This window comes from Achromobacter sp. 1011791174 (genome assembly GCF_059760925.1).
This window is the reverse complement of the sequence record NZ_JCBANH010000018.1, coordinates 1-86611: the sequence shown is the minus strand read 5'-3', so window position 1 is coordinate 86611 and position 86611 is coordinate 1. Positions and strand designations below refer to the sequence as shown.

The 86611-nt window shown below is 69.7% G+C and carries 80 protein-coding genes and 1 pseudogene; 46 read left to right on the top strand and 35 right to left on the bottom strand.

Annotation, left to right across the window (positions count from 1 at the left end; translation table 11 throughout):
• Positions 1-58: 58 nt before the first annotated feature.
• The gene (locus AC6LJ5_RS09405; protein WP_103273823.1) at positions 59-913 is read left to right on the top strand and encodes a MurR/RpiR family transcriptional regulator; all 855 of its coding nucleotides are present in this window, start codon (positions 59-61) and stop codon (positions 911-913) included.
• A 210-nt stretch (positions 914-1123) separates the two neighbouring features.
• Positions 1124-1720, top strand: a complete 597-nt coding sequence (locus AC6LJ5_RS09400) for a BPSL1445 family SYLF domain-containing lipoprotein (protein ID WP_103273824.1) — start codon at positions 1124-1126, stop codon at positions 1718-1720.
• Positions 1721-1793: 73 nt separating this feature from the next.
• Here AC6LJ5_RS09400 and AC6LJ5_RS09395 read toward each other — a convergent pair whose 3' ends face one another.
• A complete protein-coding gene (locus AC6LJ5_RS09395; RefSeq protein WP_103273825.1) occupies positions 1794-2027 on the bottom strand; it encodes a hypothetical protein in 234 nt (77 codons plus the stop codon).
• A gap of 119 nt (positions 2028-2146) precedes the next feature.
• On the bottom strand, positions 2147-2617 hold the full coding sequence (locus AC6LJ5_RS09390) for an Lrp/AsnC family transcriptional regulator (protein ID WP_103273826.1): 471 nt from the start codon (positions 2615-2617) through the stop codon (positions 2147-2149).
• A 159-nt stretch (positions 2618-2776) separates the two neighbouring features.
• Between AC6LJ5_RS09390 and AC6LJ5_RS09385 the strand changes: the two genes are divergently transcribed.
• From AC6LJ5_RS09385 to AC6LJ5_RS09365, 5 genes are all read left to right on the top strand, one after another.
• A complete protein-coding gene (locus AC6LJ5_RS09385) occupies positions 2777-3688 on the top strand; it encodes a DMT family transporter (RefSeq protein ID WP_392411313.1) in 912 nt (303 codons plus the stop codon).
• A 72-nt stretch (positions 3689-3760) separates the two neighbouring features.
• Entirely contained in the window at positions 3761-3985 is a 225-nt protein-coding gene (locus tag AC6LJ5_RS09380; RefSeq protein ID WP_103273828.1) for a hypothetical protein, read from the top strand.
• A gap of 278 nt (positions 3986-4263) precedes the next feature.
• Entirely contained in the window at positions 4264-4476 is a 213-nt protein-coding gene (locus AC6LJ5_RS09375; protein WP_103273829.1) for a hypothetical protein, read from the top strand.
• Between the two features lie 153 nt (positions 4477-4629).
• Positions 4630-5733 (top strand): AGE family epimerase/isomerase, encoded by a 1104-nt coding sequence (locus tag AC6LJ5_RS09370; protein ID WP_498140326.1) that lies wholly within the window; start codon positions 4630-4632, stop codon positions 5731-5733.
• Positions 5734-5967: 234 nt separating this feature from the next.
• Positions 5968-6183 carry a hypothetical protein gene (locus tag AC6LJ5_RS09365; RefSeq protein ID WP_103273831.1) on the top strand — a complete coding sequence of 72 codons (216 nt, stop codon included), beginning with the start codon at positions 5968-5970 and terminating at the stop codon, positions 6181-6183.
• Between the two features lie 106 nt (positions 6184-6289).
• Here AC6LJ5_RS09365 and AC6LJ5_RS09360 read toward each other — a convergent pair whose 3' ends face one another.
• The gene (locus AC6LJ5_RS09360; RefSeq protein ID WP_498140325.1) at positions 6290-7219 is read right to left on the bottom strand and encodes a LysR substrate-binding domain-containing protein; all 930 of its coding nucleotides are present in this window, start codon (positions 7217-7219) and stop codon (positions 6290-6292) included.
• 122 nt (positions 7220-7341) lie between these two features.
• Between AC6LJ5_RS09360 and AC6LJ5_RS09355 the strand changes: the two genes are divergently transcribed.
• The 8 genes from AC6LJ5_RS09355 (at position 7342) to AC6LJ5_RS09320 (ending at position 14807) form a co-directional block, all read left to right on the top strand.
• Positions 7342-8331, top strand: a complete 990-nt coding sequence (locus AC6LJ5_RS09355; protein ID WP_392411316.1) for a Bug family tripartite tricarboxylate transporter substrate binding protein — start codon at positions 7342-7344, stop codon at positions 8329-8331.
• A 2-nt stretch (positions 8332-8333) separates the two neighbouring features.
• Positions 8334-9212: an N-formylglutamate amidohydrolase gene (locus AC6LJ5_RS09350; RefSeq protein WP_498140324.1), complete on the top strand. Its 879-nt coding sequence runs from the start codon at positions 8334-8336 to the stop codon at positions 9210-9212.
• 194 nt (positions 9213-9406) lie between these two features.
• Positions 9407-9736, top strand: coding sequence for a hypothetical protein (locus AC6LJ5_RS09345; protein WP_498140323.1), 330 nt, complete (start codon positions 9407-9409; stop codon positions 9734-9736).
• Positions 9737-9900: 164 nt separating this feature from the next.
• Positions 9901-10944: an ABC transporter substrate-binding protein gene (locus tag AC6LJ5_RS09340; protein WP_103273836.1), complete on the top strand. Its 1044-nt coding sequence runs from the start codon at positions 9901-9903 to the stop codon at positions 10942-10944.
• Positions 10931-11950, top strand: a complete 1020-nt coding sequence (locus tag AC6LJ5_RS09335; protein ID WP_498140322.1) for an ABC transporter permease — start codon at positions 10931-10933, stop codon at positions 11948-11950. The genes AC6LJ5_RS09340 and AC6LJ5_RS09335 overlap by 14 nt, the downstream gene beginning before the upstream one ends.
• Entirely contained in the window at positions 11944-12783 is an 840-nt protein-coding gene (locus AC6LJ5_RS09330) for an ABC transporter ATP-binding protein (protein ID WP_498140321.1), read from the top strand. Before AC6LJ5_RS09335 ends, AC6LJ5_RS09330 begins: the two co-directional genes overlap by 7 nt.
• Positions 12780-14252, top strand: a complete 1473-nt coding sequence (locus AC6LJ5_RS09325) for a c-type cytochrome (protein WP_498140320.1) — start codon at positions 12780-12782, stop codon at positions 14250-14252. The genes AC6LJ5_RS09330 and AC6LJ5_RS09325 overlap by 4 nt, the downstream gene beginning before the upstream one ends.
• 21 nt (positions 14253-14273) lie before the next feature.
• Positions 14274-14807, top strand: a complete 534-nt coding sequence (locus AC6LJ5_RS09320; RefSeq protein WP_103273839.1) for an OsmC family protein — start codon at positions 14274-14276, stop codon at positions 14805-14807.
• A 107-nt stretch (positions 14808-14914) separates the two neighbouring features.
• On the opposite strand, the gene AC6LJ5_RS09315 is transcribed toward AC6LJ5_RS09320, so the two are convergent.
• The gene (locus tag AC6LJ5_RS09315; RefSeq protein WP_103273840.1) at positions 14915-15757 is read right to left on the bottom strand and encodes a LysR substrate-binding domain-containing protein; all 843 of its coding nucleotides are present in this window, start codon (positions 15755-15757) and stop codon (positions 14915-14917) included.
• 106 nt (positions 15758-15863) lie between these two features.
• Between AC6LJ5_RS09315 and AC6LJ5_RS09310 the strand changes: the two genes are divergently transcribed.
• Positions 15864-16853: a bile acid:sodium symporter family protein gene (locus AC6LJ5_RS09310; RefSeq protein WP_103273841.1), complete on the top strand. Its 990-nt coding sequence runs from the start codon at positions 15864-15866 to the stop codon at positions 16851-16853.
• 89 nt (positions 16854-16942) lie between these two features.
• Here AC6LJ5_RS09310 and AC6LJ5_RS09305 read toward each other — a convergent pair whose 3' ends face one another.
• Positions 16943-17326, bottom strand: coding sequence for a Rieske (2Fe-2S) protein (locus AC6LJ5_RS09305; RefSeq protein WP_103273842.1), 384 nt, complete (start codon positions 17324-17326; stop codon positions 16943-16945).
• Positions 17327-17379: 53 nt separating this feature from the next.
• Positions 17380-19173, bottom strand: coding sequence for an ABCB family ABC transporter ATP-binding protein/permease (locus AC6LJ5_RS09300; RefSeq protein ID WP_199770837.1), 1794 nt, complete (start codon positions 19171-19173; stop codon positions 17380-17382).
• A 293-nt stretch (positions 19174-19466) separates the two neighbouring features.
• Between AC6LJ5_RS09300 and AC6LJ5_RS09295 the strand changes: the two genes are divergently transcribed.
• On the top strand, positions 19467-20294 hold the full coding sequence (locus tag AC6LJ5_RS09295; RefSeq protein ID WP_103273843.1) for an aldo/keto reductase: 828 nt from the start codon (positions 19467-19469) through the stop codon (positions 20292-20294).
• Positions 20295-20346: 52 nt separating this feature from the next.
• Here the strand turns inward: AC6LJ5_RS09295 and AC6LJ5_RS09290 are convergent, their stop codons facing one another.
• The gene (locus tag AC6LJ5_RS09290; RefSeq protein WP_392411322.1) at positions 20347-20532 is read right to left on the bottom strand and encodes a hypothetical protein; all 186 of its coding nucleotides are present in this window, start codon (positions 20530-20532) and stop codon (positions 20347-20349) included.
• A complete protein-coding gene (locus tag AC6LJ5_RS09285; protein ID WP_103273845.1) occupies positions 20529-21704 on the bottom strand; it encodes a PepSY-associated TM helix domain-containing protein in 1176 nt (391 codons plus the stop codon). The genes AC6LJ5_RS09290 and AC6LJ5_RS09285 overlap by 4 nt, the downstream gene beginning before the upstream one ends.
• A 266-nt stretch (positions 21705-21970) precedes the next feature.
• Between AC6LJ5_RS09285 and AC6LJ5_RS09280 the strand changes: the two genes are divergently transcribed.
• Entirely contained in the window at positions 21971-22708 is a 738-nt protein-coding gene (locus AC6LJ5_RS09280; RefSeq protein WP_498140319.1) for a metallophosphoesterase, read from the top strand.
• Positions 22709-22778: 70 nt separating this feature from the next.
• On the opposite strand, the gene AC6LJ5_RS09275 is transcribed toward AC6LJ5_RS09280, so the two are convergent.
• Together AC6LJ5_RS09275 and AC6LJ5_RS09270 are read right to left on the bottom strand one after the other, a co-directional pair.
• Positions 22779-25418: a penicillin-binding protein 1A gene (locus tag AC6LJ5_RS09275; RefSeq protein ID WP_498140318.1), complete on the bottom strand. Its 2640-nt coding sequence runs from the start codon at positions 25416-25418 to the stop codon at positions 22779-22781.
• 217 nt (positions 25419-25635) lie between these two features.
• Positions 25636-26442: an AraC family transcriptional regulator gene (locus AC6LJ5_RS09270; RefSeq protein ID WP_103273848.1), complete on the bottom strand. Its 807-nt coding sequence runs from the start codon at positions 26440-26442 to the stop codon at positions 25636-25638.
• A gap of 208 nt (positions 26443-26650) precedes the next feature.
• On the opposite strand from AC6LJ5_RS09270, the gene AC6LJ5_RS09265 reads away from it, so the two are divergent.
• A complete protein-coding gene (locus AC6LJ5_RS09265; RefSeq protein WP_498140317.1) occupies positions 26651-27907 on the top strand; it encodes an MFS transporter in 1257 nt (418 codons plus the stop codon).
• Between the two features lie 54 nt (positions 27908-27961).
• On the opposite strand, the gene pgaD is transcribed toward AC6LJ5_RS09265, so the two are convergent.
• The 4 genes from pgaD to pgaA form a co-directional block, all read right to left on the bottom strand.
• Positions 27962-28402 (bottom strand): poly-beta-1,6-N-acetyl-D-glucosamine biosynthesis protein PgaD, encoded by a 441-nt coding sequence (gene pgaD, locus AC6LJ5_RS09260; protein ID WP_498140316.1) that lies wholly within the window; start codon positions 28400-28402, stop codon positions 27962-27964.
• The gene (gene pgaC / locus AC6LJ5_RS09255; protein ID WP_103273851.1) at positions 28399-29736 is read right to left on the bottom strand and encodes a poly-beta-1,6-N-acetyl-D-glucosamine synthase; all 1338 of its coding nucleotides are present in this window, start codon (positions 29734-29736) and stop codon (positions 28399-28401) included. The genes pgaD and pgaC overlap by 4 nt, the downstream gene beginning before the upstream one ends.
• Entirely contained in the window at positions 29733-31778 is a 2046-nt protein-coding gene (gene pgaB / locus AC6LJ5_RS09250; protein ID WP_498140315.1) for a poly-beta-1,6-N-acetyl-D-glucosamine N-deacetylase PgaB, read from the bottom strand. The genes pgaC and pgaB overlap by 4 nt, the downstream gene beginning before the upstream one ends.
• A 113-nt stretch (positions 31779-31891) precedes the next feature.
• Positions 31892-34435 carry a poly-beta-1,6 N-acetyl-D-glucosamine export porin PgaA gene (pgaA, locus tag AC6LJ5_RS09245; RefSeq protein ID WP_498140314.1) on the bottom strand — a complete coding sequence of 848 codons (2544 nt, stop codon included), beginning with the start codon at positions 34433-34435 and terminating at the stop codon, positions 31892-31894.
• A 659-nt stretch (positions 34436-35094) separates the two neighbouring features.
• On the opposite strand from pgaA, the gene AC6LJ5_RS09240 reads away from it, so the two are divergent.
• Entirely contained in the window at positions 35095-36351 is a 1257-nt protein-coding gene (locus tag AC6LJ5_RS09240; protein WP_498140313.1) for a GGDEF domain-containing protein, read from the top strand.
• On the opposite strand, the gene AC6LJ5_RS09235 is transcribed toward AC6LJ5_RS09240, so the two are convergent.
• Entirely contained in the window at positions 36341-38242 is a 1902-nt protein-coding gene (locus AC6LJ5_RS09235; protein ID WP_369869673.1) for a S9 family peptidase, read from the bottom strand. The two genes, AC6LJ5_RS09240 and AC6LJ5_RS09235, sit on opposite strands and share 11 nt — an antisense overlap.
• A 242-nt stretch (positions 38243-38484) precedes the next feature.
• Between AC6LJ5_RS09235 and AC6LJ5_RS09230 the strand changes: the two genes are divergently transcribed.
• Entirely contained in the window at positions 38485-38928 is a 444-nt protein-coding gene (locus AC6LJ5_RS09230) for a BPTD_2524 family lipoprotein (RefSeq protein ID WP_103273856.1), read from the top strand.
• Positions 38929-38943: 15 nt separating this feature from the next.
• On the opposite strand, the gene AC6LJ5_RS09225 is transcribed toward AC6LJ5_RS09230, so the two are convergent.
• Positions 38944-39360 (bottom strand): PaaI family thioesterase, encoded by a 417-nt coding sequence (locus tag AC6LJ5_RS09225; protein WP_392411328.1) that lies wholly within the window; start codon positions 39358-39360, stop codon positions 38944-38946.
• Between the two features lie 113 nt (positions 39361-39473).
• Here AC6LJ5_RS09225 and dinB point away from each other — a divergent pair, with 113 nt between their 5' ends.
• The gene (gene dinB / locus AC6LJ5_RS09220) at positions 39474-40556 is read left to right on the top strand and encodes a DNA polymerase IV (protein WP_103273858.1); all 1083 of its coding nucleotides are present in this window, start codon (positions 39474-39476) and stop codon (positions 40554-40556) included.
• A gap of 171 nt (positions 40557-40727) precedes the next feature.
• On the opposite strand, the gene AC6LJ5_RS09215 is transcribed toward dinB, so the two are convergent.
• Entirely contained in the window at positions 40728-41186 is a 459-nt protein-coding gene (locus AC6LJ5_RS09215) for a GatB/YqeY domain-containing protein (RefSeq protein WP_103273859.1), read from the bottom strand.
• Between the two features lie 105 nt (positions 41187-41291).
• Complete coding sequence (locus AC6LJ5_RS09210; protein WP_103273860.1) at positions 41292-42149, bottom strand: LysR family transcriptional regulator; 858 nt, start codon at positions 42147-42149, stop codon at positions 41292-41294.
• Between the two features lie 87 nt (positions 42150-42236).
• Between AC6LJ5_RS09210 and AC6LJ5_RS09205 the strand changes: the two genes are divergently transcribed.
• The 8 genes from AC6LJ5_RS09205 (at position 42237) to AC6LJ5_RS09170 (ending at position 50120) form a co-directional block, all read left to right on the top strand.
• On the top strand, positions 42237-42626 hold the full coding sequence (locus AC6LJ5_RS09205; RefSeq protein ID WP_103273861.1) for a tautomerase family protein: 390 nt from the start codon (positions 42237-42239) through the stop codon (positions 42624-42626).
• A gap of 151 nt (positions 42627-42777) precedes the next feature.
• Complete coding sequence (hmpA, locus tag AC6LJ5_RS09200) at positions 42778-44010, top strand: NO-inducible flavohemoprotein (RefSeq protein WP_103273862.1); 1233 nt, start codon at positions 42778-42780, stop codon at positions 44008-44010.
• 61 nt (positions 44011-44071) lie between these two features.
• On the top strand, positions 44072-44509 hold the full coding sequence (locus tag AC6LJ5_RS09195; RefSeq protein WP_103273863.1) for an Rrf2 family transcriptional regulator: 438 nt from the start codon (positions 44072-44074) through the stop codon (positions 44507-44509).
• Between the two features lie 185 nt (positions 44510-44694).
• Positions 44695-45942 (top strand): D-amino acid dehydrogenase, encoded by a 1248-nt coding sequence (locus AC6LJ5_RS09190; RefSeq protein WP_498140312.1) that lies wholly within the window; start codon positions 44695-44697, stop codon positions 45940-45942.
• 170 nt (positions 45943-46112) lie between these two features.
• Complete coding sequence (locus tag AC6LJ5_RS09185; RefSeq protein WP_103273865.1) at positions 46113-47027, top strand: DMT family transporter; 915 nt, start codon at positions 46113-46115, stop codon at positions 47025-47027.
• A gap of 135 nt (positions 47028-47162) precedes the next feature.
• Positions 47163-48128 carry a proline dehydrogenase family protein gene (locus AC6LJ5_RS09180; protein WP_498140311.1) on the top strand — a complete coding sequence of 322 codons (966 nt, stop codon included), beginning with the start codon at positions 47163-47165 and terminating at the stop codon, positions 48126-48128.
• 44 nt (positions 48129-48172) lie between these two features.
• The gene (locus AC6LJ5_RS09175; RefSeq protein WP_103273867.1) at positions 48173-48982 is read left to right on the top strand and encodes a helix-turn-helix transcriptional regulator; all 810 of its coding nucleotides are present in this window, start codon (positions 48173-48175) and stop codon (positions 48980-48982) included.
• Between the two features lie 130 nt (positions 48983-49112).
• Positions 49113-50120, top strand: a complete 1008-nt coding sequence (locus AC6LJ5_RS09170) for an alpha/beta hydrolase family protein (RefSeq protein ID WP_498140310.1) — start codon at positions 49113-49115, stop codon at positions 50118-50120.
• Here AC6LJ5_RS09170 and AC6LJ5_RS09165 read toward each other — a convergent pair.
• On the bottom strand, positions 50029-50691 hold the full coding sequence (locus AC6LJ5_RS09165) for a flavodoxin family protein (RefSeq protein WP_498140309.1): 663 nt from the start codon (positions 50689-50691) through the stop codon (positions 50029-50031). The two genes, AC6LJ5_RS09170 and AC6LJ5_RS09165, sit on opposite strands and share 92 nt — an antisense overlap.
• 132 nt (positions 50692-50823) lie before the next feature.
• Between AC6LJ5_RS09165 and AC6LJ5_RS09160 the strand changes: the two genes are divergently transcribed.
• The 4 genes from AC6LJ5_RS09160 (at position 50824) to AC6LJ5_RS09145 (ending at position 54507) form a co-directional block, all read left to right on the top strand.
• On the top strand, positions 50824-51723 hold the full coding sequence (locus AC6LJ5_RS09160) for a LysR substrate-binding domain-containing protein (RefSeq protein WP_103273869.1): 900 nt from the start codon (positions 50824-50826) through the stop codon (positions 51721-51723).
• A gap of 87 nt (positions 51724-51810) precedes the next feature.
• Positions 51811-52716 (top strand): LysR substrate-binding domain-containing protein, encoded by a 906-nt coding sequence (locus tag AC6LJ5_RS09155; protein WP_392413599.1) that lies wholly within the window; start codon positions 51811-51813, stop codon positions 52714-52716.
• A gap of 153 nt (positions 52717-52869) precedes the next feature.
• Positions 52870-53502 (top strand): glutathione S-transferase family protein, encoded by a 633-nt coding sequence (locus tag AC6LJ5_RS09150; protein ID WP_498140308.1) that lies wholly within the window; start codon positions 52870-52872, stop codon positions 53500-53502.
• A gap of 18 nt (positions 53503-53520) precedes the next feature.
• The gene (locus AC6LJ5_RS09145) at positions 53521-54507 is read left to right on the top strand and encodes a pyridoxamine 5'-phosphate oxidase family protein (protein WP_498140307.1); all 987 of its coding nucleotides are present in this window, start codon (positions 53521-53523) and stop codon (positions 54505-54507) included.
• 37 nt (positions 54508-54544) lie between these two features.
• On the opposite strand, the gene AC6LJ5_RS09140 is transcribed toward AC6LJ5_RS09145, so the two are convergent.
• Positions 54545-54997, bottom strand: coding sequence for a winged helix-turn-helix transcriptional regulator (locus tag AC6LJ5_RS09140; protein WP_103273873.1), 453 nt, complete (start codon positions 54995-54997; stop codon positions 54545-54547).
• Between the two features lie 185 nt (positions 54998-55182).
• On the opposite strand from AC6LJ5_RS09140, the gene AC6LJ5_RS09135 reads away from it, so the two are divergent.
• Complete coding sequence (locus tag AC6LJ5_RS09135; protein WP_498140306.1) at positions 55183-56385, top strand: MFS transporter; 1203 nt, start codon at positions 55183-55185, stop codon at positions 56383-56385.
• Between the two features lie 57 nt (positions 56386-56442).
• Here the strand turns inward: AC6LJ5_RS09135 and AC6LJ5_RS09130 are convergent, their stop codons facing one another.
• Both AC6LJ5_RS09130 and AC6LJ5_RS09125 read right to left on the bottom strand, forming a co-directional pair.
• Positions 56443-58212, bottom strand: a complete 1770-nt coding sequence (locus AC6LJ5_RS09130; RefSeq protein WP_498140305.1) for an acyl-CoA dehydrogenase — start codon at positions 58210-58212, stop codon at positions 56443-56445.
• A 37-nt stretch (positions 58213-58249) separates the two neighbouring features.
• Entirely contained in the window at positions 58250-59917 is a 1668-nt protein-coding gene (locus AC6LJ5_RS09125; RefSeq protein WP_498140304.1) for an acyl-CoA synthetase, read from the bottom strand.
• A 223-nt stretch (positions 59918-60140) separates the two neighbouring features.
• On the opposite strand from AC6LJ5_RS09125, the gene AC6LJ5_RS09120 reads away from it, so the two are divergent.
• Positions 60141-60851: a Crp/Fnr family transcriptional regulator gene (locus AC6LJ5_RS09120; RefSeq protein WP_498140303.1), complete on the top strand. Its 711-nt coding sequence runs from the start codon at positions 60141-60143 to the stop codon at positions 60849-60851.
• Positions 60852-60878: 27 nt separating this feature from the next.
• Here AC6LJ5_RS09120 and AC6LJ5_RS09115 read toward each other — a convergent pair whose 3' ends face one another.
• The gene (locus AC6LJ5_RS09115; protein WP_498140302.1) at positions 60879-61337 is read right to left on the bottom strand and encodes a MarR family winged helix-turn-helix transcriptional regulator; all 459 of its coding nucleotides are present in this window, start codon (positions 61335-61337) and stop codon (positions 60879-60881) included.
• Positions 61338-61607: 270 nt separating this feature from the next.
• Here AC6LJ5_RS09115 and aceE point away from each other — a divergent pair, with 270 nt between their 5' ends.
• Positions 61608-64271, top strand: a complete 2664-nt coding sequence (gene aceE / locus AC6LJ5_RS09110; RefSeq protein WP_103273879.1) for a pyruvate dehydrogenase (acetyl-transferring), homodimeric type — start codon at positions 61608-61610, stop codon at positions 64269-64271.
• Positions 64272-64286: 15 nt separating this feature from the next.
• On the opposite strand, the gene AC6LJ5_RS09105 is transcribed toward aceE, so the two are convergent.
• The 3 genes from AC6LJ5_RS09105 to nirK form a co-directional block, all read right to left on the bottom strand.
• Positions 64287-64910, bottom strand: a complete 624-nt coding sequence (locus AC6LJ5_RS09105; RefSeq protein WP_103273880.1) for a LysE family translocator — start codon at positions 64908-64910, stop codon at positions 64287-64289.
• A gap of 121 nt (positions 64911-65031) precedes the next feature.
• Positions 65032-65361 (bottom strand): c-type cytochrome, encoded by a 330-nt coding sequence (locus AC6LJ5_RS09100; protein WP_103273881.1) that lies wholly within the window; start codon positions 65359-65361, stop codon positions 65032-65034.
• Positions 65362-65401: 40 nt separating this feature from the next.
• On the bottom strand, positions 65402-66484 hold the full coding sequence (gene nirK / locus AC6LJ5_RS09095) for a copper-containing nitrite reductase (RefSeq protein WP_103273882.1): 1083 nt from the start codon (positions 66482-66484) through the stop codon (positions 65402-65404).
• Between the two features lie 186 nt (positions 66485-66670).
• Here nirK and AC6LJ5_RS09090 point away from each other — a divergent pair, with 186 nt between their 5' ends.
• The gene (locus AC6LJ5_RS09090) at positions 66671-67462 is read left to right on the top strand and encodes a Crp/Fnr family transcriptional regulator (protein ID WP_103273883.1); all 792 of its coding nucleotides are present in this window, start codon (positions 66671-66673) and stop codon (positions 67460-67462) included.
• Between the two features lie 804 nt (positions 67463-68266).
• Entirely contained in the window at positions 68267-68782 is a 516-nt protein-coding gene (locus AC6LJ5_RS09085; RefSeq protein WP_103276424.1) for an O-acetyl-ADP-ribose deacetylase, read from the top strand.
• Here AC6LJ5_RS09085 and AC6LJ5_RS09080 read toward each other — a convergent pair.
• Both AC6LJ5_RS09080 and AC6LJ5_RS09075 read right to left on the bottom strand, forming a co-directional pair.
• The gene (locus AC6LJ5_RS09080; protein ID WP_498140301.1) at positions 68779-69585 is read right to left on the bottom strand and encodes an SUMF1/EgtB/PvdO family nonheme iron enzyme; all 807 of its coding nucleotides are present in this window, start codon (positions 69583-69585) and stop codon (positions 68779-68781) included. The genes AC6LJ5_RS09085 and AC6LJ5_RS09080 overlap by 4 nt on opposite strands.
• Before the next feature lie 195 nt (positions 69586-69780).
• The gene (locus AC6LJ5_RS09075; protein WP_103273885.1) at positions 69781-72063 is read right to left on the bottom strand and encodes a nitric-oxide reductase large subunit; all 2283 of its coding nucleotides are present in this window, start codon (positions 72061-72063) and stop codon (positions 69781-69783) included.
• Positions 72064-72334: 271 nt separating this feature from the next.
• On the opposite strand from AC6LJ5_RS09075, the gene gorA reads away from it, so the two are divergent.
• The 4 genes from gorA to AC6LJ5_RS09055 all read left to right on the top strand — a co-directional run bounded on the left by gorA (position 72335) and on the right by AC6LJ5_RS09055 (position 75935).
• Positions 72335-73690: a glutathione-disulfide reductase gene (gene gorA, locus AC6LJ5_RS09070; protein WP_498140300.1), complete on the top strand. Its 1356-nt coding sequence runs from the start codon at positions 72335-72337 to the stop codon at positions 73688-73690.
• Positions 73691-73837: 147 nt separating this feature from the next.
• A complete protein-coding gene (locus AC6LJ5_RS09065) occupies positions 73838-74470 on the top strand; it encodes a LysE family translocator (RefSeq protein WP_103273887.1) in 633 nt (210 codons plus the stop codon).
• A 230-nt stretch (positions 74471-74700) separates the two neighbouring features.
• Complete coding sequence (locus tag AC6LJ5_RS09060) at positions 74701-75249, top strand: histidine phosphatase family protein (RefSeq protein ID WP_498140299.1); 549 nt, start codon at positions 74701-74703, stop codon at positions 75247-75249.
• Positions 75246-75935: an HAD family hydrolase gene (locus AC6LJ5_RS09055; protein ID WP_498140298.1), complete on the top strand. Its 690-nt coding sequence runs from the start codon at positions 75246-75248 to the stop codon at positions 75933-75935. The genes AC6LJ5_RS09060 and AC6LJ5_RS09055 overlap by 4 nt, the downstream gene beginning before the upstream one ends.
• Before the next feature lie 37 nt (positions 75936-75972).
• On the opposite strand, the gene pdxR is transcribed toward AC6LJ5_RS09055, so the two are convergent.
• The gene (gene pdxR, locus AC6LJ5_RS09050; RefSeq protein WP_498140297.1) at positions 75973-77481 is read right to left on the bottom strand and encodes a MocR-like pyridoxine biosynthesis transcription factor PdxR; all 1509 of its coding nucleotides are present in this window, start codon (positions 77479-77481) and stop codon (positions 75973-75975) included.
• A gap of 123 nt (positions 77482-77604) precedes the next feature.
• On the opposite strand from pdxR, the gene AC6LJ5_RS09045 reads away from it, so the two are divergent.
• On the top strand, positions 77605-78333 hold the full coding sequence (locus AC6LJ5_RS09045) for a GNAT family N-acetyltransferase (protein WP_498140296.1): 729 nt from the start codon (positions 77605-77607) through the stop codon (positions 78331-78333).
• Positions 78324-79241, top strand: a complete 918-nt coding sequence (locus tag AC6LJ5_RS09040; RefSeq protein ID WP_498140295.1) for a DMT family transporter — start codon at positions 78324-78326, stop codon at positions 79239-79241. Before AC6LJ5_RS09045 ends, AC6LJ5_RS09040 begins: the two co-directional genes overlap by 10 nt.
• A 21-nt stretch (positions 79242-79262) precedes the next feature.
• On the opposite strand, the gene AC6LJ5_RS09035 is transcribed toward AC6LJ5_RS09040, so the two are convergent.
• The 4 genes from AC6LJ5_RS09035 to AC6LJ5_RS09020 form a co-directional block, all read right to left on the bottom strand.
• Complete coding sequence (locus AC6LJ5_RS09035; RefSeq protein ID WP_498140294.1) at positions 79263-80192, bottom strand: DMT family transporter; 930 nt, start codon at positions 80190-80192, stop codon at positions 79263-79265.
• On the bottom strand, positions 80189-80527 hold the full coding sequence (locus AC6LJ5_RS09030) for a thioredoxin family protein (RefSeq protein WP_103276425.1): 339 nt from the start codon (positions 80525-80527) through the stop codon (positions 80189-80191). The genes AC6LJ5_RS09035 and AC6LJ5_RS09030 overlap by 4 nt, the downstream gene beginning before the upstream one ends.
• A 191-nt stretch (positions 80528-80718) precedes the next feature.
• Positions 80719-81996 (bottom strand): N-carbamyl-l-glutamate amidohydrolase ErtE, encoded by a 1278-nt coding sequence (gene ertE, locus AC6LJ5_RS09025; protein WP_498140293.1) that lies wholly within the window; start codon positions 81994-81996, stop codon positions 80719-80721.
• Between the two features lie 87 nt (positions 81997-82083).
• Positions 82084-83478 carry an MATE family efflux transporter gene (locus AC6LJ5_RS09020; RefSeq protein ID WP_498140292.1) on the bottom strand — a complete coding sequence of 465 codons (1395 nt, stop codon included), beginning with the start codon at positions 83476-83478 and terminating at the stop codon, positions 82084-82086.
• Between the two features lie 247 nt (positions 83479-83725).
• Between AC6LJ5_RS09020 and AC6LJ5_RS09015 the strand changes: the two genes are divergently transcribed.
• Entirely contained in the window at positions 83726-85582 is a 1857-nt protein-coding gene (locus AC6LJ5_RS09015; RefSeq protein WP_392409527.1) for a phosphoenolpyruvate carboxykinase (GTP), read from the top strand.
• 81 nt (positions 85583-85663) lie between these two features.
• Here AC6LJ5_RS09015 and hutG read toward each other — a convergent pair whose 3' ends face one another.
• Both hutG and AC6LJ5_RS09005 read right to left on the bottom strand, forming a co-directional pair.
• Entirely contained in the window at positions 85664-86521 is an 858-nt protein-coding gene (gene hutG, locus AC6LJ5_RS09010) for an N-formylglutamate deformylase (protein ID WP_103276426.1), read from the bottom strand.
• A pseudogene (locus AC6LJ5_RS09005) lies at positions 86510-86608 on the bottom strand (DUF4180 domain-containing protein); the annotation flags it as partial. The gene hutG and the pseudogene AC6LJ5_RS09005, both read right to left, overlap by 12 nt.
• Between the last annotated feature and the right edge of the window lie 3 nt (positions 86609-86611).

Sequence of the window (86611 nt, the reverse complement as noted above, 5' to 3'; positions counted from 1 at the left end):
GCACGACCCGCCGCGTCATGCCGCGAGCCAGAACGTCCTTGTAGAATCGCCCCTCACCATGAACCTGAACCAACGCATCGCGGGCTATGGCCGCAAACTCTCCAAGACCGAGCGCCTGCTTGTCGACGAGATGCTGGCGCGTTATCCGCAAAGCCTGCTGGAATCCGCCACCGCGCTGGCACGGGCGGTGGGCACCAGCGCCTCGACCGTGGTGCGCCTGCTCGCCAAGCTGGGCTACGACAGCTATGCGCAGGCGCAGACCGAGGCGCGCGCGGAAGTCACCGCCCGGCTGGCCTCGCCGGGCGAGCGCGCCGACGCCATGGGCGCCGACGGCCACGGTGCGCGCGCCTGCCTGCACAACGCGCTGCTGCATGACCAGCACAATTTGCAGGCGACCTTCTCCACGGTGGATCCGGCGGTGTTCGAGGCCGCGGTGCGCGCGCTGACGCAACGCAAGGCGCGCGTGCACGTGCTGGGGCTGAGGCAGGCCGCGCCGCTGGCCGGCTACGCGGCGCTGTACCTGAACCTGTGCCTGCCGGCCGTGCGGCCGCTGGCCACGCAGGGGCCGTTGTTCCTGGAAGACCAGTTGCTATGGGTGGACGAACGCGACGTGCTGCTGGCCTTCACCTTCCGGCGCTACTCGGTGGCGGCGGCCAAGGCGCTGCGTGTGTTCCGCGAGCGCGGCGCGAAGGTGGTGCTGATCACCGACTCGGCTTCCGCGCCGGCCGCGCGTTGGGCCGACCAGGTGCTGGTGGCGCAGTGCTCCAGCGCCTCGCCGTTCGATTCCTACACCGCGCCGATGGCGCTGTGCAATGCCTTGCTGGCGGCGGTGGCGCAGCGCTGCAGGCAGCCGCTGGGCGAGGCGCTCGCGCGTGGCGAGGCCTTGTGGGACGCGCAATGGATACGCTCTTGAACGCCGGCGCCTGTTGGCCGCCGGGCCAGACTGTATGTATTTTCCCGTAAACTCCTACCAGATGTTGCCGGCGCGCTGCGCGCGCGGTTGCATGGCGGCATCTACTGAAGTGCCGTGGCAGGTTTTGTTGCGTTTATCACAATCGTGTGGCTTGCCCTGGCCCCCCTGGCAGTTACAGTGGGGGCGGATGACAACAACAAGGAGCGTTCCATGTTCGATTCTCTTCCCATGTTCCGCCGCGCCGGCCTGGCCGCCGCGACCATCAGCGTCGCCGGCCTGCTCTTCGCCGGCTGCACGACCACCACGCCGACTTCATCGGCCACGCCCGCCGAGCAGCGCAAGTCGCTCAGCAGCGCGGCCGACGAGACCTTGGGCAAGCTCTACCAGGCGTCGCCGCAGTCCAAGGAGTTGGTGGCGCGCGCCAAGGGCGTGCTGATATTCCCGGACGTGCTGAGCGGCAGCTTCATCATCGGCGCCGAGCACGGCAAGGGCGTGCTGCGCGTGGGCGGCGCCAATGCCGGCTACTACAGCACCACCGCCGGCTCGATCGGCTTCCAGGCCGGCGCGCAGTCCAAGGCCATGGTGTTGCTGTTCATGACGCAAGGCGCGTTGGACAAGTTCCGTAACAGCAGCGGTTGGACCGTTGGGGCCGACGCGACTGTCGCGGTGGTGGATATCGGCGCGAATGGCCGCATCGACACCAACACGGCGCAGCAGCCGGTGGTGGGCTTCGTGATGAACAATGGCGGGCTGATGGCTGGTGTGTCGCTGGCCGGCACGAAGATATCCAAGATCGACGGACTGTGATCCTTGACCGGCGCCATGGGCGCCGGACCGCCCGCGCTGCGCGGGCAGCAGGCTTTGCCTCCCGCTTTCCATTTCAAAGCATGGCGGCGTCGCCGCCCTGGCGCACGGCTTGCGCGCGCGCGATCTCGGCGGCTTCGATTTCAGGATCCAGGCCGCGCCAGCGCAGGATGCGGCCGCGCGATTCCTCGGGCTCCCATCCCAGCAGGCCGTAGCGCGTGATCTCGGTTTCGCCGGAGGCGAACTCCACTTCGAAATATCCCTGGCGGTCGGGCAGCGCGCCGCCGGGGAACCAGTCGGTTTCGGGCATGGTGTGCTCCTTGGGTGGCGTTGGGCAACGGCGCCTGCCGGCGGCGGGCGCCATGCGCCTTCATTGTGCGGGGCATGGCGGCATCCCGCAAGCCGCGCGGCGTATGGGTTTGCGCGGGTTTAGGCCAGCGGCACCGCGGTGGTGTAGAGCACCTGCTTGAGCGCGAAGCTGGAGCGGATGCTGGCCACGCCGGGGATGCGCGTGATGTGCTCGACGATCAGCCGTTCCAGCGCGTCCACGTCGGGCACCAGCGCGCGCACCAGGTAGTCGGCGTCGCCCGACATCAGGTAGCACTCCATGATCTCCGGCAGCACCGCGATCTCGCGCTCGAACACGTCCAGGGCGGCCTTGCGTTGCTTGTCCAGCGAGATCTGGATGAACACGTTGACCTTCAGGCCCAGCTTGCGCGCGTTCAGCAGCGTGACGCGGCGGTCGATCAGGCCCTCGGTTTCCAGGCGCCGCACCCGGGCCAGACAGGGCGAGGCCGACAGATTGACCCGGGCGGCCAGTTCCACATTGGTCAGGCGCGCGTCGCGCTGAAGTTCGTTCAGGATCCGGATGTCGGTGGCGTCCAGGTTGATGTCCAGCATGAATGACCTATGAAAAAGGGATAGTCGATTGGTTTGTGCTGAGTATGCCTGTGGTTGCGGCAAATTGAAGTCAATAATGCTGGGGTTAACCCTATAGACTTTCGCCTTCTTCGGCAAAAGGGCCGAGGCACGGAATAAACAGCGGTAAATCAGGCAGCAATGAGTCAGTACAGCAGCATGCGCGGTTTTCTGCCCCTGGCGGGCGCGGTGATGATCTGGGGCGGCAACTGGCCCGTCATGAAGCTGGGGCTGGACCACATGAGCCCGCTCTGGCTGGCGGCCAGCCGCTTCGGCTCGGCGGCGCTGATCAGCGCGCTGGTGTTGGGGCTGATGGGCCGGTTGCGGCCGCCGACGCGGCAGGAGTGGCCGCTGGTCGCCGGCGTGGCGCTGCTGCAGATGGGCGCGTTCACGGCGTTGGCGCTGTGGGCCTTGCAGTATGTGGCGCCCGGCCGCGCCTCGGTGATCGCCTACGCCACGTCGATCTGGGTCATCCCGCTGTCCGCGTTGGTACTGAAGGAACGTCTTTCCGCCGCGCAGTGGCTGGCCACGCTGCTGAGCTACGCGGGCATCGGCGTGATCGTGGCGCCCGCTTTCAGCCCCTGGCAGGCGCACACGGTGATCGGGTTGGTCATGCTGCTGGGCGCCTCGTTCGCCTGGGCCTGCAACATCATCCAGCTGCGCGGCAATCGCCATGTGCGGCTGGGCGCCGACATGATTCCCTGGCAGACCGGCATCGCGACCGTGCCGCTGGCCGCGCTGGCTTGCCTGCGCGACGGCGCGCCGGCTTTCCTGGCCGTGCCGGACGCCTGGCCCGTGATCTTCTACACCGGGCCGCTGGCGACGGCGCTGACCTTCATCGTGGTGCTGGGCATGACGCAGAAGCTGCCGCCTGTGGCCACGTCCATCGCCATGCTGTGCGTGCCGGTGATTGGCCTGGTCGTGTCCTCGCTGGTATTCCACGAGCGCATCTCCGCCGATCTGGCCCTGGGCCTGGGACTCATCGCGCTCAGCGTGGCGGCCTCGGCGGTGGCGTCGCGGCTGAAGCGCCCGCTGGCGCTGCGCGCGTCATGAGGGCAGGGCTCGCCGCTGGCGCCGTGCTATCGTTGAACCCGGCGACAGCGAGTTTGAATCAGAGAGTACGGCATGGCATTGCATCGTTTCCAGAAGGGTGAATTGGGCCATTGGCTGCGCACGGTCGCGGACAATGCGCAGCCGGGCGCCGCGCAGGCGGAAATTCCCGCCGACATCGCCCAGGCGCTCCAGACCTTGCGCTGCATCGAGGCCGATGACGACGGCCGCTGGCGCATCACCGACAAGGGCCTGCTGGCCCTGCGCATGGAAGAGCCCGGCGCCATCCATCTGCGCTGACGCGGCGCGTCGGCGCGCGCCGAAATTCCAAAGAATCTTGCGAATGTTTTCCCGGAAGGCGGCAAGGCTGCGGCCTTTGCGCGCGCGCCCGCGCGGCATGCGGGAATCTCCTGAGATGGAATAGGCGATTTCGCGCCCCGTCGCGGTATCGCCGCGCGCGCGGCACCGGTAAGATGAACTCGCGTGACGTTTGCAGGTCTATTCATACGAGCGGGCTTTCTGCACCCGCCGCGTCACGCGTGGTTCACGCGTTTAGGTAACCGACTGGGAGGTAACACATGCAGCATCGTGACCAGGAAGTACTGATCGACGTTTCCACAGCGGCCATGGATACCGGCGGATATGGCGTATTGCTGACGGTAACGGCCGAGGGCGGCACCGAAGTGGATGCCGCATTTTCCCACTTGGGCAACTGCGCCTCGTTGGACGAGGCACGTGATCGCGCGGAACTGTTCGCGCAGAACTGGGTCGAGGAAAACATCTTCCGCTAGCGCGGAAACCATGCAGAAGGGAGTTCGTAGCCGTATCGGTCTGTGTGGTCATGGCGCTTGGCTAGAGGCGCGGTGAAAAGAATGCAGCGAAAATTTCGGTTATCGTCGCTGCTCCATAACATGAGGCTCCGTTGGAGCCCGCGCCGTTCCAAGATGGCAGCCGCACAGACCAACTCCACGCTCGCAGCCGGCATTCGCGCGCTGCGCGCGCATTTCGATTCAGTGATCCTGCCCATGTGGATGGGACCGGGCTTCAACCAGGCGCTCGGGCTACCCTTCGAATCACTGGATGCCGCTTCCGGGAATCCGCTGCCCGCCGAACGTTATCGCGCGATGGCGTGCGCGCGCCAGCTCTACGTGTACGCCGAGGCGTCGGGGGCCGACGCGGCCGCGCATGCCGACCGCCTGTTCGAGTCCCTGTGCGCCCATTTCCAGGATGCGCGCGGCGGCTGGCGCTACAGCGTGGACGCGCAGGCGCGTCCGTTGGACGAGACCCAGGATCTCTATACCCACGCCTTCATCGTGTTCGCCTGCGCCGCGTATTTCCGGCGCTCGCGCAACGCCGGGGCGCGCAAGCTCATGCTGGGCGCGGCGGAAACCATCGAGGCCCGCTTCAAGCGGCCCGACGGTCTGTACGAAGCGGCTGTCGCTTCGGACTGGAGCCGCGCGCTGCGCGGCCCGGCCCAGAATCCCATGATGCATCTGACCGAAGCCTACCTGGCCGCCGCGCAGGTGGCCGAACCGGCGCTGTTCGCGCAGCGGCTGCGCGCGCTGGCGCAGGGCATCTCCCAGCATTTCGTGCATGCGCCCACGCAGTGCGTGTCCGAGGCGCCGCAGGGAACCCCGGACAACCGGCATGAGCCCGGCCATCAGTTTGAATGGCTGTCCCTGGTGCGCGGCGCGGCCGAAGTGTTTGACGGACTCGAACTGGCCGAGAGCCTGCCGCGCGCCGCGCAGTGGGCGCGCCGCCATGGCGTCGACGCCATGGGCGTGCGCGCCGCGCTGGCGGAAAACGGCGCGGTGCGCGACGACACTCGTCGCATCTGGGCGCAGGCGGAGTATCTGCGCATGCTGGCGGTGCTGGGCGAGCGCGAAGCGCTGGCCGGGGCGCTCGATGGCTTTCGCGCCCGGTTCCTGCATGCCGGCGGCTGGTACGAGTGCCTGGATGCTCAGGGAGCGGTGGCGCGCGGCGATATGCCGTCGACCTCGCCATACCACCTGGCGACCTGCCTGGCGGCGCTGTCAGAAGCGGGCTGATGCGTGCTGATGCGGGCCATATGGGGCTGATGTGAGGCTGATGTGGAGTGTGGCATCCACGTTGACTTCGTCGGAGCGGACCCGGCGATCCTGCGTAGCGCCTTGCGCGGATTGCGCTGACTGTCCGATTTCTGCACATATTTCCCACTCATTCTTGCTTCGTTAACAATTTTTTGCGAAGAACATTGGTGAAATCCCTTACAATTTCGTAACTAAGTTTGTGGGGAAGCATCAATGAGCGTTATGTGCTTGGCTTGCCAACGCATTAACCCTGGCCTGGCCGGCGTCGCGCCGCACGCGCAGCTCGGCCACCAAGGATTCACCAACCCGACGCAGCGTGGCCGCGAGGAAAGCCGCGAGGATCATTTCCGCTGCCTGAGCTGCGGCGCCAAATGGTTGCGCGAAACGGACAAATGGGGCGTGGACCTGGGCTTCAAGCTCGCGCCCTGATTTTCCACGGCGGCATCGAAGGAACCAGCCCCTTGCGAGGGGCTTTATCACGTCTGGCGGCCGCGCCGCAGGCGCGGCAGAGGGGGCGGGCGAGGAGCAGGGAGGCCTAGCCTCCTGCCGCCGCCACGTCCGGATCCGCGCCGGCGGTATCCAGCAGCCATTTCCTGAAGCAGGCCAGCGCGTAGTGGTCGCGCCGCTGTGGCGGCGCGCAAAGATGGTAGCCGCGGGCGATGCGCGCCTGCAGCCCGGGGAAGGGCGCGGAGACGCGGCCGGCCAGCAGATCATCGCGCACCAGGCAGCGCTGCAGCACGGCGATGCCCATGTCCGCCATCACGGCCCGCACCAGCAGCGAGACCTGATCGAAGCCGCTGGCCAGCTTCAGTCGCTCGCGCGGCGCGCCGACGGCGCTGAACCATTGCGCCCAGTTCTCCACGCCATTGCCGTGATAGAGCAGCGGCTCGCCCAGCAGGCCGGCGGGCGTGTCCCACATGCCTTGTGACCGCCGCGCGACCAGGCGCGCGGGATGGCAGATGACCACCATTTCGCGGCCGATCACGTAGTCGGCCTGCCAGCCGGGCCATTGGTCCCGCTCGCCCGAGAGAATGCTGGCGTCGGGCGTGGCGCCGGAAAAATCCTCGTCGCGCCGGTATGGCGCGAAGCTCAGCTGGATCTCGGGGTGACGCTGATGGAAGTCGGACAGGCGCGGCATCAGCCAGGCGCTGGCCAGCGTCGGCACGCTGGACAGCGTCAATTGCAGCCGGCGGTCCTGCGCGCGCAATCCGGCGCTCAGGGTTTCGATGGCGCGCAGCGGTTCCTGGGCGCCGTCATAGAGCTTGCGGCCAGTGTCGGTCAGCGTCAGGCCGTGCGCGTTGCGGCGCATCAGCGGCTGGCCGAAATGCGCCTCCAGGCGCGAGATCGCCCGGCTGACCGCGCCCTGGGTCACGCACAGCGCCTCGGCGGCCTGGGTGAAGCTGCCCAGGCGGGCCGCCGTGACGAAGGCATGCAGCTCCGACATGGAAGGCGAATGCAGACGCATCGGGCGATCTCTTGCATGATCTTTGGTAATGAAGGCGTGCAATATAGTCGTTTGAAAGGCGACCGTAAAGTTCGGACACTGGCGGCCTGCAACGACCACGTCACTTTCCCGGAGTAGCCCTCATGTCCCGCCGCCTTTCCGGCCGGTTCGCGCGCGTCGCGCTCGCCGGCATCATCGCCACGCTGACCTTCGCCGGCGCCGCCCGCGCCGCCGACTATCCCACCCGGCCGATCAAGCTGGTGGTGCCCTTCGCCGCAGGCGGTTCCACTGACATCGTGGCGCGCCTGGTGGCCGAGTACGCAGGCCGCGACCTGAAGCAGACCATCGTGGTCGAGAACAAGGCCGGCGCCGGCGGCTCGCTCGGCATGGAGCAGGTCGCCCGCTCGACGCCGGATGGCTACACCATCGGCATGGCGACGATGAGCACGCACGGTTCCAACCCCGCCGTCTACCGCAAGATGAACTACGACCCGGTCAAGGACTTCGCGCCGATCGGCAACGTGCTGGCCGTGCCCAGCATCTTCGCGGTCAATCCGCAGATCCCGGTCAAGAACATGGCCGAGTTCGTGGCGCTGGCCAAGGCTACGCCCGACAAGTACAGTTTCGCCTCGCCCGGCGTGGGTTCGCTGGGCCACGTGAACATCGAGAACTTCATGATGCTGGCCGGCATGAAGCTGCTGCACGTGCCGTATCGCGGCGCGGGTCCGGCGCTCAACGACGTGATGGGCGGCCAGGTGGACGCCATCACCGACAACCTGTCCTCGACCCTGCCGCAGGTCGCCGGCGGCAAGCTGCGCGCGTTGGCCGTGCTGGGCGCGCAGCGTTCGCCCTTGCTGCCGGACGTGCCCACCTACATCGAGCTGGGCTATCCCGATATGGGCACGGGCGGCTGGTTCGGCCTGGTGGCGCCGGCCGGCACGCCGCCGGCCGTGATCGAACGCCTGAACCAGGCGGTGCGCGCGGCGATGGATAATGCGGAATTCCGCAAGAAGGCGGAGGACGTGGGCGGCACGCTGATGCCGACCACACCGCAGGAGTTCCAGGCCCAGATCAACGAGGCCCTGGCCCGTTACGCCAAGGTGGCCAAGGCCGCCAACATCCAGGCAGACTGACGATGACGCAAGCCGATTTCCAGCCCGTATCCGTATTCGAACCCGCTGTCGCGGCGTTGCCGCTGGTCTGTGATTCGCCGCACAGCGGCGAGACGTATCCGGCGGATTTCGGTGCCGCGGCTTCGCTGGCGCAGCTGCGCCAGGGCGAGGACACGCATGTGGACGCGCTGTGGTCGGCGGCGCCAGCGCTGGGCGCGACCCTGGTCGCCGCCAATTTTCCGCGCGTGTACATCGATCCCAATCGCACGCTGCGCGACCTGGATCCCGAGCTGTTGGCCGAACCCTGGCCCGGGCCGCTGGAGCCCGGTGAAAAGACGCGATTGGGCAAGGGGTTGATCTGGCGCCGCATGGACAAGGCCACGCCGATCTACGACCGCAAGCTCACGCTCGCCGAGGTGCGCCATCGCATCCAGGCCTATTACGAGCCCTATCATGCGGCCCTGTCGCGCGCGATCGGCGATACCGTGCGGCGCTTCGGCGCCGTCTGGCACCTGAACCTGCATTCCATGCCCAACGACGCCTATGAGCGGCTGGGCCGGACCAGTCCGCATCCCTTGGCCGACTTCGTGCTGGGCGATCGCGACGGCAGCACGTGCGAACCGGCGTTCATCGCCCTGATCGAGACCGCCTTGCGCGCCAAGGGCTATACCGTTGCGCGCAACGATCCCTACAAGGGCGTGCAGCTGATCGCGCAGATCGGCCAGCCCGCGCTGAACCGTCACAGCCTGCAGGTCGAGATCCGCCGCCCGCTGTATATGGACGAGGCCAGCCGCGAGCGCAACGAAGGTTTCGAAGCGCTGCGCGCGGACCTGACCGACGTGCTGTCGCAAACCGCCGCCTATGTGCGCGAGCGCATCGCCGCGACGGAATCGACAAAATAGAAAATACGCCGCGATGGCGGTTCCTCAAGGCGGCAAGAGCGGCGTTGACGCATGTCAACGCCGTTTTTATTGGCGCTGGCAAGATGGGTCCCCCTGTGCCAGCGGCGGCTGCTTAAGTTTCAGCCGCGTCCGCCGTTGTCGTAGGACAGCAGCGTGTCGCGGTGCGACCGCGCCATAAGAGACAAGGAACCGGCATGGCCGAGAAGATCATCAACGGATTTTCAGTGGTGGCGTATGCGACGCAACCCGAGGGACGCGTGCCCGCGCGCGCGTTTCTGGAGACGCGGCGCCTGCCCGTTAAACCGTCCAAGGACGCCGCGAAGGCGCAGGCGGAAAAGGCGGCGCAGCAGGAAGGCGAAGAGCCGCAGGATCAGGCGCCCGAGCAGGAAGAGCCGCAGCCTTTCGAGATCTTCATCAGCCGGCGCTTTCGCAGCACGGTCGAGGCGATGTCGGCCGCGCGCAACGCGCTGGACCGCGTCAAGAGCGTGGACGCGGAAGGCGTGCCCGACCACCTGCCGGAGTAGGCCGCGCGCCGCGCCGGCGGCGTTGCCGCCGGCATTCCGATGGCGCCGCGCGCCACCGGTCACATATTGTTATCCCGACTTTGTATTTGTCCTGGCCCTTGGCGCAGACGGATGATGCCGCATGGCAAGCATCGCCATTCACAGTCTGCTCATAAGGAAGGTTGATGAATACGAAAGTCCACACGGGCGCGGACGGCGCCCGGGGTTTGTCGCGCGGCATATCCCGCCGCGCGCTGTTGCGCGCCGCCGGCGTCGCCGGCCTGGCCGCGCCGCTCGGCATGCTGGGTTCGCGCGTGCTGGCGGCCAATACCGCGCCGCGCACTTTCAAGATCGCGTGGAGCCAGACCGCCGTCTGCCAGTCGCCCGTGTCGGTGGCGCTGGAGCGCGGCTTTTTCGACAAGTACGGCCTGCGCGTCGAGCGCATCAACTTCAGCGGCTCGACCGATCAGCTGCTTGAAGCCATCGCCACCGGCCATGCCGATGGCGGCATCGGCATGGCGCTGCGCTGGCTCAAGCCGCTGGAGCAGGGCTTCGACGTCAAGCTGGCCGTCGGCACGCACGGCGGCTGCATGCGGCTGCTGACGCCGGCCGATTCGCCCATCAAGAGCGTGCAGGATCTGAAGGGCCGGCGCGTGGCCGTGTCGGACCAGGCCAGCCCGGTGAAGAACTTCTTCGCCATCCGCGTGGCGCAGCTGGGCCTGGATCCCGATCAGGTGGACTGGCGCCAGTATCCGCAGGACCTGTTCGGCGAAGTGCTGAGGAAGGGCGAGGTCGACGCCATCGCTGGCGACGATCCGCTCATCTACACGCTGCGCGAGGACAACAAGCTGCGCGAGATCGCCACCAATCTGGAAGGCGACTACGAGAACCGCACCTGCTGCGTGCTGGGCCTGCGCGGCGACCTGGTGCGCAAGGACCCGGAGGCCGCCGCCGCCATCACGCGCGCAGTGATCGACGCGCAGCGCTGGACCGCGTCCAATCCCGACGAGACCGCGCGCATCTTCGCGCCCTACGTGCCGGGCAAGGTGCCGGCCGAGCGCGTGGCGCAGATCCTGCGCAGCCACACGCACGGCCATGCCTCCACCGGCGCCGCGCTGCGCGAGGAAATCGTGGGCTACGCCAAGGACCTGAAGATCATCAAGGTCCTGAGCGCGAACCTGGACATCAACAAATACGCGCAAGCGGTGGTGCCCAATGTCCTCGGCTGACGCGGCGTTGGCCGCCAGCGCGGCGCGCGCTCCGGCGCGCGCGCCGGGATGGCGCCTGTGGAAGACCGGCGCGGTCGCCGCCGCGCTGTGGGCCGGCGTGGGCGGGCTGACGCTGGGCCTGCCCAATATCGAGGTCGGCTTCACGTCCTGGAGCTATACGCGCGAGTTCGGCGTGGCGGCGCTGGCGCTGGCGGCCCTGTTGCTGCTGGCGGCGGTGTCGGGCCGCGAACAGGCCCGGCCGGCGCAGGCGCTGCGCCGCGCCGGACCGTGGTTCGCGGCGCTGGCGGTGGCCGTGGGCGGTTGGGAGCTGGCAACCGCCAAGCTGGCCCTGCTGCCCAGTCCCTTCTTCGCGCCGCCGCAATCGCTGATCGAGGTCTACGTCTCGGACTACAAGCGGCTCCTGGACAGCCTGATCAATTCGCTGTGGCTGCTGTTCAACGGTTTCGCGCTGGGCGCGGCGGCGGGCTTCCTGACCGGCGTGGCGATCGGCTGGTCGCGCGGGCTGGGCTACTGGGTGCATCCGGTGCTGCGCTTCCTGGGACCGGTGCCGTCGACCGCGCTCTTGCCGATGGCGTTCTACTTCTTTCCGTCCGGTTGGTCGGCGGCGGTGTTCCTGATCGCGCTGGCGACCTGGTTCCCCGTCACCGTGCTGACCTGGTCCGGCGTGGCGGGCGTGAACCGCGCCTACTACGACGTGGCGCGCACCATGGGCGCCAGCGAGTGGTTCCTGGTGCTGCGCGTGGCCATACCGGCGGCGTTGCCGCAGGTCTTCGTCGGCCTGTTCATGGGGCTGGGCGCGTCGTTCTCGGTGCTGGTGGCCGCCGAAATGATGGGCGTGAAATCCGGCCTGGGCTGGTATCTGTCCTGGGCGCAGGGCTGGGCGTCGTACGCCAATATGTACGGCGCGCTGATCGTGATGGCGCTGGTGTTCTCGGGCCTGATCACGCTGCTGTTCCTGGGGCGCGACCGCCTGCTCGCATGGCAGAAGGGAGTCGTCAAATGGTAGCCGTGGCGCAATCGGTTTCCCCGGCGCCGGCGGCGCATCCACCGGGATTCGGCGCTGCGGCGGGCGCGCCGGCGGCGCGCGGCGCGGCCCTGTCGGTGCGCGGCGTCAATCACCGCTTCGAGCTGGAAGGCGCGGCCCTGCCGGTGCTGGACAACATCGACCTGGATATCCAGCCGGGCGAGTTCGTGGCCCTGCTCGGTCCGAGCGGCTGCGGCAAGTCCACGCTGCTGCGCCTGGTCGCGGGACTGGAACCGCCGGCCGAGGGCGCGCTGCTGGCCGACGGCGAGCCCATCGCCGGTCCGTCGCCCTCGCGCATCGTGGTGTTCCAGGACCCCACGCTGTATCCCTGGCGCACGGTCCGGAACAACGTGGCGCTGGGCCTGCAGGCGCGCGGCCTGCTCAAGACCCAGGGCGCGCGCGTGGACGATGCCTTGCAGCGCGTCGGCCTGCAGGCCTTCGGCCACGCTTATCCGCATCAGCTGTCCGGCGGCATGGCGCAGCGCGCGGCGCTGGCGCGCGCGCTGGTCAATGACCCGCGCATCCTGATCCTGGACGAGCCCCTGGGCAAGCTGGATTCGCTGACCCGCATCGCCATGCAGTCCGAGCTGGTGGACTTGTGGCAACGCGCGGGCTTCACCGCGCTGCTGGTGACGCACGACGTCGAGGAAGCGCTGTTCATGGCGACCCGCATCGTGGTGCTGAGCGAGCGGCCGGCGCGCATCAAGGACGAGATCGTCAATGACCTGCCGTATCCGCGTCATCGGGGCGATCCGAAGCTGGCGGCGTTGCGGCATCGCGCCTTGGCGCTGCTGGGCCTGGACGCGACGTGGTGAGTACCGTGGCGATGGCGCTGGCGGCCGCGGCGGCGCCAGCGGCCATGCTGGCCTGGTCGCGGGCCGCCCTGGCGGGCGAAGGCGGGGCGGGGCGCGCGCGGCTGGCCTGGGCTTCGGCCTGGACGCTGGCCGGGGTGGCCGGGCTGGTGGCCTTGGGCTGGTCGCGGGCACAGGGCTTGCCAGGCCTGCTGGGTTCCCGCGCCGGACATCTGGCGCTGGCCTCGGGCGCGGCGCTGGCATTGGCCCTGGCCGCCGCATGGCTGTGGCGGCGCGAGGCGGATACGGATTCCCATGACGGCAAGCCGGCGCGTCGCGGCGCGGTGCTGGCCGCCGGCGCACTGGCCTTGCTGGCGCTGCTGCTGGGGCAGGGCTTCGCCTGGCAGGGCGGCGAGTCGCTGGCGGTGGCCCATTGGCCCTTTGCCTGGCGCTATGACGCGGACCTGCCTGTCAGCCCGCATACCTGGCGGCGGCTGGCCTGGGCCGGCGCGCAGATGGCGTCGGCCGTGCTGCTGGCCCTGGCGGCGTGGCGTTGGCGTCGCTGGCGCATCGCCCTGTCGCTGGCGGCCATCGCGCTGGGCGCGAGCGTCAGCTGGCCGCATCCGCGCATGCTGCTGACCGAGGCGCGGGCCACTTCCTACCAGCGTTCGCCGCTGCCGTTCTCGGACCGGGAGCTGCTGCGCGGCGCGGCCTTGTACCAGGCGCACTGCGCGTCCTGCCACGGGGCGGGCGCGGACGGACGCGGCGTGCGCGCGGCCAGCCTGCCGCGCTGGCCCAGCGTGCTGGGTCCGGCCCTGTTCGACAACCGGCTGGAGGGCGAGCTGCACTGGCGCGTGGCGCATGGCGGCGACGCGCCGCAGGACGCCCCGGCCATGCCGGCCTTTGGCGCGGCGCTGAGCGACGACGACATCTGGCGCGTGCTGGACTATCTGCGGCTGCAGGCCTATGGCCTGAGCGGCGGGGCGGGCATGCCGGCGGTGCCGGCGCCGGCCGTGGCGCTGTCGTGCCGGGATGGCCGAGCGGCCTGGCTGACGGACCTGCGAGGCCTGCCCGTGCGGGTGCTGGCGCAGGCGCCGGGCGCCTCGCCCGAGCCACAGGACCCGCGCCTGCTGACCGTGGCCCTGAGCCGCGACGGCGCGCCGGTTGCCGACGCGGACTGCGTGGCGACGGGGCCGCAAGCCTGGGCCGCCTATGCGCTGGCGGCCGGCCTGCCCGAGGATGGGCTGGCCGGCGCGCAATTCATGGTGGACCGGCGCGGCTGGCTGCGCGCGCGCCGGCTGCCGGGCGCGGCGCCGGCCTGGACCAGCGCCGACAACGTCTGCGGCCCCGACGGCCGCATGGAGAACAGCTCGGCCCAGGGCCTGGGCGAGCTGCTGGGCGCTATGGACCGCAAGCCCATCCCCATTCCCGATATCCGGCGCGCTCCGCAAGGAGCGGGCCTTCCGGATGCGCGTCACGCGCATCGTTCCTGAGCAAGCACCGAGACAGAAGCCATGAGCAACTTGAACGAATACCTGGGCCAGAAACGCGAAGCCGTGCTGCGGCGCAATGCCCGCGATCCGCAGACCGTCGAGCCCGTGAAGCTGCGCGCGCAGGTGTCGGCCGAAGGCCGCAGCGGCGTGCGCCGCATCCGCATCCGCGATCATCAGGTGGTGAGCGACAGCCCCGCCGATTTCGCCGGTTACGACCTGGGCCCCAGTTCGCCCGAGCTGCTGCTCGGGTCGCTGGGCAGCTGCCTGACGCACATCTTCCTGATCAAGGCGGCCGAATTGCAGCTGCCGCTGGAGTCGCTGCAGGTGGAGATCGAGGGCGACCTGGATCCGCGCGGCGGCAAGCCGGGCTATGAGAACGTGCCGTTCTTCCCGCACAACATCCGCTACACCGCGCACATCGTGTCGCCCGCCGACGAGGCGCAAGTGCGCGCGGTGCACGAGGCGGTGGAGCAGTGGTGTCCCATCCTGAACCTGCTCAAGCGTCCGCAGCCGCTGGAGGGCAGCGTGCGGCACACGCGGCCGGCGACGCAGTAGACAGGGCCGGGAGCGGGGCGCGGAGCCGGGCGCGATCAGGGCGTGGGCCAGGGCGTGGGCCGGGGCGCTGGCCTGAGCGCGGGTTTGGGCGAGAGGGGGCCGGACGCTCAGGCCAGCCGGCTGCGCATCAGGATCTCGGTCAGCGCGCGGGTGGGCCGGTTGGGCGAGGGCGCCGCGATCACGATGAATTCCACCTGCGGCAGCGGCGGCAGCCGCTGCGCGCCGGCCGGCGGCGCGAGCCCGGCGGTGGACAGGTGCGACGGCTGCACCGTCACGCCCAGGCCGGCGCGCGCCGCCGCCTGGCAGCCGGCATAGCTGGTGCTGGTGCAGACGATCTGCCAGCTGCGTCCGGCGCGCGCCAGCGCGTCCAGCGCCAGCCCGCGCGTGACGCTGGGCTCGCGCAGCAGGATCAGCGGCAGCGGCGCGTCGGGATCCAGCGGCAGGCCTTCCTTGGCCTGCCACAGCAGCGCTTCCTTGTGCAGCGTCTGGCCGCGCCGGTCGCCGCGCCGGCGCTTGCCGATCATCACGTCCAGCGCGTTGTCGTCCAGCAGCTTGTACAGCTCGCTGGTGACGCCGATGCTGATGTCCAGCTCGACCTCGGGATGCGCCAGCCGGAAGGCGGCCAGCACGTCGGGCAGGGGCCCCAGCGCCAGGTCGTCGGAGGTGCCCAGCCGCACGCGGCCGCGCAGCCGGGGCGCGTCGAACAGGCGTTCGGCCCGTTCGTGGGCGTCCAGGATGATGCGCGCATGCACCAGCAGGCTGCGGCCGTCGCTGGTCAGCGCCAGCGTGTGGGTGTCGCGCACGAACAGCCGCCGGTTCAGCGCCTGCTCCAGCTGGCGCACGTGTTCGCTGACGGTGGGCTGGGTCAGGCCCAGCCGCCGCGCGGCCTCGGTGAAGCTGGGCGCGGCGGCCGCGGCGGCGAAGGTCTTGAGCCAGAGCGGATTGAGCATGGCGGCTGGTAATAGGAAATTCCGATGACAGTCAAAGTAATCAATGGGCTTCACGATGGCAAGGGGCGCGCCTATAGTGGCCGGGAACTGTCCTGGAACTTCCGCCATGCGCCGCTTTCTGCCCGATGCCTTCACCCTCACGCTGATCGCCACCGTGATCCTGGCCAGCGTGTTTCCCGCCGTGGGCCAGGGGGCGTCGTTCATGCTGGTCGCCAGCAACGTGGCGATCTCGCTGCTGTTCTTCCTGCATGGGGCGCGGCTGTCCACCGACGCCATCGTGGCGGGCGTGAAGGACCTGCGCCTGCATGCCCTGATCCTGGGCTGCACCTTCGTGCTGTTCCCGCTGCTGGGACTAGGGCTGCGCGCGCTGTTCCCGGGGCTGCTGACGCCGGGGCTGTGGCTGGGCGTGCTGTTTGTCTGCACGCTGTCCTCCACGGTGCAGTCGTCCATCGCCTTCACGTCCATGGCGCGCGGCAACGTGCCCGGCGCCATCTGCGCGGCCACCGCTTCGAACCTGCTGGGCACGGTGCTGACGCCGCTGCTGGTGGCCGTGCTGCTGCACCGCCAGGGCGGCGGTCACGGGCTGGCCGACGCCGGCCGCATCCTGCTGCAATTGCTGCTGCCGTTCGCGTTGGGCAGCCTGCTGCGGCCCTGGATCGGCGCCTGGGCCCAGCGCAACAGCCGCGTGCTGTCCAAGGTGGACCGAAGCTCGATCCTGCTGGCCGTCTACACCGCCTTCAGCGAAGCGGTGGCGCAGGGCATCTGGCACGCCTTTCCGCCGCTGGACCTGGCCACCATGGTACTGGTCAACGCGGTATTGCTGGGCGCGGTGCTGCTGATCACCACCTGGGGCGCGCGCCGGCTGGGCCTGTCCAAGGAGAACGAGATCACGCTGGTGTTCTGTGGCTCGAAGAAATCGCTGGCCTCGGGCATTCCGCTGGCGACCGTGCTGTTCGGCACGTCGCAGATGGGCATCGTGGTGCTGCCCCTGATGATCTTCCACCAGATGCAGCTGATGGTCTGCGCGGTGCTGGCGCGGCGCTATGCCGACCGGGAAGCGCCGGCGGCAGGGGACGCGGCGCCGGCCCGGGTCTGACGCGGCCCGGGCCTGGAGCCGGCCTCGCCGTATGGCCCCCGAGCCAGGGACAGCACACCAGCCGTCCGGCGGCCAGGGACGGCCCGCGCTCAGGCGGCGTCCAGCGGGCGGATCTTGCCGGCGGGGCGCCAATAGACCGCGCCGTCGCGTTCCTGCACATCCAGCGCCGTGAGGCGGCCGTTCTTGCAGGGGCCGCCCACGCACAGGCCGGTGTCGGGCTGGTAGGTGGCGCCGTGGCGCGCGCACATGATGAGGTCGCCCGCGCGGGTGAAGAAGCTGCCTTCCCAGTCCAGTTCCACGCCCACGTGGGCGCAACGGTTCAGGTAGCCGTGCACGCGGTCCTGGTAGCGCACGAAGAAGGCCGTGGTCTGGCCGGCGGCATCGTGCACCGGCACTTTCACGCCCAGGCCGCCGTTCACCAGGTCGGCGGCGCTACAGACGAGGACTTCGGGGGCGGCGGGGGATTCCTGCATGGCGGGGCCTTGGATTCAAAGGGGGCGATCTTCGGACAGTGGGGGAGGGCTTGTCAATCCGCCGGGCTTCGCAGCTGCCGCGCCCACATGCCGGCGTAGACGCCGTCGCGCGCCAGCAGTTCCTGGTGGCGGCCGCGCTCGACCACCAGGCCATCGGCCAGCACGATGATCTCGTCGGCGTCGGCCACGGTCGACAGCCGGTGCGCGATGATGAGCGTGCTGCGACCCTGGCTGACTTCGCGCAGGTTGGCCTGGATCTCGCGCTCGGTGTGGGTGTCCAGCGCGCTGGTGGCTTCGTCGAACAGGAACACGGCGGGATTCTTGAGCAGCGTGCGGGCGATGGCCACGCGCTGCTTCTCGCCGCCGGACAGCTTCAGCCCGCGTTCGCCCACCATGGTGCCGTAGCCGTCGGGCATGGCCATGATCAGGTCGTGCACATGGGCCAGTCGCGCGGCGGCCTCGATCTCGGCGTCGCTGGCGCCGGGGCGGCCGTAGCCGATGTTGTAGCGGATGGTGTCGTTGAACAGCACCGTGTCCTGCGGCACCACGCCGATGGCGGCGCGCACGCTCTGCTGGGTGACTTCGCGCAGGTCCTGGCCGTCGATCAGGATGGCGCCGGCGTCGGCGTCGTAGAAGCGGAACAGCAGGCGCGCGATGGTGGACTTGCCCGCGCCGGACGGGCCGACCACGGCCACGGTCTTGCCGGCCGGAATGCGGAAGCTGACGCCCTTCAGGATCGGCCGGCGCTCGTCGTAGCCGAAACGCACGTCGCGGAATTCGACTTCGGCGCCGGACACGGCCAGATCGCGCGCGCCGGGCCGGTCGGCGATCTCGCGATCCTGGTCCAGCAGCTCGAACATGCGCTCCATGTCGATGATGGCCTGCTTGATCTCGCGGTAGATGAAGCCGAAGAAGCTCAGCGGCGAATACAGCTGCAGCAGGTAGGTGTTGACCAGCACGAAGTCGCCCAGCGTGTAGCGGCCCTCGGCGATGCCCTGGGCGGCCATCCACATGACCAGCGTCAGGCCCGCGGAAATGATGGCGGCCTGGCCGATGTTCAGGATCGACAGGCTGACCTGGCTGCGCACGGCGGCGCGCTCGTAGCGGCTGAGCGAGGCGTCGAAGCGCCGCGCCTCGTGCTCCTCGTTGCCGAAGTACTTGACCGTCTCGTAGTTCAGCAGGCTTTCGATGGCCTTGGTGTTGGCCTCGGAGTCGGTCTCGTTCATCTGGCGGCGGAACTTGGCTCGCCATTCGGTGACCAGCAGCGTGTAGGCGATGTACAGCGTGACCGTGGCGCCGGTGGCCAGCGCCAGCCAGCCGTCGAACATGCGCCACAGCACCACGCAGACCAGTCCGATCTCGAAGAACGTGGGCAGGATGTTGAACAGCAGGAAGGACAGCAGGGTCTGGATGCCCTTGGTGCCGCGTTCGATGGCGCGGTTCAGCCCGCCGGTCTGGCGCGCCAGGTGAAAGCGCAGCGCCAGTCCGTGCAGGTGGCGGAAGATCTGCAGCCCGACGGCGCGGATGGCGTGCTGGCCGACGCGGGCGAAGATGGCGTCGCGCAGTTCGGAGAAGATCAGCGACAGCACCCGCGCCCCGCCGTAGGCCAGGATCAGGCCCAGCGGCACGGCGACCGCGCCGGGCGCGCCCTGGCCCAGCGCGTCGACCGCGTGCTTGTACAGCACCGGCACGTAGACGGTCGCGGCCTTGGCCGCGAACAGACAGAGCAGGGCGATGACCACGCGCGCCTTCAGGCCGGGGCGTCCGGGCGGCCATAGATAGGGGAACAGGGTGCGCAGGGTGGAAAAGCCGTTGCGGCCCTGGGGCCGCGTGGGGGTGGCAGGCATGAGCAGATGGAATAGGTGGTGGGCGCGAGAGGCGGGTCGGAGCCACCAGCGCGGCGCCGGCCGACTTGCGGCGGCCGGGTTCAGGGCGCCATTATCGGACAGCGGCGCTATTATCTGCCTGAAAACCCTGGGGTCGGCCTGCTATTCCAGGGCATCGCGATCCAGCATCGCATCGCGGGCGCAGCGCGACGGGCCCGCATTCCTTGTGTTACAGACCAGGGGCTCCGCCCGGCTGCGGTTCCTGGTCGCGCGGCCGGGCCGCCAGGGCGGCGCCGCGAATCATGGAGGGGTTTATGTCGAAAGTACCCGCAGTCAAATTGAACGACGGGAACAGGATTCCGCAGTTGGGCCTGGGCGTGTGGCAAGTGCCGGACGAGCAGGCCGCCGCCAGCGTCAAGGAAGCGCTGGCCGCCGGCTACAGGTCCGTGGACACGGCCGCGATTTACCAGAACGAGGAAGGCGTGGGCGCGGGGCTGCGCGCGGCCGGCGTTGCTCGCAAGGACCTGTTCATCACCACCAAGCTGTGGAACGACAAGCACGGCTACGACGACGCCCACGCGGCGATGGACGAGAGCCTGCGCAAGCTGGGCCTGGCCTATGTCGACCTGTACCTGATCCACTGGCCGGTGGCCGGCAGCGACAAGTTCCTGGAAGCCTGGCGCGCGATGATCGAGATGAAGCAGGACGGCCGCGCGCGCTCGATCGGCGTGTCGAACTTCACCGAGGCCAACCTGAGCCGGTTGATCAAGGATTCCGGCGTGACGCCGGCGGTGAACCAGATCGAGCTGCATCCCGGATTCGCGCAGCGCGAGCTGCGCGCCTTCCATGAGCGCCACGGCATTGCCACCGAATCCTGGAGCCCGCTGGCCCAGGGCAAGGCGGTACAGGAAAAGGTGATCCAGGAACTGGCGCGCAAGCATGGCAAGACGCCGGCGCAGATCACGCTGCGCTGGCACCTGCAGAGCGACCTGATCGTGATTCCGAAGTCGGTCACGCCGGCGCGCATCCGCGAGAACATCGACGTGTTCGATTTCGAGCTGTCGCGGGCCGACATGGACGCCATCGACGGCATCGTCGAAGGCGCGCGGTTGGGCCCGGATCCGGAGCGCTTCGGCAAATGAGCGATGCGCGCCCGGCCTGGGCCGGGCGCGGCTGCGCGGGCAGGAGCGCGCGTCAGCGTTCCTGCGGGAAGGCCCAGTAGCGCACGATCACGCCCAGCAGGATGGTCAGCGCCGTCCACGAGGCCCAGTGCCAGCCGCCGGTGCCCAGCAGCGCGGCCAGCAGGCCGAACACGCTCAGCAACCCCAGCACGATGGGCGCGCCCCAGACGAACATGAAACCGCGATTCTGCTTGCTCATGCGGGCGTCCTTTGCACGGCGGCCGCCGCTTCGTGCCGGCGCATCAGGTCGGCGATGCGCGCTTCGGTGGCGCGGCGTCGCGCCAGCCACAGGTACAGGCCGCTGACCAGCACCACGATGGTGATCAGGTCGAGCAGGGCCCAGATGATCTTCAGCGGCATGCCGCCGTAGTCGCCGAAATGCAGCGGACGCGACAGCTCCAGCGCGGTCAGGTACCAGGGCATGCGGGCCACGGTGGTGAGCGCGCCGGTCGCGCCGTCCACCAGCACCGGCGTGTTCAGGCGCGAGGTGAGCGGGGTGTCGCCGCGCATCCACACCAGGTAGTGGTGAGGGCTGCCGTAGGCGTTGCCGGGAAAGGCGATGAAGGAAATCTCGGTGCCGGGCATGGCCTGGCGCGCGGTATCCGCCGCCGCCTGCACCGAGGCCAGCTCTGCGGGAATGCCCTGGCCCTTGTAGGGCTCCAGGATGCCGACCAGCTCGGTGGACTGCCACAGGCGGAACAGCGGCGTGGACAGCTCGTTGACCACGCCCGTCAGTCCCACCACGAAGGCCCAGACCAGCGTGACGATGCCCAGCAGGTTGTGCAGGTCCAGCCATTTGAGCCGGGTCGAGCGCGAGGCGCGCACCGTGCCGAATTCGAGTTTCTTCATGAACGGACCGTACAGCACCACGCCCGACACGATGGCCACGCAGAACAGCAGGCCCATGAAGCCCAGGAACAGCTCGCCCGGCAGGCTGGCGAACAGGTCCACATGCAGCGACAGCATGATGCCCATGAAGGAAAAGCGGTCCTGCGAGTAGAGCGGACCGTCCAGCAGCACGTCGCCGGTGCGCGCGTCCATGCGCACGGCGTGGCCGGAAGCCAGGCCGTCGCCCGGCTTCTTGGCCATGCCGACGAAGGCCTGCGGCTCGTCCGGATCGAAGGACAGGTAGTCGACCACTTCGGCGGGGTACATGGAGCGGGCCTGGGCCACCAGCTTGTCGAAGTTGGCGCGCGGCGTGCCGGCGGGCACGTCCGACAAGGGCTTGCCGTCATCCAGCCAATGCTCTATCTCGTGGTGGAACACCAGCGGCAGGCCGGTCAGGCAGATGATCAGCAGGAACGCCGTACAGATCAGGCTGGTCCATTTGTGGACCACATACCAGGTTTTGATGGTGGAGGCGGAGGCCATGGGATGGGGGACGGCGGAGGGCCGCAAGCGCGGCCCTCGGGTGTGTCGGTTGATTGGAAGCGGAACAGTATCACGAATAATAGCTATTCTCGTAGCGTTTTGTGCGACGCCGGCCACTCCCGAGCGCTCGCCTGTCGCGGGCGAGCCGGCGGCCGTCAGCGCGCGGTTTCAAAGCGGGTTAAAAAGTAAGCTTGGCGGCGCCGTGCGGATGGCGTCCGCCCGCCGCCCCAGGCGGAGTCCGTGCCTGTCCGCCACCCTGGAACACCATGCAGCAGCCTTTCCTCAGAATCCCTCGCAACGTCTCCGGCCGCGACTTCGCGGTGGGCGATGTGCATGGGCATTTTTCCCGCCTGCGTCAAAGCCTGGATCGGTTGGGTTTCGATCCGGCGCGCGACCGGCTGTTCTCGGTGGGCGACCTGGTGGACCGGGGGCCGGAGAACGAGCAGGTGCTGGACTGGCTGCGGCAGCCCTGGTTCCACGCGGTGCAAGGCAATCACGAGGACTACGCGATCCGCCACGTCCGCAGCGGCAAGGTGGACCAGATGAATTGGCGCGGCTACGGCGGCGGCTGGTTCCTGGACCTGCCCGAGGAACGGCAGCGCGAGTACGCGCAGGCCTTCGAGGCCCTGCCCGTGGCGATCGAGGTCGAAACGCGCGATGGGGCGGTGGGGCTGGTGCACGCGGACTGCCCGGTGCTGTTCTGGCCGCGCCTGGAAGAGGCGCTGCGCGACCGCTACAAGCGCACCAGCGCGGTCTGCCAGTGGTCGCGTGACCGCCTGCGCCTGGTGGATCGCGCCGGCGTGCTCGGCGTGCGCGCGGTGGTGGCCGGGCATACGCCCGTGGCCGAGCCGCTGTTGCTGGGCAACGTCTATCACATCGACACCGAAGGCTGGAAGGACGGCTACTTCACCTTCCTGGACCTGGAATCGCTGCAGGCCTGGCCGCGCGCCATGGTGACCGAGCCCGAGTCGCTGGACGGAGAAGCGGGCCAGGCCCAGGCCTGATCGCTCTTCAAGACGGCTTTATACAGACAGGACACGGCGTGCGCCGGGCCAGACCCGGTGCCGCATCGGCTTACACGCGCGGCACGGGGATGGGCGGAAAGGCGGGGTCGCCGCCCGCGGGGGCCTGGCCTGGGGACTGGCCCTGCGCCCGGCCCGGCACAGCGCCGGGCGTCGGCACGGGTAGCGGCTGGGCCACCGGCGCCTGGGCCGGCAGGCCTTGCGGCTGCGCCTGGTCCGGCTGGGCGATCGCGGGCTGTCCGGCGGCGGCCGGTCCCGAGCCGGGCTGACCCGCGCCGGGCAGCGCCGCGCCCGGCGTGGACAGCGGACGCACCGTGTTGTCGACGCCGCCGGTTGAGCGGTTGTTGTTGAGGAAATCGGTCAGCGCATCGCCCGAGGACAGGTCCAGCGAGGCCACCGCCTGGCCGGGCGGGAATTCACTGAAATAGAACTCGCCGTTGTCCACCAGCAGGCCGTCCGGACGCGGCGCGGGCTTGCTTTCGGGCACGCCCTTGAGCACGGGCTGCATGTAGTCCAGCCAGGTGCTCAGGGCCAGGCCGCTGCCGAATTCGTTGGTGCCTAGCGAGCGCGGCTGGTCGAAACCCATCCAGACAGTGGTGGCCAGCGTGGGCGTGAAGCCCGAGAACCAGACGTCGACGGCCTCGTTGGTGGTGCCGGTCTTGCCGCCCACGTCGTTGCGCTTGAGCTGCTGGTGCGCGCGCGCGCCGGTGCCGCTGGTGGCGGCGTCGCGCAGGATGCCGTCCATGACCCAGGCGGTGCGCGGGTCGATGGCGCGCGCGGCGGCGTCGCCGGCGACCACGGGCTGGGCCTGCATCAGCACATGGCCCGAGCGGTCGGTGACGCGGTCGATCAGGAAGGGCGTGACGCGGTAGCCGCCGTTGGCGAACACGCTGTAGCCGTTGACGACCTGCAGCGGCGTGGCGCCGCCCGCGCCCAGCGCCAGCGGCAGCACCGCCGGCCAGCGCGCCTTGTCGAAGCCGAAGCGGGTCAGGTAGTCCTGCGCGTATTGCGGGCCGATGGCCTGCAGGATGCGGATCGACACCATGTTCTTCGAGCGCATCAGGCCCTGGCGCAGGGTCAGCATGGGCTCGTAGCGGTTGCCGTCGTTCTTGGGCGACCAGGCCTTGGAGCCTGTCTGCTCGGCGGTCAGCATGAAGGGCTGGTCCGAGATCTGGGTGGCCGGTGTTAGGCCGCGCTCCAGCGCCGCCGCGTAGACGAAGGGCTTGATGTTCGAGCCCGGCTGGCGCCAGGCCTGGGTGGCGCGGTTGAAGGTGCCACGGTTGTAGTCGAAGCCGCCGATCATGGCGCGGATCGCGCCGTCCTGCGGCGCCATCGACACCAGCGCCGCCTGCAGCGCCGGCATGTTGATGATCTCCCAGCCGTCGCCGGCCTTGTGGATGTAGACCACCGAGCCGCGCCGCAGCCGCTGGCTGTCGGACGCCTTGGGGTTGAGCGCGCGGGCCACCACGGCCAGCGCCTTCTTGTCGGAAATCGTGATGATGTCGCGCGCGCTGCGGGCCACGGTCACTTCCGTCGGACTGGCGGCCAGCACCACGGCGGCCAGCAGGTCCTCGCTGTCCGGCGTCTTTTCCTGCACGCCGTCCAGGATGTCGTCCAGCGCCTGGGCGTCCTTCTCGACGCCGTCGGGCAGGTCGATCTGGTCCTCGGGGCCGGGATAGACCGAGCGGCGGGTGTAGTCCAGCACGCCGTCGCGCACCGCGCGGTAGGCGGCTTCCTGCGCCTTGGAGTCGATCGTGGTGTAGACGTCGATGCCCTTGGAGTAGGTCTGTTCCTGGAACACGCCGTACATCAGCTGGCGCGCCAGCTCGGCCGGATAGTCGCCGTGGATGGCGAAGCCGCGCGGGCTGGCGCCTTCGGTGCCGCGCACGACCACGCGCTGCTTGAAGGCTTCCTCGGTCTGCTCGGGCGTCAGGTAGCCCAGCGCCTTCATGCGGTTCAGCACATAGTGCTGGCGGATCTCGGCGCGCGCGAAATTGGTGATCGGATTGAAGCGCGACGGCGCCTTGGGAATGCCGGCCAGCATGGCGGCCTCGGCCGGCGTCACTTCCGACAGCGGCTTGCCCAGGTAGGTGCGCGAGGCGGCCGCGAAGCCGTAGGCGCGGTGGCCCAGGTAGATCTGGTTCATGTAGAGCGCCAGGATCTCGTCCTTGCTAAGCTCGGACTCGATCTTGAAGGTCAGCAGCAGCTCGTAGAACTTGCGCGAGTAGGTCTTTTCCGACGACAGGTAGAAGTTGCGCGCCACCTGCATGGTGATGGTGCTGCCGCCCTGGCTCTTGGAGCCCTTGACCACGTTGGTCAGGATCGCGCGCGCCACGCCCATCCAGTCCACGCCGCCGTGGCGGTAGAAACGGTCGTCCTCGGCCGACAGCACGGCATTGCGCATGACTTCGGGAATTTCATCGAAGCGCAGCACGTTGCGGTGTTCTTCACCATATTCGCCGATCAGGACCTTGTCGGCCGTGTAGATGCGCAGCGGCACGCGCGGCCGGTAATCGGTCATGGCGTGCAGGTCGGGCAGGCTGGGCCAGGCCAGCGCCAGCGCCAGGCCGAGCAGCACGGCGGCGCAGACGCCGGCGCCGGCCACGGCGACGCCGGTCTTGATCAGGAAGGGCTTCCAGGAGAAGCGCCGTTTGCCGCGAGGGGCGTCGGAAGAATGCTGGGGATTGCTCATTGCTGGCGATTCTAGGGCGTAACGCGATAGACCGGCTTTGCGGCGATTTGGTTTCGGTAACCAGACATGGCCGGGCCGGTCGGGGACGGAAGGGGGCGCATTTGCGGGCTGGCCGCGGGGCGGCGGCGCCGGGGCGTCCGGGCGCTATTGTCGCCGATCCTTCCGGGGACAGGCTTAAGCGGCGCTGAAATCCGCCGCGTGCCGGACGCGCGTGGCCTCATGCGGGCTGCGCCGGCAGATAGCGCTGCGGCGGGGCGCCGAGCGCGCGGCGGAACATGGCGCTGAAGGCGCTGGCGCTGCGGTAGCCCAGGCTGGCCGCGACGCGCGCGACCGGCTCGCCCAGCGCCAGCCGGCAGACCGCGTCGGCCAGCCGCAGCTGCTGCACCCACTGGCGGTAATTCAGGCCCAGCTCGGACTGGAACAGGCGGATCAGCGTGCGCGCGCTGGCGCCGACCTCGTCGCCCCAGTCCTCGATGCTGCGCGACAGGCCCGGCTGGTCCAGGATGGCGGCGCAGATGGCCTGCAGCCGGCGGTCGCGCGGCCAGGGGATCTGGAAGGGCACCACGCGCGCGGCGGCCAGTTCCGATTGCACCAGCGCGGCGATCTGGCCCGCGCGGCCGTCCTCGGGATAATCGATCGGCTCGGCGGTCAGCGCCAGGATCAGTTCGCGCAGCAGGCCGCCGACCTCGATCACCTGGCATTCCGGCCAATAGGCGCTGGCGGCGTCGGCGCGGATATAGAGCGAGCGCATCGACACCGCGCCCACCATCTCGACCTCGTGCGGCACGCCGGACGGCACCCACAGCGCGCGCAGCGGCGGCAGCGCCCAGAAGCCGCTGGGCGTGCTGACCCGCATCACGCCCTCGACCGCGTACAGCAGCTGGGCGCGCGGATGCGTGTGCGCGCCGGTGCGGGCGCCGGCGGGGAAATCCTTGGCCATGGCCGTGACCGCGCGCGGACGGTCCTGGTAGTCCTGGGCATCGATGCTGCGGGCGGGGTCTGGAGCGGGGCGGCGGGTGGCCATGTCTGTCACTTCGAGGCGGGTGGTAAGCACCCTGGCTCAGGTACGAAACGCCTATTTTGTCACTTTCCCGACGAAAATTGGCAGATCGCTCCCGATCAACCTTCCTACACTGGCAAGCAGAGGCCGGCGGTTCCGCAAGGGCGGCCGGCCTCGCCGTCCACGTCCCGTTTTCTCAGACCCGCCTTTTCAGACTCCCGACCGCCCAGACATGAACGCTGCCCAGAATCCCGCCGTCGCCGCCGAGCCGGCCCCCGGCGCGGCGCCCGGCCCCGCGCGCGACGCCGCCGCGCAGGACGCCTCCACCGCCTTCAAGGTGCTGGGCGCGATCAGCGTGGCGCACCTGATGAACGACATGATCCAGTCCATCCTGCTGGCCATCTATCCGATGCTCAAGGAAGGATTCAGCCTATCGTTCTCGCAGATCGGCCTGATCACGCTGGTCTACCAGTTGGCCGCCTCGCTGTTGCAGCCCTTCATCGGGCTGTACACCGACCGCCACCCCAAGCCGTATTCGCTGCCGGTGGGCATGGGCTTCACGCTGGCCGGCCTGCTGCTGCTGTCGGTGGCGCCGTCCTTCGGCTGGCTGCTGGTGGCGGCGGTGCTGGTGGGCACAGGCTCGTCGGTGTTCCATCCCGAGTCCTCGCGCGTGGCGCGCATGGCCTCGGGCGGCCGCCACGGCCTGGCGCAATCGCTGTTCCAGGTTGGTGGCAACGTCGGCTCGGCGCTGGGGCCGCTGCTGGCGGCGCTGTTCATCATTCCGCACGGGCAGCGCAGCGTGGCCTGGTTCTCGCTGGCGGCGCTGTTCGGCATCGTGGTGCTGACCGGCATCGGCCGCTGGTACAGCGCCAACCGCGCCCGCCTGAAGCCGCGCGCGCGGCGCGACGGCGTGACGGTGGAGCTGCCGCGCAAGCGCGTGCTGGCCGCGCTGGCGGTGCTGGGCGTGCTGGTGTTCTCCAAGTATTTCTACCTGGCCAGCCTGAACAGCTATTTCACTTTCTATCTGATCGACAAGTTCGGCCTGTCGACGCGCGAGGCGCAGCTGTACCTGTTCCTGTTCCTGGCGGCCGTGGCCGTGGGCACGGTGGTGGGCGGTCCGGTGGGCGACCGCATCGGCCGCAAGATCGTGATCTGGGTGTCGATCCTGGGCGTGGCGCCGTTCACGCTGATGCTGCCGCACGCCAACCTGTTCTGGACGGCGGTGCTGGTGGTGATCATCGGCGCGGTGTTGGCCTCGGCCTTCTCGGCCATCGTGGTCTATGCGCAGGAGCTGGTGCCGGGCAAGGTCGGCATGATCGCGGGGCTGTTCTTCGGCCTGTCGTTCGGCATGGGCGGGCTGGGCGCGGCCGCGCTGGGCCGGCTGGCCGACGCCACCAGCATCGGCTATGTCTACCAGGTCTGCGCCTATCTGCCGCTGCTGGGCGTGGTGGCGATCCTGCTGCCGAAAATGGGGGGCAAGCGCGCCTGAGAGGCGTTGCCGCGAGCGGGCCCGGGGCCGTGCGGCCCGGGCCCGCTCGCGATTTCAGGCCACGCTGCGCAGCTGCGCGCGGGCCGGTTCGATGCCGATGATCTCGCCGCCGTCGCCATGATGGATGACGGCGACGCGGGCGCGGCGCAGCTGCTGCAACTGCGCGGGCGCGACGGTGAAGCTGCGCGCCAGCTGGGCGTCGCCGACGGCGGCCGCCCGGCGGCGGCGGTCCTTGCCGGCGAAGCGCCGGTGGTTGTAGAGCGCCCAGGCCACCAGCGCCGCGCCGTTGGCCAGCGCCAGCGCGGCGTAGCCCCACAGGGTGTTGGCCGTGGGCAGGAACACCGCCCACAGCGAGGTCTCGGGCCCGCCGGCGGCCCCGCGCAGGATGGCGAGGATGCCGGCGCCGAACAGATAGACGAAGGCGAACCAGCCTCCGGCCGTGAGCAGCAGGTCGAACAGGTAGCCGGCGCGGGACCGGCGCGTGGTGATGATCATGATGCCTCCTTGGATTTGATGCCGCGATCGGGACTGGTCCAGCGCGCGCGGCGGACCTGCCTGCGCAGCATGACCTTGGGAAAGCTCACCAGCGTGGTGAGCAGGCTCACCATCCAGTAGGCCAGCGGATACCAGATGACCCAGTAGAGCGAGCGCGCCAGCCCTGGCTCGTAGCGGCGGTCGATCAGGATGCTGACGGCGAACTGCAACAGGCAGACCACCGCCAGCATCATGCCGGTGAAGGCCGGCGGCAGCAGGCTGGCGATGTGCATGTTGTTGGGCAGCGCGACGACCTGGCTGACCAGCCACAGCAGCACCGAGATGGCGAAGGCGAAGGACCAGGCCGTGGACAGGCAGAATTCCGCCATCAGCGGCCACAGCCGGCGGTGGCGCCAGTTCCAGATCGAGCGCAGATTCTTCAGGAAGACCTCGGCGCCGCCCTGGGCCCAGCGCAGCCGCTGCTTCCACAGCCCGCGCAGCGTCTCGGGCATCAGGATCCAGCACAGGCCGCGCGGTTCGTAGAAGATCGACCAGTGATCGCGCTGCAGTTTCCAGCTGATGTCGATGTCCTCGGTGATCATGTCCAGGCTCCAGTAGCCGACCCGGTCCAGCGCCGTGCGGCGGAATGCCGCCACCACGCCGGACACGGTGAACACCTGGCCGTAGACCCGCTGCGTGCGCTTGATCAGGCCGATGATGGACGAGAACTCGCCCACCTGGATGCGGCCGATCAGCGTGGAGCGCGTGCGGATGCGCGGATTGCCCGTGACCGCGCCCACGCGCGGGTTGTCGATCAGCGGCGCCACCAGGTAGGCGGCGGCGTCCGGATCCAGCATGGCGTCGCCGTCGATGCAGACCAGGTATTCGCTGCGGGCCGCCAGCGCGCCCATGCGCAGCGCCATGGCCTTGCCCTGGTTCTGCGCCAGGTGCACCACGCGCAGCCGCTCGTGTTGCGCGGCCAGGCGATCCAGCATCTGCGCCGTGCCGTCGCTGGAGCCGTCGTTGATGGCGATGACCTCGATGTGGGGATAGTTCTGGTTCAGCGCGGCCAGCAGCGTGTCTTCGCCGTTGTCGGCCTCGTTGTAGCAGGGCACCAGGATGGAAACCAGCGGATTGCCGGCCAGGGCCGGCGCTTCGCGGCGCGCGCCCCAGGCCCAGTGGCGCTCCCAGTGCCACCAGTAGTACAGGCCGCCGGCCATCCACAGGCCGGACATGAACAGCGGGTAGAAGAACACGAATCCCAGCAGCGCCTGGCTGGTCAGCGCCAGGGCGAAGCCGAAAGGCGCGCTCAGCACCGCGCACAGGATGAGCAGGGCGAGAAGACGGTCGATCATCGGATGGGGAACCACGCTTCGGAGATGGCGGGCCGGATGCCTTGCAGCCGGGGCTGGTCTTGCGAGAAATCGTCGGGGTAATAGCCGAAGCTGCGCGCGCCGCGCAGCTGCAGGCGCTGCATCCAGCCGGCCAGCGTCGCGGTGTCGACGGGCGTCGGCTCGGGCCGGCCGGGGCCGGTGCGCCAGTCGACGGCCTGCAGCTCGAACACGGTCCGGTCCAGCGCGTCCGGCCGGCGCCTGGCCACCGCGTCGACGATGCGGTCCAGCCAGGCCAGTTCCTGGCCCGCCGGCACTTTTTCCATGTAAGGCATGGCCATGGGCGCGGTCCAGTCGTAGGCGTCCAGGAAGTCGTCCGGGTTCTGCGCGAACCAGGCTTCGCTGGCGGGGTTGAGCAGCGGCTCCGCATACAGGTTGCGGGCGGTCTTGATGCGCGGGCCGCGCACGGCGCGGGCGCGCTCGGCCAGTTCGGCGGTGAAATCGACCAGGTGGCGGCTCTTGTAGCGGGTCCAGCGCTGCATCGTCTCGGGATCGGCGCGCAGCGCGGCGATGCTGCCGGGCAGGCCGGCCTTCTGGTACGCGGCCAGCGCCGCCGGGCCGGCGTCCTCGAAGTCGCCCAGCATCGCGTCATCGTGGAACAGGATGCCGTCGAAGAAGGCATGGCGCGCCAGGTCTTCGTACAGGTCGCCGATGCGCTGGCGCGCGACCGGATCGAACGGCGACAGGCGGCGGTACAGGTCGGGATCCGGCGCGGGCGCGGCCTCGGGCCGCTGCGGATCCCAGCGGACCACGCGGGCGATCGACGGGTCCAGGTCCAGCGCCAGCACCGGCATCCAGGCATAGACGAACACATCGGCGCGGTTGTGCAGCTGCCAGGCGACGCGGTTGAACAGGTCGGCCCGCATCGGCAGCCAGCGGTTCGGGAAGTAGACCGAGCGCACCAGGCCGTCGGCTTGCGGGTCGGCGTAGGCCTGCAGGAACACGGTGTTGATCTGCATGTCCACGATGCGCTGCACCAGCTCGCCCAGGTTGCGGTCGGTCTGCGCCGGATCGGGATCGTAGATGTAGTCCAGGTCCACGTGCGCGACGCGCATCGCGGGCACCGTCTCGATGCTGGCCACGCTATTGGCGAAGTGCCGGATCGTGGGGTCGTTGGCCAGCAGCATGCGCGGCGTGGACATGAGCCGCGCCACGCGGCTGGGGCCGTCTTCCAGCGTCAGCGCCATCTGATAACCCTGTTCGCCGGCGATGCGCAGCGTGGTGCCGCCCTCGGCGCCATAGGGCCAGACCCAGACGCGCGGCGCCTTGCCGGTGGCGCGGCGGATCTTTTCGCTGATCGCGGCCACGTCGCGGCCCATGCGTTGCTCGAAGCCGGCCTCGTTCTCGTAGCGGCCATTGCGCGCGTCGTACTTGCGCACGGCGGCGGCCGGCTCGGTATTGCCCTGGGGATTGGCCAGCGCGCCGTAGTGCGAGGCGTCGGTGTGGGCGGCGATCTCCACCAGGCCGGAACGCGAGATCTCGCGCACGTCGTTCCAGTCCAGGAAGCGGTCGCGCGGCTGCATGTTGCCGCCGAAATCGACCTTCCTGTCGGCCGGCGTGTCCATCCACGTGCCCACCGGCGCCAGCACCGCCGGCCAGCCGTAGGCCTTGAGGATGGGCAGCACGCGGGTCAGGAAGCTGCGGTAGCCATCGTCGAAGGTCAGCAGCACGGCGCGCTCGGGCAGCGGCTTGCCGCCGGGCTGGCGCGCGGCCAGGATCTGGTCCACCGAGACGGCCTGGTAGCCGTTCTCGCGCAGCCAGTTCAGCTGGTCGACCAGCCGGTCGGTGCGCACGCTGAGAAAGCCCTGGTCGGGGTCTTCATCTTCCACGTCGTGGTAGGCCAGCGTCAGGAAATGGCCTTGCACCCAGGGTTGGTCGACTGGGGCCACCGGCCGCTCGGCGGGCGCGACGTAGACGGGGATGTCCTTGGCGCAGGCGCCCAGGAGCAGCGTGGCCAGCAATAGCAGGCCCGCGAACAACAATCGGGGGAATCGAAGTTCAAGCAATTCAGTTCTCCATGGCACAGCCTCGTCGGGGCCGCGCGGAGCCGGCTTTGCCGGTCCGCCGCGGCGCCCCCTTGAGGGGGGAGCGCGTAGCGCTGCGGGGGTGGGTCGCATCTTCAAAAGCGGTAGGCAAGATCGAACGTGATGCGCAGCTCGCGCTCGCGCCGGCCGTCATAGGGCCGGCTGATGCCGGTCACCATGGCACCCATGTCGAGCACGTCGTTGGCGCGGTAGCGCTGGCCATAGCCCAGCGCGATCACCCCGCCAGTGCCGTAGCCCTGCTGCGTATACGCGCCGGCGCCCAGCGTGCCGATCTGTTCCCAGGCGTTTTCGTAGCGGCGGTGCAGCGTGTGCGTCAGCCGCAGGCCGGGCAGGACCATCAGGTCCGAGCGCGGGTTGAAGTAGGGGCGTTCCGCGTCCAGGCTGTTGCGTTGCGAGGACAGTTCCAGCGTCAGGTCGGTCTTCAGGTGCGGTGTGGTGTGGATCCGCTCGCGGCCGTCCAGGCCCAGCGCCCAGCGCTGGTTGCCGTCGGAAAAGCGCGAGGGCGAGAGCCGCAGCGTCCATTCGCTGCGTTCGTGCGCGCGCCAGCGCGCATAGGCCGACAGGCCGTTGGACGAGACGCCGCTGGCCAGCGCGCGCAGCGGCGTGTCGCGCGACAGGCGCTCGGCCGAGCCGCCGATCTGCCAGTGGTCGTCCAGGTCGTAGGCGGCCGACAGGCGCAGGCCGGTCCTGGCGCCGTGGCCGTACTGGTTGGCGGACACTTCGCCCTCGACCGTCAGGTCGCGGCCGCGCCATTGCGCGCCGGCGCGCGCCCAGCGGTAGGTGCCGCGGCCTTCCTCGAAGTCGCCGTTGGCGTAGCCGCCGCCGGCGAAGCCGCGCCAGTTGTAGTCCAGCGGCGGCGTATAGATCACCGCGTCGATGCCGAAATCGCCGCTGCCCGACACCGGGCTGTCAGAGGCCAGGCCACGGTAGCCGCCGATGCGCAGCTCGGCCTTGTTGTGGACTGCCCATTCGCGCGCCAGCCGGCGCGACAGCGGGTTCTCGGGCGCGCGCGCCAGCGTGTCCCGGCTGAGCGCCTCGGCCTGGCGCCACTCCTGCAGGGCCAGGGCGGTGAAGCCCTGGCCGTTTTCCACGCCGATGTTGCGCGGCGTCAGCGTCTCGGCCATTTTCAGCGTCCGCTCCGAGGCGCGCGGCAGCGAGCGGGCGCGATACAGCGCGGCCAGTTCGCTCTTGAGCGTGGAGTTGTTGGGGGCGTTGCGCGCCATGCCTTCCAGGCGCGCCTGGGCCTCGGGCGTATCGTCGGCCTGCAGCCGCGCGCCGGCGTCGACCTGCATGCTCTGCAGGTGCAGGTCGTTGGGGATGCGCATGGGCTGGCCCTTGACGTAGACCCAGGCCGGATAGCCCTCGCGGGTCTCGTCCATGACCTGAGAGGCGCCGTCGAAATCCTCGGCCTCGGCCAGCGAGTAGTAGCGGCCGGTCTGGTTGCCCAGCCTGTCCACCGGATCGTCGTCGTGGCTTTCCTCGGCCTGGGCCACCTGCTGGTAGATGGCGGCGGCCTGCTCCGGCTGGCGCAGATACAGATAGGCGGAAGCGACATCGCCCAGCGCGTAGCGCGGCACGGCCACGCCCTCGGCGCGCAGCGCCTCGTACTCGCTGGCGAGATCGCGCATGCGGTAGCGCGCGTGCAGCGCGTGCAGGCGGTCGATGCGTGCCCGGATGACATCGTCGCGGGTCTCGTCGCCTTGTGTCGACCAGGCCGGGATCAGCGCGTCGTAGTGCGCCAGGACGCGATCGGCGATCGCGAACCTGTCGGCCTCGTTGCGCGTCGGTATCGAGGCCAGGCGCACCTGCTCGGCCAACGCGTCGGCCTGCAGCCGGCGCATCTGCGCTTCCGTGTACAGCTCGGGCCGGCGCGTGGCGTGCGCCAACGCCGCGCCGGCCATGCGGGCGCGCTGCAGGGCGAACACGTACTCGCGTTCCACATACGCTGCGCCGGGCATCAGGTCGCGCGCGCGGTCGGTCGCGTACAACGCTTCAAACGGCGTATTCCTGCGTGCATGGACATAGGCCAGGGCCAGGTGGGCGTCCGCGTCCCGGGGGCGGGCGCGGACCAGCTGCTCGCCCGCGGCCAGCGCCTCGTCGAGCCGGTCGGCGTCCGCCAGCGTCATGGCGATGCCGGCGGCGAAGGCGGGCTGGGACGGATAGGCGCGCATGCCGTCGCGGAACTGCGCCAGCGCTTCCGGCCAGCGGCGCAGGTCGCGCAGCGCGCGCGCCACCGCCAACCGAACGTCGGCGGGCGGCTGCGCGCCGGCGGGCAGTTGCGCGTAGGCCTGCGTCACCTCGTCGGGCCGGCCCGCCCAGCTGGCCACCAGGATGCGGTCCTGGATGGCGCGCGGGCCGCCGGCCGGACCCAGGGCGCGCAGCATGGCCAGCGCCGGTTGGTGGTCGCCGGCGCGCGCGCGCAGGATCAGGGCGTCGTAGTCGTCGCCGGCCTGGGCGGGCGCGGGACAGAGCAGGGGAGCCAGGGCGGCGCAGACGGCCGCGAAGCCGTAGCGCAGGCGGGCGGCGGGCGCAGGCGCCTGCCGGTGGCGTGCTGGCCGTGCGGCGCTCTTGTGCAGCGCCGACGGCAAGTGTCTTCCTTTCTCGTTCTTCTCGTACATCCGTAATACATCCGCGGTTGCGACATATGGCGTCCACGTCCGAGCCTCCCAGGGGCGGCCTGCCGCCGGCCGGCCCAACGGGGCCGCCCAGGCTTGCGCCAGCGGCATGGCCGAAAGCGCTCGCGCCCGCGCGGCACGCGCTGGCGTCGGAAGTGAACAGTGGATTTCTTGATGCGCGGCGCCCGCTGCGGGGACCTTCGCACTCGCGCGATCGGAGTGCATGGCTAGTACGCGCCACGCCCGTAGGGCGTGATCGCGGCGCTTTCGTCGGCGCCGTCGATAGCCGCAACTTTAGGACGTTTCCTAGAAAGAGACTGTCAATTACTGCAAACAGGCAGCCACGGGCCAACGGCCTGGCGTATGCTTCTCAGCATCCCGGGATTGCTGCTTGTTTCCAGGGACTTAAAGGTTCAGGGCGGACGGATGCGCGGCCTGTTGGGGCCTCGCGCGCGTGGTTTCTTTTCGCCGTGTAGGTAACAAAAAGCGTCAGAAATGGATGCATGTAACGCCTTTTGCAATCGGGCCGCGTATCGCGGCTGGTGGCGAGGCGGCGCGGATTGCCCATCCCCCCTTCGCAGCGACACGCGCGGGGAAACGAACCCAGTGAAACAGCAATTCCCTAAGGCCTGCGGAGCCCGACGCTCCGGTTGGCAAACACCATGACAACTTCTCTGTTCTTCCTGATGTGGGGGCTGGCCACCGCGCTGGCCATGCCACTGTTGTTGCAGTTTCACGCCAGCGGCGTGCCTGGCGTGCGTGCCTTCATGCTGGCGAACGCGCTGACCGTGCTGTCCCTGCTGCTGTACGCGGCGGGCAGCTTCCTGCCGCTGAACGCGACCGTGATGGTGTCCAATGCCGCGTGGATCAGCGCGTTGGCCCTGGTCTATGTGGGCGTGCGGCAGTTCTTCGGGCTGCATCCGCAGGTGTGGCGCAGCGCCGCCCTGGCGATTCTGTGCGTCGTGGTGATGACGGCCATGCTGTATGGACAGGATCGCGTGGCCGCGCGCATCGTGCTGTTTTCCGTGATCACCTGCGTGGGCATGGGCGCCACGGCCTGCGTGATCTTCGACGGGCGCAGGCAGATCCGCACGCGCGGCGTGGCGCTATACCTTCTGCTGTCCATCCTTGGGCTGGCGGCGCTGCATCTGCTGCGCGTGCTGGTCTACGGCCTGGGCTGGGAAGCGCCCGGCTCGATGCTGCATCCCACGCCCTGGGCACTGTTCTTCATTGTCGGCGGCTCGGTGACCGTGCCGGCGCTGTTCCTGGCGTTGTTGCTGCTGGTGCAGACCCGGATGTCCGAGCGCATGCAGGAGGCGCTGACCTTCGACAGCCTGACGCAGGCCTACTCGCGGCGCAGCTTCATGGACGAGCTGCAGCACGAACTCAGGCGCTGCGAGCGTAACGACGGCCGGCTGGTGGTGCTGTTGCTGGACATCGATTTCTTCAAGGCGATCAATGACCGCCATGGTCACGCCACCGGCGACCAGGCGCTGCGACATTTTGCGCGGGTGGTGCAGCGCGCGGTGCGCGTCAGCGACCGCTTCGGCCGCCTGGGCGGCGAGGAATTCGCGTTGCTGATGTACGATTGCGAGCCCGCCAGCGCGTTGGTGCAGGCGCAGCGCGTGTGCGATGCGCTGCGCGATGCGCCGCTGCATACCGTGGATGGCGAGATCAGGATGACCGTCAGCGGCGGCTTGGCCGCCTACCGGCGCGGCGATACGGCGGACGGCATCCTGGCGCGCGCCGACGTGGCGTTGTACCGCGCCAAGGAACTGGGCCGCGACCGGGTGGAAACCGGCGGCTCGGTCGGTTTCGGCGCGGCCGCGACCTGGGACTGGACGTCGCAGGGCGGGGCGGAAGCGGCCAATGCGGCCGTCGCGGCCAGCCCCGCGGGATCGAAGGCGACTACGGCTTGAGGTGCTGGAGCAGGAACTTCTCCATGGCCTCGTAGAACTCGAACTTGTTCTCGTCGTTGTGGAAGCCGTGGCCCTCGTTGTCCTTGACCATGTACTCCACGTTGACGCCGCGCGCCTTCAGCGCCTTGACCATCTGGTCGCTTTCGTCCTTGTTGACGCGCGGATCCTTGGCGCCCTGGGCCACGAACAGCGGTGTCTTGATGCGGTCCGCGTGCAGCGCCGGTGAGGTCGCGGCCAGGCGGTCCTTGTCGCGCACGGGGTCGCCCACCATGTCCTGCATCTTGGCCAGCATCGGCTTCCAATAGGGCGGGATGGTCTGCATGAAGGTGAACAGGTTGGACACGCCCACGTAGTCCACCGCCGCCGCGTACAGGTCGGGCGTGAACGCCACGCCGGCCAGCGTGGCGTAGCCGCCGTAGCTGGCGCCGTAGATGCCGACGCGCTTGGGATCGGCGATGCCCTGCTTGACCAGCCAGGCCACGCCATCGCTGATGTCGTCCTGCATCTTCAGGCCCCACTGGCCGAAGCCGGCTTCCCAGAAGCGGCGGCCATAGCCGGTCGAGCCCCGGAAGTTCATCTGCAGCACGCAGAAACCCCGGTTCGCCAGGAATTGCACTTCGGGGTTGTAGCCCCAGCCGTCGCGCGCCCAGGGACCGCCGTGCGGATTGACGATGCACGCCAGGTTCTTCGGATCGCGGCCAGCCGGCAGCGTCAGGTAGCCGTGGATGGTGAGGCCGTCGCGGCTCTGGTAGCTGATCGGCTGCACGCGCGCCATGCCGGACTCCGGCAGCGACGGGTTCAGGTCGGCCAGCTTGCTCAGCGTGTCCGAGGCAGCGTCATACAGGTATCGCGAGCCCGGCGTGCGGTCGTTGTAGGCGGCGACGATGAACTTGTTCTCATCGCGGTTCGAGCCCTGCAGGGCCAGGTCGTAGCCGGGCAGCTTGGCCGTCAGCTTCTTGAACAGTGTTTCGGTCTGGGCGTCGAAGAACTTGTACTGCGGCTTGTCGGTCTGGTAGACGGCCAGGGTTAGCACGCGGCGCTTGCGCGAGTAGGCGGCCGCGTCCAGGTCGACTTCCTGCGGTGCGTAGATTTCTTCCTCGACATCGGGCCTGGCCGGGTCGATGACAACCAGCGCCAGCTTGTCGCGGCCTCGGTTGGACTGGGCGTAGAGCTTCTTGTCGTCGAAGGTGAAGAAGGCCGGATGGACGCTGGTGCGGTAGTCGGTGGTGATCAGCGGCCGGAATTCGGCGGCCTCGTCGTCGCGGTAGAGCAGGGTGGTGTTCAGGCCGTCGCTGGCGACGGCGGCGCGCAGCTTGCCGGCATGGTCGGTCTGCCAGCCGACGATGTTGCCGGGATTGCGCGCCACCAGCTCGGCGGCGCCGCTGCGCACGTTGACGCGGTACACGTCGAAGACCTGCGGATCGCGCTGGTTGTGCGTGACCAGCACGTGGTCCGGATCGTCCTCCAGGTCGTCGATGATGCTGGCGCGCACGTTGTCGTAGGGCGTCAGGTCGGTGACCTTGCCGGTCCTGGCGTCCACCGCCAGGACGTGGAAGTTTTCGTCGCCGCCGAAGTCCTTCTGGTAGAGCACCACGTCGGGGCCTTTCCAGAAGAAATTGCTGATGTCGCGCGCGGTTTCGCTGGTGAGCTTGCGCGGTTCGCCCACGAGCGCGCTGCCGTCAAGCGGCTGCACGAAGATGTTCATGCGCGCCGGGCTGCCGTCCGTGCTGGCCGGCTGCATGAAGCCCAGCGTCTTGCCGTCTTCGGACAGGCGGAAGTAGCCGCGCTCGGGGTTGCGGAAGAAGTCCTTCAGCGGATAGCGCGGCGGCTGCGCGGCGCTGGCGCCCAGCGAGGCGCCCAGGATGCTGGCGGCGAAAAGGGTGTGTTTCATGAACGAAATCAAGATGGGATCTCCATGGATTTCCGTGCCCGCGCGGCCGGCGGCCCTGGCAAGCGGGGCGCGGCCGCGAGGTAGGGGGCGCGCATAGCGCCGGCGGCGCGTTCGATCATGCCATAGGCGCGGCGGGGGTGTCGAACCGCCCGGCGGCGCGCGCCGGACGCGGGGCGGAGACGGGCTGTTTCTGCGCCGGGCCGGTTTGCGTGATAATCGCGCCTATCAATCTGGAGAGACTTATGTACAGGAATCTGGTCGCCTGCGCGCTGGCGCTCGGCCTTGCCGGCTGCTCGGTGGGCATCTCGGGCGACGGTTCGTCGCCCCACACCGAATTCAAGGCGGCGGTGAACTACAAGGACGCCTACGACGCGGCCATCCGGCAGGCCAATGCCTGCCTGCGCAGCACCGACAACGCCTACCGCGTGGTGCCCAGCCTGGACGAGGCCTCGCGCTCGGGCGAGGTCCGCGTGCTGGCGCCCTTCGCCGATACCGAGATGACGCGCGTGAACGTCAAGGCCGCCGGCGACAAGAGCACCGATGTTCGCATCGTGGTCTGGGGCAAGGGCACCTGGGACGTGGAGGCGCTGCGCGCCATGAAGGACGCCGTGTCCTACAACCTGGTGTCCTGCAGTTCCTTCATGCCGCGCGATCCGCAGCCGCAGACGCCCGCGCCGAAGAAATAGTCGGGCGGGGCCGGTTCAGTCGCCGCCGGGCCGGCGGCGGATGATCTTGAAGGTCGCCGTGGCCCGCGCCACCAGTTCGCCGTTCTTGTCGCGCACGTCGCCTTCGCAGAAGGCGATCGACGCGCCACGGCGCAGGCAGCGCGCCTCGATCACCAGGTCGCCCGTGCCGGGCGACAGGAAAGTGGTGTTCATGTCGATGGTGGCCATGCCCACGGCGGCGTCGGCAGAGCCGCGCGCGGCGGCGCTGAGCGTGAAGTCCAGCACGCTCATCAGCGTGCCGCCGTGCACGTCGCCGCGACTGTTGGTCAGGTCGCGGCGCCAGGGCAGCGAGGTGCGGGCATAGGCCGGCCCGATCTGCTCGGGGACCAGCCCGATGTAGTCCATGAAGGGAATGGTCAGGCCGAAATAGTCTTGCGGGGCGGTTGCGGTCATGGGCCGGTACGGGGAGAGGAAAGCAGGCGGGATTCGCGGTCATAATATATTTTTTTGCGGCGCCCGCGCGCGCCATGCTTCGCCCGTTCTCATTTCGCGTTCGATCACCGACCATGCCCGAGCCTTTGCGCAAGATCGTACATATCGACATGGACGCGTTCTACGCTTCCGTGGAACAGCGCGACAACCCCGCGCTGCGCGGCCTGCCCGTGGTCGTGGCCTGGACCGGACCGCGCTCGGTGGTCTGCGCGGCCTCGTACGAGGCGCGGCGCTTCGGCGTGCATTCGGCCATGTCGGCGGTGCGCGCGCAGCGGCTCTGTCCGCAGGCGGTCTATGTGCCGCCCGATTTCAACCGCTACCGCGAAGTCTCGCGCCAGGTGCGCCAGATCTACGCGCGCCATACCGACCTGATCGAGCCGCTGTCGCTGGACGAGGCCTACCTGGACGTGACCGTCAACAAGGGCGGGCTGCCGTCCGCCACCGAGGTCGCGCAGGTCATCCGCCACCAGATCCGCCAGGAAACCGGGCTGACCGCCTCGGCCGGCGTGGCGCCCAACAAGTTCCTGGCCAAGATCGCCTCCGACTGGAACAAGCCCGACGGCCTGTTCGTCATCCGGCCCTCGAAGGTGCTGGAGTTCCTGGCGCCGCTGCCGGTGCGCAAGGTGCCGGGCGTGGGCAAGGTGACGCAGGCGCGGCTGGAGCAGCTGGGCATCCAGACCGTGGGCGACCTGGCCACGCACGAGGTGCAGGAGCTGGAGCATTATTTCGGCCGCTATGGCCGCCGGCTCTACGAACTGGCGCGCGGCATCGACGAGCGCGAGGTCGACGCCGACCAGCAGGTGCAGCAGGTGTCGGCGGAAACCACGTTCTCGGAAGACGTGCGCCTGGAGGCGCTGGGCGAGGCCATCGACCGCATGGCGGGCAAGGTCTGGGACCAGGCGCTGAAGAAGGGCGCGCTGGGGCGCACCGTGGTGCTCAAGCTCAAGACCGACCGCTTCCGCATCCTGACGCGCAGCCTGACCAGCGCCAATCCGCCCTCATCGGCCGAGGAACTGGCGACCATCGCCAGGCTGTTGTGCGACCGGGTGGACCTGCCGCCACAGACGCTGTACCGGCTGGCCGGCGTCGGCATGAGCAACTTCGCCGATCCCCAGGAACAGTCCCGCCAGCCGGACCTCTTCGGCGGCGCGTTCTAAAGCGCCACAACCCAACCTGAGACGGTGCCCTCCAACCTGGGGCAGTGCTTCCAACCTGAGACGGTGCCCCCAAGCTGAGACGGTGCCCCCCAATCGGGGCCACACGGAGCCGGCTTTGCCGGTCCGTAGTGGCGCCCCCCTGGGGGGGAAGCGCGTAGCGCTTCGGGGGGGTTACAACCTACTTTTCACTTGCTGCGACAGCGCCGTCATGTCGGCGCGGCCGGCCAGCGACTGCTTGAGCAGCGCCATGACCTTGCCCATCGCGGGCGCGCCGGTGACGCCCTGCGCGGCCACTTCGGCCAGCGCGGCGTCGATGGCGGCGGCCACTTCCTCGGGCGTGGCGGCCTGCGGCAGGAATTCCTGCAGCACGGCCAGCTCGGCCTTTTCCTGCTCGGCGGTCTCGGTGCGGCCGGCCTGCTCGAAGGCGGCGATGGACTCGCGGCGCTGCTTGACCTGCTTTTCGATGATGGCGGTGATCTCGGCGTCGTTCAGGTCGCGGCGTTCGTCCACTTCCTTCTGCTTGACGGCGGCCAGCAGGAAACGCAGCGTGGTCAGGCGTTCGGATGCCTTGGCGCGCATGGCCTCCTTGACGGAATCGGAGAGGCGGGTCTTGAGCGTAGCGGTGCTCATGGATGAACCTTTGTGGTGTGTTGCGACGAAACCGTGAGTGTAAACCGGGCCGGCGCCAGGACTGCGGCGGCAAAGGGTATGGCGCACGGCCTGGGTGCGGGCGTATCAGCCGCGTATCGCGCCCTGGAACGCCGCCGACAGCGCGGCGAGCGCCTGCTGGGGGCGGCCGCCCCTGGCGCGCGTGTGCAGCAGCACCGGCAGGCGCGGCATCTCGGGCAGTCGCAGCCGAGGGCCGACGTCGACGGCGCCGAACGGCAGCATGCGGGGCGCCAGCGCGGCCACGCCCAGCCCGGCCATGACGGCCGCCGCCACTGCCGCCACGCCGCCGCCGACGAAGACCTCGCGCCACGGCACCGCCGACTCGTCCAGCCGCTTGGCGGCCAGCGCGCGCACGCCGCAGGGTTCGGCGAGCGTGGCCAGCGGCAGCGGCTCGTCCGCGCGGTGCTGCCAGTGCGGCGCCGCGAACCAGCCCAGCTGTTCCTCGGCCAGCACCGTGCCGTCGTCGCGGCCGGCGTGCAGGCGCGCGATCACGGTGTCCAGCTCCCGCCGGTCATAGCTTTGCAGCAGGTCGCCCGAGGAGCCGATGCGGATTTCGATCAGGAGTTCGGGATCCTGCGCGTTCATGCGCGCGATCAGCGCGGGCAGCTCCGGGCCGGCCACATGGTCGCTGATGCCGATGGTCAGGCGCTGCCGCGTTTCGACCGACAGGGCGAGCGCGCGCTCATGCGCCGCCATGAGTTCCCGGGCGTGTTCGAGAAAACCGGCGCCGCGCGCCGACAGCTCCACATGGCGGGGCGTGCGCTCGACCAGCCGGAAACCGAGCCGGTCTTCGAGCCGCTTGAGCTTCAGGCTGACCGCGGCCTGCGTCATGCGCAGCGAATCCGCTGCCAGCGTGAAGCTGCCCAGCTCGGCGATGCGGATGAAGGCCTTGACGGTGTCCAGGTCCAGCGAGCGCTCATTCATTTTGAGCCTTAATGACTGATATAAGTATGAATAAAGAAAAAGAATAACTAGTATGGATCGGGTCTACAACCCACCGAGGAATTCACCATGCCACTCGTGCACATCGCCTTGCGCGCCGGAAAAACGGAAGCCTACCGGCAGGCCCTGTTCGACGGCGTTTACCGCGCGCTGCGGGAAACCTTCAACGTGCCGGAAGACGACCAGTTCATGACCATCACGGAGCACGAGGCGGCGAACTTCCGCTACGGCGCGACCTATATGAACATCGCGCGCAGCGACGATCTGGTGTTCATCCAGATCACCGCCAACAACACACGCGGCCTGGATCAGAAGAAGGCGCTGTTCCGGCGGATCACGGCATTGCTGGGCGAGAGCCCCGGCCTTCGGGGAGAGGACGTATTCGTGAACATCGTCGAGGTCGCCAAGGAGAACTGGTCCTTCGGCCATGGACTGGCCCAATACGCCGAATCCCCGTAAGGCCCACGCGCGGCGCCGGTCCGCCCGCCCGCGGGATGGGCGGACGAGGCCCGGGCGGGCAGGGCGGCCATGGGTTTGCGGGAGGCTGTTTTAAAGATGTATTATTAATACATCTTTAAAAGCGAGCCCTCTCGCGCCCCTGGAGTCCTGGATGTCCCTTTCCCCCGCCCTGAGTCCCTCCGTCCGCGCCCTGGTCAAGGCCACCGCCCCGGTGCTGAAAACGCACGGCGTCGCGCTGACCCGTCACTTCTACGCGCGCATGTTCGAGCACAACCCCGAGCTCAAGCACATCTTCAACCAGGGACACCAGGCCGGCGGCGAGCAACAGCAGGCGCTGGCCGGCGCGGTGGCCGCCTATGCCGAGCAGATCGATGATCCGTCGGTGCTGGCGCCGGTGGTGACGCGCATCGTGCACAAGCACGTCAGCCTGGGCGTGCGCCCCGAGCATTACCCCATCGTCGGCAAGCATCTGCTGGCGTCGATCCGCGAAGTGCTGGGCGAGGCCGCCACCGATGAACTCGTCGATGCCTGGGCCGCCGCCTACGGTCAGCTGGCGGACCTGCTGATCGCCGAAGAGGCGCGGCTGTATGCCGATTCCGCCGCCAAGCCCGGCGGCTGGACCGGCTGGCGCGCCTTCCGCGTCGCGCGGCGCGAGGCGGAAAGCAGCGAAATCACCTCGTTCTACCTGGAGCCGGCCGATGGTGGCCAGGTGCCGGGCTACCAGCCGGGCCAGTACGTGTCGGTGCGCCTTTACGTGCCCGAACTGGGCCTGATGCAGCCGCGCCAGTACAGCCTGTCGGACGCGCCGGGGCAGGGACGGCTGCGCATCTCGGTCAAGCGCGAGCCGGGCGTGGCCGGCGCGCCGGCCGGCCGCGTGTCCAACGCCCTGCATGATCGCCTGCAGGTGGGCGGCGTGCTGGACGTGGCGCCGCCGCAGGGCGATTTCCAGCTGCGCGAGGCCGTCGGCGCGCCCGTGGTGTTGCTGAGCGGCGGCGTGGGCCTGACGCCCATGGTGTCCATGCTGAACCACCTGGTGCGGGCCGACGACGGGCGCCAGATCCGCTTCGTGCACGGCTGCCGCAACCGTGACGCGCACGCCATGCGCGACCACGTCAACACCATCGCCGCCGGCCGAGGCAATGTGCGCAAGGCGGTCTTCTATGAGGAAGTGGGCGGCGGGGACGAGCCGGGCCGCGACTACGACTACGCCGGCCGCGTCGACCTGCGCGCCATCCGCGACGCCGCCATCCTGCCGGGCGCGGACTACTACCTGTGCGGCCCCGCGGGCTTCATGCGCGCCCAGCGCGAGGCTCTGCTGGCGCTGGGCGTGGGCGCCGACCGCATTCACGCCGAAGCCTTCGGCAGCGGCGGCGCGCCGGCCTGAACGCGGTGTATCCTGGCGGTCCGGCTTGCGCCGAGCCGCCGTCCTTTCTCTTCCAGCCGCCATGCAACTGAACCGCTTCACCGACTTCGGACTGCGGGTGCTCATGTACCTGACGCAGTGCCGCGACCGCCCGACGGCGGTGACCATCCCGGAGATCGCGGACCGTTTCGGCGCGTCCCGCAACCACCTGGTCAAGGTGGCGCACTTCATGGCGCAGCGCGGCTGGGTGGTCACCACGCGGGGCAAGGGGGGCGGGCTGTGCCTGGCGCATTCGCCTGCCGCCTACCGGCTGGGCGACCTGGTGCGCGAGCTGGAAGAGCAGGGGCCGCTGATCGATTGCCGCGAGCCGCCCTGCGCGCTGGATGGCGCCTGCCGGCTGTCCGGCGTGCTGGCCCAGGCCATGCAGGCCTTCTTCGACGGGCTCAACGCCCACACGCTGGCCGATCTGGTGCGCGACCCGACGGGCGCGGCCATCATCCGGCTGCATCGGGCGGCCTGAGCCATCGCTGTCCTGGCCGGCCGTGCCGCTGCCGGCCAGCGCCTGCTGGCCGCGACGTTCCGCGCCCGGCTCGCGTTCACCCTGGGACATGATCTTTTGTTATGGGTCTGCCCGGTATTGGCATTTGCCGCCGGCGGGCCGGCGCTCCAGAATAGGCCGCAGTGTCAGTCTATTTGGATGAAGGTATGCGGGTTTGCGTGATCGGCGCTGGTGTGGTGGGCGTCACCTCGGCCTATTTCCTGGCGCGCCAGGGGCATGACGTGGTGCTGGTCGACAGCCAGCCGCGTCCTGCGGAAGTTTCCAGTTACGCCAACGGCGGCCAGCTCAGCTACAGCTACGTCGCGCCGCTGGCCGGCCCGGGAGTGCTGCCCAGCGTGCCCGGCTGGCTGCTGCGCTCGGACTCGCCGCTGCGCTTCCGGCCCAGGCTGGATCCGCATCAATGGCGCTGGTGCCTGCAGTTCGCGCTGGCCTGCCGCGCCTCGGTGGCGCGCGCCTCGACCGCCGAGCTGCTCACCCTGTCCTACCTGAGCCGCGACGCCATGCACGCGCTGCTGGCCCAGGAGAACCTGGATTTCGGCCATCTGAAGAACGGCAAGCTCATCGCCTACCGCAGCGCCGAGCTGCTGGACAAGGCGCGCGCGCTGGTCGCCTACCAGGCCGCGCATGGCGCCGACCAGCAGGTGCTGGACGCCGCCCAGACCCTGGCGCTGGAGCCGGCCCTGGCCGGCATGGGCGCCAGCCTGGCGGGCGCGATCTATACGCCCAGCGAAGAGGCGGGCGATTGCCGCCAGTTCACCGAGGCATTGTTCGACCGCCTGCAGGGCATGGCCAACGTGCAATGCGCGATGTCCAATCCGGTCTCGGGCCTGCAGCGGGAAGGCCGCCGCGTCGTGGCGGTGCAGAGCCGCGACGGCGACATCGGCGCGGACGCGGTGGTGCTGGCGACCGGCATCGGCACGCGCGCGCTGCTCTCGCCGCTGGGCCACGACGTGCCGCTCTATCCGCTCAAGGGCTACAGCCTTACCGTGCCGCTGGCCGACGACGACCACATGGCGCCCGCCATCAGCGTCACTGACTACGAACGCCGCATCGTGTACGCCCGCGTGGGCGGCGTGCTGCGCATCGCGGCGATGGTGGACATCGGCGGCGGCGACGCGCAGATCGACCCGGAACGCATCGCGCTGCTCAAGCGCCAGGTCCACGAGGCCTTCCCCGGCCTGGACCTGCGCCAGGCCATTCCCTGGGCCGGACTGCGACCGGCCACGCCCAAGGGCAAGCCGCTGATCGGCCGCAGCCACGCCGCCGACAATCTGTGGCTGAACATCGGCCAGGGCGCGCTGGGCTTCACGCTGGCCTGCGGCAGCGCGGCGTTGCTGAGCGCGCAGATGGGCGGACTGGAGCTGCCGCTGGATCCGGCGCCGTTCCAGCCCTGAGTCCTGGCCGTCTCGACGGGGCAGCCCGCACGGGAATGTCCTTTTTGCGATAGCGATTGCCTTTTCATCGGCAGACGGGCCGACCCCGCATCAATAGGATGGCGGTTCCGTTGCGCCGGGCTTGCCTGGCGAAGCGGAAACCGATTCCCATTCTCCGGGTGAGCCCCATCATGTCCTATCTGTTCCCCCTGTTCGCCATCCTGTTCTGGGCGGGCAACGTCATCGTGTCCAAGATGGCGGCCAGCGCCATCTCTCCCACCGCCATCACCTTCTACCGGCTGGTCCTGGCCCTGGCCATCATGGGCCTGTTCACCGCCGTGCCGGCCTGGCGCAACCGCAAGATCATCCTGCGCCACTGGCCCAAGCTGGCGCTGTACGGCGCGCTGTCCTCGGCGCTGTTCCAGGCGCTGTCCTACCGCGCCGCCGAAACCACCACCGCCACCAACATGGCGATCGTGACCGCGCTGATTCCGCTGCTCAGCATGCTGCTGAGCGTGGTGGTGCTGCGCGACCCGCTGACCCTGGGCATGGCCGTCGGCGGCGTGCTGTCCTTCCTGGGCCTGCTGTACCTGGTGGGGCAGGGCGACATGCTGGCCGTGTTCCACAACGGCGTGCACGTGGGCGACGGGCTGATGCTGCTGGCCGCGTTTTCCTATGCGCTGTACGGCGTGCTGCTGCGTCACTGGAAGGTGCCGCTGCCGGCCTGGCAATCGACTTTCGTGCAATCGTTCTTTGCGCTGCTCTACATGCTGCCGCTGTTTCTCAAGGTGCCCGCCGCCCAGGCCGCGCTGGACGTGAAGACCGTGCCGCTGATCCTGTACGCCGGCATCTTCTCGTCGGTGCTGCTGTCCTTCCTGTGGATCGAAGGCGTGCATCGGCTGGGCCCCAACCGTTGCAGCATCTTCATCAACCTGCTGCCGCTGTTCACCGCCATGGCCGCCTTCGCGCTGCTGCGCGAGCAGCTGCATGGCTACCACCTGCTGGGCGGCGCGGTGACGCTGGCCGGCGTGCTGCTGGCGCAGACCGTGCAGCGTCCGCTGTTCGGCCGTGGCGCCGGCGCTGGTCTGGCGGCCGGCAAGGCCTGAGTTCGCCGGCGCGGTATCGCGGGCGGCCCGCGCAGGGCGGCCCGCGTCGCGCGGCGTGCGGGTGGGCCCGCACGGGCGTTCAAGACAGCGGCCCGGCCCGCGCGCACAGTGGCGCTCTTTTGCACAGGAGCGCCCATGAGCATCTTCCAGAAAGCCGCCATCGCGCTGGCGCGCAGTCCCGGCGCCGGCCGCCTCATGCGGGCCACCGCCGCCGGCAGCGCGCTGGCCAGCCGCTTTGTCGGCGGCGCCACGGCCGGGCAGGCGGCGGCGACCGCCGCGCGCCTGCGCGAGCGTCACGGCATCCGCGCCTCGCTGTTCTATCTGGGTGAATACGTCGCCGACCCCGCCATCATCGAACAGACCGTCGGGCAGACCGTCGCCGCCTGCCGCGCGCTGGAGGCGGCGGGCCTGGACGTGCATGTGTCGATTGATCCCACCGCCATCGGCTACGCGCACAGCGACGCGCTGGGCCGCGACAATGCGCGGCGCATCGCGTCGGCGGCGCGGCGGGCCGCCGGCGGGGGGCGCGACTGGGTGGTGCTGGACATGGAGGACGACGGCATCCGCGAGCGTACCTGCGCGCTGCATCGGGAACTGCTGGACGACGGCTTGCCGGCGGGCCTGACGCTGCAGGCGCGGCGCCTGCGCACCTTGCCGGACCTGGAGTGGGCGGTGCGCCAGCGCACCTCGCTGCGCCTGGTCAAGGGGGCCTTCCCGGTGCGCGCGCTGGACCATCGCGGCCGCGCGCGCATCGACGTGGCCTATCTGGAGGCGGCCGCGATCATGCTGTCGCCACAGGCGCGCGCGGCGGGTTTCCTGCCGGTGTTCGGCACCCATGACGATCGGCTGGCCGGCGCGCTCATGGCCCTGGCGCGCGAACGTGGCTGGGCGCCCGACGAGTTCGAGTTCGAGATGCTGTACGGCGTGCGCACCGACTGGCAGCTGGCCCTGCGCGCGATGGGCTATAACCTGCGGGTGTATCTCCCGTTCGGCGCCGACTGGTGGCCGTATGCCATCCGCCGGGTGGGGGAGCATCCCCGCAACGCATGGCTGTTGGCGCGATCCCTGAATTCGGATGGATACGCGGCGGGTCAGGGCTAGGAAACCGGCCCCGGCCGACACGGCCGGATCCGGTTCTTGTATCGATGGCGGTTTCCCAACATATCTGGCATTGCGGCGCCGGCCTGCCCGGCGACGTGCTCATCACCGACCTGCGCGCCTATCGCTATGGGCCGCATTTCCATGACGCCTGGTCGATCGGCGCGATCGACTATGGCGCCTGCGCCTTCACCGTGCGCGATGCACCGCATCTGGCTCAGGCCGGCGATCTGGTCGTGATCGCGCCGGGCGACGTGCATACCGGCGGCACGTCCGAGACGCCACTGGGTTATCGCATGCTCTACGTGGAGCCTTCCTGGCTCGATGACCACGCGCGCGCGCTGCTGGGCGCGGCGGCGGCGTTCGACGGTCCGGTGATCCGCGATCCCGCGCTGTGCGCGCAATGGCTGGCGGCGCTGGCGCCGCAAGACATGGACGAAGCGGGCCGGGCCGAGCGCATCTCGGCCGCGCTGTTCGCGCTGCTGCGCGGGCACGCGCGCGCCGCCGGGCCGATGGCGTCCGAGGATGAGGATGTCTGCGACCAGCTGCGCGCGCGCATGGCGCAGGATCCGGCCTGCGCGCCGGACCTGGAGGCGCTGGCCCGGGCGCAGGCCCGCCACCGCACCACGCTGGTCAAGCAGTTCGCGCGCCGCTACGGCCTGCCGCCGCAGGCCTGGTTGCGCAACTGGCGCGTGGCGCGGGCGCGCGAACTGCTGCGCGGCGGCCTGCCGCTGGCCGACGCCGCGCATGCCGTGGGCTTCGCCGATCAGGCTCACATGACGCGGGTGTTCAAGCAGGTCTACGGCAGCACGCCGGGCGTGTTCCGCAAGGCCTCGGCTGCCGTCCGGCTGCCCTGAAAGGCCGATATGGCATTCCTGATAGTCATGTAATGGACAACCATTAATCGCTTGAGAGGAGAATTTCCTCAATATCTAATGAACCTGCATGTGCGCATGCCTGTTTTTTCGATTGATATTGAGGAATGCCATGAGCCAGCCGCAACGCATCACGATACCGACCGCCGACGCGACCGCGCTGGGCGGTTTCCTCTGGCGCCATCCGCCGCGCGCGCGGGACGGCGTGGCGCAACCCGCCGGCGCCGCGCGCGGTGGCCACGGCTGCGGCAGGGACGGCGGACCGGGCCTGGTCATCATCAACGCCGCGACCTCGGTGCGCTGCCGCTATTACTCGCGCTTCGCCGAATACCTGCACGGCCACGGCTTCGATGTGCTGACCTACGACTATCGCGGCATCGGCGAATCGCGGCCGGCGTCGATGCGCGGCTTCCAGGCGTCCTGGATGGACTGGGGCCAGAAGGATTTCGAGGCGGTGCTGACCTATGCCCGGCGCGAGTTTCCCGGCCAGCCGGTGGACGTGGCCGCGCACAGCATCGGCGGTTTCGTGACCGGGCTGGCGCCGTCCAGCCATCGCCTGCGGCGCATCTTCACCATGGGGGCGCAGTACGCCTACTGGCGCGACTACGCGCCGGAACGCCGGCTGCGCATGCTGGCCAAATGGCACCTGGCCATGCCAATCCTGACCGCTTGCCTGGGCTATTTTCCCGGCCGGCGGCTGGGCTGGCTGGAGGACACGCCGCGCGGCGTGGTGCGCGACTGGAGTTTCATGGGGCCGCGCTTCGAGGCGCGCGGCGCGCCGGCCGCCGGCACGGATCCGCGCGTGGCCACCATGGCGGCGGTGACGGCGCCGATCCTGGCGCTGAGCGTGACGGACGACGAGTTCGGCACCGAGGCCGCCATCGACCGGCTGCTGGCCTATTACAGCGGCAGCGCCCGCACCCATCTGCGGCTTTCGCCGGCGTCGATGGGCCTGGCGTCGATCGGCCATTTCGCCTTCTTCCACGAGCGCTTCCGCGACACGCTCTGGCCGATCGCGCTGGGCTGGCTCACGCGCGGGCAGTGGGCGCCGCTGCCGGCGACTCCCATACGGTGTGACTGCGCGGCGTCTCTATCCGGTAGTCCGAGTATTTGCGCGTGAAGAATTCGGCGCCCAGCGCCTGCGCGGCGAGCAGCGGCTGGCGCGGATCGGCCGCGATCTCGCCCCGGCTGTTGCCGGCGCCATGCACGAAGCCGACGAAGTCCGAATGCGTGTAGCGCGCGAATTCCTGGATCTGGTGCACGATGCCCAGCGCCGCGCCCGGATAGGTTTCCTCGGACGCCACGGCCAGCCCCAGCCGCTTGCCCTGCATGCGGGTCTTCACGTCTTCCGGGCCGTTGCCCGAGCCTGCGTAGTGGCTGAACGAGCGGTCGAAGAACGCCTTGGTCTGCGCCGACATGCCGTACCAGTAGATGGGGGTGCAGAACAGCACGCCGCGCGCCGGCAGGAAGTGGCGCAGGAACAGTTCGTCGTAGCCGTCGTCCGGCGCCGGCGCATGCCGCAGGTCCGTCAGGAAATGCTTGATGTGGTCGTCCAGGAACAGCAGTTCGGCCGAGATGCCGGCGGTCTCGGCGCCGCGCCGGGCGGCTTCGGCCAGCGCGGCGCTGTTGCCGTCGCGGCGGGGGCTGCCCACCAGGATGAGCAGGCGGTTGGATTGATGATCTGTATTCATGTTGTGGTCCTTGTTCATGAACGGCGAAGGCGCCGCTTTCAGGATGGAATTTAGGGTCTTCTGGCGGAGCCGGACAAATGAGGAATCCTGCTTTAAGATGAGAAAAAATCATCTGTAAGGCTTGCCTTAGCCATGTTCGCCAACCTGCCCGTGACCGCGCTGCGCACCTTCGAATCGGCCGCGCGGCTGCGCAGCTTCAAGCTCGCGGCGGCGGAGCTGGCGGTCACGCCCACGGCCGTGTCGCACCAGGTCAAGGCGCTCGAACAGCGCGTGGGCGTCGCGCTGTTCGAGCGCGTGCCGCGCGGCGTGCGCCTGACCGAGAGGGGCGCGAGCCTGTTCGCCGGCGTGCATGGCGCGCTGCTGGATATCGCGCAGACGCTGGACGCGCTGCGGCCGGCGCCGGATGCGGGCGCGTTGACGGTCTCCACCACGCATTCCTTCGCCGCGCTGTGGCTGGTGCCGCGATTGGGGCGTTTCCATCAGGCATACCCGCAATACCAGCTTCGGCTAGACGCCAATGCGCGGCCCGTGGACCTGCTGCAGGACGCCAGCGTGGACGTGGCCATCCGCTATAGCCAGAAGCGCTATCCGGCGCTGGTGGCGGCCTGCTCGCTGCCCGAGTCCTTCGGCGTGTACGGCGCGCCGGCCCTGGCCGCGAGGCTGGGCGGGGCGCGCGCCGGCCGGGAAGCGCCCGCGCTGGTCACGGTGCGCTGGCGCGATTCGCGGCTGTATGACGAGGGCTGGCGGCAATGGTGCGAGGCGGCCGGCCTGCCGCGCTGGCGCAAGCCCGCCGCCATCCATGCCTACGAGGAAGAACACTACGCGCTGCAGGCGGCCATCGCCGGGCAGGGCCTGGTGCTGGCCAGCTCGGTCATGGTGTCCGACAGCGTCCGCCTGGGGGCGCTGGCGCCGCTGCGGCCCGAGGTCCGTGTGCCGGGCGCGGCCTATACCGCGCTGTGCGCGCCGGGGCGCGAACGGCATCCGCCGGTGCGCGCCTTCCTGGACTGGCTGGCGCGCGAATTCGAGGCCTGAGCCGGGCGCGCGCGCGGCTATCATGTCGGGCATTGCTTACGCGCCGCTCGCCATCCGGGCCGCGCCCGCAACCGGAGAACGCGGACCGTGAACCGATTCCAAGAAATGACCGTGTTCCTGGCGGTGGCCGAGGCGCAGAGCTTCGCGGCCGCCGCGCGCCGGCTGCGGATGTCGGCGCCCTCGGTCACGCGCAGCGTGGCCGCGCTGGAGCGGCGGCTGGGCGTGCTGCTGCTGTTGCGCACCACGCGCAGCCTTCGGCTGACCGAGGCCGGCCAACGCTACGCGGATGATTGCCGCCGCATCCTGGAAGAGGTTGAACAGGCCGACGACGCGGCTGCCGGCGTCATGGCCGCGCCGCGCGGCGCGCTCAGCCTGACCGCGCCGGCGCTGTTCGGCGAGCTGCACGTGATGCCGGTGGTCATGGACTATCTGCGCGCGCATCCACAGGTCTCGCTGCGCACGCTGCTGGTGGACCGCGTCGTCAATCTGCTGGACGAGGGCGTGGACGTGGCGGTGCGCATCGGCGCCTTGCCGGATTCGACGCTGACGGCGGTGCCGGTTGGGCACGTGCGGCGCGTGGTCTGCGCCTCGCCGGCCTTCCTGGAGCGTCACGGCGTGCCGCAAGACCCAGACGCGCTGACGCGCTACTGCACCATCACCGCGGCCATGGAGGGCAGGGGGCCGCAATGGCGCTTCCTGCAGGACGGGCAACCCCGCCGCGTGGACGTGGATTCGCAGCTGACCGTCACCTCGTTCCAGGCGGCGGTGCTGGCCGCGCGCCAGGACTGGGGCCTGACGCAGGTGATGTCCTATCAGGTGGCGCCGCACCTGGCCAGCGGCGCGCTGCGCGTGGTGCTGCGCGACTACGAGCTGCCGCCGGTGCCGGTGCACGTGGTGCATCCGGAAGGGCGGCGCGGGTCGGCCAAGGTGCGCAGCTTCGTCGATTTCTGCGTCCAGGCATTGCGGCGCGATCTGGCCTTGCTGCCCGCTTGACGCGCGACCGGCGCCGCCACGACGGCGGCGCATTTCCTGTTTCGTCCGCCGTTTCTTTCACGCCGTGCAAGACAGTCTTGCCGCCGCCGGTCATTCCCGCCGGCGCCTCGCGGGTTCAACATGGTTGCCTGTTCCCGTTTCCAGAGGCCGGCCATGTCCGAACCCGCCATCACGCTTTATTCCTTTCCCTTGTCCGGCCATGCGCACCGCGTCACGCTGCTGCTGTCGCTGCTCGGCCTGCCGTATCGCCGCGTCGATGTCGATCTGCGCGGCGGCGAGCACAAGCAGCCGCCGTTCCTGGCGCTGAACGCCTTCGGTCAGGTGCCGGTGCTGGAGGACGAGGGCGCGGTGATCGCCGATTCCAACGCGATCCTGGTCTATCTGGCCAAGCGCTACCAGGGCCAGGCCCGCTGGTTGCCCGAGGATGCGCTGGGCGCCGCCGCCGTGCAGCGCTGGCTCTCGGTGGCTGCCGGACAGCTGGCCTCGGGACCGAACGCGGCGCGGCTGGCCACGCTGTTCGGCGTGCCCGATCCCGGCGGCGCGGCGCAGGCGCGCACCCATGCGCTGCTGGCCGTGATGGACACCGAGCTGGATCGCCGCGACTGGCTGGCCGGGGAAGCCGCCACCATCGCCGACGTGGCCTGCTACGCCTATGTGGCGCTGGCGCCCGAGGGCAACGTGTCGCTGCAGGACTATCCGCGCGTCCGCGCCTGGCTGGCGCGGGTCGAGGCGCTGCCGGGCTTCGTGCCCATGGCCTTTTCCCACGTCGGCCTGCGGGCCGCCTGAGCGCACGAGGCTCCGTCAATGACTACCGTAATCCAGCCCGCTCCCGCCCCGGTCGAGATGCCGGCTTCGCCCTGGCACGCCGGCGAGCGCCTGCTGCAGGAGCACGTGGGCGTGGCCGCGCGCATGGCGCAGATCGGCCCCAAGGTGCTGCGCGACTACATGCCCGATCAGCACCGCGACTTCTACGCGCAGCTGCCGCTGCTGCTGGCCGGGGCGGTGGATCCGGCGGGCGACCCCTGGGCCGGCGCGCTGGAAGGCGAGCCGGGCTTCGCCTGGTCGCCCGACCCCAGGGTGCTGCGCGTGGCGGCCATGCCGGACGCCGATGATCCCCTGGCGGCGGGACTGGGGCCGGGCAAGGCGCTGGGCTTGCTCGGCATCGAGCTTCAGACGCGCAGGCGCAACCGCGTCAATGGCCTGGTGTCGGCCTGGGACGGCAAGCGTTTCGAGGTGACGGTGGGGCAGTCCTTCGGCAACTGTCCGCAGTACATCCAGACGCGCGAATGGCATTTTTCGCGCGCGCCCGGCCTGCGCTTCGCCGGCGGCGCGCGGGAATCGGCGGGGCTGGACGCCGCGGCCGCCGCGTTGATCCGACGGTCGGACACGTTCTTCGTGGCCAGCTACGCGGACACGCCCGAGGGCGGACGCCAGGTGGACATATCGCATCGCGGCGGGCGGCCGGGCTTCGTGCGGGTCGACGGCGACGTGCTGACGATCCCTGACTTCTCCGGCAACCGTTACTTCAACACGCTGGGCAATCTGGCAGCCAATCCGCGCGCGGGCCTGCTGTTCATCGACTTCGAACGCGGCGATACCTTGCAGCTCAGCGGCCCCACGGAGCTGGTGCTGGAGGGACCGGAGGTGGCGAGCTTCGAAGGCGCCGAGCGGCTGTGGCGCGTGCGGGCGCGGCGGGCGGTGCGGCGGCCTGGCGCGCTGGCCCTGCGCTGGCGTTTCGGCGACTACGCGCCCACGTCACTGGCAACGGGGCAGTGGCCGGCGGCGTTGTAGCGGACGGCGCGTTCGGGCGGCGCGGCGGCGGGCGGCTTCAGCCCTGCGCCACCTTGCGCACGACGGTGTCGTCCGGCTCCAGGCGGCGGCCGTCCTGCGCGTGGATCTCCAGCCGGCGCACCGGCTGGCCGCGCTTGCGGTCGATCAGTTCCGAGTGCGCTTCCCGCGGACCGTAGTAGTGGTCCTCGCCCCATTGCCGCAGGCCCACGATCACGGGGAACAGGCCGCGTCCTTTCTCGGTGAGCACGTATTCCTGGTAGGCGCTGCCGTCCGAGGCCGGCGCGGCCTCCAGGATGCCGTGCGCCGTCAGCGTGCGCAGGCGGTCGCTGAGGATGTTCTTGGCCATGCCCAGGTTCTTCTGGAACTCGCCGAAGCGGCGCAGTCCGTCGAAGGCGTCGCGCACGATCAGCAGCGACCACCCGTCGCCGATAGCGTCTAGCGAGCGGGCCACCGGGCAGGCGGCTTCTTCGAAACTGGTGCGTTTGACCATGTGCCGGATCCTCGCGGGAAAACGCGGGCCCGGGTTCGGGCCCGTCGCTGACGGATTTAGTGGTTGCATTATAAAACCATGAGGCATAGCATTCTGGTTTCGTTATGAAACCTTAAAGGCCCACCATGCCATCCCCGGATCGATCCCAAGTCCAAGCCCCGTCCCAAGCGGAAAGCGCCAGTCCCATGCCCGGCTGGCGGGTGCTGTTGCTGGCCGTGGCTTGCGCGCTCAGCGTGGCCAACGTGTATTACGCGCAGCCCTTGCTGGACGCGATGGGCCGTGAGTTCGGGCTGGACGAGGCGGCGGTGGGCATGGTGGTGACCGCCACGCAGATCGGCTGCGCCGTGGCGTTGCTGCTGGTGGTGCCGCTGGGCGACCTGCTGGACCGGCGGCGCCTGATGATCGGCCAGCTGGTGTTGCTGATGCTGGCCCTGGCGGCGGTGGCCACCGCGTCGGGGGCCGGCTGGCTGCTGGCGGGCATGGCCGCGCTGGGATTGCTGGGCACGGCCATGGCGCAGGGTCTGCTGGCGCTGTCGGCGGCGCTGGCCGCGCCCGGCGAGCGCGGCCGCGTGGTCGGCGCGGCCCAGGGCGGGGTGGTGATCGGCCTGCTGCTGGCGCGCACCTTGTCCGGCGCGCTGGCCGATCTGTGGGGCTGGCGCGCGGTCTATCTGATGTCGGCGGCGCTGTCCGCGCTGCTGGCCGTGGCGCTGGCGCTGGGCCTGCCGCGCCGCCGGCTGCCGTCGGCCGGCATGGGCTATGGGGCCTTGCTGCGCTCCATGTATACGCTGGTGCTGACCGAGCCGGTGCTGCGGGTGCGCGGCATGATCGCGCTGCTGATGTTCGCCGCCGTCAGCGTGTTCTGGACCGCGCTGGTGCTGCCGCTGTCGGCGCCGCCGCACGCATTGAGCCACACCGCCATCGGCGCGTTCGGGCTGGTGGGCGTGGCCGGCGTGCTGATGGCGGCGCGCGCCGGCCGGCTGGCCGATGGCGGGCAGGGCCAGCGCACCACGGGCGCGGGCCTCGTGCTGCTGTGCCTGTCGTGGATCCCGCTGGCGCTGCTGGACTGGAGCCTGTGGGCGCTGGCGCTGGGCGTGCTGCTGCTGGACGTGGCGCTGCAGGCGCTGCACGTGACCAACCAGGCCATGATCTTCAGCATCGGCGCGCAGGCGCACAGCCGGCTGGTCGGCGCCTACATGCTGTTCTACGCGGCTGGCAGCGGCCTGGGCGCGATCGCGGCCACGACGGTGTACGCGCATGCCGGCTGGCCGGGCGTGTGCGCGCTGGGCGCGGGCTTCAGCGCGGCGGCGCTGTTGTTCTGGCTGGCGACGCTGCCGCGCGGCGTGGCCGCGAAGCCGCGTGAGGGGCAGTGCCAGAACGCCGCGGGTTGATGCGGGAGCGATCAGGCTGGCCGCCCGTGGATCGCGGCCAGCCTGGGTCCGTCCCGGTCAGGGCTGTACTTCGTACTCGCCCGAGCCGAGCACCACGGCGGCCAGCCCCGGCGCCTGGGTCAGCTTGTGCAGCGCATAAGCCTGCGCCGTGGCGATCTTGGCGGCGTGGAACTCGGGATCTTCCTGCTTGAGGTCCAGGCTGGCCAGCAGCGCGCGCGCCATCTGCCAGCCGGCCAGCGTGGTGCCGGCCAGCATCAGGTAGGGCACGGCCGCGGCGAACACGGCGTTGGTCTTGCCGGCCGCGTTGGCCAGCACGTAGTCCACGGCGCTGGACAGCGCCTCGCGGGCCGCCTTGAGCGGGCCGGCCACGCGGGTGGCGGCCGGATCGTTGCGGGCCAGCAGCGCATCCTCGGTCTGGCGAACCTGGTCCAGCAGCCAGCGCGCCACGGCGCCGCCGTCGCGCAGCGTCTTGCGGCCCACCAGGTCGTTGGCCTGGATCGCGGTGGTGCCTTCGTAGATGGCCAGGATGCGCGCGTCGCGGTAGAACTGCGCGGCGCCGGTCTCCTCGATGAAGCCCATGCCGCCGTGCACCTGCACCCCCAGGCTGGTGACCTCGATCGACATCTCGGTGCACCAGCCCTTGACGATGGGCACCAGGTATTCCTGCACCGCCAGATGGCGCGCGCGGGCCTTCTCGTCGGGCGAAGCGTGCGCCAGGTCGGCGTGGCCGGCCGTGTAGTAGGCCAGCGCGCGGCCGGCCTCGGTGACGGCGCGCATGGTGCCCAGGATGCGGCGCACATCCGGGTGGTGGATGATGGTCACGGCCTCGCGCGACGAGCCATCCACCGGACGGCTCTGCACGCGTTCGGCGGCATAGGCCAGCGCATGCTGGTAGGCGCGGTCGGACACGGCCACGCCCTGCATGCCGACGGCGAAGCGCGCGGCGTTCATCATGATGAACATGGCGTCCAGGCCACGGTTCTCCTGGCCGATCAGGTAGCCCACGGCGCCGCCGGCGTCGCCGAATTGCAGCGTGGCGGTGGGGCTGGCCTTGATGCCGAGCTTGTGCTCGATGGACACGCAGTGCACGTCGTTGCGCTGGCCCAGCGAGCCGTCGGCGTTGACCAGGAACTTCGGCACCAGGAACAGCGAGATGCCCTTCACGCCCTCGGGCGCGTCGGGCAGGCGGGCCAGCACCAGGTGGATGATGTTCTCGGCCAGATCATGCTCGCCGTAGGTGATGAAGATCTTGGTGCCGGAGATGCGGTAGCTGCCGTCGCCTTGCGGTTCGGCGCGCGAGCGCAGCAGGGCCAGGTCCGAGCCGGCCTGCGGCTCGGTCAGGTTCATGGTGCCAGTCCACTTGCCGGAGATCATCGGGCCGATGTAGCGCTCGCGCAGCTCGGCCGAGCCGGCGGTCAGCAGCGCCTCGATGGCGCCGTTGGTCAGCAGCGGACACAGCGAGAACGACAGGTTGGCGGCGTTCAGCATTTCCGAGGTGGCCGCGCCCAGCAGGCCGGGCAGGCCCTGGCCGCCGTATTCGGCGGGGTGGTTCATGCCCTGCCAGCCGGCCTCGGCGTACTGGCGGAAGGCCTGCTTGAAGCCGGGCGCGGTGGTGACGGCGCCATCGCGCCAGGCGCCGGGCTCGCGGTCGGCGGGCTGGTTCAGCGGGGCCAGCACCTCGCCGGCGAAGTGCGCGGCTTCCTCCAGCACCGCCTGGGCGGTGTCGGGCGTGGCTTCCTCGAAGCCGGGCAGGGCCGCCACGGCGGGCAGGCCCGCCAGGTGGTTGAGCACGAACAGCATGTCTTTGACGGGGGCTTGGTACGGCATGGCGTCGGAACTCCTGGATATGTGGTTGTCGTTGGAATCAGGCGGACTTGCTGGGATCGGCGGCGGGGCCGGACAGGTCGATGGCGCTGGTGGCGCCCACGGCCGCGCGCAGTTCGAATTTCTGGATCTTGCCGGTGGAGGTCTTGGGCAGCTCGCCGAAGCGCACCGCGCGCGGCACCTTGAAGCCGGGCAGCAGCAGCTTGCAGTGCGCGATGATTTCCTCGGCGGTGGCGCTGCAGCCGGGTTTGAGCTCGACGAAGGCGCAGGGCGTCTCGCCCCACTTGGGATCGGGCATCGCGACCACGGCCACGGCGGCCACCGAGGGGTGGCGGTAGAGCGCGTCCTCGACCTCGATGCTGGAGATGTTCTCGCCGCCGGAGATGATGATGTCCTTGCTGCGGTCCTTGATGCGGATGTAGCCGTCGGGCGTCATCACGCCCAGGTCGCCGGTGTGGAACCAGCCGCCGGCGAAGGCGTCTTCGGTGGCGCGCTCGTTCTTCAGGTAGCCCTTCATGCAGATGTTGCCGCGGAACATGATCTCGCCCACGGTCTGCTCGTCGGCCGGGACTTCGAGCATGGTTTCGGGATCGCGCACCGACACGCCGGCCTGCAGGTGATAGCGCACGCCCTGGCGCGCGTTGAGCAGGGCGCGCTCTTCGTCTTCCAGCGCGTCCCAGGATGCCTGGCGGGCACAGACGGCGGCCGGGCCGTAGACCTCGGTCAGGCCGTAGACGTGGGTCAGCTCGAAGCCGATTTCCTTCATCTTGGCGATCACGGCGGGCGCGGGCGCGGCGCCGGCGACCATGGTGCGGACCGTGTGCGTGATGTCGGCGCGCAGCTCGGCCGGCGCGTTGGCCAGCGCGCTCTGCACGATGGGCGCGCCGCAGTAGTGCGTCACGCCTTCGGCGCGGATCAGGTCGAACACGGTCTTGGGATCGAACTTGCGCAGGCAGACGTTGACGCCGGCGCGCGCGGCCACGGTCCAGGCGAAGCACCAGCCGTTGCAGTGGAACAGCGGCAGCGTCCAGAGGTAGACCGGATGCTTGGGCATGTCCCATTCAAGGATGTTGCTGACGGCGTTCAGATAGGCGCCGCGATAGTGATAGACCACGCCCTTGGGATCGCCGGTGGTGCCGGACGTGTAGTTCAGCGCGATGGCGTCCCACTCGTCGGCCGGCGGCTGCCAGTCGAACGTGGCGGGCGCGGCGGCCAGGAAGGCTTCGTAATCGGTCGCGCCGGGCAGGGCGGCGGGCGCGCCGTCCAGGTCGTGCACCGAGATCACGGCCAGGTGCGGGAATTCGGCGCGGGCGCGCTGCGCCAGCTCGGCGTACTCGGTGTCGATGATGAGGGCGCGGGCCTCGCCATGGCCCAGCATGAACAGCACGCTGGGCGTGTCCAGCCGCGTGTTCAGTGTGTTGAGCACGGCGCCCAGCATGGGCACGCCGAAGTGCGCCTCGACCATGGCCGGGATGTTGGGCAGCATGACGGCCACGGTGTCGCCGCGCTTGATGCCGGCCTGCGCCAGCGCGCCTGCAAGGCGCTGCGCGCGCTCGTAGGTCTGGCGCCAGTTGCGGCGCACCTTGCCGTGGACCACGGCGAGCCGGTCGCCGTACACTTCGGCCGCGCGGGCGATGAAGTCCACCGGCGTGAGCGCCTCGTAGTTGGCGTCGCGACGGCCCAGCCCATGGTCGTACATGCTGCTCATTGCTTGTGTCTCCTTCCGGCGCGGCTGGCCGCGCTTGTCAGCGTTGCGCCTTTTTCTGGCGCTGGTTTGTCGGCATTGTCGGAGGATGATCGCGGTCGTCGTTTGACGGCGATCACAGGATCCGCCTTGCCCTAGCTTATCGGCCGCCGGAAAATGGCGTCTGTCACCTGCATGACAGACTGCCCGCCGGCGCGGAAACCTCCAGTTTTACACGGTTCTTCCCATGTCCGATGTTTCAAACATTGTTTCCCCTGAAGAACTTGCAAGGCTCTTCGGGAATTGCGCCTGGTTCGGCGCGCTCGACCCCGCGCACCGGCAGCTGGTGCTGGCCACGTCGCGCGCCGAGCATGTGCAGGGGGGCGCCTGGATCGCGCGGCGCAACGCGCCGTCGGATCACTGGCTGGGCGTGCACAGCGGGCTGTTGAAGCTCGCCATCTATAACGAGTCGGGCCGCAGCTGCACGTTCTCCGGCGTGCCGCGCGGCGGCTGGTTCGGGGAGGGCAGCGTGATCAAGCGCGAGCTGCGCAAGTACGACGTGGTGGCGATCCAGCCTTCGCTGGTCATGCTGGTGCCGGCCGCCACGTTTCACGCGCTGCTGGCGGCCAGCCTGCCGTTCTCGCATTTCGTCATCAGCCAGCTGAACGACCGCATGGGCGAATTCATCGCGTCGATCCAGAACCACCGGCTGCTGGACGCCGACGCGCGCGTGGCGCAGTCGCTGGCGCAGCTGTTCAATCCGCAGCTGTATCCGTCCACCGATCTGACGCTGGCGATCTCGCAGGAAGAGCTGGGCTATCTGACCGGCCTGTCGCGCCAGCGCGTGAACCAGGCATTGCAGGCGCTGACCGACCAGGGCGTGCTGGCGCTGGCCTATAACCAGATCAAGGTGCTGGACCTGGACCGGCTGCGGCGCTACGGGCTGGATCAGTTGTAGGGGGACGCCGGGGCAGGGCGCCGGCGCTCAGCCGGCCTTTGAGCGCGACAGCGCCCGCACATGGCGCGCGATATGGCGGAATTGCTCGGCCATGGCGTCCTGCTGCGATTCGGGCAGCTGCGACAGGAACAGCTCATCGATGGCCGGTCCGTATACCTTCCACATCTCGCGGCGCAGCGCGCGGCCCTTGGGCGTGAGCCGCGCGTAGGTGGCGCGGCGGTCTTCTTCCGAGCGGAAGCGCTCGACCAGGCCGGCGGCCTCGATGCGATCCATCAGGCGCGTCAGGTTGTAGCGCGCGATCACCATGCGCTCGGCCATTTCGTACATGCGCGCCGTGCCTTCCGGCGCGCGTTCCAGCGCCCACAGCGCGTCGTACCAGGCCAGCGGCGGCAGGTCCGCGGCGGACAGTCGCTTTTCTATCTCTTCCACCACCAGCGCATGCGCGGTCAGGAAGAGGCTCCAGGCATCGGGCTTGCCTGTGGCCATGCGGTCGGCTCCTTGATTCATCGATGGGAATGTGCAGCCCGGATTGTAAAGGCGGCGATGCATTGGCGCCGCATTCGCATGCGCGCATCGCGCGTATAGGGCAGCGCGTGCCCGCGCGTCGGATTCCAGTCGTTAAATAATTGCACTTGCAATTGTTTGGAAGTCCTCCTACGATTGCAATTGCACATAATGCAATTGCAATTCACAATGCGAAATGGCGATGACGGACCCGGTCCGGCGCCTTGCTCGCGCCCGACATGGAGGACACACATGGACATGCCGCTGGAACCCACGGACCTCGATCCCCAGGAAACCCGCGAATGGCTGGACGCGATGCAGGCCGTGGTCGCGCACGAAGGCCGGCCGCGCGCGCACTACCTGCTGGATCAGCTGATCGACCAGGACCGCGCTGGCGCGGGCCGCTACGCCGCGCCCAACACCACGCCCTACATCAACACGATTCCGGTCTCGGCCCAGGATGCCTTCCCCGGCGACACCAGCCTGGAGCTGCGGCTGGACGCCTATCTGCGCTGGAACGCCATGGCCATGGTGCTGCGCGCCGGCAAGACCTCGGGCGTGGGCGGGCACATCGCCACCTATGCGTCGGCGACCACGCTGTATGAAACCGGCTACCGCCATTTCTTCCGCGCCGCCACGCCCGAGTTCCTGGGCGACATGCTGTACATCCAGGGCCATTCGGCGCCCGGCATCTACGCGCGCGCCTACCTGGAAGGCCGCTTGTCGGAAGACGAGCTGGACCGCTTCCGCCGCGAGATCGGCGGCGGCGGGCTGGCGTCGTACCCGCACCCGCGCACCATGCCGGGCTTCTGGCAGTTCCCTACCGTGTCGATGGGCCTGGGCCCGCTGATGGCCGCCTACCAGGCGCGCTACATGCGCTACCTGGAAGACCGCGAGCTGATTCCCGCGCAGGGCCGCAAGGTCTGGGGATTCCTGGGCGACGGCGAGCAGGACCAGCCCGAGACGCTGGCCGCCGTGGCCATGGCCGGCCGCGAGAAGCTCGACAACCTGATCTTCGTGGTCAATTGCAACCTGCAGCGCCTGGACGGTCCGGTGCGCGGCAACGCCAAGATCATGCAGGAGCTGGAAAGCGTGTATCGGGGCGCCGGCTGGAACGTGATCAAGGTGGTCTGGGGCGGCGACTGGGACGCGCTGCTGGCCCAGGACCATGACGGTCGCCTGCGCCGCCGCATGATGGAATGCGTGGACGGCGAGTACCAGGTGTTCAAGGCGCGCGGCGGCGCCTATGTGCGCGAGCATTTCTTCGGCGCGGATCCGGTGCTGCTGGAGCGCGTGGCGCACCTGAGCGACGAGCAGATCGGCGCGCTGCATCGCGGCGGCCACGATCCGGCCAAGGTATACGCGGCCTATGCGGCCGCGCTGCGCCACACCGGCAGGCCCACCGTCATCCTGGCCAAGACGGTCAAGGGCTACGGCATGGGCGCGGCCGGCGAGGCGGCCAACACCAACCACCAGCAGAAGAAGATGGCGGATCCGGCCGTGCGCGCGTTCCGCGACCGCTTCTCCATCCCGGTGCCCGACGATCAGCTGGAGCAGATTCCGTACATCAAGCCGGCGCCGGGCAGCGCCGAGCAGGCCTATTTCGACGCGGCCATCCAGCGCGCGGGCGGCCATCTGCCGCGCCGTCCGGCCGGCCCCGGCCCGCTGGCCACGCCGCCGCTGGAGGCCTTCGCCTCGTTGCTCAAGAGCAGCGAGGGCCGCGAGTTCTCGACCACGCTGGCCTTCGTGCGGCTGCTGGGCCAGCTGCTGAAGGATCCCGGCATCGGCAAGCGCGTGGTGCCCATCGTGCCCGACGAATCGCGCACCTTCGGCATGGACGCCATGTTCCGCCAGGTCGGCATCTATTCGCACGTGGGCCAGCTGTACACGCCGCAGGACGCCGACCAGCTCAATGTCTACCGCGAGGACCGCCAGGGGCAGATCCTGCAGGAAGGCATCAACGAGTCCGGCGCCATGGCATCCTGGATCGCGGCCGCCACGGCGCACAGCACGCATGGGCTGGCGACGATCCCGTTCTACATCTTCTATTCGATGTTCGGCTTCCAGCGCGTGGGCGATCTGGCCTGGGCCGCCGGCGACATCCGCGCGCGCGGTTTCCTCCTGGGCGCGACCTCGGGCCGCACCACGCTGGAAGGCGAGGGCCTGCAGCACGACGACGGCCACAGCCACGTGCTGGCCTCGGTGATCCCGTCGTGCCGCGCCTACGACCCGGCCTATGCCTACGAGATCGCGGTGATCGTGCAGGACGGTATGCGGCGCATGTACCAGGAACAGGAAGACGTCTTCTACTACCTGACCCTGATCAACGAAAAGACCGAGCACCCGGCCATGCCAGAAGGCGCCGAGGAAGGCATCCTGAAGGGCATGCATCGTGTGCGCGAGGGCGGGTCGGGCGAGACGCGGGTGCAGCTGCTGGGCAGCGGCGCGATCCTGCGCGAGGCGATGGCGGCGGCCGACCTGCTGGCGCAGGACTTCGGCGTGCAGGCCGATGTCTGGAGCGTCACCAGCTACACCGAGCTGCGGCGCGAGGGCCAGGAATGCGAACGCTGGAGCCGCCTGCATCCGTTGCAGGACGCGCGGCGCGGCCATGCCGAAACCTGCCTGGCCGCGACCCAGGGGCCGGTGGTGGCGGCGACCGACTACATGAAGACGGTCGCCGAGCAGATCCGCCCCTTCACGGCGGGGCGGCGCTACGTCACGCTGGGCACCGACGGCTTTGGCCGCTCGGACACGCGCCAGGCGCTGCGCGCGTTCTTCGAGGTGGACCGCCACCACATCGCGCTGGCGGCCCTGAAGGCGCTGGCCGACGACGGCGTGGTGCCGAGGGAGCTGGCGGCGGACGCCATCCAGCGCTACGGCATCGATCCCGAGGCCGTGTCGGCGGCCTTGCCCTGACGGGTACGGCGGGCCTCAGGCCCGCCGCGCCAGCAGCGCCCAGACGCCGGCGGCCGACAGCAGCGCGCCGCCGCCCAGGTTGAAGCCGCGCTGCGCGCGCGGCGAGGCCAGCAGGCGGCGCGCCTGGCCGGCGAACAGCGCGTAGGCGGCGGCGTTCAGGCCGGCGCAGGTCACGAAGGTGGCCGACAGGATCCACATCTGGCGCACCGTGTCGCCGGCCGGGTCGATGAACTGCGGCAGGAAGGCGACGAAGAAGATGATGCCCTTGGGATTCAGCGCCGTCACCAGATAGGTGTTGGCAAAGAGCTTCCAGCGCGATCCCGCCTCGCCCGCCTGGGGCAGCGTGGCCGGCGCCACGCCGGCGCGCAGCAGCTTGAAGCCCAGGTACAGCAGGTACAGACCGCCCACGGTCTTGACCACGGTGAACCAGAACGCCGAGGCCGACAGCAGCGCGCCCAGGCCGACCAGAGACAAAAGCAGCGCGGTGGAATCGCCCAGCGCCACGGCCAGCACCAGCGGCAGGCGGGCGCGCCGGCCGTGCGTGATGGAATAGCTGATGACGGTGAGGATGGTGGGGCCGGGCAGCACCAGCAGCAGGGCCGAGGCGCCCAGGAAGGCCAGCCAGGTTTCGAGAGGCATGACGGGGACTCCGGGAAGGCGACCACGAGGGTTCGTGGTCAGGGCGGCGGGCGCAGGCCCGCAACGCGGTTCAGGCCCCGCCGGGAAAGGCCGCCGCCCGGGCGTCCGCGCCTGTGCGGGATCAGCGCGCCGAGCTTAGCATGTACTCCACGGCCGCGCGCAGGGTCGCCTCGTCCGCCGAGGAGCCGCCGCGCGGCGGCATGGCGCCCTTGCCCGTGAGCACCGTGGCCAGCAGCGCGTCGGCGCCCCGGGCGGCGTAGGGCGCCCAGACCTGGCGGTCTCCCAGCTTGGGCGCATTGGCCACGCCGGACGCGTGGCACACCACACAAGCGGACTTGTAGAGTTTTTCACCCGCGGGGTTGACGGTCTGTGCAGTGGCGTCCGCCCGGGCCGACGCCACGGGCAGGGCGGCCAGCACGGCCAACAGGACGAGTCTTGCTGCTTGGGTCATGGCATCGGTCCTCGAAGGGCGGTTGCGGGGCGGGCGCGGCTCAGCGCGGGATCGGGCCGGGCGCCTTGATCTGCTTCATCAGATCGTCGTTCCACTTGCCCTCGACCTTGATGTGCCCGGCCGCGCCCAGCTCGAAGGCCTCGATCAGGTTGTGGTTCAGGTAGGCGTACACGCCCGGCTGCTTGAAGGTATAGAGCGCCGCGCCCGCCGAGCCGCCGCGGATGAACCAGGTTTCCAGGTTCTTTTGCGGCGGGTTGCCGAACTTGCCGGTTTCCCAGACCCAGTCGCCGTGGCCGCCGATCAGATGCGGGCGCGTGTCGCGGTTGGCCTGCGAATGGATCAGCAGCACGGTCTCGCCGACCTTGGCCGTGAGCGCGTTGGCGCCGGTCAGCGCGCCGACCTTGCCGTTGAAGACGATGTGGGACGGCGTCAGCTTGCGCATGACTTCCACCGTGTCGCCATAGCTTTCGGCCAGGGTCTTGTAGTCCTTGTATTTGCCCTTTTCGTCCTTGGGGATGTAGAGGTCGAACTCGCCGATGGTGTAGACGCGGTCGTAGCGCAGCGGCTTGCCGTCGGGATCCTTCAGGCCGTCGCGCGGCAGCACCATCAGCGTGCCGCTCATGCCGGACACGACGTGCCAGGGCACCATGCCCTCGGGCGCGCAGTGGTAGACGAAGGTGCCGCTGCGATCGGCCTTGAAGCGCAGCGTGGCCTGTTCGCCGGGGTTGACGTTGGTCAGCTTGGCGCCGCCCAGCGCGCCGGTGGCGGCGTGGAAGTCGACGTTGTGCGGCATGGCGTTGGTGGCGGGGTTGACCAGGGTCAGTTCCACATAGTCGCCCTCGTGCACCACCAGCGTGGGGCCGGGCATGGAGCCGTCAAAGGTCATGGCCTGCAGCGTGGTGCCCTTGTCGTCGATCACCATCTTCTTTTCCTCGATGGTCATGGTGAACTCGACTACCTTGGGGCCGCCTTTGGCCACCTGCTCATGCGGGTGGACTTGCGGCGGGGCGACCAGGGCGACCTTGGCGCGGGGCAGCTGGTCGGCGTTCTGGGCATGCGCCAGGCTGGCGGGCAGCGTGACGATCAGGGCCGCGGCAAGCAAAGTGGGGCGGAAGACTTTCATGTGCAACTCCTGTTTTCGGTTTCCTCAACAGCCGTTCGAGCCGGCGCTTTCATTGAAGGCCACGCGGGCCGCCCCTTCTTTGCTGTAGCGCAAACTGCGGGGCAGGACGCGCCCGGGCGCGCATTGCCAGCGCAGGGGGGCGATGCCACCATGGAACCGTGCCCACCTCGACCCGGACGGACCGCGATGCCCACGCCCTTGTGCCATGCCCTCCTGCGCAACCTGGACCTGTTCCGGCCCTTGTCCGATGCGGAATTGCAGGCCGCCTTGCTCGGCGCCCAGCCTTGCCGGCTGGACGCGGGGGCGGCGGCGTTCCATCAGGGCGAGCCGGCCGCGCATTTCTTCGTGCTGCTGCACGGCTGCCTGAAGGTGACGCAGGTCACGCCGGACGGCGAACAGGTGCTGGTGCGCTACGTCAATCCGGGCGATCTGTTCGGGCTGGCGCGGGCCATGCGCCAGGCCTGTTATCCGGCGTCGGTGGTGGCGGTGCAGGAAAGCGTCTGCCTGGCCTGGCCGGCGGCGGCCTGGGATGAATTCGCCGCCAGCCATCCCCGGCTCAACGCCGCCGCGCTGCAGACCATGGGCCGGCGGCTGCAGGACGCGCATCTGCGCATCCAGGAACTGTCGACCGACGAAGTCGAGCAGCGCGTGGCGCGCGCCATGCTGCGCCTGTTCGAGCAGTCGGGCCAGCCGGTGGCCGACGGCATCGGCATCGGCTTTCCGATCACGCGGCAGGACATCGCCGAGCTGACCGGCACCACGCTGCACACGGTCAGCCGGCTGCTCAACGACTGGAAGCAGCGCGGCATCGTCGACTGCGGCCGCAAGCGCGTGGTGCTGCGCTCGCCGGCGGCGCTGGCGCGGCTGTCGTCGGCGGCGCCGGCCGGGCTGCGCGACTGCGCGGGCTGCCTGTCCTGTATCGATGGACCGCCGGCGGACGGTGCGCAGAGGGTCGGGGCGCACGCGCTGCCGGGCTGATTCGCCGTTGCTTCCGCGTCGCGGGACCGGGCGGCGGCGGGGAGTGAGGGCGCGCGGGCCAGGAACCCGCGCCGGCCGGCCGGTTACTCATGGCGTGGATGAAAACCAACCCGTGGAGACGGCATGATTTCCCTATATGACTCAGCGCTGCAAAAGCAGAAGTGGAAGGCCGAGCGCGTCCTGAGCCCGCGAGCCGCGCCGCTCGGCAAGTTCGGCAATGTGCAGTACGCCCCACCCGATGCGACCGCCGCGGGCCCCAGGTTGAGCGGCATGCGCAAGTTCCTGTGTTCCGTCAGGGCGGCGTTGACGGCGTTGACGTGCCGGCTGTCGATGAGCCCCGCGCGTCGGGTGGCGTTGCGCGACCAGGGGCAGCGCTGCGCTGTCGACCGCCACATGGCGAACCTGCTGGGATGCCTGACCGGCTGCGCGCTGAAGGACAAGCGGGGCGAGGACTATCGCCGGCAGCTGCGCAACGCCTGGGCCAGGCTGGAACGCACGGGCGCAACGCCGGCGATGAAGGAAGCAGCCATGGTCCGGCTGATTTCGGAGCTTCAGTCCTGGGACCGCAGCGCCGTGGCCGCGGGAATCGCGCGCGTGCTCAGGGAGCCGCTGCCTCGGCAGCAACAGAGTTGGCTGGGCTTGTTGAACGATCAGGTGTCGCGGCCGGTTCCGGCTGGCGCGGCCGCTGGCGGCAGGCCGGTCAGCGGCGCGCGATCCGCGTCGCCGCAGGATGGCGGGTCCGTCATGCCGCCGTCCGGCGGCCCGCTGGACGCCGCTTCCCGTCCGGGCCTGCCCGCGCCGGTGATGGAGCATGTCACCGGCGACATCACCAGGATGAACGTCGATGCGATCGTCAATGCCGCCAAGCCTTCGTTGCTGGGCGGGGGCGGCGTGGACGGCGCGATACACCAGGCGGCGGGGCCGGGTTTGCTGGCCGAGTGCGCCAAGCTGGGCGGCTGCGAGGTCGGCTGTGCCAAGATCACCGCCGGCCACCGGCTGCCGGCTCGTCACGTGATCCATACGGTGGGGCCGGTGTGGCAGGGCGGCGGGAACAACGAGGCGGCGAAGCTGGCTTCCTGCTACCGCGAGTCCATACGCCTGGCCGTGAAAAAGGGCCTGGGCTCGATCGCGTTTCCCGCCATCAGCACGGGCGTATATGGCTACCCCAGGAAAGAGGCCGCGGCCATCGCGGTGGCCGCGGTCCGGCAGGCCATGCAGGAAAGCGAGGGATCGTCGCTGCGCCGCGTGGTGTTCTGTTGCTACGACGACGAGGATGCGAGGTTGTACCGGCAGTTGCTGTCCGGCATGCGCCAGCCCTAGTCCGCCAGCACCAGCCGCAGGCCCAGGTTGGCGGGCGGCAGGCCCACCGAACAGGCTCCGCTCTTGGGGTCGCGGATGAAGTCCGGCAGATAGGCGATATGCCGGCCGGCGGCCACGCGGATGCCGCAGTTGCCCGCCTCCTGTCCGGCCTCGCCGGGCGCCGCGTCCAGCACGCGGCGCGTGTGGCAGTCGCTGGTCCAGTCCCACACGCTGCCGGCCATGTCCTGCAATCCGGCCGGATTGGCGCCGTGGCCGCCGAAGGGTCGCAGCTCGACGGACCCACCCGCCTGCGCGCGCCGCGCCTGCTGGTCGTATTCGGCCAGCCAGCGCTGCGCCGGATCGCCGTCGTCGGCTGACGGGGCGAGCGCATCATCGATGAACGCCGGGCCGGCCGCGTAGACCCATTCCGCATAGGTCGGCAACCGCAGCTGGCGGCCGGTGGCGGCCGAGAGCCAGGCGGCATAGGCGGAGGCGTCGCTCCAGCTGATCCCGGCGGCCGGCATGTCCGGCGCCGTGGCGCCGCGCTGCGCGGGGTCGGGCGTCCTGCAGCCGCCGGCGCGCACGCAGGCCGCGTACTCGGCCTGGCTGACCTGGCGCGTCATGATGGCAAGGCCGTTCGGAAAGCGCGCCGTCAGCGGCGCGGGCGTCACCGGATAGCCCTTGCGCAGCGCCTCGCCGGGCGGCGTGTACGAGACCTCGCCCGGCGGCAGCCGGCTCATCGGGGGCAGGGGGGCGCGGGACCGGTCGCCGCCGCAGGCGGACAGCGACAACAGCAAGGCCAGGACCAGCGGGCGGGCATGCATGCGTAAGCTCCTCGACGCCCGGAGCCGGCAGGCTCCGGCGCATGCGGATATTGGACCCGGGGCCGGGACCGGCCTCTTTGCGCTGGCACAAGTTGGCGCGCGCAGGGCAGCGCCCGCGCCGGAAACGCAACGGCCCCGCCGGGGACCATGTCCTCGGCGGGGCCGGCGGCTTGCGTGTCGCCGACGGTTCCGGCGTCAGCCGCGAGCCGGACGGGTTTGCAGGCCGGGCTTGGGCGCGGCCGGCTTGCCGCTGGCCAGGCCCAGGATCACCTGCGCCACCAGCGCCAGCGCGCCCAGCAGGAACACCACGTCGCCGAAGGTGCGGCCCCAGCGCAGGGCTTTCAGGATGTCCTGCTGCATGAAGGCTTCGCTGCGCGCGTACCACATGCCTTCGCTGACGCTGGCGTGGAACTGGATCAGTCCGGCCGGCAGCAGGCTGGTGAAGATCATCAGCGCCAGGCCGATGTTCAGGCCCCAGAAGCCCAGCTTCATCAGGCCGGGATTCAGCGCGTATTGCGGTCGGATGTAGCGCAGCACCAGCAGCGTGAAGCCCAGCGCCAGGAAACCGTACACGCCGAACAGGGCCGCGTGCGCGTGGACCGGCGTGGTGTTCAGGCCCTGGATGTAGTACAGCGAGATCGGCGGGTTGATCATGAAGCCGAACACGCCCGCGCCCAGCATGTTCCAGAAGGCCACGGCCACGAAGCACATCAGCGGCCACTTCAGGTCGGCCATCCAGGGCGCGCGGGTCTTCAGGCGCCAGTTCTCCCAGGCCTCGTGGCCCAGCACGATCAGCGGCACCACTTCCAGCGCCGAGAAGCTGGCGCCGATGGCCATGACCGGCGTGGTGGTGCCGGCGAAGTACAGGTGGTGGAAGGTGCCGGGGATGCCGCCCAGCATGAACAGCGAGGCCGAGGCCAGGCTGGCCGTGGTGGCCATGCGCCGCGACACCAGTCCCAGCGTCGAGAAGATGAAGGCCAGCGCGGTGGTGGCGAAGACCTCGAAGAAGCCCTCCACCCACAGGTGCACGATCCACCAGCGCCAGTACTCCATCACGGTCAGGTGGGTGCGTTCGCCGTAGAAGAAGCCGGCGCCGTAGAACAGGCCGATGGCGCCGACCGAGGCGGTCAGGAGCGCCAGCAGGTTCTTGTCGCCGCCGGGCTGGCGCAGCGCGGGCACGATGCCGCGCAGCATCAGCACCAGCCAGAAGCAGATGCCGGTGAACTTGCCGATCTGCCACAGCCGGCCCAGGTCCACGTATTCATAGCCCTGGTGGCCCAGCCAGAAATTCAGCTCGGGCGGCATGATCTGCGCGATCGCCAGATAGTTGCCGGTGAACGAGCCGACCACCACGACCACCAGCGCCCAGAACAGGATGTCCACCCCGATCTTCTGGAACTTGGGATCGCGCCCGCCGTTGATCAGCGGCGCCAGGAACAGGCCGGCGGCCAGGAAGCCCGTGGCGATCCAGAACAGCGCGCTCTGGATGTGCCAGGTGCGCACCAGCGAATACGGGAACCATTGCGACAGGTCCAGCCCGTAGAACTTCTGGCCCTCCACCGTGTAGTGCGCGGTGAAGGCGCCCAGCAGCACCTGCAGGCCGAACAGCGCCACTACCAGGAACAGGTACTTGCCCAGTGCGCGCTGCGACGGGGTCAGCGCGAAGGTGCTCAGCGGATCCTGCCTGGGCGCCTCGGGCTCGTCTTCCTCCTTGCCGCGCAGGAAGGCCCAGGCCCAGATGAGCAGGCCGATGCCGGCCAGTAGCACCACCACGCTGATGATGGACCACATCACGTTCTCGCTGCTGGGCACGTTGCCGATCAGCGGCTCGTGCGGCCAGTTGTTGGTGTAGGTGACCTTGGCGCCCTCGCGCTCGGTGGCGGCGGCCCAGGCGGTCCAGAAGAAAAAGCGCGTCAGTTGCTCGCGCCGACCGGCGTCGGGCAGCGTGTTCTCCTTCATCGCGAAATGCTCGCGGCTGGTGTGCAGCGCCGGCGCATCGGAAAACAGCTGGTCATAGTAAGCGGCGGTCTGGGCGATGGCCCGCGCGCGGCGCGCGCTGACCGTCAGCACCTCGTCGGCGTTGACGCGGTTGCCACGGTACTCGGCCTTGAGGGTTTCGCGCAGCGCCGCCTGGGCCGGCGCGGGCAGTTCGGCGTAGGGCTGGCCGTGCGCCTCGCGCGCCGCCAGGTCCAGCCAGGCGCCCAGCTCGCGGTGCAGCCAGTCGGCCGTCCAGTCCGGCGCCTGGTAGGCGCCGTGGCCCCAGACCGAGCCCAGCTGCATGCCGCCCACCGACTGCCAGGCGGTCTGCCCGTCCAGGATGTCGTCGCGGCCGAACAGGCGTTGCCCGTCGGCCGCGACCACGGCCTGCGGGATGGGCGGCGCCTGTCGGTAGACCTCGCCGCCGTAGAAGCCGAGCAGCGAGAAAGTGACCGCCAGCACGGCGATCAGCGTGAACCATAGTTTTCGGTATGGGCCCATTTCGGGTACACCCTCCAGATGTTGCAGTTGATGGGTGCAGGGACAGATGCGAATTCCGTGCCAGAAAAAAGAACGCGGAAAATCAGGGGCTTGTGGGGCGAAGGGTGATTCGTACCCTGGCCGACATGGGTTCGGATTACCCTGGAATGGTGTTTTTCACCACCAGGAGGACGTTCGCGCCGTTTCGGAGGGGCCGGATGGCGACTGGTGCAAAATACGGCTTTTCCCTGACAGTGACAGCGGCCCTCGCGGGGGCCGCGCAGAGGACACCATGGCATTCGATTTCGACCTGTTTGTGATTGGCGCCGGTTCCGGCGGCGTGCGCGCGGCCCGTTTCGCGGCCGGCTTCGGCGCGCGCGTGGCGGTGGCGGAAAGCCGCTACCTGGGCGGCACCTGCGTCAACGTGGGCTGCGTGCCCAAGAAGCTGCTGGTCTACGGCGCCCACTACAGCGAAGACTTCGAGCAGGCCGGCGGCTTTGGCTGGACCACGGGCGAACCGTCCTTCGACTGGCCCGCGCTGATCGCCAACAAGAACCGCGAGATCGAGCGCCTGAACGGCATCTATCGCAACCTGCTGGTCAACAGCGGCGTGACGTTGCTGGAGGGCCATGCGCGCATCACGGATCCGCACACCGTCGAGATCAACGGCCAGACGCACACGGCCGAGCACATCCTGGTGGCGACCGGCGGCTGGCCGCAGGTGCCGGACATCCCCGGCAAGGAACACGCCATCACGTCCAACGAGGCTTTTTTCCTGGAAGCGCTGCCGCGCCGCGTGCTGGTGGTTGGCGGCGGCTACATCGCCGTGGAATTCGCCTCCATCTTCAACGGCATGGGCGCGCGGACCACGCAGATCTATCGCGGCCCCATGTTCCTGCGCGGCTTCGATCAGGGCGTGCGCGAGCACCTGCGCGACGAGCTGACCAAGAAGGGCATCGACCTGCGCTTCAACGCCAATGTCGCCCGCATCGACAAGCGCGCCGACGGCACGCTGGCCGCCACGCTGGAAGACGGCTCGGTGGTCGAGACCGACTGCGTGTTCTTCGCCACCGGCCGGCGCGCCATGCTGGACAAGCTGGGCCTGGAGAACACGGCGGTCAAGATCGGCAAGAACGGCTTCATCGAAGTGGACGACGAATTCCGCACGGCCGAGCCGTCCATCCTGGCCATCGGCGACGTGATCGGCCGCGTGCCGCTCACGCCGGTGGCGCTGGCCGAGGGCATGGCCGTGGCGCGCCGCCTGTTCCGTCCCGCCGAGTACCGCAAGGTCGACTATGCGCTGATCCCGACGGCGGTGTTCAGCCTGCCCAACATCGGCACGGTCGGCCTGACCACCGAGCAGGCGCGCGAGGCCGGCCACGAGGTCAAGCTGTATGAAAGCCGCTTCCGGCCGATGAAGCTGACGTTGACCGAGTCGCAGGAAAAGACGCTGATGAAGCTGGTGGTGGACGCGAAGACGGATCGCGTGCTGGGCGTGCACATGGTCGGGCCCGATGCCGGCGAGATCGTGCAGGGCATGGCCGTGGCGCTCAAGGCCGGGGCGACCAAGCAGGTGTTCGACGACACCATCGGCATCCATCCGACCGCTGCCGAGGAATTCGTGACGATGCGCACGGCGGTGGCGTAGCGGAATCGGGCCAGCCAACGGCGGGTGACAAGGCCGACGGGCTGGCCGCCAGGCGAGCCCGGGCACGCCAGAAAAAAGCGCCTGTTCCGATACAGATTTCCGATATCGTCGGCGCTTCCTGATCTCACGCGCCCGCCGCCATCCGCCATGCCCGATTCCTCCAACCTCCTGACCTTCGCCCTGGTGGCGCTGGGCATGGTGCTCACGCCCGGCCCCAACATGATCTATCTGGTGTCGCGCTCGATCTCCCAGGGCCCCAAGGCCGGGTTGATCTCCCTGGCGGGCGTGGCCGTGGGCTTCATCTTTTACGTGGGCTGCGCGGCCTTCGGCATCACGGCGTTGCTGATGGCGGTGCCTTATGCCTACGACGCGCTGCGCTACGCCGGCGCGCTGTATCTGCTCTACATGGCCTGGCAGGCCGTCAGGCCCGGTGGCCGTTCGCCGTTCCAGGTGCGCGAGCTGCCGCGCAGCTCGCCGCGCACGTTGTTCACCATGGGGCTGGTGACCAATCTGCTCAACCCCAAGATCGCCGTCATGTACGTGTCGCTGCTGCCGCAGTTCATCCAGCCCGATCACGGCAGCGTGCTGACGCAGTCGCTGGCGTTGGGCATGACCCAGGTCGCGGTCAGCCTGTCGGTGAACGCGCTGATCGCGCTGATGGCGGGCTCCATCGCCGGCTTTCTCGCCGGCCGGCCGCTGTGGATGGTGGCGCAGCGCTGGCTGATGGGCACCGTGCTGGCCGGCCTGGCCGTGCGGATGGCGCTGGAGTCGCGGCGCTGATCCATGTCGCGGCGCGTGCCCGGCGCGCTCGCGGTGCGTGTGTCAGTGGTGATGAAAGCTCACCAATGATTCGCAAAAAATGTCGACCCGGACGTGGGCGGCCATTGCTACGATCGCCCCATTGCAGGCGCGTCCCGCGCCTGCGACCACGTCAGATCGAGGCGGCATTCCCCATGAGGCATCCCTCAGGCCCTAATTCAACATCACCCGGTCCGCGCCAGGTTGAGCTGGTGCTGCTGCGTCACGGTGAAACCGAATGGAGCCGCCTTGGCCGCTATGCCGGTCTGACCGACCTGGCCCTGACCGCCGACGGCCAGGCATCCGCCCGCGCGTTGGGACCCCGGCTGGCACAGGGCAACTACGATCGCATCGTGTCCAGCCCCTTGCAGCGCGCCCGCAGCACGGCCGAGCTGCTGGCCTTGGGCGAGGTGACGCTGGACCTGCGGCTGGTCGAGCGCGACTACGGCGACTACGAAGGCAAGACCACCGCCGAGATCCGCGCCGACGCGCCGCACTGGCATGTCTGGACCGATCCCGTGCCCAATGGCGAGACGCTGGCCGCCATGACCCACCGGGTCGACAGCTTCATCCGCGACGTGCGCCAGTCGGCGGACCGTCGGGTGCTGGCCGTGGCGCACGCCCATCTGATCCGGTTGGTGGCCGCGCGCTGGCTGGGACTGGAGCCGGCGCAGGCGGCCCTGTTCCGGCTGGGCACGCTGGGCATCGCGCATCTGGGTTGGGAGCGCGAGCGTCCCGTCATGCTGAGCTGGAACACATGAGCGCCGTCGGCTACGCGCTGCTGTGGGACTTCGACGGCACGCTGGTCGATTCCGGCGAGTTGTGGCGGCGCAGCGAGTACACCTTCCTCAATGCCCGCAAGCTGCCCTGGAACGATGCGGCCAGCAGGCGGCTGTTGGGCGGCAACCTGGAGCTGGCGGCCCATGTGATGGCCGAGGTGACTGGCGTCCGGTTCTCGGTCGATGAGTTGCGGCGCGGCCTGGGCGACGCCGTGCGCGATGCGCTGTCGCGGCATGTGCCGTGGATGCCCGGCGTGCGCGGCCTGTTGCGCGAGCAGCATCAGCGCGGCTTGCGGTCGGCCCTGGTGACATCGTCCTACGCGGCCATCGTGCGCACGGCGCTGGAGCAGCTGGCGTATGCGCCGTTCCAGTCCTGGGTCACGCGCGAAGACGTGGAGCGGCCCAAGCCGGATCCGCAGCCCTACCGGCTGGCGCTGGAGCGGCTGGATATCGCCGCCGACGCGGCGCTGGCCATCGAGGATTCGCCCGCCGGCGTGGCTTCTGCGTTGGCGGCGGGCTGCCATGTTCTGGCGGTCGGGCCGGATCTGCGCGAACTGGCTCAGGGTCATGAGCGCGGCGGCGTGCTGGCGCATGTCGACAGCCTGGCCGGTCTGACGCTGGACGCCGTGCTGGCGCGCTTTCCTCGCATGACGGCGCGCGCCGGCTGAGGGCGCGCGCCCGCTCTTTCGCCATCTTGGCGCCTCGCTACACCCTGGCGTCCTTGCCGCCCGGTCGCTGGCGCGGCGCGTCCTGCTTCAGCCGCGTTTCCCGCGCCAGCCTGGCCAGGCGCTTGACCAGCGCCGGAAAGCGCTCGGCGCCGGTGTTGCCGTAACCGATCACCAGTCCGTTGTCCTCGGGCAGCGGCGAGACGGCGAAGGACGACAGCGCGTTGGGGCTCATGCCCGCGGCGCGCGCCTGTTCCGCGATCCGCGTATCCGGAAAGCAGGGCGGCAGGCGCACCGTCAGGTGCAGGCCGCTGTGGCCGCCCAGCACGTCATGTTCCACGTCCATGTGCGCCGCGAGCGCGTCGCGCAGCGCCGCCTGCCGTTCGCGGTACAGGCGCCGCATGCGTCCCAGATGGCGCGAGAACTGGCCGTTCTCGATGAAGGCCGCCATGGTCAGCTGTTCGAGCCGGTGGCCGCCGCGCAGCATTTCGATGATGGACGGCGTGGCGCTGGCCGCCAGCGCCGGCGGCAGCACCAGGAAGCCCAGCCGCAGGGCCGGGAACATGGTCTTGCTGAAGGTGCCCACGTACAGCACCGGGGCGTCCGGCAGCAGCCCCTGCATGGCGGCGATGGGCTCGCCCTGGTGGCGGAATTCGCTGTCGTAGTCGTCCTCGATGATCCAGGCGCCGACGCGGCGCGCCCGTTCCAGCAGGTCCAGCCGGCGCGCCACCGACAGCACCGCGCCGGTCGGATACTGGTGCGTGGGCGTGGCCTGGATCAGGCGCGGCGGCTTGCGCCAGGCATCCTCGGGGATGACCAGGCCGTCGGCGTCCACGCGCATCGGCACCACGTCCAGGTCGCCGGCATGGAAGGCGGACTTGGCGCCTCGGTAGCCGGGTTCCTCCAGCCAGGCGGTGTCGCCGGGATTGGTCAGCAGTTGCACGCACAGCGCCAGCGCGCCCTGGGCGCCCTCGGTGATGACCACATGCGAGGCGTCGCAGCGCACGCCGCGCGAGACGCGCAGGTATTGGGCGATGGCGGCGCGCAGCGCCGGCTCGCCCATCGGATGGCCGTAGCCCAGCGTGGCGGACGGCGCGGCCTGCAGCGCGCGGTCCTGCGCGCGACGCCAGGCGTTGACGGGGAACTGGTTCAGCGCCGGCGTGCCCGGCGTCAGCGGCAGGGCGCCGTCGTTGGGCACGCGGGTGGAGGCGATGCGGCCCAGCCGCGCGGCGGTGAAGGGCGCCGGTTGCGGCGGTTCGGCCTGGCGGGCGGCGCTGGTCGCGGCGGCCGACAGGGGCGCCACGCGCGTGCCCTGGCGGTCGGCCACCACATAGCCTTCGGCCGTGAGCTGCTCGTAGGCGATCAGCACCGTGTTGCGCGAGATATCCAGCTCGTCGGCCAGCGTGCGCGAGGACGGCAGCTTGCCGCCAGCCGGCAGCTGGCCCGCCAGGATGGCCTGCTTGAGCCGCTGGATCAGCTGGCGCTGGCGCGGCGCGGCGCCATGGCCGCGCGCCAGCGGGCTGGAAAGCAGGGCGTGGGGTAGATTCATGGCTCTATCGAATTCAATGATCGTGGCGCTTTTTATGATGCCACGATTCCTTTATCTTGCGCATATGCCGAACGCGTCCGCCACCGGCGGCGGCGCGGGCCAAACCGGAAGAGGCGCCACGCGATGCAAGCCCGAGTCAATGCTTTCCAACAACCCATCGGCCCCGACGTGGCCGGCTGGACGGCGCGTCCGCGCCCGCCGCTGGCGCCGGCCGAGGGCCGCTACTGCCGGCTGGAGCCGCTGTCGGCGGCGCGCCACGCCGCCGAGCTGTACCAGGCCTTCAGCCAGGCGCCGGATGGCCGCGACTGGACCTACATGTCGGTCGGCCCCTTTGCCAGCGAGGCCGAGTACCGCGCCTTCGCCGAGCGCGCCGAGGCGGGGCAGGACCCCTTGCACCACGCCGTCATCGACCTGGCCAGCGGCAAGGCCGTGGGCACGCTGTCGCTGATGCGCATCGATCCGGCCAATGGCGTGATCGAGGTGGGCTTCGTCAGCTTCTCGCCGCTGCTCAAGCGCACGCGCATCGCCACCGAGGCGCAGTTCCTCTTGATGCGGCGCGTGTTCGACGAGCTGGGCTACCGCCGCTACGAATGGAAGTGCGACAGCCTGAACGCGCCGTCGCGCAGCGCCGCCGCGCGGCTGGGCTTCGAGTTCGAGGGCGTGTTCCGCCAGGCCGTGGTCTACAAGGGCCGCAGCCGCGACACGGCCTGGTTCTCCATCATCGACCGCGAATGGCCGGCGCTGCGCGCAGCCTACGAGCGCTGGCTTAGCCCGGATAACTTCGACGCTGAGGGCGGGCAGCGCGTCGGCCTGGCCGAGCTGATCGCGCGGGAGCGCGCCGCTTGCGCCTGATCCCTGTTGCGCTGGCCCTGTTCTGGGGGTTGAACTGGCCGGCGGTGAAGATCAGCCTGTCGCTGCTGCCGCCGTTCACGCTGCGGCTGCTGGGCCTGGGCAGCGGCGCGCTGCTGCTGTTCCTGCTGGCGCGGCTGCGGCGCGCCGACATCCTGCCCGCACGCGCCGCCTGGCCCGGCATCGTGGCCGGCGGCCTGTTGTCGATCGCGGTCTTCAACCTGGCCGTGGCCTGGGCCCAGCTCAGCACCAGCACCGCCCGCGCGGCGGTGCTGACTTTCACCATGCCGATGATGTCGGCGTTGCTGGCCCGCTTCGTGCTGGGCGAGCGGCTGGATGGCCGCCGCGCGCTGGCGCTGCTGCTGGGCGGATTGGGCGTGGCGGTGCTGGCCTGGCCGGCGTTGCGGGCGGCGGTGTCCGGCGCGGATCCGTCCGCGCTGCGCGGACTGGTGTTCCCCTTGACCGCCGCCTTCGGCTGGGCCGCCGGCACGGTCTGCCTGAAGCGCTGGCCCGCGCCGGGCGACCGCGTCGTGGTCACGGCCTGGCAATTGTCGATTGGGGCGCTGTGCGCGCTGGCCGGCATGCTGCTGGCGGGCGAGTCATTTCCGCTGCAAGGCTGGAGCGTCCGGGTCGCGGGGGCGCTGACTTTTCATATCGTGCTGGGCACGGCGGCGGCGTACTGGCTGTGGTTCGTGCTGAGCGAGCGCATCAGCGCGACCACGGCTTCGCTGACCACGCTGGCGGTGCCGGTGGTGGGCGTGCTGGGCGCGATGGCGTTGGTGGGCGACCGGCCGGCCGCCCAGGACTGGTGGGGTTTCGCGCTGGTGCTGGCGGGCGCGGCGCTGACGGTGCTGGGATCGGTCGGCGCGGCGGCGCGCCGCGCCGGAGCCGGCCGGGCGCGCGGGCGCTGATGCCGTCCGCGCGGGCCGGCGTCAGCGCGCCCGGCCGCGCAGTTTCTCGCGCAGCAGCGCCGAGCCGCTGACCAGCAGGATGCCGCCCAGCACCAGCAGCGCGCCCAGCACGAAGGCGGCGTCCAGCGGTTCGTCCAGGAACAGCACGCCGAACGACACGCCGAACAGCGGCGTCATGAACGACAGAATGGACAGGCGCGAGGCCAGATAGCGGCGCAGCAGCCAGAACCAGGCCAGGTAGCCGGTCAGCGCCACGGCCACGGCCTGGAACGACACGCTCAGCACCGCGGCGGCGCTGTAGCGGAAACCGGCCTGGCCGGTGGCGATCGCATAGGCCAGCAGCAGCACGGCGGCCACCACCATCTGATAGAACAGGGTCTGGGACGCGGGCGCTTCCGACAACCGGGTCTTGCGGATCAGCACGGTGGTCGCGCCCCACAGCAGCCCCGCCGTCAGTCCCATCGCGTCGCCGAGCAGCATGTTGCTGGCGGCCTGCGGGTCGCCCTTGCCAAGGAAGGCCACGGCGATGCCGGCGAACGCGATGGCCACTCCGAGCCATTGCAGCGGCGTCAGCCGCTCTTCCGGCAGCAGCCAGTGCAGGCCCAGCGCGGCGAACACCGGCGCGGTGTAGAGAAAGACCGAGATGTGGGAGGCTGTGGAGTACACCAGGCCCTGCGCCACCAGCAGGAACTCCACGCCGAACAGCAGGCCAGCCATCAGCCCCGCCGGCGCGGCGCCATCGGTCAGCGTGCGCCATCCCGCCTGTCGCCACATCACGACGCCCAGCACCAGCGCCGCGAAGGCCGAGCGCAGGCCGATCTGCATGATGGGCGCCACATCGGCCGCCACCAGCTTGATGGCGATCTGCTGGAAGCCCCAGCACAGGCACAGCAGCAGCATGGATCCCGTGGCCAGCGCGTCCAGCGGACGGCGCGGGGCGGGGGCGGTCACGGCAGTTCCGCCGGATAGCTGTCCAGGGCCAGGCTGATCTGCTGGCGCAGGTCCCATTCGGCCAGGCTGGCCTGCACCGGACCGTAGAAAGCGCCGTCACGCACCAGGAACATGGACGGCAGGTGGAAGACTTCATAGCGCTCGACCAGGCCGCCGTTCTCGCCGGCGTCGATCCAGCACACGCGCTGCACCGGCGGCAGTTCCAGCCAGGGCAGTTCCTGGCGCGCGATGCGGCAGGTGCCACAGGTGCGGCTGTGGAACACCAGCAGGGACAGGCCGGGCGTGTCCAGCAGATAGCGGTCGGCGTTGCCGTCGTTCAGTTCGATCTGGTCCATGGTCGCAAGAGGCAGGCGCGGCGAGGGCGCGATGCCGCACATTATGGCAGCGCGGCGGCGCGGCCTTGCGCATAACCCGGACGCGGCCGGGGGCTCAGGCCCGCGCGCGTCGCGGCCGCATTGGCGCCGCGCGTGGCGCTACATTGCACTCCGGCGTTCCAACGGTCCGGCGCGCCTGAGCGCCAGCGTGTTCAGCGCGAGGACAGCACCCGGTCCAGCTCCAGCACCGTTTCATACAGCACGCGCGTGCCGTCCAGCAGTTGCGACGGCTCGATCCGCTCGTCCGGACAATGGCTGCGGCCGTTCAGGCAGGGGATGAAGATCATGCCCGCCGGGCCGGTGGGCGCCATGTACATGGCGTCGTGGCCCGCGCCGCTGGGCAGGCGCATCGTGTCGTAGCCGAGCCGGCCGGCGGCGGCCTGCACCGCGTCCATCACCAGCGGCGCGCAGTCGGTGGGCCGGGCGCGGCTGAGTTCGATGACGCTCGCGCTCAGGCGCAGCGCCTTGAGATCCTCGGCCACGCCGGCCATCAGGGTCTCGGGGAACGCGTCCAGCACCGCGTCGCTGTCGCTGCGCATCTCCAGCGTCAGCTCGACGCGGCCGGGCACGGCGTTGGCGGCGTTCGGCGTCAGGGACAGCCGACCCACCGTTGCGACCACGTAATGGGGCTTGCCGCTGGCCGCGCTGGCCTGGCGGTGCGCGCCGTCGATGATGCGGGCCGCGCCAACCAGCGCGTCGCGGCGGATGTCCATGGGGGTGGTGCCGGCGTGGTCGGGCTGGCCTTCGACCGTGATCTGCACGCGGCGGATGCCGACGATGTTGGTGACCACGCCGATGGGCAGGCCGCGCGCTTCCAGCACCGGGCCCTGTTCGATGTGCAGTTCGACGAAGGCGGCGGTGCCGCCGGCCGGACGCAGCGGCGCGGTCAGCGCGGCCGGGTCGCCGCCGACGCGTGCGATGGCCTGCGCCAGGGTTTCGCCTTCGGGATTGCGGGCGGCCAGCATGGCGGCGTCGAGCTTGCCGCTGAGCGCGCGGCTGCCGACGCAGGAAATGCCGTAGTCGCTCGGCTCCTCGGACAGGAAGTCGATGACCTCGAAGGGATGCTTGAGCGCGACGCCGTGCTCGTGCAGCGTGTGCGCGACCTCGATGCCCGCCAGCACGCCGATGATGCCGTCGTAGCGGCCGCCGCTCAGCACGGTGTCGCAGTGCGAGCCGGTGACGATGGGCTTGCGCGCGGGGTCGCTGCCGGCGCGCGCGCCGACCAGGTTGCCGCCGGCATCCAGCCGCGTGGCAAGGCCGGCGGCCTGGAACTCCTGGCGCAGCCAGGCGCGCGCTTCATCGAACAGCGGCGAGAAGGCGCGCCGCGTCCAGGGCTGGCCGGGCAGGGTGTAGCGGGACAGGGTTTCGACGCGGGACCACAGACGCTCGGCGTTCAGCGGCGGAAAGGCGGGGGCGGGGGTGACGGGCATGAGGCTTCCAGATGACGCTCGGCCGATTATGGCACGCAGGTCCGCGGCGGCCGCGCGCGCTTTCGCGCATGGGCCGAAGCGTGGACGTCAGGCCGCGCGCGCCACCAGCCCCAGGCGCTCGCGCCGCGTCCAGCGCTGCACCATCAGCAGCGCCACCACGGTCAGGCCGATCGCCAGCCCGCTCCAGATGCCCACGCCGCGCCAGCCGGCCTCGAAGGCCAGCCAGGCGCCGCTGGGCAGGCCCACGCCCCAGTAGCCGATCGCGGCGTAGACCATGGGCACGCGCGTGTCGTGCAGGCCGCGCAGCATGCCCGCGCCCAGCACCTGCGCGCCGTCGACGATCTGGAATATCGCGGCCACGGCCAGATAGCCGACCGCGAAGCCCAGCACGCGGGCGTTGGCCGGGTCGCGCACGTCCATGAACGCCGACACCAGCAGATAGGGCACCGTGACCATGAGCAGCGCGGCGATCGCCATGGAGCCGATGCCCAGTCCGAAGGCGGTCCAGCCCGCGCGCGCCACGCCGGCCGCGTCGCCGGCGCCCTGCGCATGGCTCACGCGCACCGTCGCGGCTTGCGCCACGCCGTAGGGAATCATGAAGGTCACGCTGGCGATCTGGATGGCGATGGCGTGCGCGGCCAGCTCCGCCTCGCCCAGCCAGCCGATCAGGAAGGCGGCGGCGTTGAAGATGGTGACCTCGAAAGCGGTGGCCACGCCGATGGGCAGACCCAGCTTCCAGAACGCGGCCAGCCGTTGCCAGTCCGGTTGCAGCAGGTTGCCGAACAGCCGGTAGCGGCGGAAGCGCCGGTCGCGCAGCACCACCAGCGCCAGGCCCAGGAACAGGCACAGGCTGGCCAGCGCGCTGGCCACGCCCGCGCCGACCAGGCCCAGGGCGGGCGCGCCCAGGTTGCCGAACACCAGCACCCAGTTGCCGAGCACGTTGAACGCGATGCCGGCCACCGCCACGATGAAGGCCCAGCGCGGTTTTTGCAGCGCCGCCAGGAACGAGCGCAGCACCAGGAATCCCAGGAACGGCGGCATGGCCCAGAGCAGGGCGCGCAGGTATTCACCGGCCAGCGCCGCCAGCTCGGGCGGCTGGCGCAGCAGCAGCAGGATCTGTTCGCCGTGCCACAGCGCCAGGCAGCCGGGCAGCGAAATCAGCACGGCCGTCCACAGCCCCTGGCGCACCGTCAGCCGCACGTCGCGCACGGCGTTGCGCCGCGCGCCTTCCGCGCGCGCGGCCATGGGCGCGGTGGCGCTGACCAGGCCCAGCGCGAAGAAGGCGATGGCCGAATACAGATTGGCGCCCAGCGCGCTGGCGGCCAGCTGCTGCGAGCCCAGGCGGCCGATGAACATCACGTCGGTGACGGTCATGGCGATCTGGGCCAGGTTGCTCAGCACCAGCGGCAGGGCGAGCATCAGCGTGGCGACGATTTCAGGTTTCCACGCGCGGCGGTTCGGCGCGGGCTGGGGCGGGGCCATACGGGTTCTTCCTGATTGCGACCCCGAATCTTAATCGCAGCCCGGATTTGCGGCGCCGCCGCATTGCCCGAGGCGCCGCGCAGACTTGGTGTTTGAGGCGTCTCAATCGGTGACAAACTCCTCCATGTGGGCGGGTTGACGGGCTGCCCGGCGCTGCAAGTATGATGGCGCAAACGCATACGGCCCCTATCCGAACGGGGCCGTATCACTTGGCAGCATCACCAATACAAGTAGGGAGTAGACCCCGATGAATACGCCTTTGGAAGGGGGCCTGGCGGCCTTGAACGTGCCCGCCTATGTGAAGCACCGCGGACTGATCGACTGGGTCGCCCGCGTCGTCGCGCTGGCCAAGCCCGACCGGGTGGTCTGGTGCGATGGCTCGCAACAGGAATACGACCGTCTCTGCGAGCAGATGGTGCAGTCCGGCACCATGCGCCGCCTGAACCCCGCCAAACGGCCTAATTCGTTCCTGGCCTGTTCCGACCCGTCCGACGTGGCCCGCGTCGAGGACCGCACCTTCATCTGTTCCGACCGCGCCGAGGACGCCGGCCCCACCAACAACTGGGCCGATCCCGCCGAGATGCGCGCCACGCTCGACGGCCTGTTCGACGGCGCCATGCGCGGCCGCACGCTGTACGTGGTGCCGTTCTCGATGGGCCCGCTGGGCTCGGACATCGCGCACATTGGCGTCGAACTGTCCGACAGCCCCTATGTGGTCGTCAACATGCGCATCATGACGCGCATGGGCAAACAGGTCTATGACGTGCTGGGGGCCGACGGCGACTTCGTCCCCTGCGTCCATTCGGTGGGCAAGCCGCTGGCGGACGGCGAGGCCGACGTGGCCTGGCCCTGCAATCCCACCAAGTACATCGTCCACTACCCCAAGACGCGCGAGATCTGGAGCTTCGGCTCGGGCTACGGCGGCAACGCGCTGCTGGGCAAGAAATGCTTCGCGCTGCGCATCGCGTCCACCATGGGCCGCGACCAGGGCTGGCTGGCCGAGCACATGCTGATCCTGGGCGTGACCTCGCCCAAGGGCCGCAAGTATCACGTCGCGGCGGCCTTCCCGTCGGCCTGCGGCAAGACCAACTTCGCCATGCTGATTCCGCCGCAGGGCATGGATGGCTGGAAGGTCAGCACCATCGGCGACGACATCGCCTGGATCAAGCCGGGCGCCGACGGCCGCTTGCACGCCATCAACCCCGAGGCCGGCTACTTTGGCGTGGCGCCGGGCACCAGCGAGCTGACCAACTACAACGCCATGGCCACGCTCAAGGCCAACGTCATCTTCACCAATGTGGCGCTGACCGATGACGGCGACGTCTGGTGGGAAGGCATGACCCAGACGCCGCCCGAGCATCTGATCGACTGGCAGGGCCAGGACTGGACGCCCGCCATCGCGCAGCAGACCGGCCGCAAGGCCGCGCATCCGAACGCGCGCTTCACGGCGCCGGCGGCGCAATGCCCGTCGATCGATCCGGAATGGGAAAACCCCGAAGGCGTGGTGATCGACGCCTTCATCTTCGGCGGCCGCCGGTCCACCACCGTGCCGCTGGTGACCGAGGCCCGCAACTGGGTCGAGGGCGTGTACATGGCCGCCACCATGGGCTCGGAAACCACCGCCGCCGCCGTGGGCCAGCAGGGCGTGGTGCGGCGCGATCCCTTCGCCATGCTGCCGTTCTGCGGCTACAACATGAGCGACTACTTCAACCACTGGCTGCAACTGGGCAAGCGCCTGGAAGCGGCGGGGGCCACGCTGCCGCGCATCTATTGCGTGAACTGGTTCCGCAAGGGACCGGATGGCAAGTTCGTCTGGCCGGGCTTTGGCGAGAACATGCGCGTGCTGCGCTGGATGCTGGGCCGCATCGACGGCCAGGCCCAGGGCGTGGACCAGGTGTTCGGCGTGTCGCCCAGCTACCAGGACATCGACTGGACCGGGCTGGAGTTCACGCCGGACAAGTTCGAGCAGATCATGTCGGTGGACGAGGGCGCCTGGCGCGCCGAGCTGGCCCTGCACGGCGAGCTGTTCGGCCAGCTGGCGCAGCGCCTGCCCGAAGACCTGCCGGCCACCAAGGTCAAGATCGAGGGGCGGCTGGCGGCCTGATTCAGGCGGCCGGCGTCTGCTTCACTTCCCGCCTGCGCAGCGTCCGCGGCCCGGCTTGCGCCGGGTCGCGGACGTTTGCCTTCAACGTCCGCGAGCGCTGATCCGTTCCAGCGCCGCGCCGACCATGCCTTCGACCACGGGCGTCACCCGCGCCGCCAATTCCGGCCGGTAGGCGTAGGGATAGGTCTCGTCCATGTAGGTCGACTGGCACATCTCCAGCTGCACCGCGTGCACCTCGTCCCCGGGCCTGCCATAGTGGCGCGTGATGTGGCCGCCCTTGAAGCGGCCGTTGACGGCCCAGGTGTACGGCGCCGCGCCCTCCAGGCGCTGGCGGATCGCGTCCAGCACGTCGGGCGCGCAGCTGGCGCCGTCGGCCGTGCCGATGTTCAGGTCGGGCAGCTTGCCCTCGAACAGGCGCGGCAGCACGCTGGCGATGGAGTGCGCTTCCCACAGCAGCACGGCGCCATGCTCGGCGCGAATGCGTTCGATCTCCAGGCGCAGCTTGTCGTGGTAGGGCCGCCAGTACGCGTCCAGCCTGCGCGCGCGCTCGGCCTCGTCGGGCTCGGCGCCGTCCTGGTATATCGGTTCGCCCCGGAATGTGTGCGTCGGGCACAGGCCGGTCTTGGTCTGGCCGGGATACAGGCTGGCGTCGTCGGACGGACGGTTCAGGTCCACCACGTAGCGCGAATAGCGCGCGCCCAGCACCGACGCGCCCAGCGCCCTGGCCCAGCCGTACAGCGTGTCCAAGTGCCAGTCGGTGTCGCCCGAGCGCAGGCCGGCCTCGGTCATGCGCGCGCGCTGCGCTTCGGGCAGCTGGCTGCCCAGGTGGGGGATGGAGATCAGCAGCGGCGCGTTGCCGCGCTGGAAATCATAGATGTCGCTCGTGGCGGCGGTGGCGGATGCGTCGGCCTGCGCGAGTCGCTGGCTCAGCGCGTCCATGTCGTCGGCGAACCAGACGGCGCGGCCCTGGTTGGACTCGCGCACGAAGTCGCGCAGCGCGCCGCTGGCCGCCAGCGGCGCAGAGATGTC

Excerpts from the sequence above, each read along its gene's own strand:
- AC6LJ5_RS09405 (WP_103273823.1), top strand. The coding sequence starts at position 59 with ATGAACCTGAACCAACGCATCGCGGGCTATGGCCGCAAACTCTCCAAG.
- AC6LJ5_RS09400 (WP_103273824.1), top strand. The coding sequence starts at position 1,124 with ATGTTCGATTCTCTTCCCATGTTCCGCCGCGCCGGCCTGGCCGCCGCG.
- AC6LJ5_RS09395 (WP_103273825.1), bottom strand. The coding sequence starts at position 2,027 with ATGCCCGAAACCGACTGGTTCCCCGGCGGCGCGCTGCCCGACCGCCAG.
- AC6LJ5_RS09390 (WP_103273826.1), bottom strand. The coding sequence starts at position 2,617 with ATGCTGGACATCAACCTGGACGCCACCGACATCCGGATCCTGAACGAA.
- AC6LJ5_RS09385 (WP_392411313.1), top strand. The coding sequence starts at position 2,777 with ATGAGTCAGTACAGCAGCATGCGCGGTTTTCTGCCCCTGGCGGGCGCG.
- AC6LJ5_RS09380 (WP_103273828.1), top strand. The coding sequence starts at position 3,761 with ATGGCATTGCATCGTTTCCAGAAGGGTGAATTGGGCCATTGGCTGCGC.
- AC6LJ5_RS09375 (WP_103273829.1), top strand. The coding sequence starts at position 4,264 with ATGCAGCATCGTGACCAGGAAGTACTGATCGACGTTTCCACAGCGGCC.
- AC6LJ5_RS09370 (WP_498140326.1), top strand. The coding sequence starts at position 4,630 with ATGGCAGCCGCACAGACCAACTCCACGCTCGCAGCCGGCATTCGCGCG.
- AC6LJ5_RS09365 (WP_103273831.1), top strand. The coding sequence starts at position 5,968 with ATGAGCGTTATGTGCTTGGCTTGCCAACGCATTAACCCTGGCCTGGCC.
- AC6LJ5_RS09360 (WP_498140325.1), bottom strand. The coding sequence starts at position 7,219 with ATGCGTCTGCATTCGCCTTCCATGTCGGAGCTGCATGCCTTCGTCACG.
- AC6LJ5_RS09355 (WP_392411316.1), top strand. The coding sequence starts at position 7,342 with ATGTCCCGCCGCCTTTCCGGCCGGTTCGCGCGCGTCGCGCTCGCCGGC.
- AC6LJ5_RS09350 (WP_498140324.1), top strand. The coding sequence starts at position 8,334 with ATGACGCAAGCCGATTTCCAGCCCGTATCCGTATTCGAACCCGCTGTC.
- AC6LJ5_RS09345 (WP_498140323.1), top strand. The coding sequence starts at position 9,407 with ATGGCCGAGAAGATCATCAACGGATTTTCAGTGGTGGCGTATGCGACG.
- AC6LJ5_RS09340 (WP_103273836.1), top strand. The coding sequence starts at position 9,901 with ATGAATACGAAAGTCCACACGGGCGCGGACGGCGCCCGGGGTTTGTCG.
- AC6LJ5_RS09335 (WP_498140322.1), top strand. The coding sequence starts at position 10,931 with ATGTCCTCGGCTGACGCGGCGTTGGCCGCCAGCGCGGCGCGCGCTCCG.
- AC6LJ5_RS09330 (WP_498140321.1), top strand. The coding sequence starts at position 11,944 with ATGGTAGCCGTGGCGCAATCGGTTTCCCCGGCGCCGGCGGCGCATCCA.
- AC6LJ5_RS09320 (WP_103273839.1), top strand. The coding sequence starts at position 14,274 with ATGAGCAACTTGAACGAATACCTGGGCCAGAAACGCGAAGCCGTGCTG.
- AC6LJ5_RS09315 (WP_103273840.1), bottom strand. The coding sequence starts at position 15,757 with ATGCTCAATCCGCTCTGGCTCAAGACCTTCGCCGCCGCGGCCGCCGCG.
- AC6LJ5_RS09310 (WP_103273841.1), top strand. The coding sequence starts at position 15,864 with ATGCGCCGCTTTCTGCCCGATGCCTTCACCCTCACGCTGATCGCCACC.
- AC6LJ5_RS09305 (WP_103273842.1), bottom strand. The coding sequence starts at position 17,326 with ATGCAGGAATCCCCCGCCGCCCCCGAAGTCCTCGTCTGTAGCGCCGCC.
- AC6LJ5_RS09300 (WP_199770837.1), bottom strand. The coding sequence starts at position 19,173 with ATGCCTGCCACCCCCACGCGGCCCCAGGGCCGCAACGGCTTTTCCACC.
- AC6LJ5_RS09295 (WP_103273843.1), top strand. The coding sequence starts at position 19,467 with ATGTCGAAAGTACCCGCAGTCAAATTGAACGACGGGAACAGGATTCCG.
- AC6LJ5_RS09290 (WP_392411322.1), bottom strand. The coding sequence starts at position 20,532 with ATGAGCAAGCAGAATCGCGGTTTCATGTTCGTCTGGGGCGCGCCCATC.
- AC6LJ5_RS09285 (WP_103273845.1), bottom strand. The coding sequence starts at position 21,704 with ATGGCCTCCGCCTCCACCATCAAAACCTGGTATGTGGTCCACAAATGG.
- AC6LJ5_RS09280 (WP_498140319.1), top strand. The coding sequence starts at position 21,971 with ATGCAGCAGCCTTTCCTCAGAATCCCTCGCAACGTCTCCGGCCGCGAC.
- AC6LJ5_RS09275 (WP_498140318.1), bottom strand. The coding sequence starts at position 25,418 with ATGAGCAATCCCCAGCATTCTTCCGACGCCCCTCGCGGCAAACGGCGC.
- AC6LJ5_RS09270 (WP_103273848.1), bottom strand. The coding sequence starts at position 26,442 with ATGGCCACCCGCCGCCCCGCTCCAGACCCCGCCCGCAGCATCGATGCC.
- AC6LJ5_RS09265 (WP_498140317.1), top strand. The coding sequence starts at position 26,651 with ATGAACGCTGCCCAGAATCCCGCCGTCGCCGCCGAGCCGGCCCCCGGC.
- pgaD (WP_498140316.1), bottom strand. The coding sequence starts at position 28,402 with ATGATCATCACCACGCGCCGGTCCCGCGCCGGCTACCTGTTCGACCTG.
- pgaC (WP_103273851.1), bottom strand. The coding sequence starts at position 29,736 with ATGATCGACCGTCTTCTCGCCCTGCTCATCCTGTGCGCGGTGCTGAGC.
- pgaA (WP_498140314.1), bottom strand. The coding sequence starts at position 34,435 with ATGTACGAGAAGAACGAGAAAGGAAGACACTTGCCGTCGGCGCTGCAC.
- AC6LJ5_RS09240 (WP_498140313.1), top strand. The coding sequence starts at position 35,095 with ATGACAACTTCTCTGTTCTTCCTGATGTGGGGGCTGGCCACCGCGCTG.
- AC6LJ5_RS09235 (WP_369869673.1), bottom strand. The coding sequence starts at position 38,242 with ATGAAACACACCCTTTTCGCCGCCAGCATCCTGGGCGCCTCGCTGGGC.
- AC6LJ5_RS09230 (WP_103273856.1), top strand. The coding sequence starts at position 38,485 with ATGTACAGGAATCTGGTCGCCTGCGCGCTGGCGCTCGGCCTTGCCGGC.
- AC6LJ5_RS09225 (WP_392411328.1), bottom strand. The coding sequence starts at position 39,360 with ATGACCGCAACCGCCCCGCAAGACTATTTCGGCCTGACCATTCCCTTC.
- dinB (WP_103273858.1), top strand. The coding sequence starts at position 39,474 with ATGCCCGAGCCTTTGCGCAAGATCGTACATATCGACATGGACGCGTTC.
- AC6LJ5_RS09215 (WP_103273859.1), bottom strand. The coding sequence starts at position 41,186 with ATGAGCACCGCTACGCTCAAGACCCGCCTCTCCGATTCCGTCAAGGAG.
- AC6LJ5_RS09210 (WP_103273860.1), bottom strand. The coding sequence starts at position 42,149 with ATGAATGAGCGCTCGCTGGACCTGGACACCGTCAAGGCCTTCATCCGC.
- AC6LJ5_RS09205 (WP_103273861.1), top strand. The coding sequence starts at position 42,237 with ATGCCACTCGTGCACATCGCCTTGCGCGCCGGAAAAACGGAAGCCTAC.
- hmpA (WP_103273862.1), top strand. The coding sequence starts at position 42,778 with ATGTCCCTTTCCCCCGCCCTGAGTCCCTCCGTCCGCGCCCTGGTCAAG.
- AC6LJ5_RS09195 (WP_103273863.1), top strand. The coding sequence starts at position 44,072 with ATGCAACTGAACCGCTTCACCGACTTCGGACTGCGGGTGCTCATGTAC.
- AC6LJ5_RS09190 (WP_498140312.1), top strand. The coding sequence starts at position 44,695 with ATGCGGGTTTGCGTGATCGGCGCTGGTGTGGTGGGCGTCACCTCGGCC.
- AC6LJ5_RS09185 (WP_103273865.1), top strand. The coding sequence starts at position 46,113 with ATGTCCTATCTGTTCCCCCTGTTCGCCATCCTGTTCTGGGCGGGCAAC.
- AC6LJ5_RS09180 (WP_498140311.1), top strand. The coding sequence starts at position 47,163 with ATGAGCATCTTCCAGAAAGCCGCCATCGCGCTGGCGCGCAGTCCCGGC.
- AC6LJ5_RS09175 (WP_103273867.1), top strand. The coding sequence starts at position 48,173 with ATGGCGGTTTCCCAACATATCTGGCATTGCGGCGCCGGCCTGCCCGGC.
- AC6LJ5_RS09170 (WP_498140310.1), top strand. The coding sequence starts at position 49,113 with ATGAGCCAGCCGCAACGCATCACGATACCGACCGCCGACGCGACCGCG.
- AC6LJ5_RS09165 (WP_498140309.1), bottom strand. The coding sequence starts at position 50,691 with ATGAATACAGATCATCAATCCAACCGCCTGCTCATCCTGGTGGGCAGC.
- AC6LJ5_RS09160 (WP_103273869.1), top strand. The coding sequence starts at position 50,824 with ATGTTCGCCAACCTGCCCGTGACCGCGCTGCGCACCTTCGAATCGGCC.
- AC6LJ5_RS09150 (WP_498140308.1), top strand. The coding sequence starts at position 52,870 with ATGTCCGAACCCGCCATCACGCTTTATTCCTTTCCCTTGTCCGGCCAT.
- AC6LJ5_RS09145 (WP_498140307.1), top strand. The coding sequence starts at position 53,521 with ATGACTACCGTAATCCAGCCCGCTCCCGCCCCGGTCGAGATGCCGGCT.
- AC6LJ5_RS09140 (WP_103273873.1), bottom strand. The coding sequence starts at position 54,997 with ATGGTCAAACGCACCAGTTTCGAAGAAGCCGCCTGCCCGGTGGCCCGC.
- AC6LJ5_RS09135 (WP_498140306.1), top strand. The coding sequence starts at position 55,183 with ATGCCCGGCTGGCGGGTGCTGTTGCTGGCCGTGGCTTGCGCGCTCAGC.
- AC6LJ5_RS09130 (WP_498140305.1), bottom strand. The coding sequence starts at position 58,212 with ATGCCGTACCAAGCCCCCGTCAAAGACATGCTGTTCGTGCTCAACCAC.
- AC6LJ5_RS09125 (WP_498140304.1), bottom strand. The coding sequence starts at position 59,917 with ATGAGCAGCATGTACGACCATGGGCTGGGCCGTCGCGACGCCAACTAC.
- AC6LJ5_RS09120 (WP_498140303.1), top strand. The coding sequence starts at position 60,141 with ATGTCCGATGTTTCAAACATTGTTTCCCCTGAAGAACTTGCAAGGCTC.
- AC6LJ5_RS09115 (WP_498140302.1), bottom strand. The coding sequence starts at position 61,337 with ATGGCCACAGGCAAGCCCGATGCCTGGAGCCTCTTCCTGACCGCGCAT.
- aceE (WP_103273879.1), top strand. The coding sequence starts at position 61,608 with ATGGACATGCCGCTGGAACCCACGGACCTCGATCCCCAGGAAACCCGC.
- AC6LJ5_RS09105 (WP_103273880.1), bottom strand. The coding sequence starts at position 64,910 with ATGCCTCTCGAAACCTGGCTGGCCTTCCTGGGCGCCTCGGCCCTGCTG.
- AC6LJ5_RS09100 (WP_103273881.1), bottom strand. The coding sequence starts at position 65,361 with ATGACCCAAGCAGCAAGACTCGTCCTGTTGGCCGTGCTGGCCGCCCTG.
- nirK (WP_103273882.1), bottom strand. The coding sequence starts at position 66,484 with ATGAAAGTCTTCCGCCCCACTTTGCTTGCCGCGGCCCTGATCGTCACG.
- AC6LJ5_RS09090 (WP_103273883.1), top strand. The coding sequence starts at position 66,671 with ATGCCCACGCCCTTGTGCCATGCCCTCCTGCGCAACCTGGACCTGTTC.
- AC6LJ5_RS09085 (WP_103276424.1), top strand. The coding sequence starts at position 68,267 with ATGGAGCATGTCACCGGCGACATCACCAGGATGAACGTCGATGCGATC.
- AC6LJ5_RS09080 (WP_498140301.1), bottom strand. The coding sequence starts at position 69,585 with ATGCATGCCCGCCCGCTGGTCCTGGCCTTGCTGTTGTCGCTGTCCGCC.
- AC6LJ5_RS09075 (WP_103273885.1), bottom strand. The coding sequence starts at position 72,063 with ATGGGCCCATACCGAAAACTATGGTTCACGCTGATCGCCGTGCTGGCG.
- gorA (WP_498140300.1), top strand. The coding sequence starts at position 72,335 with ATGGCATTCGATTTCGACCTGTTTGTGATTGGCGCCGGTTCCGGCGGC.
- AC6LJ5_RS09065 (WP_103273887.1), top strand. The coding sequence starts at position 73,838 with ATGCCCGATTCCTCCAACCTCCTGACCTTCGCCCTGGTGGCGCTGGGC.
- AC6LJ5_RS09055 (WP_498140298.1), top strand. The coding sequence starts at position 75,246 with ATGAGCGCCGTCGGCTACGCGCTGCTGTGGGACTTCGACGGCACGCTG.
- pdxR (WP_498140297.1), bottom strand. The coding sequence starts at position 77,481 with ATGAATCTACCCCACGCCCTGCTTTCCAGCCCGCTGGCGCGCGGCCAT.
- AC6LJ5_RS09045 (WP_498140296.1), top strand. The coding sequence starts at position 77,605 with ATGCAAGCCCGAGTCAATGCTTTCCAACAACCCATCGGCCCCGACGTG.
- AC6LJ5_RS09030 (WP_103276425.1), bottom strand. The coding sequence starts at position 80,527 with ATGGACCAGATCGAACTGAACGACGGCAACGCCGACCGCTATCTGCTG.
- ertE (WP_498140293.1), bottom strand. The coding sequence starts at position 81,996 with ATGCCCGTCACCCCCGCCCCCGCCTTTCCGCCGCTGAACGCCGAGCGT.
- AC6LJ5_RS09020 (WP_498140292.1), bottom strand. The coding sequence starts at position 83,478 with ATGGCCCCGCCCCAGCCCGCGCCGAACCGCCGCGCGTGGAAACCTGAA.
- AC6LJ5_RS09015 (WP_392409527.1), top strand. The coding sequence starts at position 83,726 with ATGAATACGCCTTTGGAAGGGGGCCTGGCGGCCTTGAACGTGCCCGCC.
- hutG (WP_103276426.1), bottom strand. The coding sequence starts at position 86,521 with ATGGACGCGCTGAGCCAGCGACTCGCGCAGGCCGACGCATCCGCCACC.